General features: G+C 62.7%; 89 protein-coding genes, 4 tRNA genes and 2 riboswitches (2 of these 95 running past the window's edge). Of the genes, 59 read left to right on the plus strand and 34 right to left on the minus strand.

Translation table 11 applies throughout. From position 1 onward, the window contains the following. From gspH to CLU91_RS17890, 12 genes are all read left to right on the plus strand, one after another. Window positions 1-223, plus strand: partial view of a type II secretion system minor pseudopilin GspH gene (gene gspH / locus CLU91_RS17835; RefSeq protein ID WP_100875229.1) — the 3' end only. 272 nt of this gene lie to the left of the window's left edge; only the last 223 of its 495 coding nucleotides appear in the window; its start codon lies off the left edge, out of view; it ends in the stop codon at window positions 221-223. Beyond that, on the plus strand, window positions 220-603 hold the full coding sequence (gene gspI, locus CLU91_RS17840; protein ID WP_100875230.1) for a type II secretion system minor pseudopilin GspI: 384 nt from the start codon (window positions 220-222) through the stop codon (window positions 601-603). Before gspH ends, gspI begins: the two co-directional genes overlap by 4 nt. Then, entirely contained in the window at window positions 603-1,226 is a 624-nt protein-coding gene (locus CLU91_RS17845; protein WP_100875231.1) for a PulJ/GspJ family protein, read from the plus strand. The genes gspI and CLU91_RS17845 overlap by 1 nt, the downstream gene beginning before the upstream one ends. After that, a complete protein-coding gene (gspK, locus tag CLU91_RS17850; protein WP_100875232.1) occupies window positions 1,223-2,206 on the plus strand; it encodes a type II secretion system minor pseudopilin GspK in 984 nt (327 codons plus the stop codon). Before CLU91_RS17845 ends, gspK begins: the two co-directional genes overlap by 4 nt. 19 nt (window positions 2,207-2,225) lie before the next feature. After that, window positions 2,226-3,455: a type II secretion system protein GspL gene (gene gspL, locus CLU91_RS17855; RefSeq protein ID WP_232730789.1), complete on the plus strand. Its 1,230-nt coding sequence runs from the start codon at window positions 2,226-2,228 to the stop codon at window positions 3,453-3,455. Then, window positions 3,452-3,991, plus strand: coding sequence for a type II secretion system protein GspM (gene gspM, locus CLU91_RS17860; protein WP_100875234.1), 540 nt, complete (start codon window positions 3,452-3,454; stop codon window positions 3,989-3,991). Before gspL ends, gspM begins: the two co-directional genes overlap by 4 nt. After that, window positions 3,988-4,764: a type II secretion system protein N gene (locus tag CLU91_RS17865; protein ID WP_100875235.1), complete on the plus strand. Its 777-nt coding sequence runs from the start codon at window positions 3,988-3,990 to the stop codon at window positions 4,762-4,764. The genes gspM and CLU91_RS17865 overlap by 4 nt, the downstream gene beginning before the upstream one ends. Further along, window positions 4,761-7,010: a type II secretion system secretin GspD gene (gspD, locus tag CLU91_RS17870; protein WP_100875236.1), complete on the plus strand. Its 2,250-nt coding sequence runs from the start codon at window positions 4,761-4,763 to the stop codon at window positions 7,008-7,010. The genes CLU91_RS17865 and gspD overlap by 4 nt, the downstream gene beginning before the upstream one ends. A gap of 10 nt (window positions 7,011-7,020) precedes the next feature. Next, on the plus strand, window positions 7,021-8,442 hold the full coding sequence (gene gspE / locus CLU91_RS17875; protein WP_100875237.1) for a type II secretion system ATPase GspE: 1,422 nt from the start codon (window positions 7,021-7,023) through the stop codon (window positions 8,440-8,442). A gap of 10 nt (window positions 8,443-8,452) precedes the next feature. Beyond that, a complete protein-coding gene (gspF, locus tag CLU91_RS17880; RefSeq protein WP_100875238.1) occupies window positions 8,453-9,673 on the plus strand; it encodes a type II secretion system inner membrane protein GspF in 1,221 nt (406 codons plus the stop codon). Between the two features lie 16 nt (window positions 9,674-9,689). Further along, window positions 9,690-10,244, plus strand: a complete 555-nt coding sequence (locus CLU91_RS17885; protein ID WP_100875239.1) for a type II secretion system protein N — start codon at window positions 9,690-9,692, stop codon at window positions 10,242-10,244. A gap of 70 nt (window positions 10,245-10,314) precedes the next feature. Next, a complete protein-coding gene (locus CLU91_RS17890; RefSeq protein ID WP_100875240.1) occupies window positions 10,315-12,576 on the plus strand; it encodes a patatin-like phospholipase family protein in 2,262 nt (753 codons plus the stop codon). Here the strand turns inward: CLU91_RS17890 and CLU91_RS17895 are convergent. Continuing rightward, entirely contained in the window at window positions 12,549-13,334 is a 786-nt protein-coding gene (locus CLU91_RS17895) for a helix-turn-helix domain-containing protein (protein ID WP_232730790.1), read from the minus strand. The two genes, CLU91_RS17890 and CLU91_RS17895, sit on opposite strands and share 28 nt — an antisense overlap. Before the next feature lie 168 nt (window positions 13,335-13,502). Here CLU91_RS17895 and CLU91_RS17900 point away from each other — a divergent pair, with 168 nt between their 5' ends. Beyond that, window positions 13,503-14,117, plus strand: a complete 615-nt coding sequence (locus CLU91_RS17900; RefSeq protein WP_100875241.1) for an outer membrane protein — start codon at window positions 13,503-13,505, stop codon at window positions 14,115-14,117. Window positions 14,118-14,184: 67 nt separating this feature from the next. Here the strand turns inward: CLU91_RS17900 and CLU91_RS17905 are convergent, their stop codons facing one another. From CLU91_RS17905 to CLU91_RS17940, 8 genes are all read right to left on the minus strand, one after another. Beyond that, window positions 14,185-14,379 carry a hypothetical protein gene (locus CLU91_RS17905; protein WP_034753063.1) on the minus strand — a complete coding sequence of 65 codons (195 nt, stop codon included), beginning with the start codon at window positions 14,377-14,379 and terminating at the stop codon, window positions 14,185-14,187. An 18-nt stretch (window positions 14,380-14,397) separates the two neighbouring features. Then, window positions 14,398-15,756 carry an ATP-dependent protease ATPase subunit HslU gene (gene hslU, locus CLU91_RS17910; RefSeq protein ID WP_100876793.1) on the minus strand — a complete coding sequence of 453 codons (1,359 nt, stop codon included), beginning with the start codon at window positions 15,754-15,756 and terminating at the stop codon, window positions 14,398-14,400. A 43-nt stretch (window positions 15,757-15,799) separates the two neighbouring features. Further along, the gene (gene hslV / locus CLU91_RS17915; protein ID WP_010394217.1) at window positions 15,800-16,336 is read right to left on the minus strand and encodes an ATP-dependent protease subunit HslV; all 537 of its coding nucleotides are present in this window, start codon (window positions 16,334-16,336) and stop codon (window positions 15,800-15,802) included. 223 nt (window positions 16,337-16,559) lie between these two features. Next, window positions 16,560-17,012 carry an RNA polymerase-binding protein DksA gene (gene dksA, locus CLU91_RS17920; RefSeq protein WP_071079830.1) on the minus strand — a complete coding sequence of 151 codons (453 nt, stop codon included), beginning with the start codon at window positions 17,010-17,012 and terminating at the stop codon, window positions 16,560-16,562. A gap of 481 nt (window positions 17,013-17,493) precedes the next feature. Further along, complete coding sequence (locus CLU91_RS17925) at window positions 17,494-18,594, minus strand: CobW family GTP-binding protein (protein WP_100875242.1); 1,101 nt, start codon at window positions 18,592-18,594, stop codon at window positions 17,494-17,496. Window positions 18,595-18,733: 139 nt separating this feature from the next. Continuing rightward, a complete protein-coding gene (locus CLU91_RS17930; protein ID WP_100875243.1) occupies window positions 18,734-19,681 on the minus strand; it encodes a tyrosine recombinase XerC in 948 nt (315 codons plus the stop codon). Window positions 19,682-19,688: 7 nt separating this feature from the next. After that, entirely contained in the window at window positions 19,689-20,366 is a 678-nt protein-coding gene (locus CLU91_RS17935) for a DUF484 family protein (protein WP_099760984.1), read from the minus strand. Between the two features lie 178 nt (window positions 20,367-20,544). Then, window positions 20,545-21,621 (minus strand): porin, encoded by a 1,077-nt coding sequence (locus CLU91_RS17940; RefSeq protein ID WP_100875244.1) that lies wholly within the window; start codon window positions 21,619-21,621, stop codon window positions 20,545-20,547. A gap of 413 nt (window positions 21,622-22,034) precedes the next feature. Here CLU91_RS17940 and CLU91_RS17945 point away from each other — a divergent pair, with 413 nt between their 5' ends. Next, the gene (locus tag CLU91_RS17945) at window positions 22,035-23,537 is read left to right on the plus strand and encodes a tetratricopeptide repeat protein (RefSeq protein WP_100875245.1); all 1,503 of its coding nucleotides are present in this window, start codon (window positions 22,035-22,037) and stop codon (window positions 23,535-23,537) included. 8 nt (window positions 23,538-23,545) lie between these two features. Here CLU91_RS17945 and dapF read toward each other — a convergent pair whose 3' ends face one another. From dapF to CLU91_RS17960, 3 genes are read right to left on the minus strand one after another with little or no spacing between them, the layout of a single operon-like run. Further along, window positions 23,546-24,409 (minus strand): diaminopimelate epimerase, encoded by an 864-nt coding sequence (gene dapF / locus CLU91_RS17950; RefSeq protein WP_100875246.1) that lies wholly within the window; start codon window positions 24,407-24,409, stop codon window positions 23,546-23,548. Between the two features lie 11 nt (window positions 24,410-24,420). Beyond that, window positions 24,421-25,296: an LpxL/LpxP family acyltransferase gene (locus CLU91_RS17955; protein ID WP_100875247.1), complete on the minus strand. Its 876-nt coding sequence runs from the start codon at window positions 25,294-25,296 to the stop codon at window positions 24,421-24,423. Further along, window positions 25,293-26,162, minus strand: coding sequence for a lysophospholipid acyltransferase family protein (locus CLU91_RS17960; RefSeq protein WP_100875248.1), 870 nt, complete (start codon window positions 26,160-26,162; stop codon window positions 25,293-25,295). Before CLU91_RS17960 ends, CLU91_RS17955 begins: the two co-directional genes overlap by 4 nt. A gap of 187 nt (window positions 26,163-26,349) precedes the next feature. On the opposite strand from CLU91_RS17960, the gene metK reads away from it, so the two are divergent. From metK to metF, 5 genes are all read left to right on the plus strand, one after another. Then, window positions 26,350-27,516 (plus strand): methionine adenosyltransferase, encoded by a 1,167-nt coding sequence (metK, locus tag CLU91_RS17965; protein WP_100875249.1) that lies wholly within the window; start codon window positions 26,350-26,352, stop codon window positions 27,514-27,516. 142 nt (window positions 27,517-27,658) lie between these two features. After that, the gene (locus CLU91_RS17970) at window positions 27,659-28,180 is read left to right on the plus strand and encodes a hypothetical protein (RefSeq protein WP_100875250.1); all 522 of its coding nucleotides are present in this window, start codon (window positions 27,659-27,661) and stop codon (window positions 28,178-28,180) included. Window positions 28,181-28,237: 57 nt separating this feature from the next. Continuing rightward, a riboswitch (S-adenosyl-L-homocysteine riboswitch) is annotated at window positions 28,238-28,306 on the plus strand. Window positions 28,307-28,330: 24 nt separating this feature from the next. Beyond that, window positions 28,331-29,755: an adenosylhomocysteinase gene (ahcY, locus tag CLU91_RS17975; RefSeq protein ID WP_100875251.1), complete on the plus strand. Its 1,425-nt coding sequence runs from the start codon at window positions 28,331-28,333 to the stop codon at window positions 29,753-29,755. An 81-nt stretch (window positions 29,756-29,836) separates the two neighbouring features. Next, window positions 29,837-30,193, plus strand: a complete 357-nt coding sequence (locus tag CLU91_RS17980; protein WP_034783534.1) for a phage holin family protein — start codon at window positions 29,837-29,839, stop codon at window positions 30,191-30,193. Next, the gene (gene metF / locus CLU91_RS17985; RefSeq protein WP_100875252.1) at window positions 30,180-31,010 is read left to right on the plus strand and encodes a methylenetetrahydrofolate reductase [NAD(P)H]; all 831 of its coding nucleotides are present in this window, start codon (window positions 30,180-30,182) and stop codon (window positions 31,008-31,010) included. Before CLU91_RS17980 ends, metF begins: the two co-directional genes overlap by 14 nt. Before the next feature lie 15 nt (window positions 31,011-31,025). Here the strand turns inward: metF and CLU91_RS17990 are convergent, their stop codons facing one another. Beyond that, the gene (locus tag CLU91_RS17990; RefSeq protein ID WP_100875253.1) at window positions 31,026-31,553 is read right to left on the minus strand and encodes a 5-formyltetrahydrofolate cyclo-ligase; all 528 of its coding nucleotides are present in this window, start codon (window positions 31,551-31,553) and stop codon (window positions 31,026-31,028) included. Between the two features lie 137 nt (window positions 31,554-31,690). Between CLU91_RS17990 and CLU91_RS17995 the strand changes: the two genes are divergently transcribed. Genes CLU91_RS17995 through CLU91_RS18010 form a run of 4 tightly spaced genes read left to right on the plus strand, consistent with a single transcriptional unit; the run spans window position 31,691 to window position 36,228 of the window. Continuing rightward, entirely contained in the window at window positions 31,691-33,646 is a 1,956-nt protein-coding gene (locus tag CLU91_RS17995; protein WP_232730791.1) for a lytic transglycosylase domain-containing protein, read from the plus strand. Window positions 33,647-33,658: 12 nt separating this feature from the next. Continuing rightward, window positions 33,659-34,375, plus strand: a complete 717-nt coding sequence (locus CLU91_RS18000) for a glutathione S-transferase family protein (protein WP_100875255.1) — start codon at window positions 33,659-33,661, stop codon at window positions 34,373-34,375. 12 nt (window positions 34,376-34,387) lie between these two features. Then, entirely contained in the window at window positions 34,388-35,500 is a 1,113-nt protein-coding gene (locus CLU91_RS18005; protein WP_100875256.1) for a multifunctional CCA tRNA nucleotidyl transferase/2'3'-cyclic phosphodiesterase/2'nucleotidase/phosphatase, read from the plus strand. Next, window positions 35,497-36,228 carry a GNAT family N-acetyltransferase gene (locus CLU91_RS18010; RefSeq protein WP_100875257.1) on the plus strand — a complete coding sequence of 244 codons (732 nt, stop codon included), beginning with the start codon at window positions 35,497-35,499 and terminating at the stop codon, window positions 36,226-36,228. The genes CLU91_RS18005 and CLU91_RS18010 overlap by 4 nt, the downstream gene beginning before the upstream one ends. On the opposite strand, the gene CLU91_RS18015 is transcribed toward CLU91_RS18010, so the two are convergent. Then, window positions 36,220-36,744, minus strand: a complete 525-nt coding sequence (locus tag CLU91_RS18015) for an Lrp/AsnC family transcriptional regulator (protein WP_099760971.1) — start codon at window positions 36,742-36,744, stop codon at window positions 36,220-36,222. The genes CLU91_RS18010 and CLU91_RS18015 overlap by 9 nt on opposite strands. 125 nt (window positions 36,745-36,869) lie before the next feature. On the opposite strand from CLU91_RS18015, the gene hppD reads away from it, so the two are divergent. The 10 genes from hppD (at window position 36,870) to kefC (ending at window position 53,675) form a co-directional block, all read left to right on the plus strand. After that, window positions 36,870-37,988: a 4-hydroxyphenylpyruvate dioxygenase gene (gene hppD / locus CLU91_RS18020; protein WP_100875258.1), complete on the plus strand. Its 1,119-nt coding sequence runs from the start codon at window positions 36,870-36,872 to the stop codon at window positions 37,986-37,988. 232 nt (window positions 37,989-38,220) lie between these two features. Then, entirely contained in the window at window positions 38,221-41,817 is a 3,597-nt protein-coding gene (locus CLU91_RS18025) for an indolepyruvate ferredoxin oxidoreductase family protein (protein ID WP_100875259.1), read from the plus strand. Window positions 41,818-41,940: 123 nt separating this feature from the next. Continuing rightward, on the plus strand, window positions 41,941-43,437 hold the full coding sequence (locus tag CLU91_RS18030) for a S41 family peptidase (protein ID WP_100875260.1): 1,497 nt from the start codon (window positions 41,941-41,943) through the stop codon (window positions 43,435-43,437). Window positions 43,438-43,600: 163 nt separating this feature from the next. Next, window positions 43,601-46,321, plus strand: coding sequence for a TonB-dependent receptor plug domain-containing protein (locus CLU91_RS18035; RefSeq protein ID WP_100875261.1), 2,721 nt, complete (start codon window positions 43,601-43,603; stop codon window positions 46,319-46,321). A 125-nt stretch (window positions 46,322-46,446) separates the two neighbouring features. Then, a complete protein-coding gene (locus CLU91_RS18040) occupies window positions 46,447-48,267 on the plus strand; it encodes a M14 family metallopeptidase (protein ID WP_100875262.1) in 1,821 nt (606 codons plus the stop codon). Between the two features lie 61 nt (window positions 48,268-48,328). Next, the gene (locus CLU91_RS18045; protein WP_100875263.1) at window positions 48,329-49,495 is read left to right on the plus strand and encodes an ankyrin repeat domain-containing protein; all 1,167 of its coding nucleotides are present in this window, start codon (window positions 48,329-48,331) and stop codon (window positions 49,493-49,495) included. A gap of 111 nt (window positions 49,496-49,606) precedes the next feature. After that, window positions 49,607-50,737, plus strand: a complete 1,131-nt coding sequence (locus CLU91_RS18050) for an MGDG synthase family glycosyltransferase (RefSeq protein ID WP_232730792.1) — start codon at window positions 49,607-49,609, stop codon at window positions 50,735-50,737. Then, complete coding sequence (locus tag CLU91_RS18055) at window positions 50,734-51,216, plus strand: hypothetical protein (RefSeq protein ID WP_100875265.1); 483 nt, start codon at window positions 50,734-50,736, stop codon at window positions 51,214-51,216. Before CLU91_RS18050 ends, CLU91_RS18055 begins: the two co-directional genes overlap by 4 nt. Then, complete coding sequence (locus CLU91_RS18060; protein ID WP_100875266.1) at window positions 51,213-51,797, plus strand: dual specificity protein phosphatase family protein; 585 nt, start codon at window positions 51,213-51,215, stop codon at window positions 51,795-51,797. The genes CLU91_RS18055 and CLU91_RS18060 overlap by 4 nt, the downstream gene beginning before the upstream one ends. 63 nt (window positions 51,798-51,860) lie before the next feature. Further along, the gene (kefC, locus tag CLU91_RS18065) at window positions 51,861-53,675 is read left to right on the plus strand and encodes a glutathione-regulated potassium-efflux system protein KefC (RefSeq protein WP_100875267.1); all 1,815 of its coding nucleotides are present in this window, start codon (window positions 51,861-51,863) and stop codon (window positions 53,673-53,675) included. A gap of 100 nt (window positions 53,676-53,775) precedes the next feature. Here kefC and pepF read toward each other — a convergent pair whose 3' ends face one another. The 4 genes from pepF to CLU91_RS18085 all read right to left on the minus strand — a co-directional run bounded on the left by pepF (window position 53,776) and on the right by CLU91_RS18085 (window position 58,037). Continuing rightward, the gene (gene pepF / locus CLU91_RS18070) at window positions 53,776-55,650 is read right to left on the minus strand and encodes an oligoendopeptidase F (protein WP_100875268.1); all 1,875 of its coding nucleotides are present in this window, start codon (window positions 55,648-55,650) and stop codon (window positions 53,776-53,778) included. Window positions 55,651-55,828: 178 nt separating this feature from the next. Next, complete coding sequence (gene ttcA / locus CLU91_RS18075; protein ID WP_198521491.1) at window positions 55,829-56,791, minus strand: tRNA 2-thiocytidine(32) synthetase TtcA; 963 nt, start codon at window positions 56,789-56,791, stop codon at window positions 55,829-55,831. A 5-nt stretch (window positions 56,792-56,796) separates the two neighbouring features. Next, window positions 56,797-57,195, minus strand: a complete 399-nt coding sequence (locus tag CLU91_RS18080; protein WP_046682033.1) for a dihydroneopterin aldolase — start codon at window positions 57,193-57,195, stop codon at window positions 56,797-56,799. Between the two features lie 53 nt (window positions 57,196-57,248). Continuing rightward, window positions 57,249-58,037: an SDR family oxidoreductase gene (locus tag CLU91_RS18085; RefSeq protein ID WP_100875269.1), complete on the minus strand. Its 789-nt coding sequence runs from the start codon at window positions 58,035-58,037 to the stop codon at window positions 57,249-57,251. 74 nt (window positions 58,038-58,111) lie between these two features. Here CLU91_RS18085 and CLU91_RS18090 point away from each other — a divergent pair, with 74 nt between their 5' ends. From CLU91_RS18090 to rpoC, 17 genes are all read left to right on the plus strand, one after another. Beyond that, entirely contained in the window at window positions 58,112-59,263 is a 1,152-nt protein-coding gene (locus CLU91_RS18090) for a class I SAM-dependent methyltransferase (RefSeq protein WP_100876794.1), read from the plus strand. 148 nt (window positions 59,264-59,411) lie between these two features. Further along, complete coding sequence (locus CLU91_RS18095; protein WP_100875270.1) at window positions 59,412-60,506, plus strand: J domain-containing protein; 1,095 nt, start codon at window positions 59,412-59,414, stop codon at window positions 60,504-60,506. A gap of 63 nt (window positions 60,507-60,569) precedes the next feature. Beyond that, window positions 60,570-62,165 carry a DUF3369 domain-containing protein gene (locus tag CLU91_RS18100; protein ID WP_100875271.1) on the plus strand — a complete coding sequence of 532 codons (1,596 nt, stop codon included), beginning with the start codon at window positions 60,570-60,572 and terminating at the stop codon, window positions 62,163-62,165. 122 nt (window positions 62,166-62,287) lie between these two features. After that, the gene (locus tag CLU91_RS18105) at window positions 62,288-63,934 is read left to right on the plus strand and encodes a tetratricopeptide repeat-containing response regulator (RefSeq protein WP_100875272.1); all 1,647 of its coding nucleotides are present in this window, start codon (window positions 62,288-62,290) and stop codon (window positions 63,932-63,934) included. A gap of 232 nt (window positions 63,935-64,166) precedes the next feature. Then, window positions 64,167-64,251 (plus strand) — tRNA-Tyr (locus tag CLU91_RS18110). 62 nt (window positions 64,252-64,313) lie between these two features. Next, a tRNA-Gly gene (locus tag CLU91_RS18115) sits at window positions 64,314-64,387 on the plus strand. A gap of 43 nt (window positions 64,388-64,430) precedes the next feature. Next, window positions 64,431-64,505, plus strand: a tRNA-Thr gene (locus CLU91_RS18120). Between the two features lie 88 nt (window positions 64,506-64,593). Further along, window positions 64,594-65,784, plus strand: a complete 1,191-nt coding sequence (tuf, locus tag CLU91_RS18125; RefSeq protein WP_100875273.1) for an elongation factor Tu — start codon at window positions 64,594-64,596, stop codon at window positions 65,782-65,784. A gap of 66 nt (window positions 65,785-65,850) precedes the next feature. Next, window positions 65,851-65,926, plus strand: a tRNA-Trp gene (locus tag CLU91_RS18130). Window positions 65,927-65,958: 32 nt separating this feature from the next. Beyond that, the gene (secE, locus tag CLU91_RS18135) at window positions 65,959-66,342 is read left to right on the plus strand and encodes a preprotein translocase subunit SecE (RefSeq protein ID WP_010394308.1); all 384 of its coding nucleotides are present in this window, start codon (window positions 65,959-65,961) and stop codon (window positions 66,340-66,342) included. Next, entirely contained in the window at window positions 66,342-66,968 is a 627-nt protein-coding gene (gene nusG / locus CLU91_RS18140) for a transcription termination/antitermination protein NusG (protein WP_034753130.1), read from the plus strand. The genes secE and nusG overlap by 1 nt, the downstream gene beginning before the upstream one ends. A 114-nt stretch (window positions 66,969-67,082) precedes the next feature. Continuing rightward, entirely contained in the window at window positions 67,083-67,517 is a 435-nt protein-coding gene (gene rplK, locus CLU91_RS18145) for a 50S ribosomal protein L11 (protein ID WP_034783246.1), read from the plus strand. After that, window positions 67,517-68,212 carry a 50S ribosomal protein L1 gene (rplA, locus tag CLU91_RS18150; protein ID WP_100875274.1) on the plus strand — a complete coding sequence of 232 codons (696 nt, stop codon included), beginning with the start codon at window positions 67,517-67,519 and terminating at the stop codon, window positions 68,210-68,212. The genes rplK and rplA overlap by 1 nt, the downstream gene beginning before the upstream one ends. Window positions 68,213-68,531: 319 nt before the next feature. Continuing rightward, window positions 68,532-69,071, plus strand: a complete 540-nt coding sequence (gene rplJ, locus CLU91_RS18155) for a 50S ribosomal protein L10 (protein ID WP_034753621.1) — start codon at window positions 68,532-68,534, stop codon at window positions 69,069-69,071. Between the two features lie 67 nt (window positions 69,072-69,138). Next, the gene (rplL, locus tag CLU91_RS18160) at window positions 69,139-69,510 is read left to right on the plus strand and encodes a 50S ribosomal protein L7/L12 (protein ID WP_100875275.1); all 372 of its coding nucleotides are present in this window, start codon (window positions 69,139-69,141) and stop codon (window positions 69,508-69,510) included. 244 nt (window positions 69,511-69,754) lie between these two features. Then, window positions 69,755-73,861: a DNA-directed RNA polymerase subunit beta gene (rpoB, locus tag CLU91_RS18165; protein WP_100875276.1), complete on the plus strand. Its 4,107-nt coding sequence runs from the start codon at window positions 69,755-69,757 to the stop codon at window positions 73,859-73,861. Between the two features lie 109 nt (window positions 73,862-73,970). Beyond that, window positions 73,971-78,212: a DNA-directed RNA polymerase subunit beta' gene (rpoC, locus tag CLU91_RS18170; RefSeq protein WP_100875277.1), complete on the plus strand. Its 4,242-nt coding sequence runs from the start codon at window positions 73,971-73,973 to the stop codon at window positions 78,210-78,212. A 9-nt stretch (window positions 78,213-78,221) separates the two neighbouring features. Here rpoC and CLU91_RS27930 read toward each other — a convergent pair whose 3' ends face one another. Next, window positions 78,222-78,734: a hypothetical protein gene (locus CLU91_RS27930; protein WP_157814727.1), complete on the minus strand. Its 513-nt coding sequence runs from the start codon at window positions 78,732-78,734 to the stop codon at window positions 78,222-78,224. Window positions 78,735-79,247: 513 nt separating this feature from the next. On the opposite strand from CLU91_RS27930, the gene CLU91_RS18180 reads away from it, so the two are divergent. Together CLU91_RS18180 and CLU91_RS18185 are read left to right on the plus strand one after the other, a co-directional pair. Then, the gene (locus CLU91_RS18180; protein ID WP_100875279.1) at window positions 79,248-79,880 is read left to right on the plus strand and encodes a transcriptional regulator; all 633 of its coding nucleotides are present in this window, start codon (window positions 79,248-79,250) and stop codon (window positions 79,878-79,880) included. A gap of 76 nt (window positions 79,881-79,956) precedes the next feature. Then, complete coding sequence (locus tag CLU91_RS18185; protein ID WP_100876795.1) at window positions 79,957-80,796, plus strand: HDOD domain-containing protein; 840 nt, start codon at window positions 79,957-79,959, stop codon at window positions 80,794-80,796. Window positions 80,797-80,866: 70 nt separating this feature from the next. On the opposite strand, the gene CLU91_RS18190 is transcribed toward CLU91_RS18185, so the two are convergent. From CLU91_RS18190 to CLU91_RS18210, 5 genes are all read right to left on the minus strand, one after another. Continuing rightward, on the minus strand, window positions 80,867-82,042 hold the full coding sequence (locus CLU91_RS18190) for a zinc-dependent alcohol dehydrogenase (RefSeq protein WP_100875280.1): 1,176 nt from the start codon (window positions 82,040-82,042) through the stop codon (window positions 80,867-80,869). Further along, on the minus strand, window positions 82,039-82,941 hold the full coding sequence (locus tag CLU91_RS18195; RefSeq protein WP_157814728.1) for an SRPBCC family protein: 903 nt from the start codon (window positions 82,939-82,941) through the stop codon (window positions 82,039-82,041). The genes CLU91_RS18190 and CLU91_RS18195 overlap by 4 nt, the downstream gene beginning before the upstream one ends. A gap of 353 nt (window positions 82,942-83,294) precedes the next feature. Beyond that, entirely contained in the window at window positions 83,295-85,115 is a 1,821-nt protein-coding gene (locus CLU91_RS18200; RefSeq protein WP_100875282.1) for a DUF885 domain-containing protein, read from the minus strand. Window positions 85,116-85,375: 260 nt separating this feature from the next. Further along, window positions 85,376-86,473, minus strand: coding sequence for a M48 family metallopeptidase (locus tag CLU91_RS18205; protein ID WP_100875283.1), 1,098 nt, complete (start codon window positions 86,471-86,473; stop codon window positions 85,376-85,378). Further along, window positions 86,470-87,636 (minus strand): HPP family protein, encoded by a 1,167-nt coding sequence (locus CLU91_RS18210; protein WP_100875284.1) that lies wholly within the window; start codon window positions 87,634-87,636, stop codon window positions 86,470-86,472. Before CLU91_RS18210 ends, CLU91_RS18205 begins: the two co-directional genes overlap by 4 nt. A gap of 276 nt (window positions 87,637-87,912) precedes the next feature. On the opposite strand from CLU91_RS18210, the gene CLU91_RS18215 reads away from it, so the two are divergent. Further along, window positions 87,913-88,413, plus strand: coding sequence for a thioredoxin family protein (locus CLU91_RS18215; protein WP_198521357.1), 501 nt, complete (start codon window positions 87,913-87,915; stop codon window positions 88,411-88,413). Window positions 88,414-88,419: 6 nt separating this feature from the next. On the opposite strand, the gene CLU91_RS18220 is transcribed toward CLU91_RS18215, so the two are convergent. Both CLU91_RS18220 and CLU91_RS18225 read right to left on the minus strand, forming a co-directional pair. Further along, on the minus strand, window positions 88,420-90,432 hold the full coding sequence (locus CLU91_RS18220; RefSeq protein WP_232730793.1) for a methyl-accepting chemotaxis protein: 2,013 nt from the start codon (window positions 90,430-90,432) through the stop codon (window positions 88,420-88,422). A gap of 197 nt (window positions 90,433-90,629) precedes the next feature. Next, window positions 90,630-91,127 (minus strand): Lrp/AsnC family transcriptional regulator, encoded by a 498-nt coding sequence (locus CLU91_RS18225; RefSeq protein ID WP_100876796.1) that lies wholly within the window; start codon window positions 91,125-91,127, stop codon window positions 90,630-90,632. A 153-nt stretch (window positions 91,128-91,280) separates the two neighbouring features. Here CLU91_RS18225 and CLU91_RS18230 point away from each other — a divergent pair, with 153 nt between their 5' ends. After that, on the plus strand, window positions 91,281-93,308 hold the full coding sequence (locus tag CLU91_RS18230) for an aminotransferase class V-fold PLP-dependent enzyme (protein WP_100875286.1): 2,028 nt from the start codon (window positions 91,281-91,283) through the stop codon (window positions 93,306-93,308). Between the two features lie 392 nt (window positions 93,309-93,700). Next, window positions 93,701-102,328 carry a GH36-type glycosyl hydrolase domain-containing protein gene (locus CLU91_RS18235; RefSeq protein WP_198521492.1) on the plus strand — a complete coding sequence of 2,876 codons (8,628 nt, stop codon included), beginning with the start codon at window positions 93,701-93,703 and terminating at the stop codon, window positions 102,326-102,328. A 73-nt stretch (window positions 102,329-102,401) separates the two neighbouring features. Here CLU91_RS18235 and CLU91_RS18240 read toward each other — a convergent pair whose 3' ends face one another. Next, on the minus strand, window positions 102,402-102,977 hold the full coding sequence (locus tag CLU91_RS18240) for a TMEM165/GDT1 family protein (protein ID WP_100875287.1): 576 nt from the start codon (window positions 102,975-102,977) through the stop codon (window positions 102,402-102,404). Window positions 102,978-102,985: 8 nt separating this feature from the next. After that, window positions 102,986-103,168: riboswitch (yybP-ykoY riboswitch) on the minus strand. A 145-nt stretch (window positions 103,169-103,313) separates the two neighbouring features. Here CLU91_RS18240 and CLU91_RS18245 point away from each other — a divergent pair. Next, on the plus strand, window positions 103,314-105,683 hold the full coding sequence (locus tag CLU91_RS18245; protein ID WP_100875288.1) for a M1 family aminopeptidase: 2,370 nt from the start codon (window positions 103,314-103,316) through the stop codon (window positions 105,681-105,683). A gap of 12 nt (window positions 105,684-105,695) precedes the next feature. Here the strand turns inward: CLU91_RS18245 and CLU91_RS18250 are convergent, their stop codons facing one another. Then, window positions 105,696-105,977: a helix-turn-helix domain-containing protein gene (locus CLU91_RS18250; RefSeq protein WP_100875289.1), complete on the minus strand. Its 282-nt coding sequence runs from the start codon at window positions 105,975-105,977 to the stop codon at window positions 105,696-105,698. Then, a complete protein-coding gene (locus tag CLU91_RS18255; protein WP_100875290.1) occupies window positions 105,974-106,312 on the minus strand; it encodes a type II toxin-antitoxin system RelE/ParE family toxin in 339 nt (112 codons plus the stop codon). Before CLU91_RS18255 ends, CLU91_RS18250 begins: the two co-directional genes overlap by 4 nt. Before the next feature lie 163 nt (window positions 106,313-106,475). On the opposite strand from CLU91_RS18255, the gene CLU91_RS18260 reads away from it, so the two are divergent. Continuing rightward, window positions 106,476-108,335: a M1 family metallopeptidase gene (locus tag CLU91_RS18260; protein ID WP_100876798.1), complete on the plus strand. Its 1,860-nt coding sequence runs from the start codon at window positions 106,476-106,478 to the stop codon at window positions 108,333-108,335. Window positions 108,336-108,357: 22 nt separating this feature from the next. Continuing rightward, window positions 108,358-110,001, plus strand: a complete 1,644-nt coding sequence (locus CLU91_RS18265) for a serine hydrolase (protein ID WP_100875291.1) — start codon at window positions 108,358-108,360, stop codon at window positions 109,999-110,001. Window positions 110,002-110,298: 297 nt separating this feature from the next. On the opposite strand, the gene CLU91_RS18270 is transcribed toward CLU91_RS18265, so the two are convergent. Both CLU91_RS18270 and CLU91_RS18275 read right to left on the minus strand, forming a co-directional pair. Then, window positions 110,299-111,126, minus strand: coding sequence for a class I SAM-dependent methyltransferase (locus CLU91_RS18270; protein ID WP_100876799.1), 828 nt, complete (start codon window positions 111,124-111,126; stop codon window positions 110,299-110,301). Window positions 111,127-111,203: 77 nt separating this feature from the next. Further along, window positions 111,204-111,860, minus strand: a complete 657-nt coding sequence (locus CLU91_RS18275; protein WP_100875292.1) for a pyridoxamine 5'-phosphate oxidase family protein — start codon at window positions 111,858-111,860, stop codon at window positions 111,204-111,206. A 174-nt stretch (window positions 111,861-112,034) separates the two neighbouring features. Between CLU91_RS18275 and CLU91_RS18280 the strand changes: the two genes are divergently transcribed. Next, window positions 112,035-113,054, plus strand: coding sequence for an aminotransferase-like domain-containing protein (locus tag CLU91_RS18280; RefSeq protein WP_442906568.1), 1,020 nt, complete (start codon window positions 112,035-112,037; stop codon window positions 113,052-113,054). A 10-nt stretch (window positions 113,055-113,064) separates the two neighbouring features. On the opposite strand, the gene CLU91_RS18285 is transcribed toward CLU91_RS18280, so the two are convergent. From CLU91_RS18285 to CLU91_RS18295, 3 genes are all read right to left on the minus strand, one after another. After that, window positions 113,065-113,844 (minus strand): spermidine synthase, encoded by a 780-nt coding sequence (locus CLU91_RS18285; protein ID WP_100875293.1) that lies wholly within the window; start codon window positions 113,842-113,844, stop codon window positions 113,065-113,067. A gap of 151 nt (window positions 113,845-113,995) precedes the next feature. After that, window positions 113,996-115,315 (minus strand): sensor histidine kinase, encoded by a 1,320-nt coding sequence (locus CLU91_RS18290; protein ID WP_100875294.1) that lies wholly within the window; start codon window positions 115,313-115,315, stop codon window positions 113,996-113,998. Further along, window positions 115,315-115,343 carry the 3' portion of a sigma-54-dependent transcriptional regulator gene (locus CLU91_RS18295; protein WP_100875295.1) on the minus strand. The gene runs 1,324 nt beyond the window's last position, so 29 of the gene's 1,353 nt are visible here — the last part of the coding sequence; the start codon falls outside the window, past its right edge; the stop codon is at window positions 115,315-115,317. Before CLU91_RS18295 ends, CLU91_RS18290 begins: the two co-directional genes overlap by 1 nt.

The following is a 115,343-nucleotide window of genomic DNA, read 5'->3' on the forward strand; positions in this document are numbered from 1 at the left end:
GCTGTGGCAACCCGTGACGCAGGATGATTTGCTGCGTGAGCGCAGCTTCAGCAATACGCCCATGCTGCTCAGCGTGCAGCCGTCGAACAGCGTGGCCCAGCCGCTGCGCATCATCTTCGGCCGCGAACCGGTCGACAAGCCTTTCGTGCTGACCCTGGCCAGCGGCGAGCGCAGCGTGGCCATTCGCGCCGACGGCATCGGCCACTTCACGGTCGAGCAATGATGGAGTTCTCATTGCGCCGCCGCCAGCGCGGCTTCACTTTGCTGGAAGTATTGGTGGCCCTCGTCATCGTCGGCACGGCCCTGGGCGCCTCGCTGCGCGCCGTGGGCAGCCTGACGCAGAACAGCGACGGCTTGCGCAGCGCCATGATGGCCACCTGGTCGGCGGAAAACCACCTGGTGCGCTTGCGCCTGGCGAAAACCTTTCCGCAGACGGGCAAGCGCACGGTCGACTGCCCGCAGGGTGATCTGAAACTGATCTGCGAGGAGGAGGTGGTGGCCACGCCGAATCCCCGCATCCGGCAAGTGCGCGTGAACGTGTACGACGTGCAATACCCGGCCCGGCGCATCGTGCGCCTGGTGTTACTTTCCTTTAACGACTGATGGCGCGCCGCACTGTCCCCGCTGGCGGTTTCACCCTGATCGAGTTGCTCGTGGCGATCGGCATCCTGGCCATGGTCGCCGTGCTGGGCTGGCGCGGCCTGGACAGCATCGTGCGTTCGCGCGAAGTGCTGAGCAGCCAGCTGGAGCAGGCGCGCGGCATGCAACTGGCGTTTGCCCAGATGCAGAGCGATTGCGACCATCTGGCCGGTGCCGGCCAGGACAACAATCTGCTGAATGGCCGTACCAACCTGACGGCCGAGACTGACCGCCTGACCCTGGTGCGCCTGGCCGCATCGGAACAGGAGCCGCAACAGTTGCAAGTGGTCACTTACCGCCTGCGCGGCGGCGTGCTGACGCGGCGCGAATCGAACGGCACGCGCGACCTGGCCGTGCTCGACACCCTGTGGCAGGCGGCGCGCGATGATACCGATACCTCCAACGCCGACGTGGCCCTGATGCAGGGCGTCGGCAGCATGGTCATGCGCGGCTGGAGCAATGGCGCCTGGAACGTGCTGACGGCGGGCGCCACCATCTCCACGCAAGTGCCGGGCCTGGAAGTGACCTTGCAAATGCCGGGTCAGGACGCGGGCCTGTCCAAAGTCTTTTTACTGGGGCCGGGATGAAGCGCTTCTCGCTCCCTGAGCGCCAGCGCGGCGTGGCCGTCATCACGGCTTTGCTGCTGACGGCGCTGGTCATCACCGTCGTCGCCAGCCTGTTCTGGCAGCAGCAGGTGCAGGTGCGCTCGATGGAAAACCAGCGCCTGCGCCTGCAGACGCAGTGGGCCATGCGTGGCATGGTCGACTTCGCCCGCTTTTGGCTGCGCCAGGACAATCCCTCGCAGACGGCGGCCGACGGCGTGTGGGCCACGCCCATCGAGGAAGCGCGGCTCGACGATTACGTCGACCGCGAAAAGGTCGACACGGAAAAATTCGACGCCACCGTGTCGGGCCGCGCGCTCGATGCGCAGGCGCGGTTTAATATCAGCAACTTGGTCGCCGCCACGGGCGGCATCAATCCGAAGCAGGTGCTGGCCTTCCAGCGTTTGCTGTCGAACCTGCGGCTCGACAGCGGCCTGGCGCAGGCGACGGCCGATGCCGTGCTGCGCGCGAAGCCGAAACCGCGCGCCATGGACAGCGGCAGCGATGGCAAGACGCCCGCCGCCGCGCCCACCACGTCCGCCACGGGCGGCGGCAGCGAGCCGGTGGCGTTCACGCAGGTCGAGGATTTGCTGGCCGTGCCCGGCTATACGCCACAGCTGATCGAGAAATTGCGCGATTTCGTCATCATCTTGCCGGAACTCACGCCGGTCAACGTGAATACGGCGCCGGCCGAGGTGCTGGCGGCCGTGACGATGATGTCCTTGTCCGAGGCCAGCGCCCTGACCCTGAGCAATCCGCGCAAAAAGTTTGTTGATTTGGCAAACTTCAAGAATAATATTAATGCCGAACTGATTGCTTCCGTGGAACTCGACGTGAAAAGCCGTTACTTCCTCACCGTCATTCGTGTGCGGCTGGACCGCGCCGCCCTCGATGCCGTGGCGCTCGTCAATCGAAAAACGGATCCGCAGCGCACCACCAGCCTGGTCTGGTTGCGGGAAAATTAACCCCTGAAAGCGAGTCACTTTGACAATATTGTATATCCGTCACCCGGCCAGGGCGTCCATCGACAGCGCGCCAGCCTGCTCCTTCGTGCTGGCCGGCGACGGTGGCGCCTTGCTGCAGCAGGGCAGCGCGCCGCTGGGCAGCCTGGGGCAGCTGATTGCTGGCGCGAAGCAGGTGGTCTTGCTGCTGGCGGCGGCCGATGTGACCCTGCTGCGCCTGAAAACCCCGCCGCTGGCCGGCGCCCGCCTGCGTGCGGCCTTGCCTGGCCTGGTGGAAGAACATATTCTCGGCGACGCGCAGGATTGCCTGCTGGCCGCCGGCGCGCCCGACGCTGCCGGCATGCGCACGGTGGCCGTGGCGCAGCGCGCCTGGGCCGAGGTGCTGGTGAAAGCTTTGCTGGCGCAGGGCGCGCGCAAGGTGGTTCTGCTGCCGTCGCAGCTGTGCCTGCCCTTGCAGCCGGGCAGCGTGACGGCATCCTTGCAGGCAAGCGGCGACGGTCTGGAACTGGCCTTGCGCCAGGCGCCGCAAGAGGGCCTCGGCCTGGTCTTGCCGCCCCAGCCGCAGCAGGCGCTGCTGACGACGCGCGCGTTTGCCGGCGACGTGCCGCTGACGGTGTATGTGGCACAGGCCGAGCTGGCGCACTATCAACAGCTGGCCGCCGGCATGGCTGGCGTGACGGTGGAACCGGACCACTGGGCGCACTGGATCGCCGGCGCCAAGGGCGCGGGGCTGGATCTGGCTGCCGCCCTGGGCACGGCCACGGGATCGGCCACCGAATGGCGCCGCTGGCGCTGGCCGCTGCGCCTGGCGCTGCTGGCCGTGATCGTCAACCTGGCCGGCATGAATATCGAATGGATGCGCTTGAAGCGCGAGGCCGCCACCGTGCGCACCTCGATGCAGCAAACCTTCAAGGCCGCGTATCCGAATGAAGCGCCCGTGTATGGCCTGGAAGCGGAGCAGATGCGGCGCAATATCGCCGCTGCCCGCCTGCAAAGCGGGCAGGCCAGCATGGATGATTTTACGAGCATGAGCGCGGCCCTGGGCGAGGCGCTGGGCGGACTGGCCGGACGCGGCGTGGTGGCGTCACTGGAATACCGCGAGCGCAGCCTGATCGTCACGCTGAAACCGGACATGGTCGACGCCAGCGCCCAGGCGCAGGTGCGCGATGGCCTGGCCGCGCGCAAGCTGGCCTTGAATGAAACGGCGCCGGGCGTGTGGAAGATCACGCCGGCCACGGGAGCAAAAGCATGAGTGCAGCAGTCAACCAGGCGCGCGCCGCATTGACGCGGCAGCAGCAGGCGGTGCAAGCCTTTTGGGCAGAACGCACGCAGCAGGAGCGCAAGCTGCTGGCCATCGGCGGCGTCGTGGCGGGGTTAGCCCTCGTTCACGCCATGTTCTTCCAGCCGGCCTGGACGGGCCGCATCGCCTTGCAAAAGAGCTTGCCCGAGCTGCGCCAGAACGCGGCCCAGCTGCAGGCGCTGGCACGCGAAGCGGGCGAACTGGCGCGCCAGACGCCCGTGCAGGTCGCCCCCATGAGCCGTGACAGCCTTGACGCATCGCTGAAAGCGCGCGGCCTGGCGCCGCAATCGCTGTCGCTGACGGGAGAGTACGCGCGCGTGCAGTTGAACGGCGTGCCGTTTGCCAGCGTCATGCTGTGGCTGGACGGCTTGCGCCGCGAAGGCCGCGTGGCGGTGCAGGACGCGAAGATCACGGCGCAGGCGCAGGGCAAGGCGGGGCTGGTCGATGCCAGCCTGACCCTGCACCAGAGTCCCGGCGCGGCACGATGAGGCGCTTGCTTGGCTGGCTGCTGGCCATCATCGTCAGCGTCTGCGTCACCCTGCTGGTGTTTTTTCCGGCCGGCTGGGTCGCTGGCATCGTGGAAAAGCAGACGGGCGGACGTTTGACCTTGGGCGACGCGCAAGGTACCCTGTGGCGCGGCTCGGCCTTTATCGGCGGGGCGGCCAGCGCGAATGGCGCCGTGACGCCGCTGCTGCCGGGGCGTTTCAGCTGGCGCATCTCGCCCTCGGTGCTGTGGGGATCGGCGGACGTGGAACTGCAAAACCCGCAGGCGCTGTCGCAGCCGGTGAACTTGCGCGGTTCGTGGTCGCACTGGCAAGTCAGCCCGGCGGCCCTGCTGCTGCCGGCCGATGGCCTCGGCGGCCTCGGTGCACCATTAAATACCGTGGCGCCAACGGGCAGCATGCGCCTGTCGTGGAGCACCCTGCAGCTGGCTCTGGAGCAGCGGCAGTTTTCCGCCGTCGGCCGCACCACCTTGCAGATGACGGACATGGCGTCGCGCCTGTCGTCCTTGCGTCCGCTGGGCAGCTACGAGCTCGATTTCGATTGGCAGGGGCAGCAGGCGACGTTGACCTTGCGCTCCATCAAGGGACCGCTGCTGCTCGACGGCAGCGGCAGCCTGAATCAGGGGCGCATGCAGTTTTCCGGCCAGGCCCAGGCCGCAGCAGGATATGAAGAGACCTTGGCGAGTTTGTTGAATTTGCTGGGACAGCGCCGTAGCAATAGCGAAAAAAACATCATCGCCTTAGAGTTCAGACAATGAAAAAACCATCCGTGAGCCCCCATCCTTTCTCCTTTTCGCTGCGCCGCCTGTCGGCCGCCGCCTTGCTGTGCTGTTCCGTGGCCGGCATGCCGGCACCCGTCTGGGCCGCGCCCGGCGATGAAGCGGCGCTCAATTTCGTCGGCGCCGACATCGAGTCGGTGATCAAGGCCGTGGGCCATTACACCAACATCAATTTCGTCATCGACCCGCGCGTCAAGGGCACGATCACCTTGGTGTCGGAAAAATCGATCAGCAAGACCCAGGCCTTCGGGCTGCTGGCCTCCGCGCTGCGCCTGCAGGGCTATGCGGTGGTGTCCGGCGACGGCTATGCGAAAGTGGTGCCGGAAGCGGACGCCAAGCTGCAATCCGTGCCGACCCAGGTGGGCAACGGTGCCAGCCAGGTAAAGGGCGACCAGATCGCCACCCAGGTGTTTTACCTGAACTACGAATCGTCGGCCAACCTGCTGGCCGTGCTGCGCCCCTTGATCTCGCCGAACAACACGATCAACGCCAACCCGGGCAACAACTCGCTGGTGATCACCGATTACGCGGATAACCTCAAGCGCCTGGCGAAGATCATCGCCGCGCTCGACGTGCCCGCGTCGGCGGACCTGGACGTGATCCCCGTGCGCTACGCCATCGCGTCGGACCTGGCCTCGATGGTCAATAAACTGATGGAAGGCGGCAATGCGGGCGGTGCCGGCGCGGGGGCCGACGCTGGCAAGGTCTCCGTGCTGGCCGACCCGCGCACCAATTCGCTGGTGCTGCGCGCACCGTCGGCGGCGCGCGCCAACCTGGCCAAGTCGCTGATCTCGAAGCTGGACCAGCCCACCACGCAGCTGGGCAATGTGCACGTGGTGTACCTCAAAAATGCGGACGCCACCAAGCTGGCGCAGACCTTGCGCTCGGTAGTGACGTCGGACGGCACGGCCGCCACGGCGCAGCAGGGCGTCGGCAACCAGAACACGAACAACCAGATCGGCCAGAACAACAGCGGCATGAACAGCACTGGCCTGGGCGGCAATACGCAAAACGGCAGCACGGGCGGCGCTTCGCTGAACAACGCGCCGCAGCAGCTGTCGTCCGGCGGCGCGGCCGGTTTCATTCAGGCCGACGCATCGACCAATACCCTGATTTTGACGTGCAACGAAGCCGTGTACCGCAACCTGCGCGCCGTGATCGACCAGCTCGACGTGCGCCGCGCGCAGGTCTACATCGAGGCGCTGATCGTCGAAGTGACGTCGGCCAAGGCGTCCGAATTCGGCGTGCAGTGGCTGGGGCTTTCCGGCGACAGCGGCAGCAACTACCGCGTGGGGGCGCTGCAGTCGTTCGCCGGCGGCACCAATAACAATATCGCCGCCATCGCCACGGGCGGTGGCAAGACCCTGCCCACGGGCGGCCTGACCCTGGGTATCTTCAAGCAGATCAACGGCGCGCTGGGCCTGGGTGCCGTGGCGCATGCGCTGGAATCGGACGGCAACGCCAACATCCTGTCGACGCCGAACCTGATCACCCTGGACAATGAACTGGCGACCATCAAGGTGGGCCAGAACGTGCCTATCCTGACGGGCCAGTACACCAGCACGGCCGGCACCAACACGAACCCGTTCCAGACCATCGACCGCAAGGAAGTGGGCCTGACCCTGAAGGTGCGCCCGCAGATTTCCGAGGGCGGCACCATCAAGCTGGGCATCTATCACGAGACGTCGAGCGTGGACAAATCCACGGCGTCGGCCGTCAGCGGCATCACCATCAACAACCGCGTGATCGAAAACAATGTGCTGGCCGACGATGGCCAGATCATCGTGTTGGGCGGCCTGATCGAGGACAGCACGGGCGACAACGCGGAAAAAGTGCGCGGCCTGGGCGACATTCCCCTGATCGGCAACCTGTTCAAGTACCAGACGCGCGAGCGCAAGAAAACCAATCTGATGATCTTCCTGCGCCCCGTCATCGTGCGCAACAAGGAGCAAAGCGGCAGCCTGGCGGCCGACCGCTACGACTACATGCGTTCGGCCGAGACGGCCGCCGTCCCGGCCACGGGCAATTTGATGCTGAAAGACCTTGGCACGCCGGTGCTGCCGGCCCTGCAGGATGGCCAGCCGGTGGGCGGCAACATGGTGACGCGTCCCGTACCGCCGGCGCCAACCCCGCCGCCAGGCGCGCCGGCCAACGCGGCCACGCCGCCGCAGTCGCTGCTGCAGCAATACCAGCAGCAGCCGCAGTCGCAACAGCCACAGAAGTGATGGAGCAGTCATGAGCAATCTGCTTCCCTACGCCTACGCGCGCGATTTCGGCTTGCTGGCCCGGCCCGGCGCCGTCGACGGCGCCCCCGTCGAAGTGCTGGTGGCCGCATCGACGGCGCCGGCGGCCATTGCCGAAGTGTCGCGCCGTTTCGGCCAGATTCAATTGATGGTGTTGCCGCGCGGCGAACTCGATGCGGCCATTGCCGGCGCCTACGCGGGCGGCGGCGGCGACGCCTCGCAGATGGCCGATGAATTCGATGCCGACCTCGATTTGACCAAGCTGCTGCAGGATGTGCCGGCCATCGAGGACTTGCTCGAATCGTCCGACGACGCGCCCGTCATCCGCATGATCAACGCGCTGCTCACGCAGGCGCTGCGCGAAGGCGCGTCCGACATCCACATCGAGCCGTTCGAGCAGACCTCCGTCGTGCGTTTCCGTATCGACGGCAGCCTGCGCGACGTGGTGCGCCCGCGCAAAGCCATCCACGGTTCGCTCATTTCGCGCATCAAGATCATGGCGCAGCTCGACATCGCAGAAAAGCGCTTGCCGCAGGATGGCCGCATCACCCTGCGCGTGGGCGGCAAGCCCGTCGACGTGCGCGTTTCGACCCTGCCCACCGGGCATGGTGAACGGGCCGTCTTGCGCTTGCTGGACAAGGAAGCGGGCCGCCTCGACCTGCAGCACCTGGGCATGAGCGCGCCGATGTTGAAACAGTTCGACGGCCTGATCACGCAGCCGCACGGCATCGTGCTCGTCACGGGTCCCACCGGCTCGGGCAAGACGACGACCCTGTACGCGGCGCTGTCGATGCTCAACGCGACGACGACGAACATCCTGACGGTGGAAGACCCGATCGAGTACGACCTGGCCGGCGTGGGCCAGACGCAGGTCAATCCGCGCATCGACATGACCTTTGCCAAGGCGCTGCGGGCGATTTTGCGGCAAGACCCCGATGTCATCATGATCGGCGAGATCCGCGACCTGGAAACGGCGCAGATCGCCGTGCAGGCATCCTTGACGGGCCATCTGGTGCTGGCGACCTTGCACACGAATGACGCCTCGGCCGCCGTCACGCGCTTGCTGGACATGGGCATCGAGCCGTTCCTGCTGTCGTCGTCCTTGCTCGGCGTGCTGGCGCAGCGCCTCGTGCGCAAATTGTGCGGCGCGTGCAAGACCTTCGATGGGCAGTACTGGCAGGCGGTCGGCTGCGAGCAGTGCGGCCAGACGGGCTACCAGGGGCGTGTCGGCGTGTACGAGTTGCTGCGCACGACAGAACAGATCCGCGCGCAGATCCACAACCGCGCGTCGGAAGCGGAAGTGCGCACGGTGGCCCTGCAGGACGGCATGACGAGCATGCGCGATGACGGCGAACGCTGGCTGCGCGACGGCACCACCACGCAGGCAGAATTGCTGCGCGTGACCAAAGACTAGGCCCGCCACCATGCCCGCATTCCGTTATGAAGCCGTCGACGCCCAGGGCGCCACCCGCAAGGGCGTGCTCAATGCCGACAGTCCCCGCGCCGCGCGCGCCGAACTGCGCGTGCAAGGCCTGGTGCCGCTGGCCGTCGAGCCGATCGCCGCGCAGGTCGACGCCGCCGGCGTGACCAAACGGCGCGGCTTCGGCGAGCGCCTGTCGAACACCGAGCTGGCGCTGTTTACGCGCCAGCTGGCCAGCCTGCTGGAAGCGGGCCTGCCGCTGGAGCAGGCGTTTTCCGCGCTGCTGGAACAGGCCGAGCGGCCGTATCTGCGCGACCTGATCGCTTCGATCCGCTCGGAAGTGATCGGCGGCGCCGCGTTTTCCGACGTGCTGGCGCGCCATCCGCGCGATTTCGCGGAAATCTACCGGGCGCTGGTGGCCTCGGGCGAGCAGATTGGCCATCTATCGCGCGTGCTGTCGCGCCTGGCCGACTACATCGAGCGGCGCAATGCACTGGTGCAGAAGGTCAAGCTGGCCTTTACGTATCCGGCCATCGTCACGGTGGTGGCGTTTTCCATCGTCATCTTCCTGCTCACCTACGTGGTGCCGCAGATCGTTTCCGTGTTTGCCAATACCAAGCAGAAGCTGCCCATGCTGACGGTGATCATGCTGGCGCTGTCGGACTTCGTGCGCCACTATGGCATCGTGATGGGTATCGTCCTGATTGGCGCCTGGTTCGCCTGGCGCCGCGCGCTGCAGCAGCCGGCCTTGAAACGGCGCTGGCATACCTGGCTGCTGACGGCGCCCTTGTACGGCAAGTTCGAGCGCAGCCTGAATACGTCGCGTTTCGCCAGTACCCTGGCCATCACCACGGGGTCCGGCGTGCCGATCCTGCGCGCGCTCGACACCAGCCGCGATACCTTGACCAACGTGGCGATGCAGGAACTGGTGGCTGACGCCAGCGGCGCCGTGCGCGAGGGCGTCAGCCTGGCGCGCGCGCTGTCGGCGCAAAAGCATTTTCCGCCCATGCTGATCCACATGATACGCGCGGGCGAAATCACGGGCGAGCTGCCGGCCATGCTGGAACGCGCCGCCAGTGCGCAGGAGCAGGACCTGGAACGCCGCACGCTGACCATCGCGGGCTTGCTGGAACCGGCCCTGATCCTGGCCATGGGCGTGGTGGTGCTGCTGATCGTGCTGGCCGTGCTGATGCCGATTATCGAAATCAATCAGCTCGTCAGATAAGAAACTCAAGGAAGCCATGAAGCGTTTGCCTCAATTTACAAGTTTGCTCGCCGTCGTGGCGCTGTCCGTGTCGCTGGCCTACTGGGCCATGCAACTGTTCAAGGCGCCGCAGCGCCCCATCAATCCCCCCCCCAATCCGGTGGTGCAGGATGCCAGCGTGGAAGCGGGCGCCTCCTTGTTCGGCGGGCAGGTCAGCGTGGCCACGGCCAGCAACTACCAGCTCAAGGGGGTGGTGGCGGCCGCCAATGGCCGCGGCAGCGTGGCCATCATTGCGACCGACGGCAAGCCGTCCGTGGCCTTGCCGGAAGGCGCCGAGGTGGCGCCCGGCGTGACGGTGCTGGAAGTGCATGCGCGCCACGTGCTGCTGCGCGATGGCGGCGTGAGCAAGCGCATCGACCTGGTGGCCGACGACAAGGCGCTGGCCTTGCCGGCGCAAGTGTCTGCCAGCCCGGCAGCGGCGCCAGCAACGAACCTGGTGCCGCCGCCGCTGCCGATGGAGTCGCAGCGTCCGGCGACCATGATGCCGGCGGCGCCGCAGGTGAGCACCACCAGCACGCCGCCGTCGAATTGAGCTGATTTTCGGAACCACCCCATTACCATCATGCTGATGGCGCCGTGCCGCCATCGCGACAGGAGTCCTCATGTTTTCGATCCGTGCCGTCCTGGCAGCAGGCTGCGTGGCGGCGCTGTGCGCCTTGCCGCAAGCCGGCGCCGCCGCTGACGTTCCCGCCGCCACCGTTGCCTCCGCTCCCGCGCTGGCCGCTCCTGCGCCCGTAGCGGCGCGCCCGCGCATCGCGCTGGTGCTGTCGGGCGGCGGCGCGCGCGGCCTCGCGCATATCGGCGTATTGAAAGTACTGCAGGAGCTGCATGTGCCGATCGACATGGTGGTCGGCACCAGCATGGGTGGCGTGGTGGGTGGCGCGTATGCGGCCGGCGCTTCCGTGGCGGACCTGGAAAAGATGGCGCGCGAGACCAACTGGTCGCGCGTAGTGGCCGACCGGCCGCCGCGCGACGAACTGGCGTTCCGCCGCCGCGAGGAAGATTTGCTGCTGCCGTCGCGCATCGAGTTTGGCATCAGCCGCAACGGCATCTCCACACCGCCGGCCGCGGCCAGCAATGCGGCGCTGGAAATGGCGCTGAACCGGCTGCTGCCGGCCGGTATGCGCGACCGCCCCGCCAGCCAGCTGCCGCTGCCCTTCCGCTCGGTGGCGTCGGACCTGGTCAATGGCGAACTGGTGGAACTGGTCGACACGCCGCTGTTCCTGTCGATGCGCGCCTCGCTGGCCGTGCCGGGCGTGTTTGCCCCCGTGCGCGTGAATAACCGTCTGGTGGTCGATGGGGGCCTGGTGCGCAACCTGCCCGTCGACATGGCGCGCGCCATGGGCGCCGACATCATCATCGCCGTCAACGTGGGCACGCCGCTGGCGCCGGAAAAAGAGCTGGGTAGCGCCATCGGCGTGGCGCAGCAGATGCTGCAGATTCTCACGGAGCAGAACGTGCAGCGCTCGCTCAAGGAATTGCGTGCGCAGGATATCCTGGTGGCGCCGGACCTGACGGGCGTCAGTTTCCTCGACTTTGAAAACTATGCGCGCGCCATGCGCGCCGGCGAACAGGCGGCGCAGGCCTTGGCCGCCCGCCTGGCGCCGCTGGCCCTGCCGCCGCAACAGTATGCGGCGCGCGAGCAGCTGCGCCTGGCGGCGCCGGCCCTGCTGGACGTGGCCCTGCCGCTCACGCGCCTGGCCGTGGAGAGCGAAGGCGACATCAATCCACGCATCCTGCAGGCGCAATCGGGTCTGGTGGAAGGGCAGGCCGTCAGCCAGGAAGATGTACTCAAGGCAGCGGCCAGGCTGTATGGCCGCGGCGACGTGGCGCGCGTGGAGACGGATGTGGTTGACGCGGGCGACCAGCGCACGGTCAACATCAAGGCGGTCGAAGCGCCATGGGCCAGCAACCGGCTGCGCGTGGGCCTGGAAATGGCCAGTGATTTCAGGGACAGCAATACCTTTGCCCTGAAGCTGCTGCACGTGCGCTCGAACCTGAACAGCTGGGGCGGCGAATTGCGCAGCATGGCGCAGATCGGCAATGAGCGCGGTTATGGCGTGCAGTTCTGGCAGCCGCTTGGGGCCGGCAACCCGTGGTATATCGCGCCGGAACTGCAGTACAGCTCGTCGGCGATGGATTTGTTCGACAAGGGCCGGCGCAGCGCCCGTGTGACATATAACGGCCAGACGGCGGCGCTGGTACTGGGACGCCAGTTCGGTACCTGGGGCGATCTGCGGTTCGGCGTCACGCGCACGGAGGTCAAGGGCAGGCTGGCGATTCCGGCCGACCCTACGCTGCCGGAATCGCGCGCACTCGGCACCACGCAGTTTGTGCAGCTGCGCGTCGATACGCTCGATTCACCGGGTTTCCCCACGCGCGGCATGCTGGTGGATGCTACCTGGACGCGCGATTCGAGCACGGGTTCGGGCGAAGCGGCGCTGGGCCGCTCTTCCATCACCGGCATGCAGGCTTTTAGCCGCGGCAACTGGGCCGGCCACGTGTATGGCGAATGGGCGCGCGCGCAGCGCGGCGAGGCGCCGCTCAACCTGGGCGGCTTCCTGCGCCTGTCCGGCACGCAGTTCGAGTCGGTGACGGGGCGCAGCGTGGCCCTGGCGCGCTTCGTGATGGCGCGCCGCATCGGCTCCCTGCCCAGCACCCTGGGCGGCGCCGTGCGGGCCGGCTTTTCGCTGGAGATGGGCGGCGGCTTCGATCAGAGCGAGCGCTGGAAATCCAGCAAGTTCACGCAGGCGAGCAGCGCCTTCATCTCCGTCGATACGCGCTTCGGTCCCGTGTACGTGGCCTCGGGCGCATCGAAGGGCGGCGAGAGCACGCTTTATCTGTTCCTGGGACCGGTCTGGTAGGGCGCCGCCGGGGAGGTGGCCGCCGTGCTGCGGCGCAGCGCCGTGAAGGCGGCAAATTCCCATGAGCGAAACCCCAGCAGCAGGGTGAAACCATCGCGCTCGGCGGGCGCGAGGCGGCGGTCGTTCTGGTGCAGCCGCGCCAGTTCCTCGGCCAGCTGGCGGATCTTCTGCACCAGCTCCTGCGCGCTCGACAGCGACAGGCGCGCCGGGATGCACATCAGCGTTTCGCCGGCGCCGTCAAAGTGGCCGCTGAAATAATCGGCTACCACGTGTTCGCGGAAGTACTGCTGCACCGGGCCGTCGGCCAGCCAGTGAAAGGCGTTCGAGACGCGCAGGCTGTAGCGGTTCAGCGGCTTGAGTTCGATCAAGCCAAGCCGGTCCAGTTCGGCCAGGCAGCCGATGCACTCGGCCTGCGTCAGCGCATACGTTTCCACCACCTGCTCCAGGCTCCAGTGGCCGAGGCAGCAGATCGCCACCAGCAGCAGGCGCGGATGCGCCACCAGCGACTTTTCCTGCACCAGGGTGAGCGTGTCGGCATGCGGCGTGATGTCGGCCGCGCCGCGCAGCACGTCTTCCATGGCGATGCCCGAAGCCTTGCAGATCAGGGCCAGGCGCGACAGCGACATGTCGTGCTGGCCAAACATGCGCTTGACGCTCGACTCGCTCATGCCGATGCGTTCGGCCAGTACCTTGTACGTGATGCCGGCGGCACGCAATTGGGTGCGCAGCACGCGCAAAACCAGTTCAGGTGAACTCACGAGATATCCTTCTTTACAAGTTTGGTAGCGGATGACGGTACCGAATGTAGCCCTTAATGGCACTTTGCACAAGGTGATAGTACTTCTCGGCAAAAAAGATGACACTCCCGCTTGTGGCTCGCGCAGCGCGCTACAACCAGGCAATCCATCCACTTGTAGAGGTTATCCATGTTTCCATCTTTCCGTTTCCCCGCAGCGCTGCTGGCGCTGGCCACCATCGCTCCCCTGCATGCCGCCGCTGCCGAAGCTGCACCGGGCCCCATCTATGCGGGCGCCAGCTATGGCTTTCGCGCCAATAGCGGCCTCGATTGCTTGCCAGGACAAGCCGATTGCGACAAAAGCAGCAAGCGCAATGGCAAGGCCTACCTGGGTTACAGTTTCGACGCGCTGCCGTTTCAGGGCGGCGTGGCCCTGCCTTCGGTTGAACTGGTGGGGTACACAGGCGGCGAGGTCAAGTCCGGCTTCGACACGGGCGCCGGCAAGCGCGCTGGCCGCGGCAAATTCACGGGCCTCGGCGTGCAGGGCGTGCTCGGCTACCAGTTCGACGCCTTTACCCTGAGCGGGCGCGCCGGCGTGGCCTACACGCAGGGCAAGGTCGATTATCTGAGCGGCGGTTCGGACAAGAAGAACAAGGCCGGCCTGACCTACGGCATCGGCACGGCATATGCGCTGAACCAGAACTGGTCGCTGCACCTCGACTGGGATCGCGTGCCCGTCAAGTACAACAGCAAGCAAACGACCAAGGTCGACATGTTTTCGCTGGGCGCGTCCTACCGTTTCTAAGGGGATGATGCTGCGGCAGAGAGTGGCCTGATGGCGGACGTCCTTGAACGGGGTGTCCGCGGGCGGCCTATTTGTCCGTTTCCACCTTCAACAGCAGTTTCGCCAGCAGGCGTTTTTCCTGCTGGCGCTGGCCTGACACGGTTTTCACGTGCGCCCCGGCGGCGCGCTGCAGGGCTGCCGTGGCGACCGGGTTGCGCGGTTTTTGCGAGGGTTCGACGCGGAACTGCATTTTCTGCCGCGTCGCCAATGCCTTGTTTGCCATCGGTTTTCCCCTCCCTGATTACAGCACGTAGCGCGACAGGTCCTCGTTGACCGACAGCGCTTCCAGGCGTTCATTCACGTACGCGGCATCGATCACCAGCAGGTTTTCCGTGCTGCTGCTGTTTTCGCTGGCCGTAAACGACACTTCTTCCAGCAGTTTTTCCATCACCGTGTGCAGCCGGCGCGCGCCGATGTTTTCCGTGCGCTCGTTGACCGAGTAGGCGATTTCGGCCAGGCGCGTGATGCCTTCCGGCGCGAACTGCAGTTTCAGGTTTTCCGTCGCCAGCAAGGCTTCGTACTGCATCGTCAGGCAGGCGTCGGTGCTCGTCAAGATGCGCTCGAAGTCCGAAATCGACAGCGATTCCAGTTCCACGCGGATGGGGAAACGCCCCTGCAGTTCCGGGATCAGGTCGGACGGTTTAGCCAGGTGGAAAGCGCCCGAGGCGATGAACAGGATGTGGTCCGTGCGTATCATGCCGTACTTGGTGTTGACGGTGGTGCCCTCGACCAGCGGCAGCAGGTCGCGCTGCACACCGGCGCGCGAGACGTCGGCGCCGCCGGACTCCGAGCGCGAGGCTATCTTGTCGATTTCATCGAGGAAGACGATGCCGTTCTGCTCGACGTTCTGGATGGCTTTCTGTTTCAGTTCATCTTCGTTGACCAGCTTGGCCGCTTCTTCCTCGACCAGCAGTTTCAAGGCTTCGCGGATCTTGACCTTGCGCGCCTTCTTGCGCTGCCCGCCCGCGCCCGAGAACATGGACTTGATCTGCTCCGTCATTTCTTCCATGCCCGGCGGCGCCATGATTTCCATCTGCGGACCTGCCTCGGCCAGCTCGATCTCGATTTCCTTGTCATCGAGCTCGCCCTGGCGCAAGCGCTTGCGGAAGGTCTGGCGCGTGCTGTCGCCGCTGCCGCTACCGCTGTCCACGGCCGCTGGCGTATTCGGCGTGAAGCCGAAGTCGCGCGCCGGCGGCACGAGGATGTCGATGACGCGGTCTTCGGCCGCATCTTCGGCGCGTGCGCGTACTTTCTTCATTTCCAGCGCGCGCGTCTGCTTGATGCCGATGTCGATCAGGTCGCGGATGATGGTGTCGACGTCGCGGCCGACGTAACCGACTTCGGTAAATTTGGTCGCTTCGATTTTAATGAACGGCGCCTCGGCCAGCTTGGCCAGGCGGCGTGCGATTTCCGTCTTGCCGACGCCCGTAGGGCCGATCATGAGGATGTTCTTGGGCGTGATTTCATGGCGCAGGGGCTCGGCCACCTGCTGGCGGCGCCAGCGGTTGCGAAGGGCGATGGCGACGGCGCGCTTGGCCTTGGCCTGGCCCACCACGTGCTTGTCGAGTTCGGTGACGATTTCCGACGGGGTCATGTTCATGATCATAATTGGCTTTCCATTCTTTGCTCGGACGCGCCTGGACTCAGTCCAGGGTCTCGATAATGTGGGACATGTTGGTGTAGATGCAGAGTTCCGCGGCGATGGTCAGCGATTTCTTGACCACCTCGGCCGGCGACAAGTCCGTGTTTTCCTGCAGCGCCTTGGCGGCCGACTGGGCGTAGGTGCCGCCCGAGCCGATGGCGCCGATGCCGTCTTCCGGTTCCAGCACGTCGCCATTGCCCGTGATGACCAGGGTCGATTCGCTGTCGGCCACCAGCAGCATCGCTTCCAGGCGGCGCAGCACGCGGTCGGTGCGCCAGTCCTTGGCCAGTTCGACGGAGGCGCGCAGCAGATTGCCCTGGTGTTTTTCCAGCTTGCCTTCAAAGCGGTCGAGCAAGGTAAAAGCGTCGGCGGTGCCGCCGGCAAAGCCGACCAGGACTTTGCCCTGGTACAACTTACGCACTTTGCGGGCCGTGCCCTTCATGACGATGTTGCCCAGCGTGACCTGGCCGTCGCCGCCCAGAGCGACTTGCTTGCCGCGCCGTACGCAGAGGATGGTGGTGCCGTGAAATTGTTCCATAGTGACCTCAAAAGATTCGTGCCGATGCGTGCAAGGCCATGCGGTTGCGCGCCCATGGCTCAAAAGTGGGGATGGAAAAGACAATTGCAAGCGGCACTTGCCACTGCCGCGTCTGCTTCAGTGTAGTCGGCGCGGGACGAAAAAAAAGCACGCAACGCAGGTTGTGTGCTTTTTTTGCTGCCGCCACGCAGCCGCCGGGGCGGCCACGCAGGGGGACGGGCGATCAGTCGCCGTAGAGTTTTTGCTTCAGTTCGCGCCGTTGCTGGGCTTCCAGCGACAGGGTGGCGGTCGGACGGGCGATCAAGCGCGGGATGCCGATAGGCTCGCCCGTTTCTTCACACCAGCCATAGTCGCCGGCGTCGATGCTGGCGATCGATTGCTGCACTTTCTTCAGCAATTTGCGCTCGCGGTCGCGCGTGCGCAGTTCCAGCGCATGCTCTTCCTCGATGGTGGCGCGGTCGGCAGGGTCCGGTACGAGCACGGTTTCACGCAAGTGTTCCGTGGTTTCGCCGGCGTTTTTCAGCAAGTCTTTTTCGAGCTGCTGCAGGCGTGCCTTGAAGAATGCCAGTTGGGCCGGATTCATGTAGTCATCTTCGCTCATGGCGCGAATTTGATCTTCGCTGATGAGAGGGATGTCTTGGCTGGCGGCCGGGGTCGATTTATTAGTTTTGGTCATAACTTCGCTTACCTTCGATACGACAGAGTTTTCAAATTGATCAGTTGATGCGGCGATACCGAGCAACTGTACAGGTTCCGCTTGGCATTGCTGTCCCGCTGTACTGCGTGCGACCTTGGCTTGCCGGCGAAAGTCAGGACTACCGGCAGGCTATGGTGCCATGTTGATAACTTTTTACCGCTCTATGCCGGTCGCGCTATGCGCGCGACAACGGGCGTGTTGGGTGGATCGTTTGCATGCCTGGCATGCGGCCAGCGGCAGTTTGCCAGCATTTTATGACAGGCGAACGACATGGGCCGTTTTCGTCGCTGATTTTGGCACGCTTTGCCTTATATTGCCATCCCGATTTGTTGCCTGGCCGATCAGAGGCGGCCACTTGTTGGTTTATACCAGCAAGACGGGTGTCGGACAGCGGGAAAGCGTGCTTAACTTTCCCTTTTGTTTCTGCTTTGCAAAGGGTATTTTGCAAAACCCGGCTAGTTTATACCAAACATTGTTCGAGTCCGCGAATAAAAATGTCTTTTGGTAGATTCTTGCCAATAAATACCATTTTGCTGCCGCGCACTTCGTTTTCGCCCCATTTGGCGCCCAGGTCGCTGCCCATCAGCTGGTGCACGCCCTGGAAGACCACCTTGCGTTCGGCGCCCTGCATCAGCAGCACGCCCTTGTAGCGCAACATGCGCGGGCCATACACTTGTACCAGGCCGCCGAGGAACTCGTCGAGCTTGGCGCTGTCGAACGGTTGCGTGCTCTTGAAAACAAAGGCGGCGATATCGTCGCTGTGCTGCGCATGGTGGTGGTCCGCGTGGCCGCAATCGGTGGCGCAGGCTTCAGTGTGCTCGTGCTTGTGCTCATGGCCGTGCTCATCTGCGTGCGCATGCGCGTGGTCGTGCGCTTTGTCGTGATCGTGGACGTGCGCCGTTTCCGTGGCCAGGAAATCGGGGTCCAGTTCCAGCTTTTCGTTCAGGTTGAAACCGCGGATGTCGAGCACTTCGGCCAGCGGCGCACGGCCGAAATCGACCTTGGCGATCGGGGCGCGCGGGTTGATGCGCTTCAGGCGGCGCGTCAGGGCGGCCACGTCGTCTTCGCTGACGAGGTCGGTTTTCGACAGCAGCAGTTTGTCGGCGAAGCCCACTTGCCGCTGGGCTTCCTCGTATTCATCGAGTTGCTTCATCGCATGGCGGGCATCGACCACCGTGATGATGGCGTCGAGCATGTAATGGCTGCCCACTTCTTCGTCGACAAAGAAGGTTTGCGCCACGGGGCCGGGATTGGCCAGGCCCGTCGTTTCGATGACGACGCGGTCGAATGCCAGCAGGCCGGCGTCGCGCTTGCGCGCCAGTTCCGTGAGGCCCACGATCAGGTCGCCGCGCACGGTACAGCAGATGCAGCCGTTGTTCATCTCGATGATGTGCTCGTTGCTATCCTGCACCAGGATTTCATTGTCGATGTTTTCCTGGCCAAACTCGTTCTCGATCACGGCGATGCGCATGCCATGGTCTTCCTGCAGTATGCGGTTGAGCAGGGTGGTTTTGCCGGCACCGAGGAAACCGGTGAGGATGGTGGTTGGGATCAGTGCCATGAGAGATGCCTATGCTGTAATCGATGGTGCCGCCGCGCAAGCGGAAGAATGCGGACGATTATGCCGGAATTTTGCAAATGCTTGCAAATGCGCGCCCATCCGCTTGATATGCATCAGGCTGGCCCACGACTGCGACTGCCTACTTGAGCTTGGCGCGCGGGTGCGCCTGGTCATACACGTGCGCCAGATGCTGGAAATCGAGGGCCGTGTAGACCTGGGTCGAGGTGATGCTGGAATGGCCCAGCATTTCCTGCACGGCGCGCAAGTCGCCCGATGATTGCAGCACGTGCGAGGCGAACGAGTGGCGCAGCACGTGCGGGTGCACGTTCGCGGGAATCCCGGTGGCCAGCGCGTGCGCCTTCAGGCGCAGCTGCAGCACGCGCGGTGAAATGCGCGTGCCGCGGGTGCTTAAAAACAAGGCAGCGCTGCCATCGGCGGCAGGCGGGCGCACGGCCAGCCAGCTGGCCAGCGCCACGAGGGCGGCCTTGCCGACGGGCACCTTGCGCATCTTGTTGCCCTTGCCCGTGACGATGACTTCGAAGCTGGCCATGTCGAGCCAGCCCAGCGAGGCGGGCTGGCCGCCCTCGGCCTTGCAGTAATGGGTGTCCAGGCTGGTCAGTTCGGAGACGCGCAAGCCGCTCGAATACAGCAGCTCGAACATGGCGCGGTTGCACAGTTGTTCCGGCTCGGCAGCGCCCTGCTGGTGTTGCGCGGGCGCCACGAGGCGCACGGCGTCGTCCACCGACAGGGCTTTCGGTAATGTTTTGGCCCGCTTGGGCGCGCGGATGCCGTCGACGGGGTTGGCGTCGAGTGGCGTTTCGCCGCTGAGCCAGTTGTAAAAGCCGCGCCACGACGACAGCTTGCGGGCGATCGAGCGCGGGTCGAGGCCGCCGGCGTGCAGCTTGGCCGTGTAGCGGCGCACTTCATTGTGCGCCAGCGCCGTCCACGGCGTATTGCCGCTCAGTTCCAGCAAGGCGCGCAGGTCGCGCCCGTAGGCGTCCAGCGTGTGGGGCGAGAGCTTGCGCTGCGTGGCCAGCTGCGCCAGGTAGCTGGCCAGCCATTCGGCCTTGCCGCGCGCCTCGCCCATGGCTGACTCAGGCAGGCGAGCCGGCGCGCAGCGCGGCCAGGGCGGCGCTGGCCGTGGCGCCGATGTGCACGAGGAAGTCCGTGCCCATGCTCGACGTAAAGCGTTCGCTGTCGGGCGAACCGAGCACCAGCAAGCCGAAGGTGCCCGTGGTGTTCGGGGCGCGCAGGGCGATCATGACGGTCGATTCGATTTTATCCGCCTGCAACCAGTGCACGGCTTCGAAATCGCGGTTGCTGCCGCAGTACGGCGCTTGCAGGCTGTTGGCGAACATGCGCACGTCGGCCGTGACATCTTCCGTGAACCAGCCGTTGGCGTGTTCCGGCAGCACTTGCCACAGGCGCAGGCTGACGTAAGGCACGTCGAAATTGCTTTGCAGGGCATCGACCAGCACGCGCGGCATGGCCGCATCGCTGCGCACTTGCAGCATGGCCTGATTCCAGCCGTGGAACTTGCTGGCGATGTCGCCATTTTCCTCGGCCAGGCGGCTCAGCTTGGACATGCGCAGTTCCAGCGCCTTGTATTTGTCACGCATCACTTCCATCTGCCGCTCCTGCAGCGAGATGGTGCGTCCCGTCAGCGGGCTGCTCAGCTTGACCTCGCCGAGCAGCGCGGTATGCTCTGCGAAGAAAGTCGGATGCTCGCTCAGGTACTGGGCGACGGTGCTGGAATCGAGTGTGGCGGTCATTGATAGTCAGAAGAGAGAAGGATGAACGCTTCATTCTAACCGAGAGTGCGCCGGCATAGGCGCAAAGGGCAGGGCGTCGCTGCATTTTCCGCGCGCACATGAAAAAAGCGGCATGGTTACCCATGCCGCCTTGCATTTCTTGCTCAGCAATCACCCGTGGAGGGTGACGTGCGGGGCATTAGAAATTGTGGTGTACGCCCAGACCGATGTAGTTGACGCTTTTCGCAACGGTGTAGTTGATGCTGTTAGCAACGGCTGCTTTCTTGTTCGAAATGTCCGCGTACAGGTAGGTGCGTTTCGACAGATTGTAGTCATAGCCCAGCGATGCTTGCTTGGTCTTGACGACGCCATCCGGGGTTTTCTGACCGTAGCCAGCGCGGATCTTGCCTGGGCCGACGTCGTAGTTGGCGCCGATCAGCCATGCTTTGGTATCGGTATTGATGATCTTGAAGTTGCCATCATCCTGATGCTGGTACGACGCCATCAGTTTCAATTCCTTGACCGGATTGAACGATGCGGCAACCGACCACAGCTTGGCTTGCAGGCCATTGCGCTCGTAAGCGGCCATGGCGGCGAACTGTTCGTTGGTATAGGTAGCCGACATCGAGTACGGATTCGACGCTGGTGCAACGTTTGCTACCACGGCGTAGTTACCCGAGGCAAATGTGAATCGGTTGCCTGGCGCACGCGGATCGACGGCGGCATTGTTATTGGCTTCCTTGGCGGCCACGGTGGCGTTGAACTGGAAGCCGTTGATGACTGGCGAGTTATAGAACAAGGCGTTCGAGAAGCGGTTACGCGAGTTGCCATCCGCACTCAGCGGATCGCTGGTGTAACCGGCGACCGTGATGTCGGTCTGGAAACCGGCTGGCGTAGGCATGCCCGACCACGGTTCGAACGCGGTGCTCGCTTCCTGGAAGGCGGTCAGGCCACGGCCCAGGCGCACGGTACCGAAGTTGCCTTGCAGGCCGACGCGGCTTTGACCCTGGAACAGCGGACGGGAGTTGCTTTCCAGCGTACCCGTATCGGTTTCATAGCGAATTTCCAGTTGGAAAATAGCTTTCAAGCCATTGCCCAGATCTTCCGTGCCCTTGAAACCCAGTTTGTTGTTGTCGCGCTTGGTGACTTTGGTGGTTTCACCAGTAGCTTTGCCCAGGCCAGCATCGACCGTGCCGTAGATTTGGACGGACGACTGCGCTTGTGCGGTTGCGGCAAAGGCGCCGAAGAGTGCGAGGGCAACGAGTGATTTTTTCATGTCTTATTCCCTATTAAAAGTGAGTTCCGTCCGAGATCCGAGCAGATTGAAATGCGCCAATTACCGCGTTTCGATGAATGAACCTTAATTCGTTGGCGCGCAAGACGTGCGGGATTGGTCAAATATGCGTGAAAAGATTGGTGAAAAGCGTCATAAATCCATGGCCCTGTTGTATTTTTGTAACGCGCGGTTTTTGCCGATCCTGCGCCGATGGCCGGCGTTCTCCCATCGCCACACTGGCGGCACCTCGCCATATTGGCGTGTCCTGGCCAGGACATTGTTGCGTTGAATCAAGTTCTTAAGCCGGCTGTGGCGGATTTATGACACAAGGACGTTACACTAAGGGTGGGCCTGCATGGACGGGCCTGGAGACAGCTGACTAATTAGAATCATTGACTCAATATCGAGAATCGATGGCAAATCGCGAAACATTAGGATTGATCAAGGGCGCGCGCGCGGGCGATGTGGCTTGCCAGCTGGCGTTGGGACGGCTGTATCTGTTCGGACAGGGTGTTCCGCAGAGCTTGCCGACCGCCTTGCACTGGCTGGCGCGGGCGGCCCAGGAGGATAGCCAGGAAGCATGCTTGCTGATCGGTACGCACGTGCCGTTCGAAGTGGCGCAACCGGCAGCCAGGACGCTGATTCCGTATTACGCGCAGGCGTTCGATGCGGGCTTGGTGCAGGCGGGCCTGGTGCTGGCGCAACTGGTGCTGGGCAACGCCGCCAGCAGTTGTGAAACCTTGCGCGCCAAGGCACGCGTGGCGCTGGACGCCGCCGTGCATGCCGGCTTGCCCGATGCGCAATGGTTGCTATCCATGCAAGAAGGAGTGTCCGCAGCCTGCGTGCCCGATACCGGCGTCGCTGGCAAGCACGCCTGCGATGGCGATACGCCGCTGTACGCCTGGCTGGAGCAGGCCTGGAGCCAGGGCAACCATGCGGGCTTCCTGTCGCAAGGCTTGCCGCTGGCGCGCGAGCTGTTGCAGCGCCAGGCCGCGGCCGGGGCGCGCACGATCGCGCTGGACTCGCAGCAGGTGCAGTTGCTGTCGCGTTGCGCCCAGGCATTGGCGCCTGGCGGCGATGCAGAGGGGTGGCAATGTTGCGAGCTGGCCGCGCATGGCGGCGACCGCACGGCGCAGCTGGAGCTGGGGCTCGGCTATGCACGCATGGATGCGCATGGCCAGCGGCTGGCCACGCGCAACGGCGCCGCGAATTTTAAGCGGGCCGTGCGCTGGCTGACGCAGGCGGGCGAGCAGGGCCTGGCCGAAGCCTGGTTCGTGCTGTCGCGCATCTATACCAAACCGGAATTTTCCCAGCGCAATGTGGTCGAAGCCCATTCCTGCCTGGAGCGTGCCGCCGACCTGGGGCATGGCCCGGCTCAGCTCGAGTGCGGCATGCATGCCTGGCGCAATCGCCGCGACGGTGTCAACAACGATGTGCGCGCCACCTATTGGCTGCTGCAGGCGCAGGCGCAAGGCAGCAATGAAGCGGAGGCGGCGCTGGCGCGCATTGCGCCGCGCGGCGAAGCGGGCGACTGGGGCCAGTATGCCGCCCTGCACGCCGATGGACAACTGCGCCAGCTGGGCCTGAGCCACCCTTTGCTGGCGGCGCGTCTGGAGCTGGCGCGCTGCTTTCACCTGTCGCGTGCCGAGGCCTTGCTGCTCGATCTGCATGCGGCCGACCAGGGACATTGTTTGCTGATCGATATCAGCGCCACGCATGGGCGCGGCAAGCGGCGCCTGGTATTGATCCGCACGGCGCAGGAGCGCCAGCTGCTCGATCAGGTGGTGCGCCTGTTCGAGCGCGTCGATTGCGGCGTGACGGGGCCGGAAGGCAATTACCGCCAACGGCTGTACCGCCTGAAGTGCTATCTGGCCGAACTCGATGTCGCGCAGGAACAGCAGTTCCTGGCCGCCTGATTCATTTCTTACAGCTCGATCGTGCCTTCGAACACGGTCACGGCCGGGCCCGTCATCAGGACAGGCTGGCCCGGGCCTTGCCAGGCGATCGACAGTTCGCCGCCGCGCGCGCTGATGCGCACCGGGGAATCGAGCAAGCCGCGACGGATGCCGGCCACGGCAGCGGCGCAGGCGCCCGTGCCGCACGCCAGGGTTTCGCCCGCGCCCCGTTCATACACGCGCAGTTTCACGTGATGGCGGTCGACGATCTGCAGGTAGCCGGCGTTGACCCGGCGGGGAAAGCGCGGATGGTGCTCGATCAGCGGGCCCGACGTTTCCAGGTCTTGCGCGTCGACATCGTCGACCACTTGCACGGCATGCGGGTTGCCCATCGAGACGACGGACACCAGCACGGGGGTGCTGTGGCCCGGCAGCGCCAGGTCCAGCGGCCACAAGGTGTCGCTGCCTTGCGCTACACCGGCGAGGCCAGCCGCATCGAACGGCACCAGTGCCGGTTCCAGCACGGGCGCGCCCATGTCGACCGTGATGCTGCCGTCAAGCTCCAGGCGCGGCGCGATGACGCCGGCCATGGTTTCCACGCGGATGCTCGCCTTGTCGGATAAGCCTTTTTCGCTGACGAACTTGACGAAGGCGCGCGCGCCGTTGCCGCATTGCTCGACTTCGCCGCCATCGTTGTTATAGATACGGTAGCGGAAGTCGCAGCCGGGCAAGCGCGGCTTTTCCACCACCAGGATCTGGTCGGCGCCGATGCCGAAACGGCGGTCGGCCAGGCGCTGCCACTGGGCCGGCGTGAAGTCGATATCCTGGTTGATGGCATCGATGACGATGAAGTCATTGCCGGCGCCATGCATCTTGGTAAATTGCAGTTTCATGTTTTGCCGTATCACTTGTGCTGGTTATAGAACGACGCTTCGCCTGCCGGACGCGTCTTGAAGCGTTTATGCGTCCAGAAATACTCGGCCGGCGCTTCGCGCACGCGCTCTTCGATGAATGCGTTCATGCGGCGCGTGGCGGCCGTGATGTCGTCGCCCGGATAATCATCCCACGCCGGGTAATACGTCACCTTCCAGCCCTGGTAGTTGGGCAGGAAGGTGGCGATGACGGGAATCACTTGCGCGCGGGCGGCCAGCGCCAGGCGCGCCGTGGCCGTCAGGGTGGCGGCGGGCACGCCGAAGAAGGGCACGAATTCCGCATCTTTTTCGCCGAAATCCATGTCCGGCAGCATGAAATACGGCAAGCCGTCGCGCAGCGCGCGCAGTATCGTCTTGATGCCGTCCTGGCGCGTAAACAGCTTGGGCGGCTTGAAGCGCGAGCGGCCGGCGCGCAGGGCCTGGTCGAAGGCGGCGTTCTTTTGCTGCACATACATCGATGAAGCGGAAATTTCCATCGCCGTGGCGGCGCCGGCCACGTCGAGGCAGACGAAGTGCGGGCACAGCAAAATCGTGGGCTTGGCCGCGATCTGCTGGCCCGGAAAGGCGGGCACTTTCTTGATCAGGCGGTTCAGGCGCTCTTCCGACGACCACCACAGGATGCTGCGCTCCCACACGCTGCGCGAATACGCCTGGAAATGCTGGCGCGCCAGGGCCACGCGCTGCTGTTCCGACAATTGCGGCATGCACAGGCGCAAGTTCGTCAGCGCGATGTCGCGCCGCTTGCGCATGACAAGGAACAACACGCTGCCGACGCCGACGCCGAAGCGGCCCAGGATGGGCAGGGGCAACCAGTGCAGCAGCCACATGAAGCCGATCAGCAGTCTCATGGCTGCTCCCCGGCTGCGTCCGGCGAGGCAGGCGTGGGCGGCGGTGCGCCGCGCGGCACCTTGTAGCGGTTGTAGCTCCACAGGTATTGCGCCGGGCTGCGCGCGATCAGTTGTTCCATGGCCGCGTTGATGGTGCGCGCCTGCTCGGCCGAAGTGCTGTCCAGCGATTCGGTAAACGGCACGAAATGCACGATATAGCCGCGCCCGCCCGGCAGGCGTTCGGCGTAGGTGATGATGACTTCGGCGCCGCCCATCTGCGCCAACTTGGCCGGCAGGGTCATGGTATAGGCGGGGCGGCCGAAGAAATCGGCCCACACGCCTTCGCCCTCTTGCGGCACCTGGTCCGGCAGCAGGCCGATGGGCTGGCCTTTTTTCAGGCATTTTGCAAAGATGCGCACGCCCGACATATTGGCCGGCGCCAGCATCAGGTTTTCGCGCGCGCGCGCGCCCTCGATCAGCGGTTTCAGGGCGGCGCGTTTGGGCGGGCGGTACATCACGGTGAGCGGCGTGCGCAGGGCGATTTGCTGGGCGACGATTTCAAAGCAGCCCAGGTGCGGCGTCAGGAAGACGATGCCGCGGCCGTGTTGCAACGCTTTTTCCACCAGTTCCCAGTTTTCCACCGTGGCATGGCGCGCCACGCGCTCGGGCGGCGCGCACCAGATGAAGGGCAATTCCAGCACGCTCTTGCCCGCTTCGGCCACGGCCGTGTGCAAGTGTTGCGAAAACCCCGCACCCTGCATGTTCTCGCGCATGCGGCGCCGGTAGGACGGTGAAATGGCGTAAATCACCCAGCCGAGCGCAGCGCCAAGGCCATGCAGGACGGGCAGGGGAAAGAGGGATAAAAAGCGGAAAATTGGGACTAACATGAATAAGCTGTTTCCAGGAATGGCGTGTTGCTGTGCCAAAATTTTTTAAGAAGCGTAAAATACCACGTATGCAGTAACCGCTGAGTTAATAGACAACTTGCGAAGCGGAATATAAATATCGCTAAAGCGTCGCAGGCAAATCCTCTTTACTGCGACAGAACATTCACATAGTAAACAGGAGCTTGCAATGTCAAACGACTATCTCTTCACTTCCGAATCCGTCTCGGAAGGCCATCCCGACAAGGTTGCCGATCAAATTTCCGACGCCATCCTTGACGCCATCCTGGCCCAGGATCCGACCGCCCGCGTGGCTGCCGAAACCCTGTGCAACACGGGTCTGGTGGTGCTGGCTGGCGAGATTACCACTTACGCCAATGTGGATTATATTCAAGTTGCGCGCGAAACCATCAAACGCATCGGTTACGACAACACGGAATACGGCATCGACTACAAGGGTTGCGCCGTACTGGTGGCTTACGACAAGCAGTCGCCCGACATCGCGCAAGGCGTCGATGAAGGTGCGGGGATTGACCTGGATCAAGGCGCTGGCGATCAGGGCCTGATGTTCGGCTACGCCTGCGATGAAACGGCCGAGCTGATGCCTGCCGCCATCCACTACGCGCACCGCCTGGTCGAGCGCCAGTCGCAGCTGCGCAAGGATGGCCGCTTGCCATGGCTGCGTCCGGATGCGAAATCGCAAGTGACCCTGCGCTACGTCGATGGCCGCCCCGTCGGCGTGCACACGGTCGTGCTGTCGACCCAGCATGCGCCGGAAATTTCGCACAAGCAAATCGAAGAAGCCGTCATCGAAGAAATCATCAAGCCGATCCTGCCGCGCGAATGGCTGACCGACACGAAATTCCTCGTCAATCCGACGGGCCGTTTCGTCATCGGCGGTCCGCAAGGCGATTGCGGCTTGACCGGCCGCAAGATCATCGTCGACACCTACGGTGGCGCAGCCCCGCACGGCGGCGGCGCGTTTTCGGGCAAGGACCCATCGAAAGTCGACCGTTCGGCAGCCTACGCGGCCCGTTACGTGGCGAAAAACATCGTCGCGGCCGGCCTGGCGCGCCAATGCCAGGTGCAGGTCAGCTACGCTATCGGCGTGGCCAAACCGATCAACATCACCGTCTACACGGAAGGCACGGGCGTGATTCCCGACGCGGAAATCGCCAAGCTGGTGCTGGCGCACTTCGATTTGCGTCCAAAAGGCATCGTGCAAATGCTCGACCTGCTGCGCCCGATCTACCAGAAGAGCGCCGCCTACGGCCATTTCGGCCGCGAAGAGCCGGAATTCACGTGGGAACGCACGGACAAGGTCGCCCTGCTGCGCGACGCTGCCGGCCTGAAGTAATCTAGTCAGACTTGCAAGAAAAGCGCCCCGGCCGACTGGCCGCGGGCGCTTTTTTCATGGGCGCACGCGACAGTGCGTACGGAACGGCGTTGCCGTAGGGATACGCTACAATTCATTGCAAATAAACCAATTGGGGAATTCCATGACCTTGTTGCGCGCATCTTCCTTGTTTGTTGCTCTGTTTGCCACATTGGGCCTGTCCGCTGCCTTGGCGGCACCGGCGCCGGCCACGCTGACGGTGGGGCAATGGCTGGACAAGGCGGAGGGGGGCGATGGCCATGCCGTGCTGATGCTGGCGGCGGGCGGCAAATTTATTTTTCCCGAGGGCTCGCTGGCCACGCCGGTGCAGATGCGGCCCGAACTTACCGAGTTGATGGGGCAAATGTCGGCACGCCAGGCCTTGCATGTGCTCACCATCTATGCGGACAGTGGTTTTCTCGCCACGGATCCCGATGCCTGGCGCGCGAATATCAAGCCCGATCCCGTGCTCACCTGCAAATGGGCCATGCGCGCCGCGAATTACCCGACCGACGGCAGCAAGGCCGATAAGGACATGATACCCATCCTGCGCGACCTGGCCGATGAGATCGCGCGGCGCCTCGATGCCGACGCACGCGCCAGCTGTATCAGCCAGGGCAAGAACTGGCCGCCGCAGAAACCATAGGGCGCCGGCCCGCTTGACTAATGGTTGCCGCCGGCGCATGGCCAATGTTATGATGCACTGTCCGAGGAGCGTTGCGACGAAGAAATTCGCCAGGCTCGGAATATCCTGCAACTGCGCTCACGTACCTTTTTCAACTGAAAGGAGGGCGTGATGAACGCCGTACTCAAATCGCAACACGACTACACCATCGCCGATATCAGCTTGGCCGCATGGGGCGACAAAGAAATCAAGATTGCTGAAACGGAAATGCCTGGCCTGATGGCCATCCGCGAAGAATTCGCGGCAGCGCAGCCCCTGAAAGGCGCGCGCATCACCGGTTCCATCCACATGACCATCCAGACCGCCGTGCTGATCCAGACCCTGGAAGCACTGGGCGCGCAAGTGCGTTGGGCATCGTGCAACATTTATTCGACGCAAGACCACGCCGCCGCCGCCATCGCTGCCGCCGGCACGCCTGTGTTCGCCATCAAGGGCGAGTCGCTGGACGACTACTGGGAATACACGCACCGCATCTTCGAATGGCCGGACGCGGATGGCAAGGCTGTCTACTCGAACATGATCCTCGACGATGGCGGCGACGCCACTCTGCTGCTGCACCTGGGCGTGCGCGCGGAAACCGACCTGTCGGTGCTGGCGAACCCCGGTTCGGAAGAAGAAATCTGCATGTTCAACTCGATCAAGAAACACTTGTTGGCCGACCCGACCTGGTATTCGAAGCGTCTGCCGGAAATCCTCGGCGTGACGGAAGAAACGACGACCGGCGTGCACCGTTTGTACCAGATGCACAAGGAAGGCAAGCTGGCTTTCCCTGCGATCAACGTCAACGATTCCGTCACGAAATCGAAATTCGACAACCTGTATGGCTGCCGCGAGTCCCTGGTCGATGGCATCAAGCGCGCCACCGACGTGATGATCGCCGGTAAAGTGGCCGTCATCGCCGGTTACGGTGACGTCGGCAAGGGTTCGGCCCAGGCCATGCGCGCCCTGTCGGCGCAAGTATGGGTGACGGAAGTCGATCCGATCTGCGCACTGCAGGCGGCGATGGAAGGCTACCGCGTGGTGACCATGGATTACGCGTGCGAACACGGCGACATCTTTGTCACCTGCACGGGCAACTATCACATCCTCACGCACGATCACCTGACGCGCATGAAAGACCAGGCAATCGTCTGCAACATTGGTCACTTCGACAATGAAATCGACGTTGCTTCGTTGAAGCAATACGAGTGGGAAAACATCAAGCCGCAAGTCGACCACATCATCTTCCCGTCGGGCCGCCGCATCATCCTGCTGGCCGAAGGCCGTTTGGTCAACCTCGGTTGCGGCACGGGCCACCCGTCGTACGTGATGAGCTCGTCGTTCGCCAACCAGACGATCGCCCAGATCGAGCTGTACGCGAACACGGCCAACTACCCGGTCGGCGTGTACACCTTGCCAAAACACCTGGACGAAAAAGTCGCCCGTTTGCAACTCAAAAAGTTGAATGCGCAGCTGACGGAACTGACGCAAGAGCAAGCCGACTACATTGGCGTGCGTCAAGAAGGCCCTTATAAGCCAGAGCACTACCGTTATTAATCGGTAGTCCGGGGCTGTAACTCACCCTCTGAGGGCCGGCGCCTGCCGCCGGCCTGACCCTACTTTTGACAGGCTAGAGAAATGCGCTTGCTACTGATTTGGTTTATCAATGCGGCAGCCCTGTTTGCCGTCCCCTACCTGATGCACTCAGTGACGATGAGCAGCGGCTGGACGGCGCTGCTGGCCGCTGCCGTGCTGGGGCTGGTCAATGCGCTGATCCGTCCATTGCTGATCTTGCTGACCCTGCCCGTGACGTTTTTGTCGCTGGGCCTGTTCATTCTGATCATCAACGGCTTCCTGTTCTGGCTGGTAGCGCAGGTGATCGATGGCTTCCATGTCGCCAGTTTCTGGTCCGCCGTCGGTGGTGCCATTTTGTACAGCATCATTTCCTGGGCCCTGTCGACCTTACTTTTGAGTAATGACGATGGAAAAGCATAATTTCAGTATTGAGTTTTTCCCGCCGAAAACCCCGGAAGGGGCGGAAAAGCTGCGCGCCACGCGTGTCAAATTGTCTGAACTGCATCCGAAGTATTTCTCGGTGACCTTTGGCGCCGGCGGCACCACGCAGCAGGGCACGCTGGATACCGTGCGCGAAATCCTGGCGGCCGGCGAACAAGCCGCGCCCCATCTGTCTTGCGTGGGCGGTTCGCGCGCATCGATCCGCGCCGTGCTGGCCGACTTCAAGGCAGCGGGCGTGCAGCGTATCGTCGCCTTGCGCGGCGATTTGCCCAGCGGCTATGGCGCTTCGGGCGAGTTCCGTTACGCCAACGAGCTGGTGGAATTCATCCGCGCCGAGACGGGCGACCATTTCCATATCGAAGTGGCCGCTTATCCGGAAGTGCACCCGCAAGCCCGTTCGCCGCAGGACGACCTGCAGGCGTTCGCGCGCAAGGTGCAGGCTGGCGCCGATGCGGCCATCACCCAGTACTTCTACAATGCCGACGCGTATTTCCAGTTTGTCGAGCAGACGCAGAAGCTGGGCATCAACGTGCCCATCGTGGCCGGCATCATGCCGATCACGAACTACACGCAGCTGATGCGCTTTTCGGACATGTGCGGCGCGGAAATTCCTCGCTGGGTGCGTCTGAAACTGGCCAGCTTCGGCGACGACAGCGCGTCCATCAAGGCCTTTGGCCTGGATGTGGTGACGGGCTTGTGCGAACGCCTGCTGGACGGCGGCGCGCCAGGCTTGCATTTCTATAGCATGAACCAGGCGGCGCCCACGACCGCACTGTGGCAGCGCCTGGTCAAGTAACTCCCATCTGATGCGTCAGAGCAGATCGCCCTCGGTTACGACGTAATCGAGGGCGATGTCGTATTCGCCGTTCGGAAAGCTGGCCGCGAGGCAGGCATAGGCGATGCCCAGGGTGCGCGGACGCGGCGTGACAGCAAGAGTACGGTCGTAATAGCCGCCGCCATAGCCGAGCCGAAAACGTTCCCCATTAAAACCCAGGCAGGGCACCAGCAGGGTGGCGGACGCCGGGCGCAGGCGCAGCTGGGCCGGCACGGCCACGCCCATGCCATCTTTCACCATGGGCTCGCCCGGTGTCCAGTGGCTGAATGCCAGCGGCGCGTGCTTTTCCAGCACCACGGGCAAACTCAATTGCACGCCGCGCGCGGCCAGCTGCGCATAGGCGCCGTGCAAGTCCGGCTCGCCATGCAGGGGCCAGTACACGCCCAGTTCCTTGACGTTTTCCTGTGCGCACCAGTCCAGCAGGCGCTGCGCGATGGCCGCATCCCACCCGGCGCGCGTGGCCTCGGGCAGGGCGCGGCGGGCCGCCAGCAAGGCCTTGCGCAAGCCGGCTTTGTCCTGTGGCGCAATGGGTGGCCGTGTAGCCGGATCGCATGTTATTCTAGGGTCGCTATTCATATCACCATCAAGTTAAGATTGAGAGTCGTACATTGATTTCCCCACTGAAATGGATTGCCGGCACGATGCTGTGTGTTGCATCGGCCTTGTCTCCCCTGGCCGCCCTGGCCCAGGTTTCCACCACCGTATCCCCAGCCGCCCCCGACACGCGCAGCGAGGACGATGCCTTCCTGCTGCTGCGCGACGCCGCGCGCAAGGATGACGCCGAAAAAGCCGACTTTTATGCGGGGCGCCTGACGAATTACCAGATTCCATCGTATGTTGACTATTATCGGCTGAAACCGCGCATCAAACTGCTGACCGAGGCGCAATTTCGCGATTACCTGAACCGCTACAAGGGCAGCGCCATCGCCGACCGTTTCCGCAACGACTGGCTGCTGGAACTGGGCCGCAAGCGCGACTGGGTCGTGTTCGACGAGCAATATCCGCAATTTGCCCTCGACGACGATACCCAGCTCAAGTGCTATGCGCTGATGTCGCGCGCCGCCAAGGGCCAGAACGTGGCGGCCGAGGCGCGCAACCTGCTGGTGTCTCCTCCCGGCTATGGTGAAGCGTGCGGCAGCCTGATCGCGGCATTGGCGCAAAATGGCCAGTTCGACACGAACGACCTGTGGGCGCAGATCCGCCTGGCGGGCCAGACCAACGCCACGGGCCCGGCGCGCCGCATCGCACTGCTGCTGGGCGCGTCCGACGCGAAGATGGCGCAAGCGATCGACTTGCCGGCGCTGGTGCTGGCCAAGGGCGCGGGTCTAAGTCGCGCCGACCACGAGATGTATTTGGTGGCCGTCGGCCGCATGGCGAAAAGCACCCTGAAACTGGGGGTGGTGGCCCTGCAAAAGGCCAGCGCGCAACTGACGCCGCAGGAACAGGCCATTGGCTGGGCCAGCCTGGCCTTGCAGGCGTCGTACTCGCTGGCGCCGGAAGCATTTGAATATTGGCAAAAAACCAATGGCGCACCGTTGACCCAGGAGCAGATGCAGTGGAAAACGCGTATCGCCTTGCGCGAAGGCAACTGGCCTGTGGTGAAGTCGTCCATCCAGACCATGCCTGCGTCCTTGCGCACGGACCCCACCTGGGTGTACTGGCTGGCGCGCGCGCAGCAGGCGGAAACGCCGGGCCGCCCGAACGCGCAGGCGGACGCCCTGTACCGCACGATCAGTGAGCAGTCGAATTTCTATGGCTTGCTGGCCAATGAGGAACTGGGCAACCACCTGGTGTTGCCGCCGCCGGGCCAGCCCGTCACACCGGCGGAAATCGCCGCCATGGCTGCCAATCCGGGCTTGCAGCGCGCCTTGAAATTTTTCAACATGCGCTTGCGCTTTGAAGGCACGCGCGAGTGGAACTGGGAATTGCGTTCGATGACGGACCGCCAGCATCTGGCGGCCGCGGAATTTGCGCGCCAGAACAATGTGCTCGACCGCATGGTCAACACGTCCGACCGCACGCGCCTGGAAGTGGACTATACGCAGCGCTATCCGACGCCGCACGACGACGTCATGCATCCGGCCACGCAAACCCTGGGCCTGGACAAAGCCTGGGTGTATGGCTTGATCCGCCAGGAATCGCGCTTCATCATGGATGCGCAGTCGCACGTGGGCGCGTCCGGCCTGATGCAGGTGATGCCGTCGACGGCCCGCTATGTCGCCAAGAAGATCGGTTTGACGGATTTCGTCACGGAAACCTTGAGCGACGTGCGCACCAACGTCTTGCTGGGCACGAATTACCTGAACATGGTGCTTGGCGGCCTCGACGGTTCGCAAGTGCTGGCCAGCGCCGCCTACAATGCGGGGCCGGGACGCTTGCGCATCTGGCGCGCCACCATGACGCGACCGCTGGAAGGCGCCGTCTTTGCCGAGATCATTCCGTACACGGAAACGCGCGGCTACGTGAAAAACGTGATGGCCAACGCCACGTATTACGCGGCCCTGTTCGAGAAGCGCCCGCAATCGCTGAAGGCGCGCTTGGGTACCGTGGGGCCGAAAAACAGCGCCATCGCGGCGGACTTGCCCTCATCCAACTAAAGATACCCGACCATGCAAACGACCATCCTTGATCCCAGCCTGACGCAAACCCTGGCCGCCGCGCGCGAGCCGGGCCTGACTCTCATCATCGGCAACAAGAATTATTCGTCGTGGTCGATGCGCCCGTGGGTGGCCATGACGGCGTTTGGCATCCCATTCCAGGAAGTGCGCGTGCTGCTCGACCAGCAGGACACGGCCACCAAAATCGCCGAGTATTCGGCTTGCGGCCGGGTCCCCGTGCTGCTGGCGGGCGAGATCACGATCTGGGACAGCCTGGCCATCTGCGAATACCTGGCCGAGCAGTTTCCCGATAAACACCTGTGGCCGCAAGACGTGGCCGCGCGCGCCATGGCGCGTTGTGTCTGCGCGGAAATGCACTCGGGCTTCACGGGCTTGCGCACGGATATGTCGATGAATATCAAGGCCAAGTTGCCGGGCCGTGGCCGCACGGCCGCCGCGCAGGCGGACATCGGCCGCATCAGTGAAATCTGGGAAGAGTGTTTATCGCGCTTTGGCCACCACCAATTCCTGTTTGGCGAGTTTTCCATCGCCGATGCGTATTTTGCCCCCGTCGTCATGCGTTTCCGCACGTATGGCGTGAGTCTGGCGCCGGCGCTGAACGCGTATTGCGAGCGCGTGCAGGCGCACCCGGCCGTGGCGCGCTGGATCACGGAAGCGCTGGCGGAGACGGAAGTCGCTGCCAAGCATGACGCGGAATTACCCGATTAAAGAAAAGTTACCATGAAGATTTACACGGTCGGTGGCGCGGTGCGCGACCAACTGCTGGGCTTGCCCGTGAAAGACCACGACCACGTCGTCGTGGGCGCCACGCCCGAGGACATGCTGCGCCAGGGTTTTCGCCCCGTCGGCAAGGATTTTCCTGTCTTCCTGCACCCGAAGACGCAGGAAGAATACGCGCTGGCCCGCACGGAACGCAAGACGGCCCCCGGCTATCGGGGCTTTGTCTTCCACACGGCGCCCGACGTCACCCTGGAAGACGACCTGGTGCGGCGCGATCTGACCATCAACGCCATCGCCCAGGCCGAGGACGGTAGCCTGACCGACCCGTTCGGCGGCATTCAGGATATCGAGAACAAAATCTTCCGCCACGTCTCCGATGCGTTCGGCGAAGACCCCGTGCGCATCTTGCGCCTGGCCCGCTTTGCCGCCCGTTTTCATACTTTTACGGTGGCGCCTGCCACCATGGTCCTCATGCGTCAAATGGTGCAGGACGGCGAAGTCGACGCCCTGGTGGCCGAGCGCGTGTGGCAGGAAGTGGCGAAAGGCTTGATGGAAGCGCGGCCGTCGCGCATGCTGACGGTGCTGCACGAGTGCGGCGCGCTGGCGCGCATCATGGGAGAAATCCAGTTGAGCGAGCATTTGCTGCAGGTCATCGACCATGCGGCCGCGCAAGGCCTGGACTTGCCCGTGCGCTTTGCCGTCTTGATGCTGCATGTGAGCAAGGATGCCATCGAACAGCTGAGCGAGCGCCTGCGCGTGCCCAACGAGTGCCGCGAACTGGCCGTCATGGCGGCGCGCGAGCTGGACAATATCAACGGCGCGCTGGCGCTGAGCGCCGAAGCTATCGTCAGTTTGTGTGAACGCTGCGACGGTTTGCGCAAGCCGCAGCGCTTCGTGCAGATGCTGGACGCCATCGCCTGCGACGTGCATGCCCAGGATCCGGTATTTCCACAGTCCGCCTGGCTGCAAGCCATGCTGGCGGCCGTGCGCGGCGTGGATGCGGGCGCGCTGGCACAAGCTTGCGCACAGGAACCGAAACGCATTCCGGCCGTCATCCATGCGGCGCGCGTGGAGGCCGTCACGAACGCGATCAGCAGCACGGAGCTGCCATGACCCTGCCCAAATTGTTCCAGAATCCGTTTCGCCGCTGGCTCAGCCGTAGCGGCGGCGGGCGTCCGAGCGTGCTCGTCAAGCAATTGCACGAGCGCGACCGGCGCCGCATGATGAAGCATTTTCTTTCTCTGGAGAAAAGCGACCGCCTGCTGCGCTTCGGCAGCGCCTTGCCCGATGAACTCGTGGCCCAGTATGTGCAAAAGATGGATTTCTCGCGGGACATGATCTACGGCGTCTACAACAGCCTGTTCAAGCTGGTGGGCGTGGGGCATCTGGCGTTCGCGCCGAAGGACACGTCGCCGGCGAAAAGTATCGTCACGGACAAGGAGCAGGTGGCCGAGTTTGGCGTGTCCGTGTCGAAATCCATGCGCGGCATGGGCGTCGGTTCAAAACTGTTCGAGCGGGCGGCAATACACTGCCGCAACAACGATGTCGATACCCTGTACATGCATTGCTTGTCGTCCAACAAGACGATGATGCATATCGCCAAGAAAGCGGGCATGGAAATCCAGCGCGACTATGGCGAAGCGGATGCTTATTTGAAACTGTTGCCGCCGAACCCGAGCAGCATGCTGCAGGAAGCCGTGCAGGAACAGTTCGCCATGTTCGACTACACGTTCAAGGCCAACGCGCGCGCCGCGTTCAAACTGTGGGATCGCTTGCCGGGGCGCAAGAAGAAGCCCGGACCGCCGTCACCGCCGTCACCGTCGTCACCGTCGTCACAATAAGGGCAGGGCCGTCGTATCCTTGATGCGCTGCAAGGCAAAGCTCGATTTGACGTCCAGCACGGCCGGGTGGCGCAGCAGGGTCGCCATCATGAAGCGCGAAAAGTGCTCCATGTCTTCCACGTGCACGCGCAACAGATAATCCATTTCGCCCGTCATCGCATAGCAGGCCACCACTTCCGGCCAATGCGCGACGGCCACGGCGAAGTCGGCGCGCGGCGAGGTAGTCGTCACCAGATTCGGCGCCAGCACTCTTGCCGTGCTGTGCGCGGTGGCGTCGCTGTGCTTTTCCAGCCGCACGTTGACGTAGGCGAGCAAGCCCAGACCGATCTTTTCCGGGTCCAGCAGGGCTACGTACTGGCGGATCACGCCCGCTTCTTCCAGCCGTTTGACGCGGCGCAAGCATGGCGACGGCGACAGGCTGACCTGTTCGGCCACATCCTGATTCGACAGGCGGCCATCGGCCTGCAGGACGGCAAGGATCTTGCGGTCCGTTTTATCCAGCGTAATTTTGCTCATGCTCCCTCCGGTGGTTCTCGTTTCACGCAATATTATTGCGCAAATCATGATTGTTCGGGAGATCTTTGGCATTTAATGCCCGTGACCCACGCCTATACTGTGCGCTACTTCTTGGAGGAGACATCATGCAATTTCAGCCTTGGGATAACCCGATGGGTACCGATGGTTTCGAGTTCGTCGAGTATGCAGCACCAGACCCAAAAGCATTGGGCAAGCTGTTCGAGAACATGGGATTCACGGCCATCGCGCGCCACCGCCACAAAGATGTGACCCTGTACCGTCAGGGCGACATCAATTTCATCATCAATGCCGAACAAGATTCGTTCGCGCAGCGTTTTGCCCGCCATCACGGCCCGTCCGTGTGCGCCATCGCCATCCGCGTCGACGACGCCGCTTTCGTCTACCGCCGCGCGCTGGAACTGGGCGCCTGGGGTTTCGACAATAAAACCGGTCCGATGGAACTGAATATCCCCGCCATCAAGGGCGTGGGCGATTCGCTGCTGTACTTCGTCGACCGCTGGCGCGGCAAGGGCGCCGACAAGGAAGGCGCCGCTGCACCGGGCGGCATCGGCGACATCAGCATCTATGACGTCGATTTCGTCGCCATTCCCGGCGCCGTCGCCAACCCGGTCGGCCATGGCCTGACGTATATCGACCACCTGACGCACAATGTACACCGTGGCCGCATGAAGGAATGGGCGAGCTTCTATGAAAGCCTGTTCAACTTCCGCGAAGTGCGCTACTTCGACATCGAAGGCAAGCATACGGGTCTGAAGTCGAAGGCCATGACTTCGCCCTGCGGCAAGATCCGCATCCCGATCAATGAATCGTCGGACGACAAGTCGCAGATCGCCGAATACCTGGACCAGTACCATGGCGAAGGCATCCAGCATATCGCGCTGGGTACCGATGATATCTATGGCTCCGTGCAAGGCATGCGCGACACGGGTATCGATTTCCAGGACACGATTGAAACGTACTATGAGCTGGTCAACCGCCGCCTGCCGAACCATGGCGAGCAGCTGGAAGAACTGCGCCGCCTGCGCATCCTGATCGACGGCCACAGCACGGAAACGGAACGCGAACTGCTGCTGCAAATCTTCACGCAGACGGTGATCGGCCCGATCTTCTTCGAGATCATCCAGCGCAAGGGCGACCAGGGCTTCGGCGAAGGCAACTTCCGCGCCCTGTTCGAATCGATCGAGCTGGACCAGATCAAGCGCGGCGTATTGACGGCAGGATAAGCACCGGGGTCAGACCCGTCGGGTCTGACCCCAGCCTTCCGTTAAGATGAGTAAAAGTAACAAAAAAGCACCCGCCCAAGAGTGCAGTGCAGCAAAAGAACTGCGCGCCTTCCTGTGGTAGTCTACGACAAACAAGTCATTTTTCCGCACCGGCATGCTCACAAAGCGCGGCCGGTACGTGTGAGTTCAACCGACTTTGCACGCGTAGCACAGAGAATAATGGAGACAAGTAATGAATGCAGCTATCAAGGGCTCGAGTCTTGAGCCGGGCGCGCACGCGTCCGAAATTTCCCTGAACGACAAATACACCTTGGAGCGTGGCCGCGCCTTCATGACGGGCACGCAGGCGCTGATCCGCCTGCCCATGCTGCAGCGCGAGCGCGACCTGAAGGCTGGCCTGAACACGGCCGGCTACATCACCGGTTATCGCGGTTCGCCCGTGACGTCGGTCGACATGACGGCCATCAAGGCAAAAAAATATCTCGATGAACACCACGTCAAATTCCATCCGGGCCTGAACGAAGACCTGGCCGCCACGGCGGTGTGGGGCACGCAGCAGACGAATCTGTTCGAAGACGCGAAATACGACGGCGTGTTCGGCATGTGGTACGGCAAGGGTCCCGGCGTCGACCGCTGCGGCGACGTGTTCAAGCACGCCAATAATGCCGGTTCCGCCAAGCATGGCGGCGTGCTGGTGCTGGCCGGCGATGACCATGCGGCGAAATCCTCGTCCACGGCGCACCAGTCCGACCATATCCTGAACGCCTGCGGCATTCCCGTGCTGTATCCGTCGTCGGTGCAGGAATACATCGATTACGGCTTGCATGCGTGGGCCATGAGCCGCTACACGGGCTTGTGGGTGTCGATGAAATGCGTGACCGACATCATCGAGTCGGGCGCCGCCGTCGATTTCGACCCGGACCGCGTGCAGATCGTGTTGCCGACCGACTTCGAGCTGCCCGCCGGCGGCCTGAACATCCGCTGGCCCGACACCGTGCTGGAACAAGAAGTACGCATGAATAGCTACAAATGGTATGCGGCGCTGGCGTATGCGCGTGCCAACAAGCTCAATAAAATTATCTGGGACAGCCCGAAGGCGCGCATCGGCATCATCACGGCCGGCAAGTCTTACCTGGACACGCGCCAGGCGCTGGCCGACCTGGGCATCGACGAGCAGACGGCGTCCGACATCGGCATCCGCCTGTACAAGATCGGCATGACCTGGCCGCTGGAAGCGGACGGCGTGCATGAATTTGCCAAGGGTCTCGACGAGATCCTCGTGGTGGAAGAAAAGCGGCAAATCCTCGAATACGCGCTGAAGGAAGAACTCTACAACCTCAAGGATGGCGAGCGTCCGCGCGTGGTCGGCAAGTTCGACGACACGGGCGAATGGAGCAACCAGAAGGGCACCGGTCACGGCGACTGGCTGCTGCCGGCCACGTATGAACTGAACCCGGCCATGATCGCCCGCGCGATTGCCAGCCGCATTTCGCGCTACTACGCGGGCCACCCGGTCGAGCAGCGCGTGAAGGAACGCATCGCCTACCTGGAAGCGAAGGAAAACGTCCTCAAGGCCATCAGCGTGAAACCCGATCCGCAGAAAGACCGCACGCCGTTCTTCTGCTCCGGCTGCCCGCACAACAGTTCCACGAAAGTGCCGGAAGGCTCGCGCGCGCTGGCCGGCATCGGCTGCCACTACATGGTGCTGTGGATGGACCGCGAAACGTCGACTTTTACCCACATGGGCGCCGAAGGCGTCACCTGGGTGGGGCAGGCGCCGTTCACGAATGAAAAGCACGTGTTTACCAACCTTGGCGACGGCACGTATTTCCACTCGGGCATCCTGGCCATCCGCGCCGCCGTCTCGGCCAAGGTGAACATCACCTACAAAATCCTGTTCAACGATGCGGTAGCCATGACGGGCGGCCAGGAATTCGACGGTCCGCTATCGCCGGCGATTATCTCTCGCCAGATCGCCGCCGAAGGCGTCGGTCCCATCATCGTCGTCACCGACGAGCCGGAAAAATACCCGTCCGATTACGCCTGGGCCGAAGGCGTGACCGTGCGCCACCGTTCGGAACTGATGGACGTGCAGCGTGAACTGCGCGACATGCCCGGCGTGTCGGCCATGATCTACGACCAGACCTGCGCGTCGGAAAAACGCCGCCGCCGCAAACGCAATGAATACCCGGACCCGGCCAAGCGCGCCGTCATCAACGAAGCCGTCTGCGAAGGCTGCGGCGACTGCTCCGTGCAATCGAACTGCCTGTCGGTGGAACCGCTGGAAACGGAACTGGGGCGCAAGCGCCAGATCAACCAGTCGTCCTGCAACAAGGATTTCTCGTGCACGACGGGCTTTTGCCCAAGTTTTGTCACGGTGGAAGGCGGCGGCTTGAAAAAGCCGAAGAAAGCCGCTGCCGCCGACAAGGACGCACCAGCCGCGCCGGCCTTGCCGACGCCAAGCATTCCTTCGACGGCCGAGCCGTTCGGCATCCTGGTCACCGGCATCGGCGGCACGGGCGTCGTCACCGTCGGCCAGATCCTGGCCATGGCGGCGCACGTGGAAGGCAAGGGCTGTTCCGTGCTCGACATGAGCGGCCTGGCGCAAAAGGGCGGCCCCGTGATGTCGCACGTGCGCCTGGCGGATCGCCAGCAAGATATCCACTCGACGCGCGTCGGCACCGGCGCGGCTGATCTCGTCATCGGCTGTGACCTGATCGTCACGGCCAGCCGTGACGCGCTGTCGCGCATGGGCGAAGGGCGTAGCTGGGCCATGATCAACTCGACCAGCTCATCGACGGCCGCCTTCGTGAAAAACCCGGACTGGCAATTCCCCGGTGCGTCCGCGCGTATGGAAATCGAAAAGGCCTGCGGCAGCGACCATGTGGACTTCATCGACGCGGGCCAGATCGCCACGGCGCTGATGGGCGACTCGATCGCGACGAACATGTTCATGCTGGGCTATGCCTGGCAAAAGGGCAAAGTGCCATTGAGCGAAGCGGCCATCATGAAGGCCATCGACCTGAACAACGTCTCGGTGGCGTTCAACAAGGCCGCCTTCAACTGGGGCCGCGCCGGTGCGCATGACGCGGCCAGCCTGGTGCGCATGACAACGCCCGCCAAGGTGGTGGAATTCAAGCGCATCGACACGCTCGACGACATCATCGAAAAGCGGGTCGCCCTGCTGACGGCCTACCAGGATCGCGCGTATGCGCAGCAGTACCTGGACTTCATCAGCCAGGTGCGCGCGGCCGAAAGCGCCCTGAATGGCCCGCACTTGCGCCTGACGGAAGCCGTGGCCCGCTACTTCTACAAGCTGATGGCCTACAAGGACGAGTATGAAGTGGCGCGCCTGTACACGGACGGCGCCTTCCAGGCGAAGATCGCCGCCATGTTCGAAGGCGACATCAAGCTCAAGTTCCACCTGGCGCCGCCTATCATGGCGAAAACGGATGCGCAGGGTCATTTGATCAAGAAGGAATATGGCCCGTGGATGCTGAAGGCTTTCGGCGTGCTGGCCAAAATGAAAGGCTTGCGCGGCACGGCCTTCGACGTGTTCGGCCATACGGCCGAGCGCAAGACGGAGCGCGCGCTGATTCTTGAATATCGCGCGACGGTGGGTAGCTTGCTGCCGAAACTGACGACGGCCAAGCTGGCGCAAGCCGTGGCCATTGCCAGCATCCCGGAAGACATCCGCGGCTATGGCCACGTGAAGGAGCGTCATTTGAAGGCGGCGAAAGAGAAGGAAGCCAGTTTGCTGATCGCCTTCAACGCGCCGACGCCGCTGCCGCCCGTCGTGGCAGCGCCCGTGGCAGCCACCGTGGCGTGATGGTTTGAGTCTGACGTGGTAGCAATGGCGCCTGCGGGCGCCATTTTTTTGTATCAAAGAAAACAACGTCTGCTGGCAAAACGCATTATAATTTTTAGATAATTTCTTTTCAGAAAGTTTGTCATGCATTCCCTGCGCCTCTCATCCCTGGCCGTTCCTCTCGTATTGTTGTTGAGTGCTTGCGGCGGAGGAGGCGGCAGCGATAGCGCGCCCGTCGTCCCGCCCTTGACGCCGGTGGGCCCGACGGCGTTGGTCGCGTCCTCGACGGTCGCGAACCGCTGCGAGGCACCGCGCAGCGGCAGCAGCATCGACAAGCCGGGCACCTTGCTCGATGAGCAGACGTGGGTGCGCAGCTGGATCGATGAAACGTATCTGTGGTACCGCGAAGTGCCGACCACGTATCTGCCGCAAAGCTTTGCCACGGCCAAGGCGTACTTTGACGTGCTGAAAACAACGGCCACGACGGCGTCCGGCAAGCCCAAGGACCAGTTCCATTTCACGTATTCAACGGCAGAGTGGGATAATGCGCAGAATGGCATCGAACTGGGCTACGGCATGCTGCTGGCGCTGACGCGCACCATGCCGCCGCGCAAGGCCGTGGTCACGATCGTCGAGCCTGGCTCGCCGGCGGCACTGGCGGGCTTGCGGCGCGGCGACGAGCTGCAAACCGTCGATGGCGTCGATTTCGTCAATGCTCCCGACGCTGCCAGCGTGAAGATCGTCAACGATGGCTTGTTCCCGCAAGCGCAGGGCACGCACACGCTGGCGTTCAGCCGCAACGGGACGCCCATTTCCGCGCGCCTGCAGGCGGTGGAAGTCAATACGAGCGCCGTGCAGAACGAGCGCATCATCGACACGCCCACGGGCAAGGTGGGCTATCTGACCTTCAATACCCACAATAATGTCGCCGAGCGTCAGCTGGTCGAGACCATGCGCCGCTTCCAGGCGGCCGGCATCAGCGACCTGGTGCTCGACGTGCGCTACAACGGCGGCGGCTATCTGGATGTCGCCAGCGAACTCGCTTACATGATTGCCGGCCCGCAAGTGACCACCGGCAAGACCTTCGAGCAGGTGCTCTTCAATGACAAGACCCGGCCGAAAGCGCCCGTGCCATTCCATGCGCAAAGCCAGGGTTTTCCCGGCCCGAATCCCCTGCCCAAGGGAACGCCCTTGCCCTCGCTGGGGCTGACGCGGGTGACCTTGCTGACCACGGGCAATACCTGCTCGGCCAGCGAAGCCATCATCAACGGCTTGCGCGGCGTCGATGTGCAAGTGAATGTGATCGGCGGCACGACGTGCGGCAAGCCCTACGGTTTTTACCCGACACCGAATTGCGGCACCACGTATTTCGCCGTGCAGTTCCAGGGCGTCAACGCCAAGGGCTTTGGCGACTTTGCCGACGGCATGGCGCCGACCTGCGACGTGACGGATGATTATCAGCACCAGCTGGGCGATCCGGCCGAAGGCATGCTGGCGGCGGCGCTGCGCTACCGCAGCAGCGGCAGCTGCATCCCGGCCACGGGCGCGACCAGGCTGTTGAGTTCGATGCCGGGTCCGGCCGACACGGCGGCGCGTCTGCTGCGCCCGGCCTACAAGGAAATTGCCATCATTCGCCATTAAAGCGCATGCTTCTGCCATGGCCTTGCCGTGGCGCCTGGCGTTTTCCTGCTCAATAATCTTTCTATATAACAATTTTGATATATAGAAAGATGAATCCATTCGTTCTGGAATGACTGGCATTTTGCTATCTTCCCGCTTTTCTCCCACCTTGAGAAGCGCAACGATGTCGAAACAGTTCAAGTTAACCCCGCTCAGCCTTGGCGTACTGGCCATCCTGGGCGGTACCGCATGGCAGGCGCACGCGCAAACGCAAGCGCCCGCAGCGGATCAGCAGGCAGCGGCCACCCCGCCAGCCGTCGTGGTCACCGGTTCGCGCATTCCCCGCGCCAGCCTGGAAGGCCCGTCTTCCGTCACCATCCTGACCGGCGATGAAATCACCAAGCAGGGCTACAAGAACGTCTTTGACGCGCTGACCAGCCAGGTGCAGAACAGCGGCTTTACGCAGGGCGAAGATTACGGCAACACCTTCACGCCGTCGGCCAATACCATCAGCCTGCGCGGCCTGGGTCCGAACCACACCTTGATCCTGCTGAACGGCCGCCGCCTGGCCGACTTCCCCATCGCCTATGACGGCGCAGTCAACTTCACCAACCTGGCGAACATCCCGGCTAGCATCGTCGAGCGCATCGAGATCCTCAACGGCGGCGCTTCGGCCATCTATGGTTCCGACGCGATTGCCGGCGTGGTCAACGTGATCCTGAAAAAACAGGCGGAAGGCTTCGACATCAACGTCAAGGTTGGCGGCACCTCGCGCGGCGGCGCCGGCAACCAGCGCGTGCAACTGACGGGCGGCGGCAATGTCGACAAGCTGCATACCCTGTTCAGCGTGGAACTGAGTGAACGCGACCCGCTGTGGAGCATGGACCGCGACTTCATGACCAGCCGCTCCGGCGTGCCGACCACGATTGCTTCGCGCCGCACCCAGGCCTTCGGCACGTCCGGCAGCTATGTCGACCTGGGCGACACCTGCAACCAGTTCGGCGACATGTTCGGCGGCAGCGTCGTCAAGTACCAGGCGAAGAATGGCAGCTATTGCGCCAGCCCGAAAGCCCGTCCGACCTACTGGACCACGCAGACCAAGAACAGCAGCCAGAACGTGTTCGGCAGCGCCAATTACGAGTTCGATGCCGACACCACCTTGTTTGCCGATTTCCTGCTTGGCAAGAACAAGACCGTCAACAATACACGCGGCCCGTCGTGGACCTCGGCATCGCTGAACGGCGGCTCTTTCCTGAACCAGAACAGCGGCGCCTACGAAGAGTGGACGCGCTTTATCTCGCCCGAGGAAATCGGCGGCGTGCAGCGCTACAACCGCAGCTGGGAGGACCTGGCCACGGCCATCTCGCTGGGCGCCAAGGGCCGTATTCCTGGCACCGCCTGGCAGTATGAAGCCAACTACAACGCTTCCGTCTACAAGAGCGAAGGCCATACGCCGCGCATGTTGTCGAACATCGACAGCTTCTTCCTGGGACCCAAGCTGGGCACGGATGCCAAGGGCGTGGCCATTTACGCGCCGGATGCGGCGCGCCTGTCGCGCCGCCTGACGGCTGCCGAATTCGACAGCATCACCGGCTACAGCGACAGCCGTGACAAGGCCTGGACGAATACCCTGAGCCTGGCCACGAATGGCGACCTGTTCCAGCTGCCTGCCGGCACGGTGAAAATCGCCACGATTGCCGAGGTGAGCAAGCAGGGCTTCAGCAACGAACCCGATGCGCGCATCGACCAGGGCTATTTCAATATCGCCACCGGTTCGGGCACCACGGCCGGCACCCGTTCGCGCTACGCGCTGGGCGCGGAATTGAATGTGCCGCTGCATGAGAAGCTGACCGCTACCGTGGCTGGCCGTTATGACCGCTACAGCTTTGCCGGACGCAAGGAAGGCAAGTTCACCTACAACGGCGGGCTTGAACTGCGCCCGGCGCCGGACCTGCTGTTCCGCGCCAACTACGCCACCAGCTTCCGCGCGCCGGACATGAACTACATCTACCAGGCCCGCGGCAAAGGCTATTATGCGAGCACCACCGACTACTACCGTTGCGACGCCGCCGGACAGGCCATCGACGGCTGCGAGTACGCGAATAAATCGCCGGGCGCCGATTACGTGCAGAACGGCAGCCGCGACCTGCAGTCGGAAAAAGGCAAGTCCTTCGGCGTGGGCGCCGTCTGGTCGCCGAGTGCCAATTTCGACGTCTCGGTCGACTATTGGAACATCAAGATCGACGACCTGGTGACCAACCTGGACGCCGACAAGCTGCTGCGCGACGAATCCGATTGCCGCCTGGGCAAGGCCGACATCGGCTCGCCGACCTGCATCGATACCGTGGGCCGCATCGAGCGTTACGCGGCCAACGCCTTGAACAAGGCGGGCGAGATCAAGACCATCACCGTCAACCCGATCAACGCGGCCAAGCAAAGCAGCAGCGGCGTCGACGTCAGCCTGAAGTATGTGCTGCGCACAACGGACTATGGCCGCTTTGCCTTCAAGGCCAACTACGCGCGGGTGCTGAGCAAGAAATCGCAGCAATTTGCCGGTGACGCAGAGACCGATGAAACCAAATCGATGACCAACCGGGATTGGCCCGACAAGCTGAACCTGAGCGTCAACTGGGGCGCAGGCGACTGGTCGAATACCTTGCTGGTCAGCCGCTACGGCAAGGTGCCTGACTCTGCCGGCAAGGGTTACCTGACGCCGACGGCGCTGGCCAACATCAGCACCGTCTACCGCATCAACGACCGCGCCACCGTGTCGCTGATCGTCAACAACGTGTTCGACAAGATCAAGCGCGACACCAGCAACGGCTGGCCGTACTACCCGATCGGCAATTACAGCCCGCAAGGCCGCCAGGGATGGGTCGAATTCAACTACCACTTTGGCTCGTAATTCACGCTTGCCAGAGCAAGGCCGGAGCAGCTGACGCTGTTCCGGCTTTTTTATTTGCCACGGCGTTTTTACCTGACCGCCACTCTATAATTGCCCGCTTGTCCTCTCTCGATGGAGTTTGACCCATGCTACGCCACGCCCTGCTGTCCGCCGCCTTGTTGTCCCTGTTTTCTGCCCCTGTATCTGCCGCTTCGCCGTTGACCACGGTGGCCGAGCGCTCGGGCTTTTTGAATACGGGCCGCTACGCGGAAGTGGAAGTCTTGTGCCGCCAGTTCCAGGCGCGCTATCCGCAGCAAGTGCGCTGCGTGGAATTTGGCCGCACGCCGGAGAACCGCCCCATGCTGGCGCTGGCCGTCTCGAATACGGGCGCGCTGACGCCGGCCGAGGCGGCGCGCCGCAAGCTGCCCGTGCTGCTGGTGCAGGGCGGCATCCATGCGGGCGAAATCGATGGCAAGGATGCGGGTTTCCTGGCCTTGCGCGAAGTATTGGAGGGCAAGGCGGCGCCCGGCGCGCTCGATAAACAGGTGCTGCTGTTCGTGCCCGTCTTTAACGTTGACGGGCATGAGCGCTTCGGCCGGTGGAACCGTCCGAACCAGCGCGGACCCGTGGAAATGGGCTGGCGCAGCACGGCGCAAAACTATAATCTGAACCGCGAATACATGAAGGCCGATACGCCCGAGATGCAGCACATGCTGGCGCTGGTGAACGCCTGGGACCCGCTGGCCTATGTCGACCTGCACGTCACCGATGGCGCCCAGTTTGAACCCGATATCTCGATCCAGGTCGAACCCGTGCATGCGGGCGATGCTGCCCTGCGCGTGGCCGGCACGGCCTTGCGCGACCAGGTCCTGGCCGATCTGGCCAGGCAGGGCTCGGACCCGAAGCCGTTCTATATCTCGTTTGCCGAGAACGACAATCCGCAATCGGGCTTTGTCGATTCGGCGCCGAACCCGCGCTTCTCGCACGGCTATTTCCAGCTGCGCAACCGCTTCGGCATGCTGGTGGAAACCCATTCGTGGAAGGACTATCCGACCCGCGTGCGCATCACGCGCAACACCATCGTCTCGCTGCTGTCGCAGATGGCGCAGCATGGCGCGCAGTGGCGGCAAACGGCGCTCGAAGCGGACGCGCGCGCCGCGCAGCTGGCCGGCACGACCTTGCCGCTCACGTATAAAACCACGGACAAGAGCCGCATGATCGCATTTCGCGGCTACGCCTACACGCGCACGCCGTCCGAGGTGTCGGGCGCGCTGATGACGCGCTACGACGAGACCACGCCGCAGATCTGGAACGTGCCCCTGCGCGACGAGATCGTGCCCGACCTGCAGCAGGCCGCGCCCAAGGGCGGCTACCTGGTGCCCGCCGCGCAGGCGCAGATGGTGGCGGCCAAGCTGCGCCAGCACGGCGTGTCCTACCAGGTGCTGGCCACCGCGCCGGGCAAGCTGCCGGTCGAAGCCTTCCGCGCCACGCAGGTGAAATTCGGCGCGCAGTCGTTCGAGGGCCGCCAGACGGCGGTCGTGCAGGGCGAGTGGCTGAAAGAGGAGCGCCTGGTCGGTGCGGGCGCGTTGTACGTGCCCGTCAACCAGGCCAAGGCGCGTCTGGTCGTGGCGCTGTTTGAGCCGCGCGCGCCCGATTCGCTGCTGGCCTGGGGCAGTTTCAATACGGCCTTCGAGCGCAAGGAATACATGGAAGAATACGTGGCCGAAGACGTGGCCCGCGCGCAGCTGGCGGCCGATCCGGCGCTGGCGGCGCAGTTCCAGCAGAAGCTGGCCGACGACCCGGCATTTGCCAGGAGCCCGGCCGCGCGCCTGGAGTTCTTCGCCCGCCGCCATGCCTCGTGGGATGAGCGCCTGAACCTGTATCCGGTGCTGCGCACGGATGCCGCGCTGGCCGGCCTGGCGTCGCCGCCTGCGCGCACACCGAAGTTGTCACATCGCGCAGATTAATCGAAAGAAAATGCTATTCTCCGCTCGATGATGGCGCCGCCACCACGAGCAGGGAACATGCATGGTCAACAAGACACTCTTTAACCAGCACCGCGAGGCGTTTTTTCGCCTCTGTGACGCCGTCGGCGAGAATCAGGTGGAACAGGTGCGCAGCCTGCTCGAGGCCACGCCGCTGCTGTTGACCTTGCGCCGCTACAACATGGAAGACGGCGAATCGCTGCTGCACCTGGCCGCGGCCGGCGGCAGCCGCGAGGTCTGCGCGCTGCTCGTGTCGCTGGGCATGGACGTCGACCTGCCCTTGCCCGGTTACCGCAACCTGACGCCGCTGGATGCGGCGGCAAGCCATGGCCACCTCGCTACCTGCCGCTGGCTGCTCGAGCAGGGCGCTGCCGTCGATGGCTTGCCGGACAATATACTGTCGCCGCTGGACAGCGCCTGCGTTGGCGGCCACCAGGACGTGGCCGCATTGCTGCTGCAGCGGGGCGCCAATCCGAACCGCCTGCATACGCGCTGGAACCAGGCGCCGGTCGATATCGCCACCGGCTGGGGCTTTCCCGCGATCGCCCGATTGCTCGCTGCCGCCGGCGGCGTCAGCATACTCGACGTGCCGCAGCAGGCGGCCGCGTCGCCGCAGCAAGCGGCCGCCTCGCCGCAGGAGGCGATCCGCACCTTCATGCACAACAGCGCCGGCTGGGTGCTGCCGGCCGTGTTCAGCCCGGACAGCGGCGACGCGCGCTTTTCGCTGGGGATCAGCTGCATCGATGGCAAGCGCGATTTCAAGCTGTTGTTTACGGTTGGCCTGTTCCAGCAATCGCCGATGACGGAACTGGCCATCTGTCTGCCGGCCCGCTGGCCGCTGACCGTGCACGGCTTCGCGGAGCACAGTCCATGGCGCTTTCCCGTGGCGCTGCTGGCACGCCTGGGACGGCGCACGCTCGACCAGGCCAGCCTGGCCGCGGGCGAGCTGCTGCGGCGCGACGATCCTTACCTGGCGGACCTGGCCTGGCCGGACGGTGTCGACGCGCTGCTGGCCATCGACAAGCGCTGGAATCCGGCGCCGGAGGAAGAAGACATCGCCGACGATGACAAGGTCACCATCTATCTGCTGGTGCCGGTGGCATTTACCAAAAAAGGCGCGCCCGGCGCCAGCGCCTTGCCGGCCTTGATCGAGCGCAAGCTCAAAGGCAGCTGGAAAGTGTCGGCCTTGCCCATCCCCGTGATTGGCTAGCGCCGGCCTGCACGCGCGCATGACCAGATCAAGCCGCACCGCTTGCAGCAATGTTATCCTGCCAATAAATTTTCCGCGTCCGCGCTCACCTGTTCCCCGGATTGGTTTTCCATGACACAAAAAATTCTACTCCTGAGCGTCTCGGCCGGCGCCGGCCACATGCGCGCGGCGCAGGCCATCGAGGCATATGCGGCGCGCGATGGCCACGGTGGTGGCCCTGCGGCGCTGGCCCTGCATCTCGATGTGATGGATTTCGTCACGCCCGCGTTCCGCAAGCTGTACACGGATTTTTACATCAAGCTGGTCAACAAGGCGCCCGCGCTGTGGGGCTATCTGTATCACGCCACCCACGACGCGCCGCGCGACAGCTCGATGCAGCGCCTGCGCCGCGCCGTCGAGCGCCTCAATACGCGCGCGCTGATGACGCAGATCGCCGCCTTCCAGCCCGACGCCATCATCTGCACGCATTTCCTGCCGGCCGAACTGCTGTCGCGCGCCTTGCGCCAGCAGCAGCTGGCTTGCCCCGTGTGGGTGCAAGTCACCGATTTCGATCTGCACCGCATGTGGGTGCACGAGCAGATGGAAGGTTATTTTGCTGCCACCGACGAAGTGGCGTTCCGCATGCGCCACGAAGGCATCCCCGCCGAGCGCATTCACGTGACGGGCATCCCCATCATGCCCGCGTTCGCGCAGGCGCCCGGCCGCGTGCAGAGCGCGCAGGCGTTTGGCCTCGACCCGCGGCGCACGACGATCCTGCTGATGGGCGGCGGGGCTGGACTGGGCAGCCTTGAAACCGTGGCCGCGCGCCTGCTGGCGCTGCCAGGCGACTTCCAGCTGATCGTGCTGGCGGGGAAAAACGCCGCCGCGCTGGCGGCGCTGCAGGCACTGGCCGGCCAGTATCCGGGCCGCCTGCTGGCGCAAGGCTTTACCAGTGAAGTCGAGCGCCTGATGGCGTGCGCCGACCTGGTCATCACCAAGCCGGGCGGGCTGACCACGTCCGAATGCCTGGCGCTGGGCTTGCCCATGATCGTCAATTCGCCGATTCCCGGCCAGGAAGAGCGCAATGCCGACTATCTGCTGGAGCAGGGCGTGGCGCTGAAGGCATTCGACGCCGTCACCCTGGAGTACCGCGTGCGCCTGCTGCTTGAGCACCCTGAACAGTTGCAAGCGATGCGCGCAAAAGCGCTGGCTCTGGGCCGCCCGCGCGCCGCTCTGGATGTACTGGCGCAGGTGCTGGCTTGACGGGCGCCGTAGCAAAACCCTGGCAGATCGCCCTGAGCCTGGCCTGGGTGGCGCTGCTGGGCTTATTTTTTGCGCAGGTGGAAATCCAGATCGAAGGCGCGGCCGGCTGGGCCGCGAACCTGCCCACCTGGCGCATCGAAAGCCATTGGCTGCTCGATATCTTCTGGGGCGGGCGGCCGATGACGGGTTACCATGCCTGGGTCTTTCCCTTCATCGCCCTGTTTTTCCATTTCCCGATGATCTTCCTGGCGCAATGGTCGCTGCGCCTCGAGTGCCGCGCCATCGGCTGCATCATGCTGTTCTGGATCATCGAGGATTATCTGTGGTTCGTGCTCAATCCCGCCTATGGCGTGGCGCACTTCAATCCGGCCCATATCGCCTGGCACAAGCACTGGCTGTGGTGGGCGCCGACCGACTACTGGGTGTCACTGCTGCTGGCGGGCGTACTGCTGTGGTTTTCATACAAGAGGAAGTCATGACCTTGCCGCCCTCGTCGTATCTCCTGCTGTTGTCCCTGGCCCTGGCGGCCGGTTCCGCTGGCGCGCAGGCGCCCCTGCCGCCGCAGCGCAATGCCGAGTGGGCCACGCCGCTGCCGCAGGTGTCGAACCTGCACCAGGTCACGCCCGTCCTGTACCGCAGCGCAAAGCTCGATAGCAGCGACGTGGCCCAGCTGCAGGCGCTGGGCGTGAAGACGGTGATCAGCTTGCGCTCTTTTCACTCCGATACGCAGGTGCTCGATGGCAGCGGCATCCGCGCCGTGCGCATCCCCATCAATACCTGGGCCATCCGCGACGAGCACGTGATCGAGACCATGCGCAGCATCCGCGCCGCCGAACAGCAGGGCCCCGTGCTGCTGCACTGCCTGCACGGCGCCGACCGCACGGGCATGATGGCCGCCATGTACCGCATGCTGTACCAGGGCTGGCCGCGCGAAAAGGCGATCGACGAGTTGAAAAACGGCGGTTACGGCTATCACGCCGTGTGGAAGAACATCGAACGCTATCTGTCGCGCGTGAATCTCGACGAACTACGCGCGCGCATCGATGCGCCGCAGCCTTGACTCCCGCTGGCGCGCCACTTCAGGCATGATGTTGTTTCATCCACACATCTGCCCGGACCCCGCATGGAACACCACAGTTTTCTCATCAATATACTGTTTTACCTGGTGGCCGCCATCATCATGGTGCCGCTGGCCAAGCGCCTGGGCATGGGCGCCGTGCTGGGCTACCTGGTGGCCGGCGTCGTCATCGGACCGTGGGGCCTGGGCCTGATCAAGAATGTCGAGGTGATCCTCAGCTTTTCCGAATTCGGCGTGGTGCTGCTGCTGTTCCTGATCGGGCTGGAGCTCGAACCGAAACGATTGTGGCTGCTGCGCCGGCCGATTTTCGGCTGGGGCGGGGCGCAGGTGGGCGTCGTCAGCGCGGGCTTGTGCGCCGTGGCCATGGCCTTTGGCGTGGACTGGCGCACGGCGCTGGTGGGCGCGCTGGGGCTGTCGCTGTCGTCGACGGCCATCGTGCTGGCCACCCTGGGGGAACGAAAATTGATGAGCACGCCGGCCGGTTCCGCCGGCTTTTCGATACTGCTATTCCAGGATATCGCCGCCATTCCCATGATCGCGCTGGTGCCGCTGCTCGGTGGCCTGGTCACGCATAGCGGCGAACCGGGCTGGCTGCGCGTGGCCAAGCTGGCCGCCGTGCTGGCGGCGCTGGTGATCGGCGGGCGTTTTCTGGTCAACCCCATCCTGCGCTTCATCGCCAAAACCGACTTGCGTGAAATCTTCACGGCGTTTGCCCTGCTGCTGGTGATCGCCATCTGCGTGCTGATGGAATCGGTGGGCCTGTCGATGGCGCTGGGCACCTTCATGGCCGGCGTGCTGCTGGCCGATTCCGAATATCGCCATGAGCTCATTTCCGACCTGGAGCCGTTCAAGGGCCTGTTATTGGGCCTGTTCTTCATCGCCGTGGGCATGTCCGTCGATTTTGGCGTGCTGCGCGCCCAGCCGCTGCTGATCCTGGCCCTGGTGGCGGGGCTGCTGGCGGTGAAGATCGCCTTGCTGTACGGGTTGTCGAAGTTTGTCGACATTCCCCGCGGCCAGCAGCTGTTTTTTGCGCTGCTGCTGTCGCAGGGCGGCGAATTTGCCTTCGTCGTGTTTGCCGCCGCCGAAGCCGCGCACGTGTTTGCGCCGCAGACGGCCGCGCTGCTGGTCGTGGTGGTGACCCTGTCGATGGTGGCCACGCCCTTGCTGCTGCTGGCGCACGACAAGTTCGTCGCACCGCGCCTGCAAGGCGACAAGAAGCGCCGTCCCGACGACCATATCGAGGCGCAGGACAACCCCATCGTCATCGCCGGCTTTGGCCGCTTCGGCCAGATCATCGGCCGCTTGCTGGCGGCGAACAAGATCGGCGTGACGGTGCTCGACCACGATCCGGACCAGATCGAGCTGCTGCGCAAGTTCGGCTTCAAGGTGTTTTATGGCGACGCCACGCGCGTGGACTTGCTGGTGGCGGCCGGCATCGAAAAGGCGAAGGCGCTCGTGATCGCCATCGACAATGTGGACGACAGCCTGGCGCTGGTCGACGCCGTGCGCCTGCGCCTGCCCGAACTGACGATCCTGGCGCGCGCGCGCAACGTCACGCATTACTATGAACTGATGAAGCGCGGCGTGACCCTGATCGAGCGCGAGACGTTCGCCGCGGCCTTGCTGCTGGGCGAGCAGACCTTGCAGCAGGTGGGCTTCAGCGCGGAGCGGGCGCAGCGCGCGGCCGGCATCTTTGGCCGGCATAACCTGAAAACCCTGCTGGAAGTGGCGCCGCACTTCCAGGACCAGCAAAAAGTCATGTCCCTCACGCGCCAGGCGCGCGAGGAGCTGGAAGACATGTTCGAGAGCGATGCGGCGGCGTTTGCGGCAGCGGAAACGGAGAACGGTAGGTCGGATTAGCGGGAACCGCGTAATCCGACACCTTGTTGGCGTTGCGGGTGCTGTCGGCTTGCGCGCTTTGCGCTAAGCCGACCTACGCCTTTTGCGTCTCGTTCCAGCCTTATTTCCCCCGCTTCGCTTCAATCGCCTCGATCTGGTCCATGATGCCGTTCATGCGCGCCACCAGCGCCTGGTACGGTTTCGGCGAGGCCAGGTCGACGCCGGCCGCCTTCACCAGCTCATACGGGTAGGCCGAGCCGCCCGCGCCGAGCATTTTCAGGTAGGCGGCCAGCGCGCCCGGTTCCTTGTCGAGGATGCGCTGCGCGAAATCCTGCGCCGCCGCGATCGAGGTGGCGTACTGGAATACGTAGTAGCCGTGATAAAAATGCGGCACATACGCCCATTCCAGCGCGTAGGCGGGGTCGATGGTCATGACGCCTTGCGCTTCGCCGTGGTAGCGCTTGAGGATGCCGGCATAGATGGCCGTGATCTCTTCGCCCGTCAGCGATTCTCCCTTGTCCACCTTGCCGTGGATGGCCGCCTCGAATTCAGCGAACATGGCCTGGCGGAAGAAGGTGCCGCGCAGGTTTTCCAGTGCCGCGCCCAGGTACAGCAGGCGCTCGTCGTCATCCCTGGCCTGTTTCAGGCGCGCGTCGAGCAGCAGCGCCTCGTTCGTCGTCGAGGCGATTTCCGCGACAAAGATGCTGTACGGCGCATAGATCGATGGCTGTGCCTTGTTGGCCAGCACCGAGTGCATGGCGTGGCCCCATTCGTGCGTCAGGGTGCTGACGGCTTCGTAATTGTCCGTGTAGTTGAGCAGCACGAACGGGTGGATGTCATACGCGTCGCCATTCATGTAGGCGCCCGCCACCTTGCGCGGGCGCGGATACACATCCATCCAGCGCGCTTCCACTGCGGCGGTGAGCGCCTTGACGTAGTCGGGGCCCAGCGGCGCGACGGAGGCCAGCATCATCTGCTTGCCCTCGGCCAGCGGGAAGCTGCGGTCGCTTTTCAGCAGCGGCGCATACACGTCGTAGTAGGCCAGGTCCTTGACGCCCAGCATGCGCGCGCGTAGCTTGAAGTAGCGGTGCAAGGTGGGCAGGTTGGCGTTGGTTTGCGCGATCAGGGTCTGGTAGACGGCCGGCGGCAAGTTGTCGGCGTCGAGCGCGGCGCTTTGCGAATCGGCGTAATGGCGCACTTTCGCGTAGGCGGCATCCGTTTTCAACTGGCCGTACAGGGTTTCGCCGAACGTGCGTTCATACTCTTTCCATTTGCCGAAGAAGGCGTCGAACACCAGCTTGCGGTCGGCGCGATTGTCGTCGCCCCGGTATTTGGTATAGGCCGCCTGGTCGAGCCGTACTTGCGTGCCGTCCGACAGTTTCACGGTCGGCCAGGGGATTTCCGCATTGGCCAGCGTGCGGTAGACGCTAGCGGCCGAGCTTGTTGCCAGGCCGAATTGCGCCACCAGCTGTTCGCCGGCCGCGTCGAGCGTGTGCGGCGCGCTGCGCAGCATGTTGCTCAATTGAAAACGGTAGAGCTGCAAGCCCTTGTCTTTCGCCAGCATGGCGTCGATGCGCTTGCTGCCCAGGGCGAGGATTTCCGGCTGCAAGAAAGTGCTCGCCTGGCTGAAGTCGTTGCCCAGCAGGGCGGCGCGCTGGTTCAGCTGATTGCCCTTGCTGTCGCCCGTATCCTGGTCGTAGTACTGCGCCGCATAGGTGGTGAGCGTGTTGACGCGCTTGCGCGCATCGGCGACCAGGTCCAGGCAGCTTTTCAGGCGGGTGCCCAATTGCCCCTTGCATGCGCCCAGTTGCTGCAGCTGGGCCGACAGCTTTTTCGCGTCGGCGTCGAACGCGGCGTCGCTGGCGTACAGCGCCGTCAGATCCCAGCGGTCGGCCTGGCGGTCGGTGGGCGCAGGAGCGGCAGAGGCGGTGGCGGTGGCGAGGCCGAGGGCCAGCAGGGAGAACAGCAGGGGGCGCTTGAGCGCGGATGGCGTCATGGTTCATTCCAGTGAGGTTGTCGGAAGAATGCGTGCTGACCGCCGGGCAGGAATGCGCGCGTGACACATCGCGTACCGGCAGAGCTGACTACGGTACATCAAATGGACGCTGGGGGAAAGAGAGGGATGCCGCCACCTGGGCGGTGGCGGCGAAACAACAGGGGCTTACAACAGCGGCTTACAGCGCTTGCAGCGGAATGGTGCCGAACGTGGTCGGCGTCGAGCACGGCTCTTCATCAAACGCGATGTCGCCCATGGGGTTGGCCACGCCATCGGCCTTCAAGTCCTTGAAGCCGAACAGTTTCGGGTCCATCAAATGCGATGGCGCCACGTTCGACAGGGCCGAGAAGATGCTTTCCACGCGGCCAGGGAATTTCTTGTCCCATTCGCGCATCAATCCCTTGATCTGCTTGCGCTGCAGGTTTTCCTGCGAACCGCACAGGTCGCATGGGATGATGGGGAAGCCTTTGACTTCCGCATAGCGCTGCGTGTCTTCTTCCTTCACGTAGGCCATCGGGCGGATGACGATGTGTTTGCCGTCGTCCGACTGCAGCTTGGCCGGCATGCCTTTCAGTTTGCCGCCGAAGAACATATTCAGGAAGAACGTTTCCAAAATATCATCGCGGTGGTGGCCCAGCGCAATCTTGTTGGCGCCCAGCTCGTCGGCCACGCGGTACAGGATGCCGCGGCGCAGGCGCGAGCACAGCGAGCAAGTCGTCTTGCCTTCCGGGATCAAACGCTTGACGATGCTGTAGGTATCCTGGTTTTCGATGTGGAAAGCCACGCCCAGTTCCGTCAGGTAGGCGGGCAGGATTTCCGGCGGAAAATTCGGCTGCTTCTGGTCCAGGTTGACGGCGACGATATCAAAATGAATCGGCGCGCGTTCGCGCAAGGTCATCAAAATATCCAGCAGCGCGTAGCTATCCTTGCCGCCGGACAGGCACACCATCACCTTGTCGCCGTCTTCGATCATATTAAAATCGCCGATGGCTTGCCCCACCAGGCGGCACAGGCGCTTGTGCAGCTTGTTGTTTTCCAGGGCGATTTTTTCCGCCTTCTTGCGCGCCAGTTTCTGTGCTTCCACGTTGGCCGGGAATTCCACGGCCGTGGTCGTCGCTTCCAGTACTGCGGCATTACTCATGTTGTTCATGCTTCATCCTTGATCTTGAATACTTCCACGCCCACGCCTTCGCAGTCGGGATACACGTCCGGCTTCATGCTCGACACGCGCGCAGCGCGCACGCGCGGGTGCGCCAGCATGGCGGCGAGCACGTCGTCGACCAGGCTTTCCTGCAGCTGCACGTGGCCTTGCGCCATGCGCTTGGCGATGGTTTCGCGCATGAAGTCGTAGTCGACCACTTCTTCCAGTTGGTCATCCTTGGGCGTCGACAGGGCCAGGGGAATGTACAGGTCGACGTTGATGAGGACGCGCTGCTCGCCCTTTTTCTCGAAGTCGTAGACGCCGATGTTGATGAGGACTTCGTAATTGCGCAGGAACAGGCGGCGGCAATCGGCCAGGCGAGGGTGAGACAGGGCGGACGACATAGTTTTACCTTTTAGGGAATGCTGGAATGCTGGTTGTTTGGTGTGGCTGCTGATTATTTGGTCAAAAACATGACGTCGCGCGGCAAGCCGATCAAATGCTGGCCGCCATCGACCAGCAGGGTCGTGCCCGTCAGCGCGCGCGCGCCGGCCACGTAACAGACGCTGTCGGCCACGTCCTCGGGCGTGCTGGAGCGTCCCAGCGGCGTGTTTTCATGTGCCTTGGCAAAGTTCGCTGCCGTCTGCTCGCCGGAAACCATGGTGATGCCGGGGGCAATGCCCACCACGCGCACTTTCGGCGCCAGCGCCTGGGCCAGCATGGTGGTCGCCGACAGCAGCGCCGCCTTGGACAGGGTGTACGACAAAAAATCAGGATTGAGATTGTACAGTTTTTGATCGAGCAAGTTGATGACCACGGTTTGTTCGCCTGCCGGGGTGGCCTGGTACAGCGCCTGCGCCAGCAGGATGGGAGCGGCCAGGTTGGCGTGCATGTGGGCGTCGAGCGCGGTGAAGGAAAAATCACCGGCATTGTCGTATTCAAACAACGAAGCGTTGTTGACCACGCAAGTCACTCGCCCCAGCGCCGCCTGTGCCTGCGGCAGCAGCTGGCGCACGGCGTCTTCCTGCGCCAGGTCGCAAGGGAACGCGTGCGCGCGGCGGCCCAGGGCGGCGATTTCCGCCACCAGGCTCTGCGCTTCCTCGCGCGAGTGGCGGTAGTGGACGGCGATATCCCAGCCGTCGCGCGCCAGGCCCAGCGCGATGGCGCGGCCGAGGCGGCGCGCGGCGCCCGTGACGAGGGCGACGCGGGGAGTGCTGTCGAATGGCGTTGTCGTTGCTTCTGTCATGTCTTTGCTATGGTTGAGATATTCGGTGGATGCCACACTGGCGGCATGCGCCGTCGATTCGCTACAATGCGGGTATGTCTCTTCCCGTACCCGATAGCGACGCGCTGGCCGCGTCCCATGCCTTGCAGCACCTGATTGCCGCCGAAATCGCGCGCAATGACGGCGCCATTCCCTTTGTCCGCTTCATGGAGCTGGCGCTGTACGCGCCTGACCTCGGCTATTACAGCGGCGGCGCCGCCAAGCTGGGCAAAGATGGCGATTTTACAACTGCGCCTGAGATTTCGCCCCTGTTCGGCGCCACCCTGGCCCATGTGGCAGCCGCTATTATGGCGCAAACGGCCCCGCGCATCCTCGAATTCGGCGCCGGCACGGGCAAGCTGGCCTGCGATATCCTGACGGAAGCGGCGCAGGCCGGCATCGCCATTGAACAGTATGCGATCGTCGAATTGTCCGGCGAATTGCGCGCGCGCCAGGAGCTGGCGCTGGCCGCCTTCCCGCAAGTGGTGTGGCTCGACGGTTTCCCCGACAGTTTCGAAGGCGCCGTGTTCGGCAATGAAGTGCTCGACGCCATGCCCGTCAACCTGATCAGCAAGACGCCGGCCGGCTGGTGCGAACTCGACGTCAGCATTGCCGATGGCCAGTTCGTGTTTGTCGAACGGCTTGCCGGCGATGACGTGGCCGCGCAGATCGCCGCCCAGGTGCCCGAGGCCGATGCCTTGCCCGTCGGCTATGTCAGCGAGATCCATGGCGTGGCCTGCGGCTTCATGCGCTCGCTGGCGCGCATGCTGACCAATGGCAAGGGCGGCGCGGCCGTGCTGTTCGACTATGGCTTTCCGGCACACGAGTATTACCTGGATTTGCGCGCCACGGGCACCTTGATGTGCCATTACCGCCACCACGCCCATGCGGAACCGTTTTATCTGCCCGGTTTGCAAGACATCACGGCCCACGTCGACTTTACGGCCATGGCGGTGGCGGCGCAGGACGCGGGCCTCGACGTGCTCGCTTATATGAACCAGGCGTCCTTCCTGCTGGGCGCGGGCCTTGGCGACTTGCTGCTGCGCACTGATCCTGAACAGGTCAAAACGTACTTGCCGCAAGCCAGCGCCGTGCAAAAGCTGGTCTCGCCTGCCGAGATGGGGGAATTGTTCAAGGTGCTGGTGGTGGGGCACCAGGTGGAGTTGCCGGAAACGCTGTTGTCGAGCGACCGCAGCCATCGCCTGTAAGCGCTGCAATATCAAGGCAGGGCAGTGCCGCCCTGCAATTTCCTGTCCGCCGGTGGTTATTATCTTGTCATATCGTATATGATGACCGACACAGCACGGTTCCATCCTGCAAGAACCCGTCGCCGCGCACCGATTTCAAGATAGAACGATGGGAAAGATACATACACACTATGACAACCTGAAGGTGGCGCGCCTGGCGCCGCAGGAAGTCATACGTGCCGCGTACAAAGCCCTCAGCCAGAAATACCACCCGGACAAGAATCCCGGCGACGAAAAGGCCGCCCGCATCATGGCGATCCTCAACAGCGCCTATGGCACCTTGTCCGATCCCCAGCGCCGCAAGGAACACGACGAGTGGATCGCTGCCGAGGAGTGGGAAATCGAATGGCTGGAAAGCACCCATCAGGAAGAAGGCAAGGGCCGCGATGGCCGCGCGAAAGGCCATGCCCATTCGCATGAGCACGCCTGGGCGCAGGATGTGCCGCCGCCGAAGGGCAAGGCAAGGCGCGGCCTGCAGCCCGTCTGGCGCAACTGGCGCTGGTGGCTGAGTTTGCTTGTCTGCCTGCTGCTGGGCTGGCTGGGCGCCTTGCTGATGCTCGATACCTCCCAGCCCGTGCCTGCCGCGCTGGCAACGGCCTGGAGCGGCCTGGCCCGCGATGGCGCCCAACCCCATGCGGAAACAGCCACGTCTGCGGCCAGTGCCGCATCGTCGCCATCGAAAGGCGAGGCCGTGGCAGTCGACAGCTGGGCGGTGGGCAAGCCGTATGCACCGGAACCCCAGGAAGCGAAGACGCCCGAGATCCGCGTGCTGGCCGTTTCCCAGCTGAGCCTGAAAGCCATCCAGCCTGCCTGCGATGGCGCAGGCAAGGCCGAGTCCGCAACGCTGGTGGCGCCGAATGGCGAGCCCTGGCCGACGCATTCCGGCTATGTCGATGGATTCCTGATCGGTAACAAGGGCGAGGAGCTGGCCATCAGCATCGACAACAGCCACAATGCCGCGCCCATGTTCGTCAAGCTGTATGACACGGAGCGGCGCTCGAACGTGCGCTATCTGTACATCCTCGCGAACGACAAACTGCTGGTGGAACAGCTCAGCGCTGGCAAGTATGAAGTGCGCTACCAGGCAGTCGGGCCGGGCCAGGACCATTGTGGCGGCACCACGCGCAGCGGCGCCTCGATACCGCCGCCGACGCCTGCCGCGGGAGAGGGCGGGACGCAGAATCCTGTTGTAAGCAGCATCTAATCTGATTATGCTTGATATGCGTCAACGCAGCGTCCACATCGACCTTATCCATTAGGAGTATTCATGACCGACCTCACAGCCGATGCAGATGATAACTGGCTGCTCGACGAAGATGAGCCGGTGGCCAGTCCTGCCGGGCTGGACGCGCCAGACCAGCGCCTGTGGCGTGTCCTGATCGTCGATGATGATGTCGATGTGCATGCGGTCACGCGGCTGGCGCTGCGCAATGTCAGTTTCAAGGGCCGTGAACTGGAACTGTTTTCCGCCTACAGCGGCCGCGAAGGATACGAGATCCTGCGCGACACGCCCGATATCGCGCTGGTGCTGCTCGACGTGGTGATGGAAACGGATGACGCGGGACTGATCCTCGCCAAGCGCATCCGCGCCGACCTGAACAACTCCATCGTGCGCGTCGTGCTGCGCACGGGCCAGCCGGGCCAGGCGCCCGAGCAGCGCGTCATCATCGAATACGACATCAACGATTACAAGGCCAAGACGGAACTGACGACGCAAAAGCTGTTTACGACAGTCATCTCGGCTTTGCGTGCCTACGAGAGCCTGATGATGCTCGAGCGCAGCCGCATCGGCCTGGGCAAGATCCTCGCCGGCGCCACCAATCTGTACCAGATCCATTCGCTGCGCGAATTCGCTTCCGGCGTGCTCAACCAGGTCAGCGCCATCCTCGACGTGGGTGCCGACGGCGTGCTGTGCCTGATGCAGGGTGGTGCCGGGCGGCCCGAGGTGGTCGCCGCCACGGGCACCTATGCCATGCTGGCCGAGTCGGAAGCCTTGCCGGCAGATCATGCGCTCACCGCCACCATCGCCAAGGCGTTTGCGGAAAAGCGCAGCCAGTTCGAGCATCCGGCCAACGTGCTGTTCATCCATACGGAAGGCAACCGCGAGCTGGCCATCTCCGTCACGCCGCCGTGGCCGCTGGCGCAGATCCAGCGCGATCTGCTGGAAGTGTTTTGCCAGCGCATCGCCGCCGCCTTCGACAACCTGTACATGTTCGGGCAGCTGCGCAAGGCGCAGGAAGCGACCGTGGTGGCGCTGGCCGACCTGGCCGAGTTCCGCGACAGCGACACGGGCGGCCACGTGCGGCGCGTGCAGCTGCTGTCCGAAGCGATTGCCCGCCGCATGCAGCAGCGCGCCGTGTACCCGGATGAGCTCACACCGCAGCTGCTCGACATGATCGGCCTGGCCAGCATCCTGCACGACGTGGGCAAGGTGGCCACGCCGGATGCCGTGCTGCTGAAACCGGGCAAGCATACGGACCAGGAGCGGGCGCAGATGCAGCTGCACGCCGGCGTCGGGCGCACCATTCTTGAGCGGGCCGCCAACATGGTCGACGGCGTCAGCTACCTCACGTATGGCGCGCAGATCGCTGGCGGCCACCATGAGCACTTCGATGGCGCCGGCTACCCGAATGGCCTCGTGGGGCGCGACATTCCCGTGGCCGCGCGCATCGTTGCCGTGGTCGATGTTTTTGACGCCTTGCTGCACGAGCGGCCCTACAAGGAGCCGTGGCCGTATCCGCAGGTGCGCGAATACATCGAGCAGCGCAGCGGCAGCCAGTTCGATCCGGAAGTGGTGACGGCGCTGCTGGAGCTGATCGACCACGAGCCGCAACTGTGGCATCCGGAGCACGCCACCACCTGAGTTGGCGTTTTTCGGCAGCGCACCATTCCCTTGCGCGCGGCGCCGTCATATACTCGGCTGCCTCATGCTGGCTGGCGCCACGCACCAGTGTGGCGCGCCGCGGAGTTTTCGGACATTACGACATGAAAGAACTCAAGGGCCTCAGCGCACTGATCATCGAGCCGCATCCGGGCATGCGCGCCAGCCTGCACAATATGCTCAACCTGTGCGGCCTGGCGAAGATCGACGACGCGGCCAGCTCGGGCCAGGCGATCCGCATGCTGGGCAGCAAATCGTATGATCTGATCCTGTGCGAATACGACCTCGACGGCGGGCAGGATGGCCAGCAGATGCTGGAAGACTTGCGCCATCACAAATTGATGCACGCGTCGACCATGTTCTTCATGGTCACGGGCGAAGGCAGCTTTGCCAAGGTGGTCAGCGCCGTCGAGCTGCTGCCCACCGATTACATCCTCAAGCCCTTCACCGCTGAGAACATGCTTGAGCGCATCGGCCGCGCGCTGGACAAGCGCAATGCCTTCGTGCCCGTGTATGCATTGATCGACGTGGGCAATGAGCGCGCGGCGATTGCCGCCTGCGCCGAGGGCGCCAGCCTGTATCCCCGCTACGCCACCGATTTCCTGCGCCTGCGCGCGGAATTGCATTTGCTGCTGGGCGAGGCGGCCGACGCGGAGCCGATCTACGCAGCCCTGTATGAAGCCAAGTCCATCGGCTGGGCGCGCCTGGGACAGGCCAAGACGCAATTTCTGCTGGGCGAGTACGCAGCGGCGCAGGGCACGCTGGAAGGTCTGCTGGAAAACAACAAGCGTTTTCTCGACGCGTATGACTGGCTGGCGCGCACGCATTTGGCGCAAGGCAAGCCGGAACTGGCGCAGGCGGCCCTGAGCGAGGCGGTGGCCCTGTCGCCGCATGCCGTGCGCCGCTTGCGCCGGCTGGGCGAGGCGGCCCTGGCGGCCGACGATATCGCGATGGCGGAAAAAGCCCTGAAGCTGGTGGTCAGCAAGGCCAAGTATTCGGAGTTCCGTGACCCGGAAGACCATGTGCGCCTGGTGCAGACCCTGGTGCGCAAGGGCGACCCCCTGCAGGCGGGCGCCGTCATCCGCGACCTCGACAAATCGATGGGCGGGCAAAAGAATGCGGAGCTGTGCAGCGCCCTGTGCGGCGCCATGCTGCATGCGCATACGGGCAACGAGGAACGCCTGCAGCAATCACTGGACTCTGCCCTGGCCGCCAACCGGCACAGCGTGGGCAGCTCGAATACGCTGAAAACGGAGCTGGCGCGCCACTGCCTGGCGCACGGGCGCGAAGAGGGCGCGGCCGAGGTGATGCGTGAAGTCATGCGCAACGCGCCCGACAGCGCCGCCATGACGCGCGCCATGGCCGTGTTCGAGCTGGCGGGGCGCGAAGAGCTGGCCAAGGCGCTGGCGCGGCAAAGCCGCCAGGAAGTGGCCGACATGGTGGCGGCCGGCGCGGCGAGGGCGGGAGACGGCGATTTCCGCGGCGCCGTCGACCTGATGGGCGAAGCCGTCACGCGCCTGCCCGACAATCCGCAAGTGGTCTTCAATGCGGCCGTGGCCGTGCTGAAATGTCTGGAACACGAGGGATGGGATGAACGCATGGGGCAGCAGGCGCTGACATTTATTGCCGGCGTGCGCCGGCTGGACCCGCGCAACCCCAAATTGCCCGTGCTGTCGGGCCTGCATCAGCAGTTGTTGCGTAAATATAAGCCCCTGGGCAACGCCTGGATGCATCCGCCGGATGCCCGGTAAAGGGGAAAATGCGGGGCGAATGACGGAAAAATGCGGCTTCCCGGCAGGGAGGATAAAAAAAATCCAAAAAAAGTCGACTTTTTCGCGCCAACCCTTGCACATTCTCAAATCGGGAGCTTATAATCACGCCCCGAAGCAGCCAACTTCTTCTTTATACGCAAATGCAGCAGTCAGGCATCAGTAAATAAGGTTGACAGTTGTGAGTAGATGCTTCATACTCTGCGGTTCCCGCGGAGGGGTGGCCGAGTGGTTAAAGGCGACAGACTGTAAATCTGTTCTCTATGAGTACGCTGGTTCGAATCCAGCCCCCTCCACCAAGTTTTTGCAAGGAAAACTGGGTAGTAGCAAAAAGCAAGTGAAGAAAAGTGAACGATACCTCGCGGGTGTAGCTCAATGGTAGAGCAGAAGCCTTCCAAGCTTACGACGAGGGTTCGATTCCCTTCACCCGCTCCAGTTTCCGTTCAGATGCTTGATGCATCGCATGCAACAAATTACAGCCCTTGTAGCTCAGTGGTAGAGCACTCCCTTGGTAAGGGAGAGGCCACGTGTTCGATCCACGTCAAGGGCACCAGAATTCGCAGCAGGCAGCACAGAAGCAATTCAAACCAGACCGTCGGGCGTGTGCCTGAGCAATCTAATCAAATCATTAGGAGTTCAAAATGGCAAAAGGTAAATTCGAACGGACCAAGCCGCACGTCAACGTCGGCACCATCGGCCACGTCGACCACGGTAAAACCACGCTGACCGCTGCAATCGCAACGGTTCTGTCGAAGAAATTCGGCGGCGAAGCCAAAGCATACGACCAGATCGATGCGGCACCAGAAGAAAAAGCGCGCGGTATCACGATTAACACCGCCCACGTCGAGTACGAAACGGAATCGCGTCACTACGCGCACGTTGACTGCCCAGGCCACGCCGATTACATCAAAAACATGATTACCGGTGCTGCCCAGATGGACGGCGCGATCCTGGTATGTTCCGCAGCTGACGGCCCAATGCCACAGACCCGCGAACACATCCTGCTGGCCCGCCAAGTTGGCGTTCCATACATCATCGTGTTCCTGAACAAGTGCGACCTGGTCGACGACGCAGAGCTGCTGGAACTGGTTGAAATGGAAGTGCGCGAGCTGTTGTCGAAGTATGAGTTCCCTGGCGACGACGTGCCTATCATCAAAGGTTCGGCCCGTATGGCGCTGGAAGGCAAAGAAGGCGAAATGGGCGTTGACGCAGTGCTGCGTCTGGCCGATGCCCTCGATTCGTACATCCCAACGCCAGAGCGCGCTGTTGACGGTGCTTTCCTGATGCCAGTGGAAGACGTGTTCTCGATCTCGGGTCGCGGTACCGTTGTGACCGGTCGTATCGAGCGCGGCATTGTTAAGGTCGGCGAAGAGATCGAAATCGTTGGTATTATCGACACCGTCAAAACGACTTGCACCGGCGTGGAAATGTTCCGCAAACTGCTGGACCAAGGTCAAGCAGGCGACAACGTTGGTCTGCTGCTGCGCGGCACCAAGCGTGAAGACGTGCAACGTGGTCAAGTTCTGGCCAAGCCAGGCTCGATCAAGCCGCATGCACACTTCACCGGCGAGATCTATGTTCTGTCGAAAGACGAAGGCGGCCGTCATACGCCATTCTTCAACAACTATCGTCCACAGTTCTACTTCCGCACGACGGACGTAACTGGTTCGATCGAGTTGCCAGCAGACAAAGAAATGGTCATGCCAGGCGATAACGTGTCGATCACCGTCAAGCTGATCAACCCGATCGCGATGGAAGAAGGCCTGCGCTTCGCTATCCGTGAAGGCGGTCGTACCGTCGGCGCCGGCGTGGTTGCAAAAATCCTCGCATAAGGAAATGTTATGCTTCCACCCGGGGCGTCCTGGGTGGTAGAATAGCACTCCTCGAAAGTTTTACGTAGGGACGTAGCTCAATTGGCAGAGCGTCGGTCTCCAAAACCGAAGGTTGGGGGTTCGATGCCCTCCGTCCCTGCCACCGTCAAGGTGCAGGGCACCGAAAGTAGAAAAATGTCAAATCAATCCGTGCAAACCGTTAGCACGTCGAGTGACAAGATAAAAGTCGCGCTGGCAATAGTGGCTGCGATTGCAGGAGTAGTCGGGTTTTATTACCTGGCAGGCCAACCAGCTCTGGTGCGTGCAAGCGCGCTTGTGGCTGGTTTGGTTATTGCTGTTGCGCTCTTGTATGTCTCGACGACCGGCCGTGAATTTCTCAATTTCGCCAAAGAAGCTGTGCGCGAAACCAAGAAAGTCGTTTGGCCTACCCGCAAAGAAGCCACGCAGATTACTGCGATCGTGTTTGCCTTTGTGCTGGTCATGGCGATTTTCCTGTGGGGCACGGATAAATTGCTCGAGTTTTTGTTGTATGACGTAATTCTGGGTTGGAAAAAATAATGAGCGAAAATGTGCATGATGAAGCGGCGGACGAGTCCGTTCCGGGCGACGCTCCGGTAGCGGACACTGGTGCAGCGCTGAGCGTGCCAGTCAGCAGCAAGCGCTGGTATGTCGTGCATGCTTATTCCGGCATGGAAAAAAGCGTCATGCGCGCACTGACCGAGCGCATCGAGCGCGCGGGCATGCAAGACCAGTTCGGCCAGATCCTCGTGCCGATCGAAGAAGTTGTCGAAGTCAAGAATGGTGTGAAGTCCGTCACCGAACGTCGTTTCTATCCTGGCTATGTGCTGGTTGAAATGGAAATGACGGACGAGAGCTGGCACTTGGTCAAGAACACCAGCAAGGTTACCGGTTTCATTGGTGGCAAGTCGAACAAGCCGACGCCGATCTCCGCGCGCGAAATCGACGGCATCATGAAGCAGATGCAGGAAGGTGTTGAAAAACCCCGTCCAAAAACCTTGTACGAAGTGGGCGAGCAAGTCCGCATCAAGGATGGTCCGTTCACCGACTTCAACGGCAATGTCGAAGAAGTCAATTACGAGAAATCCAAAGTGCGCGTTTCGGTCACCATTTTCGGCCGCGCCACTCCGGTGGAACTCGAATTCGGCCAGGTCGAAAAAGTTTAAGTTGTATCAGCGCCACCAGGAGCGTTGCGGTAGTCTCAGCAAAATCCGGTCAGAGGAGCCCCGCCAGGGTAGGATCGGCGGGGCGCTACTACTCAATCCAAGATAGGAGCCATCATGGCAAAGAAAATCATTGGTTTTATCAAGCTGCAAGTGCCAGCTGGTAAAGCAAACCCATCCCCACCAATCGGTCCAGCTCTGGGTCAACGCGGTCTGAACATCATGGAATTCTGCAAAGCGTTCAACGCGCAGACCCAAGGTATGGAACCAGGCATGCCGATCCCAGTCGTGATCACCGCGTTCGCTGACAAGTCCTTCACGTTCGTGATGAAGACGCCTCCAGCAACCTACCTGATCAAAAAAGCTGCTGCGATCACCAAAGGTTCGCCGAAGCCACATACCGACAAAGTCGGTACGCTGACCCGCGCACAAGCTGAAGAAATCGCTAAATTGAAAACCCCTGATCTGACCGCTGCCGACATGGATGCTGCTGTGCGCACCATCGCTGGTTCCGCTCGTTCGATTGGTATCACGGTGGAAGGTGTTGTATAATGGCTAAGTTATCCAAACGTATCAAGGCTTTGAAAGCCAAAGTCGACCGTACCAAAGTGTACGCTTTCGACAACGCTGTCGCTCTGATCAAAGAGTGCGCAACGGCCAAGTTCAATGAATCGATCGACGTATCGGTACAACTGGGTGTTGATCCTAAGAAATCCGACCAAGTGGTGCGCGGCTCCGTCGTGCTGCCAGCTGGTACCGGCAAAACCGTACGCGTGGCAGTGTTCGCGTCGGGTGAAAAAGCAGAAGCTGCTAAAGCAGCTGGCGCCGACATCGTTGGTATGGAAGACCTGGCTGAGCGTATCAAAGCCGGCGACATGCCTTTCGATATCGTTATCGCTTCGCCAGATACCATGCGTATCGTTGGTACCCTGGGTCAGATCCTGGGCCCACGCGGCATGATGCCTAACCCGAAAGTTGGCACTGTTACTCCTGACGTCGCTACCGCCGTGAAAAACGCGAAAGCCGGTCAAGTTCAGTACCGTACCGACAAATCCGGTATCATCCACGCTACCATCGGCCGTAAATCGTTCGCTGACGCAGATCTGAAATCGAATCTGGTCGCACTGATCGACGCACTGAACAAAGCCAAGCCAGCATCGAGCAAAGGCGTGTACCTGCGCAAAGTTTCGCTGTCGTCGACCATGGGCGCTGGCGTCCGTGTTGACCAGGCTAGCCTGGCAGCTTAAGTAAAGAATCAAGTCCTGTGGCGCCTTCGGGCGCTGCGGGCGCATCTTTGGGCTGTCTGTCCGGTGTTCGCACCAGGCAGGCAGACAATCAAAGACCGTTGGGCCGACTGCGATCGCACATGCAGAAGGTTAATAGGCTTGCCGGCAACGGCAAGTGCCCAACGCAGATGGTGTACCCGAACAAGTTTTGTAGTCCTCATGCTGCGTGAATCCATCCGCTCAGTTTAGTACTTCTTGACTTCGGACGCCGTGTTCGAACCGATGCAAGGCGCTCAACCACTCGGTTGTGATTGCCGAACATCATTTAAGGAGGTTGACCGTGAGTCTCAATCTGAATGACAAAAAGGCCGTCGTCGCCGAAGTTTCCGCACAAGTAGCAAATGCGCAAACGATCGTCGTGGCCGAATATCGTGGCATCCAGGTTGGTCACTTGACGCAACTGCGTGCTAAAGCGCGTGCCCAAGGCGTGTACCTGCGTGTGTTGAAAAACACTCTGGCTCGTCGCTCCGTTGAAGGTACCGCATTCGCCAGCCTGGCAGATGCCATGACCGGCCCGTTGATCTACTCGATCTCGGCCGATGCCGTTGCAGCAGCTAAAGTCATCGCTGACTTCGCTAAAACCAACGACAAACTGGTCATCAAAGCAGGTAACTACGCAGGCAAGCCGCTGGATACAGCTGCTGTCACCGCGTTGGCGAGCATTCCTAGCCGTGAAGTCCTCATTTCGCAGTTGTTGGGCGTTATGCTGGCTCCGGTTTCGGGCTTTGCACGTGGTCTGGCTGCCCTGGCAGCGAAAAAAGGCGAAGGCGCCGAAGCTCCTGCAGAAGCAGCAGCAGAAGAAGCCCCAGCAGCCGCTTAATTGCGCGCGCTTTTTTCTCTCAGTACCAATCTGATGTAACTAACGTAATAAATTTAGGAGTTTCAAAATGGCAATTAGCAAAGACGATATCCTGGAAGCAGTTAGCGCCATGTCCGTAATGGACCTGAACGACCTGGTTAAAGCATTCGAAGAAAAATTCGGCGTGTCCGCAGCAGCAATGGCTTCGGCCGGTCCTGCAGCAGGCCCAGCAGCAGCTGCTGAAGAACAAACCGAATTCAACGTCATCCTGGACGGCTTCGGCGCAAACAAAGTTGGCGTCATTAAAGCAGTTCGCGAAATCACCGGCCTGGGCTTGAAAGAAGCTAAAGACCTGGTCGATGGCGCTCCAAAAACTGTGAAAGAAGCAGTGTCGAAAGCTGACGCTGAAGCAGCACAGAAGAAACTGGTAGAAGCCGGCGCAACCGCTTCGATCAAGTAATATCTGTACCGGCGGCAGTTAGCGCCCGAGTCAAAGTCTGAGGTTTCCCCTCGCAAGGGGGGAAATCCGACTTTGGCTCCTTTGTCGTCTGCATCGTATTTGTCATGTAGTTGTAGCAGCAGTTTTTATTCGATTCAAGCCGGAAAGCAGAGCCTTGAGGTTTCGTCTGTGTCACACGCAGCGGTGCAAACGAACACTTGCAAAACCTGAATTTTCTATCCTTTCTGTCACTCACGGAGTGTCCATGCACTACTCATTTACTGAGAAGAAACGCATTCGCAAATCATTCGCGAAGCGCGCCAACGTTCACCACGTTCCGTTCCTGCTGGCGACCCAGCTCGAGTCTTATCATAGCTTCTTGCAAGAGGACATAGCACCGTCCGGCCGCAAGAATGATGGCCTGCAGTCGGCTTTCACTTCGATTTTCCCTATCGTGTCGCACAATGGTTTTGCGCGTCTCGAATTCTTGTCGTACGTTCTGGGCGATCCTGCCTTTGACGTCAAAGAATGTCAACAACGTGGCCTGACGTTCGCGTCGCCGCTGCGCGCGAAAGTGCGTCTGGTGATCCTGGACAAGGAATCGCCAACCAAGCCCGTCGTCAAAGAGATGAAGGAACAGGAAGTCTACATGGGCGAATTGCCGCTCATGACGACCACCGGTTCGTTCGTCATCAACGGCACGGAGCGGGTGATCGTTTCCCAGCTGCACCGTTCGCCTGGCGTGTTCTTCGAGCATGACCGCGGCAAGACTCACTCGTCCGGTAAGCTGCTGTTCTCCGCGCGTATCATTCCTTACCGCGGTTCGTGGCTGGACTTCGAGTTCGACCCGAAAGACATCCTGTTCTTCCGCGTCGACCGCCGCCGCAAGATGCCAGTAACGATCCTGCTCAAAGCCATCGGCATGTCGCATGAGCAAATCCTGGCCAATTTCTTTGTCTTCGACAATTTCAACCTGCGCTCCGAAGGCGCGGAAATGGAATTCGTCGCCGAACGTCTGCGCGGCGAAGTGGCGCGTTTCGACATCGTCGACAAGTCGGGCAAGACCCTGGTGCTGAAAGACAAGCGTATCAACGCCAAGCACGTGCGTGATATCGAAGCTGCCGGCATCAAGCACATTTCCGTACCGGAAGACTATCTGCTGGGCCGCGTATTGGCGAAGAACATCGTCGATGGCGATACCGGTGAAGTCGTCGCTTCCGCGAACGATGAGCTGACCGAAGATCTGTTGGGCCGCTTGCGCGACGCCAGCATTTCCGAAATCCAGACTTTGTACACGAACGACCTGGACCAAGGCGCCTACATCTCGCAAACCCTGCGTATCGACGACACCGCCGATCAGATGGCTGCGAAAGTGGCGATCTACCGCATGATGCGTCCAGGCGAACCGCCAACGGAAGACTCCGTTGAAGCGCTGTTCAATGGCCTGTTCTACAACTCGGACCGCTACGACCTGTCGGCCGTGGGCCGCATGAAGTTCAACCGCCGCATTGGCCGCGATGAACTGACCGGCGCCATGACCCTGTCGAACGAAGACGTGCTGGCCGTGATCAAGATCCTGGTGGAACTGCGCAATGGCCGCGGCGAAGTCGACGATATCGATCACCTGGGTAACCGTCGCGTACGTTGCGTGGGCGAACTGGCCGAGAATCAATTCCGCGCCGGCCTGGTGCGTGTTGAGCGCGCCGTCAAGGAACGCCTCGGCCAAGCCGAAGCGGACAACCTGATGCCGCACGACCTGATCAACTCGAAGCCGATTTCGGCTGCGATTCGCGAGTTCTTCGGTTCGTCCCAGCTGTCGCAGTTCATGGACCAAACCAATCCTCTGTCGGAAATTACCCACAAGCGCCGCGTATCGGCTCTGGGACCCGGCGGTCTGACACGCGAACGCGCCGGCTTTGAAGTGCGCGACGTGCATCCGACCCACTACGGCCGCGTCTGCCCGATCGAGACACCGGAAGGTCCGAACATTGGTCTGATCAACTCGCTGGCTCTGTATGCCCGCCTGAATGAATACGGCTTCCTGGAAACCCCGTACCGCAAGGTCGAAGGCTCCAAGATTACCGATCAGATCGACTACTTGTCCGCCATCGAAGAAGGCCGCTACATCATCGCTCAGGCGAATGCGACCATCAGCGATGAAGGCACGCTGTCCGATGAACTGGTCTCGGCCCGTGAAGCTGGCGAAACCATTCTGGTCTCCCCGGAGCGCATCCAGTACATGGACGTGGCGCCTGGCCAGATCGTTTCCGTCGCTGCCTCGCTGATTCCGTTCCTCGAACACGATGATGCAAACCGTGCATTGATGGGCGCCAACATGCAACGCCAGGCTGTGCCTTGCTTGCGTCCTGAAAAAGCGCTGGTCGGTACCGGTATCGAACGCACCGTTGCGGTCGACTCGGGCACCACCGTGCAAGCCTTGCGTGGCGGTATCGTCGATTACATCGATGCGGGCCGTGTCGTGATTCGCGTCAACGATGACGAAGCGACCGCTGGTGAAGTGGGCGTCGACATCTACAACCTGATCAAGTACACCCGTTCGAACCAGAACACCAACATCAACCAGCGTCCTATCGTGCAAGTGGGCGACCGTGTTGCCAAGCGCGACGTGATCGCCGATGGCGCATCGACCGACCTCGGTGAATTGGCGCTGGGCCAGAACATGACCGTGGCCTTCATGCCATGGAATGGTCTGAACTTCGAAGATTCGATCCTGATCTCGGAAAACGTCGTCAAGGACGACCGCTACACCTCGATTCACATCGAAGAGTTGTCGGTGGTGGCCCGTGACACGAAACTGGGCGCGGAAGAAATTACGCGCGACATCTCGAACCTGGCTGAAAATCAGCTGGCACGTCTGGATGAGTCCGGTATCGTCTACATCGGCGCTGAAGTCCAGGCCGGCGACACGCTGGTCGGTAAAGTGACGCCAAAAGGCGAAACCCAGCTGACCCCGGAAGAGAAGCTGCTGCGCGCGATTTTCGGCGAAAAAGCTTCGGACGTGAAAGACACGTCGCTGCGCGTGCCTTCGGGCATGATCGGTACCGTGATCGACGTGCAAGTCTTCACCCGTGAAGGCATCGTGCGCGACAAGCGTGCCCAGCAAATTATCGATGACGAACTGAAACGCTTCCGTCTGGATCTGAACGACCAGATGCGTATCGTGGAAGGCGATGCCTTCCAGCGTCTGGAAAAAATGCTGATCGGCAAAGTTGTCAACGGCGGCCCTAAAAAGCTGGCCAAAGGCGCCAAGATCACCAAGGAATACCTGGCCGATCTGGACAAATACCACTGGTTCGACATCCGCCCTGCGGACGACGATGCAGCGGTAGCGCTGGAAGCGATCAAGGAATCGATCAACGAGAAGCGTCACCAGTTCGATCTGGCCTTCGAAGAGAAGCGCAAGAAACTGACGCAAGGCGATGAGCTGCAACCAGGCGTGCAAAAAATGGTCAAGGTGTACCTGGCCGTGAAACGCCGCCTGCAGTCGGGCGACAAGATGGCAGGTCGCCACGGTAACAAGGGTGTGGTTTCCCGTATTGTTCCTGTGGAAGACATGCCATACATGGCCGACGGCACGCCAGCCGACGTTGTGCTGAACCCGCTGGGCGTTCCTTCGCGGATGAACGTTGGTCAGATTCTCGAGACGCACTTGGGCTGGGCTGCCAAGGGTCTGGGTATCCGCATCGGCGAAATGCTGAAGGCGCAAACCAAGGTCGAGCAAATGCGCAAGTACCTGACGACGATCTACAACGACAACGGCCGCGCGGAAGATCTGAACGACTTCGACGACGAAGAGATCATGAAGCTGGCGGAAAACCTGAAAAAAGGTGTTCCATTCGCCACGCCAGTGTTCGACGGCGCCAATGAAGAAGAGATCCGCCGCATGCTGGACCTGGCGTATCCGGACGACATCGCCAAGAACCTGGGCATGACCCCGTCGAAGAACCAGGTGACCATGTATGACGGTCGCACCGGTGAAGCGTTCGAACGCAAGGTCACTGTCGGCGTCATGCACATGCTGAAACTGCATCACTTGGTCGATGACAAGATGCATGCGCGTTCGACCGGTCCTTACTCGCTGGTAACGCAACAGCCACTGGGCGGTAAAGCCCAGTTCGGTGGTCAGCGTTTCGGTGAGATGGAAGTCTGGGCACTGGAAGCGTATGGCGCGTCGTATGTCTTGCAAGAGATGTTGACCGTCAAGTCCGATGACGTGAATGGCCGTACCAAAGTGTACGAGAACCTCGTCAAGGGCGACCACGTGATCGACGCCGGCATGCCGGAATCGTTCAACGTGCTGGTCAAGGAAATCCGTTCGCTCGGTATCGATATCGACCTCGAACGCAACTAAACGACAGCACCCTGTCATTTGGTTTGGGAAACACAAAGCCCGGCTGGGAAACCACGCCGGGCAATGTAGTCTCAGGAATATAGAAATTTAATCACCTCTGGAGTGATACATGAAAGCACTGCTCGATCTATTCAAGCAAGTACAGACCAACGAGACCTTCGATGCAATCAAGATCGGTCTCGCTTCGCCTGAGAAAATCCGTTCGTGGTCCTACGGCGAAGTCAAAAAGCCGGAAACCATCAACTACCGTACCTTCAAGCCTGAGCGCGATGGCCTGTTCTGCGCCAAGATCTTTGGCCCGATCAAGGATTACGAATGCCTGTGCGGCAAGTACAAGCGCCTGAAACACCGCGGCGTAATCTGCGAAAAGTGCGGCGTCGAAGTCACCCTGGCCAAAGTGCGCCGCGAGCGCATGGGCCACATCGAGCTGGCCTCGCCTACCGCGCACATCTGGTTCCTGAAATCGCTGCCGTCGCGTCTGGGCATGGTCCTCGACATGACCCTGCGGGACATCGAACGCGTGCTGTACTTTGAAGCATACGTCGTGACCGATCCAGGCATGACCCCGCTGAAGAAGTGCCAGATCATGTCGGAAGACGACTACGCCGCCAAGTACGAAGAGTACGGCGACGACTTCACCGCCTTCATGGGCGCCGAAGGTATCCGTGAACTGCTGCGCTCGATCGACATCCACCGCGATGCCGAAACCCTGCGCGTGGAACTGAAGGAATCGAAATCCGAAGCCAAGATCAAGAAATACGCCAAGCGCCTGAAAGTGCTCGAAGCGTTCCAGCGTTCGGGCATCAAGCCTGACTGGATGATCATGGAAGTGCTGCCGGTGCTGCCGCCGGAACTGCGTCCGCTGGTACCGCTGGACGGTGGCCGTTTCGCGACCTCGGATCTGAACGATCTGTATCGCCGCGTCATCAACCGTAACAACCGCCTGAAACGCCTGATGGAGCTGCGCGCTCCAGAGATCATCACGCGCAACGAAAAGCGCATGCTGCAAGAAGCGGTCGATTCGCTGCTGGACAACGGCCGTCGCGGCAAAGCGATGACCGGCGCCAACAAGCGTCCGCTGAAGTCCTTGGCAGAGATGATCAAAGGTAAAGGCGGCCGTTTCCGTCAAAACTTGCTGGGCAAACGCGTCGATTACTCCGGTCGTTCGGTCATCGTCGTGGGCCCGCAATTGAAATTGCATCAGTGCGGCTTGCCGAAACTGATGGCGCTGGAACTGTTCAAACCCTTCATTTTCAATAAACTGGAACTGATGGGTCTGGCTACCACGATCAAGGCCGCCAAAAAGCTGGTCGAGATTCAAGAACCGGTCGTATGGGACATCCTGGAAGACGTGATTCGCGAACATCCGATCATGTTGAACCGCGCACCAACCTTGCACCGCCTGGGTATCCAGGCCTTCGAGCCAGTCCTGATTGAAGGCAAGGCCATCCAGTTGCACCCACTCGTCTGCGCCGCATTCAACGCCGACTTTGACGGTGACCAAATGGCGGTCCACGTTCCTCTGTCGATCGAAGCGCAGATGGAAGCGCGCACGTTGATGCTGGCATCGAACAACATCCTGTTCCCATCGAACGGCGAACCGTCGATCGTTCCTTCCCAGGATATCGTGCTGGGTCTGTACTACGCGACGCGCGAAGCGATCAATGCGAAGAACGAAGGGATGATGTTCCCTGACGTGTCGGAAGTGATCCGCGCCTACGACAACAAGGAAGTCGAACTGACGACCCGCGTCACCGTGCGTATTACCGAATACCCGAAAAACGCCGAAACGGGCGAATTCGAGAAAACGATTACCCGCTACGAAACGACGATCGGCCGTGCGATCCTGTCGGAAATTCTGCCTAAAGGCTTGCCGTTCTCCGTCCTGAACCGCGCGCTGAAAAAGAAAGAAATTTCCAAGCTGATCAACACGTCGTTCCGCAAGTGCGGCCTGCGCGCCACCGTGGTGTTCGCAGACAAACTGATGCAATCGGGTTTCCGCCTGGCCACACGCGCCGGTATCTCGATCTGCGTCGACGACATGCTGGTACCGCCGCAAAAAGTCACCCTGATCGCGACGGCCGAATCGGAAGTCAAGCAGATCGAACAGCAATACGCCTCGGGTCTCGTGACCGCCGGCGAGCGTTACAACAAGGTAGTCGATATCTGGGGCAAAACCTCCGATGAAGTCGGCAAGGCCATGATGGACCAGCTCAAAGTCGAAGACGTGATCCGCCGCGACGGCACCAAGTCGACGCAAGAATCGTTCAACGCCATTTACATGATGGCCGACTCCGGCGCGCGCGGTTCCGCAGCCCAGATTCGCCAGTTGGCCGGTATGCGTGGTCTGATGGCCAAACCGGATGGCTCGATTATCGAAACGCCGATTACCGCGAACTTCCGCGAAGGTCTGAACGTTTTGCAGTACTTCATTTCGACCCACGGTGCGCGTAAAGGTCTGGCCGATACGGCGCTGAAAACGGCTAACTCCGGTTACCTGACGCGTCGTCTGGTTGATGTGACGCAAGACTTGGTGGTGATCGAGGACGATTGCGGCACCATGAACGGCGCCGTCATGAAGGCACTGGTCGAAGGTGGTGAAGTCATCGAACCGTTGCGTGACCGTATCCTCGGCCGCGTGGTGGTGCATGACGTCGTCAATCCTGAAACCCAGGAAACGCTGTACGAAGCCGGCACCCTGATGGACGAAGACATGGTCGAAGAGATCGAGCGTCTGTCCATCGATGAAGTCAAGGTCCGCACGCCACTGACTTGCGACACGCGCTTCGGCCTGTGCGCCAAGTGCTATGGCCGCGATCTGGGCCGCGGCATGCTGGTCAACGCCGGCGAAGCCGTCGGTGTGGTGGCAGCGCAGTCGATTGGTGAGCCGGGTACCCAGCTGACCATGCGTACGTTCCACATTGGTGGTGCGGCATCGCGTGCGGCAGTGGCATCGTCGGTGGAAGCCAAGTCGAACGGTACCATCCGCTTCACGGCAACCATGCGTTACGTGACGAACGGCAAGGGCGCGCAAATCGTCATTTCCCGTTCCGGCGAAGTGCTGATCACCGACGACCATGGCCGTGAGCGTGAGCGTCATAAAGTACCGTACGGTGCGACCCTGATCGTCAAGGACGGCATGGTCATCAAGGCCGGTACGGCCCTGGCAACGTGGGATCCGCTGACCCGTCCGATCATTACCGAATACGCCGGTCAAGTGCGTTTCGAGAACGTCGAAGAAGGCGTCACCGTAGCCCGTCAGGTCGACGAAGTGACCGGTCTGTCCACCCTGGTGGCGATCGATGCGAAACGTCGCGGTTCGTTGACGAAAACCTTGCGTCCGCAAGTCAAACTGATCAACGAAGCGAACGAAGAAGTCAAGATCGCCGGCACCGAACACTCGGTGGCGATCGGCTTCCAGGTCGGCGCGCTGATCATGGTCAAGGACGGTCAACAGGTATCGGTTGGTGAAGTGCTGGCACGTATTCCTACCGAATCGCAAAAAACGCGCGATATTACCGGTGGTCTGCCACGCGTTGCGGAACTGTTCGAAGCGCGCTCGCCGAAAGATGCCGGTATGCTGGCGGAAGTCACGGGTACGGTTGCGTTCGGTAAAGAAACCAAGGGCAAGCAGCGTCTGGAAATCACGGACATGGACGGCAACAAGCATGAGTTCTTGATCACCAAGGACAAACAAGTGCTGGTGCATGACGGCCAAGTCGTGAACAAGGGCGAGATGATCGTGGACGGCCCGGCCGATCCGCAAGACATCCTGCGCCTGCTGGGTATCGAAGCGCTGGCACGTTACATCGTCGACGAAGTGCAAGACGTGTACCGTCTGCAAGGCGTGAAGATCAATGACAAGCACATCGAAGTGATCGTGCGTCAGATGCTGCGCCGTGTGCAGATCGTCAATGCCGGCGACACCAACTACATCGTTGGCGAGCAGGTAGAGCGTTCGGAACTGCTGGATCAGAACGACCTGATGGAAGCCGGAAACAAAATTCCTGCGACCTACGAAAACGTTCTGCTGGGTATTACCAAGGCTTCGCTGTCGACCGATTCGTTCATCTCGGCCGCATCGTTCCAGGAAACCACCCGCGTGCTGACCGAAGCGGCGATCATGGGCAAGCGCGATGGTCTGCGCGGCCTGAAAGAGAACGTCATCGTCGGCCGTCTGATTCCTGGCGGTACGGGCCTGGCCTTCCACCGCGCACGCAAAGAAAAAGAAGCGTGGGAAGTGGAAGAGCGTCAAGCACTGCTGCTGGCCGAGAAAGCCTCGATGGCCGGCGAAGCTGCCGAAGCGCTGCAGGACATCGAAAGCCAGCAACACCACGGCGACGAAGCGTAATCTACGCTGCTAGCTGACAAGAACGGCACCTTCGGGTGCCGTTTTTTTGTCCGTACGGCGCATTTCCAGCGCACAGGCAAGGAGATGACAGCAGAGTTTAAAGCCCCACTGCGGACCGATAAAGCCCCCCTGGCCGGTGAAGCCATCGAAGATTTGCTGGCCATCGAAAGCCAGCAACACCACGGCGACGAAGCGTAATCTACGCTGCCAGCTGACAAGAACGGCACCTTCGGGTACCGTTTTTTTGTCCGTACGGCGCATTTCCAGCGCACAGGCAAGGAGATGACAGCAGAGTATAAAGCCCCACTGCCGACCGATAAAGCCCCCCTGGCCGGTGACGCCACCGAAGATTTGCTGGCCATCGAAAGCCAGCAACACCACGGCGACGAAGCGTAATCTACGCTGCCAGCTGACAAGAACGGCACCTTCGGGTGCCGTTTTTTTATGCCTGATCGCATTAACTAGTACACACATACAAACAGATTGGAACGCAGAAATATCTGATGGCTCATAGATATTCACTAGTATTACTATCATCAATTATTATTGATGTGATGCGTTGAAAGAAACGTGAGCATCAGATATCGCTTATTTACGTGTGGTATTTTTTATTCACAGTATGCGTAAATGGACAGTGACTCAGGTATTCAAGCTCTTGCTGAGCCGCTTATTAATGGCTGAGATTGCGAATCAAATCTATCTGTTGTTATTCATTCTATTTGTTTGGCACATCAAATATTGCCGAGTTACTGTTATGTCGAGCATGCTTGAATTGATGGGCCAATCCTGGTGATGCGATTACGCCAGGCTTGTGGATGCGATAGGTCCGGATATCTACTCGACGCGCCGACGAACCTGAAGTGAGCGCTCACAATAATGGCTCATTGTCAGCTACCTGTTGCTGTGCCATTCGCGCTCTGCTGCACATGAATTTGCCCAACTGCTGGTGCCGGCGCGACGCCGCGTTGTTGTGGCGGCACGCCCTATTGCCTGCGCCACGCCAGTTTCCAGTTTATTCATGCTAAGATTTGGCGCATGATTGCCCAAGCCCTGTTTACTCCCGCCCAGCAGAAACTGCTGGGCTTGCTCTTTGTCCGCGTGAATGAAGGCTTTCACTTGAACGAGATCATGCGCTTGACGGGCCTCGGTAGCGCGTCGGCGCAGCGCGAATTGCGCCGCCTGCATGAGTCGGGCCTGATCACGTCGGAGCGGATCGGCAATGTGCGGCGCTTCTGGCCCAACAAGGAAAGCCTCGTGTATCCCGAGTTGAGCGGACTGGTGCAGAAAACTTTCGGCATCGTCGGTGTGCTCAGCATGACCCTGGCGCCCTTGCGTGCCCAGTTGCACCTGGCCTTCGTGTCTGGTGCCACAGCGAAGGGACAGGACATGCCCGGTAGCGCCATCGATCTGCTGCTGGTGGGCGAGGAAGCCAATTATGGCGATCTGTTGACGGGATTGGCCCCGGCCGAGCGAACCTTAAGGCGTAAAATCAATCCCAACTTATATACGCTGGCCGATTATCGCCGGCGTCTGCGTGAAGGTCAGCCATTTCTGCTGCAGGTATTACAGCAGCCGAAGTTGTTTGTCATCGGCGATGAATCGCTATTGCAGGCGCTGGCATTGCCAGGGGCTTCCTTGCAAGCGAATGATATGCCATCTATATTCTGAAGGCCGGGTCTGGCATTCAATTTCTGATACATGAAATTGTTGGCTGGAAAAATATTTGAGGCGGATTGATCGTATGATGAATAAACTACAGGCTTTCGGTTTAATTGTTTCCCAGGCGGTGCGCGGAGAATTAACGTTTCCCACGAGTGTTAATTCAGCTCTGCAATTGCAATTGGCCCTGGCCGAACCGGACTGCCATATCGATCATGCCATCAAGCTGGTGCTGGCCGAGCCCTTGCTGGCGGCGCGCACGGTGGCCCTGGCCAATTCGGCCGTCTACAGCCGCGGCGATGCGGCGCCCGTGACCAGCGTACGCGCCGCCGTCATGCGCATGGGTTACCGCAATCTGTACGCGCTGGTGGCGGCCATGGTGGTGCGCCAGTTCGGCAGCAAGATCATCGACCCCGTCCTGCGCCAGAAGGCGACCCAGCTGTGGGAGCACACGGCGCACGTGGCAGCGCTGGCGCACGTGCTGGCCCGCCGCGTGACGCACGTCGATGCGGACACGGCGCTGTTCGCCGGCATCGTGCATGAAGTGGGCGGTTTTTACCTGCTGTCGCGTGCCGATGAATTTCCCGGTCTGCTCGACGATGATGCGGATCACTGGATGGAATCGGCCGAAGAGATCATTTCCCGCGAAGTCATGAAAAAGCTCTTGATCCCGCTGGCCGTGAGCGAAGCCATCGAAGGCTTGCGCGATGGCTTGCTGTCCATTCCGCCCGATTCCCTGCTCGACACTTTATTGTTGGCCAAGCAACTGTCGCCCGTACAGTCGCCGTTGCAGGCGACGTACGTGGAAATGCTCACGCCTTCCGATTCCGTCATCGATTTTATTATCGATAATGAAACCTTGCAAAGCATCCTGGCCGAGTCAAACGAGGAAGTGCGCTCGATGAGCGCCGCGCTGCTCGTCTGAGCTCGTCTGAGATCAGCGCACTGCTCGCCTGACCCGGCCGCGTTGCCTGCCAGCGTGCCTGCCAGTGGGATCAGGCGCCGGGATGCAGCACGACCTTGATGCATTGCTCCTGTTTCTTCTGGAAGATCTCATAGCCGTGCGGCGCTTCGTCCAGGCTCAAGTGGTGTGAAATGATGGCGCCGGGATCGAGTTCGCCCCGTTGTATCCGTTCCAGCAGCGGCTGCATGTAGCGCTGCACATGTGTCTGCCCCGTCTTGATGGTCAATGAACGGTTCATGATGGAGCCAAACGGGATCTTGTCGCTGAAGCCGCCATACACCCCCGGCACCGAGACGATACCGTCATTGCGGCACGCCATCAAGGCTTCGCGCAGGGCCGTGGGACGGTCCGATTCCAGTTTCATCGTCTGCTTGAGGCGGTCGTAGATATAGCTGATGCCGGAACCGTGCGCTTCCATGCCGACGGCATCGATACAGGCATCGGGCCCCCGTCCTCCCGTCATTTCACGCAGCGCATCGGGCACGTCCACCGCATCGAAATGCAGGGTTTCCGCACCGGACAGTGCGCGTGCCATGCGCAGGCGTTCCGGGTAATGGTCGATGGCGATGACGCGTTCGGCACCGAGCAGGAAAGCGCTCTGGATGGCGAACTGTCCCACGGGGCCGCAACCCCACACGGCCACCACCTGGCCCGGCGCGATGGCGCAAGCTTCGGCCGCCATATAGCCGGTCGGCAGTATGTCCGAGAGGAACAGCACCTGCTCATCCTTGAGCTCGTCCGGCACTTTGATGGGGCCGACGTCGGCAAACGGCACGCGCACATATTCGGCCTGGCCGCCCGCGTAGCCGCCCGTCAGGTGGGAATAGCCAAAGATACCCGCGCCCGAGTGGCCCCACATCTTTTCCGCCATGTAGGCGTTGGGATTAGAATTTTCGCACACTGAATACAGCTGTTGCTCGCAAAAAAAGCAGCGTCCGCAGGCAATGGGAAACGGCACGACCACGCGCTCTCCCACCTGGAGCTTGCGCACCGCGGAACCCACCTCTACCACCTCGCCCATGAATTCATGACCGAGGATGTCGCCTTGCTCCATGGTCGGCACGACGCCATTGTAGAGGTGCAAGTCGGAGCCGCAGATGGCCGTGGAACTGACCTTGATGATGGCGTCGCCGGGATTGAGGATGGCGGGATCGGGCACCTGTTCGACCCGCACGTCGCGCTTGCCGTGCCAGCAATTGGCTTTCATGGCACACCTCCGTTTGCTTGCGGTCTAGGGGCAGGTGACGTGCCGCCAGCCTTGTGCAGCAAGCGCGTCTTGAAGCTGCGCTTGCCCGACGGCTGGCCCTCGGTCGTGCTGATCTCGCCCGTTTCCATCCACTGCTTGAAGCGGCGCAAGGTGGTCTCGATCTGGTAGGCGGGCGCCTGGCTGAACAGGCCGGCCACGGCCGCGCCCACCTTGCCGGCCGGCGGCTGCATGTGCAGCTGCATGGTCACCACGGTACCGCTACCGTCGGGGGCGGGCGACAGTTCCAGCGCTCCCGTTTCAGAATGGTTTTCCGCCGCGCGCCAGCGCATGCCCTGGCCAGGACGCTCTTGCGTCAGTTCGCCTGTCCATACGCCTTCGACGCTGTGCCAGCGCGAGCGGCGTGCGTCGATCACCTGCACCGATTGCAGGCCCGGCATGAAGCGGGGCAGGTTTTCCAGGTCGCGCCAGGCGCGGTAGCAATCGTCGGCGGAACGGTTGACGATCACACTCTTTTGCAGCGCCAGTCCCGCTTCGCCTGGCGCTGGCAATTCGCTCAGCTTGCGCGGCGCCAGTTGTGCGCTGGCGATATAGTCGATGGCCGTTACGCCCGCCACCACGGCTGCCGTCGCCGCCAGGCGCGTGCGCGCGTGGCGCCGGCTGGTCATGGCCACACCCAGCAGCGACAGATCCATGGCGTCGCCGGCGATGCGCGACCAGCGCCATGCCGGCCGGGTTTCTCCGCGCAGCAAGGCCACGCCGCAGGCCATTTCGCGCAAGCCGATGGCGCGTATCCAGAAAGGCGAGACGCCGCGCAAGCCGCTGGCCCGCGCCAGGCCGCGCGGCGCCACCAGCTGGGCCAGGCCCAGGCCGATGCTGAGCCAGCCAAGTGCCGTGATCATGGCGTGGTTGCCGCGCGCGCTAGCGTCGGGAACGTGCCGCTGCAGCCGCCCATTGGCCTGGCCGCGCGCGCTCGTGTAGTGAAGAATGGCGTCGTTCCCATTCCCGGATGATCCGGATGTGTCCGCTGCTATTTCTGACTGTTGCCATGTTGGCGGACGCGCCGTGGCGCCATCGCTGATGTCTTCGCTTTGCATGCTGCCTCCCTTCTGTGTATGGGAATTAGGCAGCATTGCCTGGTTTGCGTTCCGGCAGGCGTGCGCGATATGCGCTGGATCTGTGCCGGATCAAATATCGGCACGAAAAAAAACGGCAGCCCCGGTTGGCGCTGCCGTTCTTGCGGGAGGGGCTTAATTTACTGTTGCTGCGCGATCCACCGGTCGACCTTGGCTTCCAGCAGCTTCAGGGGCAGGGTACCGTCGCTCAGCACCACTTCGTGAAACTTCGGCAGGCTGAATTTGTCGCCCAGCGCTTGCTGCGCACGTTGGCGCAGTTCGACGATTTTCAGCGCACCGATCTTGTAGCCCAGCGCCTGGCCCGGCCACGCCATATAGCGTTCCGTCTCGCTTTTCGCCACGGCGTCATAGCCGAGGGTGTCGCGCATGTACTTGATGGTCTGCTCGCGCGTCCAGCCCTTGGTGTGCAAGCCCGTGTCGACCACCAGGCGCACGGCGCGCAGCATCTCATCGTTCAAGTGGCCGAAATACTGGGCCGGATCGTCGAACAGGCCCATCTCCTTGCCCAGGGTTTCCGCATACAGGGCCCAGCCTTCCGTGAAGGCATTGTTGCCGCCGAAACGGCGGAAGTTGGGCAAGTCCATCTCTTGCACCAGCGCCAGGTGGAAATGGTGGCCCGGTTTGCCTTCGTGCAAGAACAAGGTGGTCATGCCCGTGTCGCCATACAGTTTCGGATCCGTGACGACGGACCAGAACACGCCCGGGCGCGAGCCGTCGGCGGCCGGCGCCGTGTAGTGGTCGGCGGCCGTGTCGCGGCTCAGTTCAGGTTCCAGGCGCAAGTCCAGCGGCGCCTTCGGCACCAGGGTGAACAGGGCTGGCAATTTGCTGTCGAGCAGCACGTTCAGCTTGCGATAGACGTCGAGCACTTCCTGTTCCGTCTTGAACGGGCGGAATTTTTCCTGCTGCGACACCCACACGGGCAAGCCGGCGGCTGGGCCGTTGTAGCCCATCTTCGGGCCCACGATCGCATATTGTTCCTGGATGCGCGCCACTTCCTTCAGGCCGATGGCGTGGATTTGCTCCGGTTTCAGATCCGTGGTGGTGCTGCTGGCCACGCGCGCCTGGTACCAGGCAGCGCCATCGGGCAGGGCGCTCCAGCCGCTGCTTGCGCGGCTGGCCGGCAGGTAATCGCGTTCCATGAAGGTGGCCAGGCGCTGCAGCGCTGGCATCAGCTTGGCTTCGATGATGACGGTGTAGGTTTGCGTCAGGCGCGCCTTGTCGGCGGCGGCAAAGCTGGCCGGCAAGTTCTTGATGGGCGTGTAATACACGCTGTCTTGCGGCGTGGCGCTGACGAGCTTTTTGAATTGCGGCAGCGCCGATTCCGTCAGCGCCTTCGGCAGCACGATGCCTTTTTGCATGCCGACTTGCATGTTGGCAATGGCCTGGTCTATCCAGCCCGGCAACTGGCCGATACGGCTCAGGTAAGCGTCATACTCCTTGACCGTGGTCAAAGGCTGCGATGCCTCGCCGCCCGCATAATTGGCCAGGGTGACGGGCATGCTGTCCATCTGGTTCAAGGGCAGCAGGTATTCGGGGAAGCGCTCGAAGCTCAGCGCCGTCGCCAGTTCATAGTCGAGGATATCGTAGTTGATCTGGTCCTGGTGCGACAGCTGCGCGCGGGCAATGCTGCGCAGGGTCTTTTGGTACTGGCGGTACAGCGCGAACTGTTTTGCGCGCGCGGCGGGCACGATGGCTGAACCGAGCTGGTCGTCAAAACGGTTGTCGCCGCTTTCGGTCGCATTGATCGGCTCGAAACGGGCCAGCGCATCGTAATATGTGTCGGCCAGCACTTGCAGCTGCTGCTTTGCTTTTGGCGCGCTGACGGCGGGTGCGACGGCTGTTTTGGCAGCGGGCTGGGCCGCTTGCGCCATGGGCGCGTAGGCAAGCAACAGGGAGATGGCCAGGGTGCCGAGGGTGCCGGCGGCAAAACGATGCTTCATGCGCGATGTCCTTTGTAAGGAGGGAATGAACGGAGGCTTACTACGCCTGACAAAACCGTAGCGAGCGGAAGGAAGTTGTGGTTGAGAAGCGCAACTGTACGAAGGTACAGTGAGCATCGCAGACCGCAAATTACGACGCGCAGTAGGTTTTGATAGGCGTTCTTAGCGGGGGCGGGGTGGCCGGTCGTGATGGAGCAGCCGGGGCGTAAGCATACGCCATTGCCCAGTACGTTTGGATAAATTGTACGAGGGGAATGTTGCTATTTTGCCGTAGGCGGCAGGGCCGCTTTCATCGCTGGCCAGTGGCTGCTGGTCAAGGGAAGGCAGGCGGGGCACGGCGTGGCGGCAATCAGGCTGCGGATCTGCTGCGCGCGCGCCGCCGTTTGCGGGTGCGAAGAAATCCATCCCGGCACACTGGCCTTGCCTTTGTCATCGAGCTTCTGGAAAAAGCGCAGCATGCCGTCCGGACGGATCTGCGCGCGCTGCAAGGCGACCAAGCCCAGGCGGTCTGCTTCTTCTTCCATGTCGCGGCTGAAATACAGGGTGCCGGCCTGGTGCGCCAGCATGGCGGCCACGGCGCTGATGTCGCCGATGGTCAGGCCCACCAGGGCGCCCCAGCCCAGGCTGCTGATCATTTGCCGCAGCGAATGGCGCTGTTCCACGTGCTGCACTTCATGCGCGAGCACGCCGGCCAGCTCGCCCGGATCGCCCGCCTGGCGCAGCAAGCCCGTATGCACGACGATGATGCCGCCCGGCATGGCAAACGCGTTGACCGTGTCATCCTGCTTGACCAGCCAGCGGTACTGGTAGCGCGACCCCGCTGTCAGCTTGCGGCCGATCTCCTGCACCGTCTGCTGCGCCACGCCGTGCTCGCTGATGCCGCCCTGCGCACGTACTTGCGCCAGAGCCAGTTCGCCCAGCTGCTTTTCCGTCGACAAGGGGATCCATCGCGCCAGCGCGCCGATGGCATGGCTGCCCTGCCACCACAGCAGGGCAGAGGCGACGACGGCCGCGCCCGTCAAGCCGGCCAGCCAGCCCGACACTTGCCGCCGGTTGCGCTGGCGCTCGCCCCACAGGCGCTGCAGTTGCGGCTGCAGCGCCGCTGGCGCTTCTTTTAGCACGATGGCGATGTCGCTCGCGGTGAGCGGTTTCAACGACGCTTGCCGGCCATGTTCGTCGAGCCAGTTCAGGAACAGTTCCGGCCCATCGACACCGCCTACGCTGACGACCAGCTGCGCCACATCCACGTTATGACCGGGTGCGTCGATGGCCAGCTGCGCGCCGAAAAAATGCGCGCTGACGGGCGTGCCGGCGGCGCCGCCCTCGGGGCCGGTCAGCAGTGCCTGGAATGGCGTCATGCGGCCGCCTCGGCAAAGCGGCTTTCGTACAGGGCCGCCATCAGGTCGGACTGGCTGATGATGCCGGCCAGGCGCTCTTCATCGTCGAGGATGGGAATATGGTGGTAGCCGGCGTCGGCCATCAGGGGCACCAGATCGATGATGGGCGTGCCCAGGCGGGCCGTGTGCGGCGATGGCGTCATCAGCTGGCCCACCACCTCGGGCTTGTCGGTATGCGAGAGGCCACTGCGCTCAAGCAAGCCGCGCAGGCGCTGGCGCATGCCCTGATAATCGTCGAGGCCGCCATGGCGCAGGAAATCCGTCTGCGTGATGATGCCGATGACGCGGCGCGCCCGGTTCAGCACGGGTAGCGCACCCACATCGTGCTCGCGCATGGTGCGCCAGGCTACATCGAGCGGCGTGCCGAATTCCACGCTGAGCACGTCTTTCGACATGATGTCGGCGCAGGTGACGACGCCGAAGCGGCGCTGGTAGGCGCGCATTTCCGTTTGCAGGAAGATGGCTTGCAAATCATCGCGGCTGATGTCGAGCACTTCGCTGTGCTGGCGCAGGACGGCATCGAGGTCGTCCGGTGAAAGGCCCAGGCGGTTGCTGGGCACGTCATCCCTGGTGGCGTGCGGATGCGGCGCCACCAGTTGCTGGATGTGCGGGTAGCGGCGTCCCGTCAGGTTGTTGTACAGCACGGCGCAAGCGACCAGCACGGCGGAATTGAACAGCACGGTGATGAAGACGAATTCAAAGCCGGCCGCATGCACGCTGGCGCCACCGACGACGGTGGTGAGCGCCACGGCGCCGCCCGGCGGATGCAAACAGCGCAAGGCGAACATGGCGCTGATGGCCAGACAGGCCGCCAGCGCCGCCACGCCCACGCCAGATCCCAGCCATTTTACGCAGGCCATGCCGACCAGGCCGGAGATAACGTTGCCGCCGACCACCGACCACGGTTGCGCCAGCGGGCTGGCCGGCAGGCAGAACAGCAGCACGGCCGAAGCGCCCATGGGCGCGATCAGGTAGACGCTGGCACTGTCGGGAGCCAGCAGGAAATGGCAGATCAGGCCAGTGAGCAGCAAGCCGCAGATGGCGCCCGCGCAGGCGCGCAATTGTTCGCGGCGGCTGCCGTTGTTCGGTTGCGGCAGCCAGCGTGCCAGGAAAGAAGTCGTCATGGGGAGGGCGCGTTCGGGCCGCGTTGCTCAGTGTGAGCCCGAGATTATCCCATGCGTTGCATTTCGCTGCCTGCAGGCATCAATCTTCGGCACAGACCGCCAACAAGTTCCTGGAGGCCGCGATGATGGCAGGCCATTTTGGTGCTGCTTATACGTTTTCCGCATAAGCACAGTGCAATTAAATGGTGGATATTTCCTACAGGTACGCATATTCTAGACAATCACCCTGGCTGGCAACTGTTCAGCTGGTCCCCACGATTTCTCTCAGGAGCCCGCATGCGCTTTTCTATTTTCCTTGCCAGCCTGCTGCTTGCCGGCACCGCCGTTGCCGCCGCACCAACACCGGCTAACCCCGTCGCCACGCCGCACTTGCCGTACAACGCGGCGGCCGACGCCAAGGCCGATGTGGCCCGCGCGCTGGCCGAAGCGAAGGCGGCCCACGTCCCCGTCTTGCTGATCTTTGGCGCCAACTGGTGCGAGGATTGCCGTGCGCTCGACAAGGCATTGAAGGAAGGCAAGAACGCGGAGTTGATGCAGCAGCAGTTCAAGGTCGTCAAGGTCGATGTGGGCAACTTCGACCATAACCTCGACGTGGCGCAAGCCTATGGCAATCCGCTCAAGAAAGGCATCCCGGCTGCCGTGCTCGTATCGAGCGACAATAACCAGGTGCTGTACGCCACCAAGGGCGGCGAACTGGCGAATGCCCGCCGCATGAGCGAGAGCGGCATCTATGATTTCTTCAAGCAAGCGGCCAGCGTGAAAGCGCCGGCGATGTAATCCCCTTTAAAACTCTTCCCACGCATCGCTGGCCGGCGCTGTCGGGCGCGCGGCGGGGATTGCCGCTTTTGCCGTTGCCATGCGTGCCGGCTTGGGCAGTACGGGCTTGTGGGGCTTGCGGGCCGGTTGTTGCGGCACTGCATGCCCCGTTTCTTCCAGCTTGAAGACGCTGACCACCTGCGCCAGCCTGCCCGCCTGATCCTGTAACGATTGGGCCGCCGCCGCAGCTTCTTCCACGAGGGCCGCATTTTGCTGGGTGGCGTCGTCCATTTGCGTGACGGTGGCATTGACTTGCGCGATGCCCTGGCTTTGCTCCTGGCTGGCCGAAGCGATTTCTCCCATCAGGTCGGCGACTCGTTGCACGGAGACGACGATGTCCTGCATGGTGGCGCCGGCCGAGTCGACCAGCTTGCTGCCGGCGTCCACCTTGCTGCCCGAATCGACGATCAAGTCCTTGATTTCCTTCGCCGCCTGGCTTGACCTCTGCGCCAGGTTGCGCACCTCGGTTGCCACCACGGCAAAGCCGCGCCCCTGTTCGCCCGCGCGCGCCGCCTCGACGGCCGCGTTCAGGGCGAGGATATTGGTTTGAAAGGCAATGCCGTCGATCACGCCGATAATGTCTGCGATCTTGCGCGAACTTTCCGTAATCGCGCCCATCGTCTGCACGACTTGTCCCACCACTTCACCGCCTTTGACGGCGTGGCTTGAGGCCGACACCACCAACTGGTTCGCCTGCCGGGCGTTGTCCGCATTCTGTTTCACGGTCGACGTCAGTTCTTCCATGGCCGCCGCCGTCTCTTCCAGGCTCGACGCCTGGGTTTCCGTGCGCGCTGACAGATCCAGGTTACCCGACGCAATCTGGCTCGATGCGCTGGCAATCGCCCCGGTACTGTCGCGAACTTCGCGTATCGTCACGTTCAGCGATGCGACGAAACGGTTGAAGGCGGCGGCCAGCGCACCGACCTCGTCTTCCGATTCGACGGGCATGCGGCGGCTCAGGTCGCCGTTCCCGCTGGCGATTTCGCTGAGCATGTCCGCTGCGCGTGCGACGGGGGCGGCGATGGCGCGGCTGATGACATAAATGATGCACAGGGCGATACCGCCACCGACAAGCCCGGCGATCAGGGCGGCGATCAGGGCCGAACGCGTGACGTTGCCCAGCACTTCCGCTTCCGGCACTTCGGCCATCACATACAGATTCAATTCCGGCACGAACGAGGCGGCGACGAGCTGCTTGCCGGCCGGCGCCGCATAACTGGCATAGGTGTATTTATTGCCCGTCAGCAGAGTCTTGCTCAATGCTTCATTAAAGCCGGGCAAGTCCTTCAATTGATGCTTGCCGTCGGCCAGGGCCGCATCGCGGTGGATCAGCAGGTTGCCGTCGGCGCGCACCAGGTAGACATGGCCGGTCTGGCCGACTTTGTAGCTGCGGATGGTCTCGGCCATGGCGTCGACGCTCAGGCCCATGCCGGCAATGACGGCCTTGCCGCCGGCCGTCTGGCCCCGCGCATTCAGGAACAGCATGAAACTGCCCGAGGCCGGATCGCGGTCCAGATTGATCGTGTGCTGTTTGTTTTCATCGAGCATGCTGAAGAACCAGTGATCGGCTGGCAGCTGCTTGTCCAGCGTGCGGATCAGGCCTGCATCGGTCATGTACCTGGACGCCGTTTGCGAACTCCAGCTGACGACGGCAGCCTTGTTTTTTTCCTTGAGCATTTTGGCGTAGCGCTGGAACGTGGCCAGGCCGTTTTCCGCCAGGTCCGCATCTTCCCAGTCTTGCAAAAAGACATCATTGGCCATCGTTTGCACCACCGACAGCGGTTGATTGATCTGGCGCAGCACGTCGTTGCGGATCTCTCCCACCTGGGCTGGCAGTTCCTGGCCGACGACGCGTTCGCGCACATAGTCGCTGCTCATGCGCACGCTGAGGAAAGAGGAAATGCCCATGAACAGCAACAGGCATAAGCCCATGCTGAACATCAGTTTTTTCTGGATGGAGAGGTGACGAAGCAGATGCATGGACGACCCTGGGAATGGGCCTGCGCGCCTGGCAGAGGTTGCCGGACATGCACAGGCAAGTGCGCAGTATAGCGACCGATAGGGTGGCGATATGGGGAGGATGCGGTATTTAATTGATGCCTGTTGCTGTGTGGCAACGATTGCAAGATATCAACATGCGCGATTTTCATGCGCGTGCATACGGCGAAGAAAAACGTTCAGGCAGGCAAGCCGTGGGCGATCAATTCCAGCGGCAATTCCGTGCTGCATTTGATTTGTTCCATGGAAAACGCGGACGACACGCCCGTCAGCTGCACGGCCTTGATGAGCTTTTTGTAGAAGGTATCGTAACCCTTGATGTCGGTCGTGACGACTTTCAGCAGGTAGTCGATGTCGCCGCTCATGCGGTGAAATTCCTGTACTTCGGGCAAGACGATGACGGCGGCGGCGAAGCGGCGCAGCCATTTTTCATCGTGCTGTCCCGTGCGCACGCTGACGAAGACGGTCACGGGCAGCCCCACTTTTTGCCGGTTGACGATGGCCACGCGGCTCTCGATATAGCCCTCTTCCTCCAGGCGCTTGAGCCGCTTCCAGCAGGGCGTGCTGGACAGGCCGATCTTTTCGCTGAGGGCGGCGATCGACAGGGTACCGTCCTGCTGCAGGGCGGCCAGGATGGCGCAGTCGAATTTGTCGAGTGACGAGGCGGGAGAATTCATTTTGCTATTTTCCATTTTGTAGCATGAACATGCTGCATGTTACCTTGTTTGCAGCATTGTTTGGCATATCTTCACGGGGCCAGGCCGGTAGACTATCCATATGTCCCAGCCCTCTGCGCTGTGCCCTTTTTATAGAATACTCAGACTGCCATCATGAAAGAAATCTACCTCGACAGCAATGCCACCACGTGCGTGCTGCCCGCCGCCGTTGCCGCCGCCCGGCAAGCGATGGAGCAGGGCTATGGCAATCCCAGCAGCACCCATGCGACGGGGTTGCAGGCCAAGGCCATGATGGATGGCGTGCGCCAGCGCGCCAGCGGCTTGCTGGGCGTGGGCGACGGCCGTTTGATGTTCAATAGCGGTGCTACTGAAGGCATCCAGACGGCCGTGCTGTCGGCCCTGTGCGCGCTGCGCGAACGGCGCGCTGCGGGCAAGCGCATCGGCAGCCTGCTGCTGTATGGCGCGACCGAGCACAAGGCCGTGCCGGAAAGCCTGGCGCACTGGAACCGGCTATTGGGCCTGAATCTGGAAGTGCGTAAGCTGCCCGTCGATGCACACGGGCGCCACGATTTGCAGGCGCTCGATGCGCTGATCGGCGACGCGGCCATGCTGTGCACGATGGCGGCGAATAATGAAACAGGCGTCGTCAGCGATTTGTCCGCCATCGCGCAACTGCTGCAGGAACGCGGTGCCGACGCTTACTGGATGGTCGATTGCGTGCAGGCGCTGGGCAAGCTGAAACTGAACCTGGCCGCCACGCGCATCGATTACGCACCGTTCTCCGGCCACAAGCTGTATGCGCCCAAGGGCATCGGCATGCTGTACGTGCGCGCCGGCGCGCCATTTACCCCGTTGATGATGGGCGGCGGCCAGGAAGCGGGCCTGCGCTCGGGCACGGAAAACATGGCCGGCATTGCTGCCCTGGGCGCCGTGCTGGCCGCGCTCGACGATGGCAAGACCTTCCGCAGCGATGCGGAACTGGCGGCTTTCCGCGCGCAGCTGGTGGCCAGCCTGGAACGCGCTTTCCCTGGCATCGTGTTCAATATGCCGTTCGATTTGTCGTTGTCGACGACGCTCAATTTTTCCGTGCCGGGCCTGTCGTCGAAAGAATTGCTCGACCTGTTCGACGCGGCGCGCGTGCGCGTCAGCTCGGGCAGCGCCTGTTCCGCCGCCAAAGCGCTCCCCAGTTATGTGCTCGAAGCGATGCACGTGCCCCAATGGCGCGCCAGCTCGGCCATCCGTTTGTCGTTCGGCCCCCTGATCGATGCGGCGACCATTACCGCCGCCTGCGCGCGCATCGAGCGCTGTGGTGAAGCGCTGCGCGGCAGTTGCCTGTTGCCATCGGCGCTGGCGGCATCGCCGCAGGATGGCGTGATTCAGTTGAGCGTCGATGGCCAGTGCACCTGGCTGCTCAGCGACGCTGCCAGCGCCAGTTGCGTCGTCATCGATCCCGCCGCCGCGCTCGTGCCGCGCCTGGCCGCCTTCATCCGCTGCCAGCACCTGGCCTTGCGCGCCATCGTGCACACGACGGCGCCCGCCGACCATGGCGTGGCGCGCCTGGCCTTGCTGCAGGAACTCGCCATCGAACAGGTGGGCCACGTCGATATCGACGGTGAGCTGGCGCTGGGCCGGCAGCGGCTGCGCCGCATCGAATGCGGTGATAACCATGTGTATTTGCTGGGGCAACGCTTCGCCTTCATCGGCACCCTGGCGCCCGACGCCTTGACGCCCTTGCTGGAGGCGGCGCTGCTGACGCCGGACACCGTGCTGTGCGGCGCACGCGATGATGGCAGCATTTGCGGCACCGTGCACAGCGTGCAGGACGGTAGCGTGCCGTCCGCCGAACTCCAGCTCGATGCGGCCAGCTTGCCCGCCTTCCTGCGCCAGCATCCCGACGCCATCCTCGTCGACGTGCGCGAAGCGTATGAACACGCGGCGTGCGCCGGCACCGTGTTCGAGGGCTGCGCAGTGCACAGCGTACCGCTGAGCCGCCTGGCGGGGCAGGTGGCCGCATGGCTGCAGCAGCCTCAATGCCCGCTGGTCTTTTTCTGCCGCAGCGGCAACCGCAGCGCGCGCGCCAGCGCCTGTTTGCGCCGCCTCGGTCATGGCGCGGCATGGCAGCTGAACGGCGGCATGGCGATGGCGGAAGCGACGCGCCACCCGCTGGCCATCGCGGCCTGAGCATCTTGAACTTTCCTCCTTGAAATATTGCTCCGTGTCATCATCGGCACGGAGCAAGCTATTCGTTTCCTAGCGGCATTTTTTGCTGTCCCGTCCGCAAATTTCTTTGCCGACACGCTGCCAATGCGTCAGCTATGTACGCTAGCGCACGGTCTTGCCTGCGTCGCCCTCCTACGATGAAGTTCAGAAAATCTCCCTATACCCTGAGATTCGTCGCAACGCTCCGGCGCTTCGCTTTCCGTCTTCGCCAGTGTCCGATCGTGTTCTTCCAGACTGGGCCTGCATAACGGTGGCCGCTGGCTGCCTGCGCGCACCTAGCGAGGCCCAAGTTGAAAGAGTACACCGCAGTCGTCACGCAGCAGATCAAGGAAGGGCTTTCCAAATTCAAGGAAATCTTCCGCGACCATTCCCTTGCACCGGACACCTTCGACGCCGCGCGCGACGATGCCCTGCCCCTGCGTTCCGAATTATTCAGCGCCATGCAGATGGCCGCCCACGGCAAGCACGTGGCCGCCGGCCACGCGGTGGGCAAGCACCATGGCCGCGACCGCTTGCTGGCGCGCCTGGCCGACAATGCGGCCCTGATCACGGCCACCGTCAACGAGCTGACGGCGACCGTCAAAAGCGGGCGGCAGGTCACGCCCGCCTCGGAATGGCTGCTCGATAATTTCTATCTGATCGAAGAGCAGATCCGCACCACGCGGCGCCACTTGCCGAAGAACTACAGCAAGGAGCTGCCACGGCTGAGCTCTGGCGCGGATGCGGGCTGTCCGCGCGTGTATAAAATTGCGCTGGAAATCATCTCGCACGGCGACGGCAGGGTCGACCTGGAAAACCTGTGCCACTTCGTCGAGGCTTACCAGGACGTGTCCACCTTGACCCTGGGCGAGTTATGGGCCGTACCCATCATGCTGCGCCTGGCCCTGATCGAGAACCTGCGCCGCGTCGCTGCGCGCGTGGCTGACGACCGCATGCAGCGCGACCTGGCCAATACCTGGGCCGACCAGATGACGGACATCGCCGAGCGCAATCCCAGCGGCTTGATCCTGCTGGTGGCCGACATGGCCCGCTCGAATCCGCCCATGACCAGCGCCTTCGTGGCCGAACTGTCGCGCCGCCTGCAGGGACAAAGTTCCTCGCTGACCCTGGCCCTGTCGTGGCTGACGCACAAGCTGGCCGAGTCGGGTCTCACCATCGAGCAGCAGATCCAGTCCGAGATCGGGCAGCAGGCGGCCGACCAGGTGTCGATCGCCAACAGCATCGGCAGCCTGCGTTTTCTCGGCACCATGGATTGGCAGGAATTCGTCGAGACCATGAGCGTGGTCGAGCAGACCTTGCGCCTGGACCCGGCCGGCACGTATGGCTTGATGGATTTCGCCACGCGCGACAGCTACCGCCACGCCATCGAACGCATCGCCAGGCGCAGCGCGCGCAGCGAAGTGGAGGTGGCCGAGATGGTGGTGCAGCTGGCGCACACGCACGGCAACGGCAACGACGCGCGCCGCGGCCACATCGGCTTTTACCTGGTGGGGCGCGGCGTGCTGGTACTGGAAAAACAGGCCGGCGCCAGGCTGCCGTTTGTCGAGGCGCTGCAGCATACGGCGCGCGCCGCGCCGCTGGCCGTCTACCTTGGGGCCATCTCGTTCCTGACCCTGGCGACGAGCACCTTGCTGCTCGAGCGCGCCGTGCGCCATGGCGTGCAGGGCTGGCCCCTGGCGGCGCTGGGCGCGCTGGCGCTGCTGGGCAGCAGCCAGCTGTCTGTCGCCGTGGTGAACTGGCTGGCGACCCTGATGACGTCGCCCCATCCGCTGCCGCGCATGGATTACCAGGCCGGCATTCCATCGGACGCGCGCGGCATCGTCGTGGTGCCGACCCTGATCTACAGCGCGGACAACGTGGCGGCCCTGTGCGAGGCGCTGGAAGTGCGTTATCTCGCCAACCGCGATCCGAACCTGCGCTTTTGCCTGCTGACCGATTTTGTCGACGCCGAGGCGCAAACGATGCCCGGTGACGAAGCCCTGCTGCGCCAGGCGCAGGACACCATCCGCGCCCTGAACGAGAAGTACCGCGTGGAAGGCGTCGAGTTCAAGGAAAACGGCGACCCGGCCGACCCCGAAGAGCTGGGCCACGTGGGGCCGTTCCTGCTGCTGCACCGTCCGCGCCTGTGGAATTCGCAGCAAAATGCGTGGATGGGGCAGGAGCGCAAGCGCGGCAAATTGTCCGACCTGCACGCCTTCCTGCGCGGCGGCGCGCGCGACAAATTCTCGCTGGTGGAAGGCGAGTTGCGCGGCCTGCGCACGATCAAATACGTGATCACGCTCGACACCGATACGCAGCTGCCGCGCGACGCGGCACGCGAATTCATCGCCACCATGATGCACCCGCTGAATCGCCCCGTGCTGGACGCGGCCGGCACGCGCGTGGTGGCCGGCTACGGCATCCTGCAGCCGCGCGTGGCCGTGGCGCTGCCCAGCGCGAACGCCTCGCGCTACGAGCTGCTGTGCGGCGGCGAGCCGGGCATCGACCCCTACACGCGCACCGTCTCCGACCTGTACCAGGACGTATTTTACGAGGGCTCGTTCATCGGCAAGGGCATCTACGATCTCGACATGTTCGAGCGCGTGCTGGGCCAGCGCCTGCCCGACAATAAGATCCTCAGCCATGACTTATTGGAAGGCTGCTACCTGCGCGCCGGCCTCTTGAGCGACTCGCAGCTGTACGAAGAATATCCGGCCCGCTATGACGCCGACGTAAGCCGGCGCCAGCGCTGGATCCGCGGCGACTGGCAGCTGGTCGGCTGGCTGCTGGGCCGTGTGCCGGGCCGCGCCGGCAAGCGCGAACGCAATCCCTTGTCGATGCTGTCGCGCTGGAAGCTGTTCGACAACCTGCGCCGCAGCGTCGTCGCGCCGGCCACCACATTATCGCTGCTGCTGGTGTGGGGTTTCTTGCCGCACGTGGTTTTCTGGAGCGTGGCGGTGCTGGCCATCATCTTCCTGCCACCCGTTTTTTCGGCCCTGTACGATCTGCTGCGCAAGCCGCGCGACACCCTGTGGCGCCAGCATCTGGCCGCCTTCGAGCGGCGCTGCGGCGTGCAGTTTTCGCACGCCATGCTGACCCTCGTCTTCCTGCCGTACGAAGCGTGGATCAGTCTGGACGCCATCGCCCGCACCCTGTGGCGTCTGGGCGTGTCGCACAAACATTTGCTCGACTGGCGCGCCTCGAACCTGCACAGCTCCTCCGGCTCGCAGGCCGACAGCTGGCGCGCCATGTGGTGCTCGCCCGCGCTGGCGCTGGCCACCTTCGGCGCCTTGCTCCACTGGCGCCCCGAGGCCTTGCCGGCCGCCGCCGTGGTGCTGCTGTTATGGCTGGCCGCGCCCGCCATCGCCTGGTGGATCAGCCGCCCCATCGAACGGGCCGTGGCGCGCCTGTCGGCCGAGCAGGGACGTTTCCTGCATGGCGTGGCGCGCAAGACCTGGGCGTATTTCGATACCTTCGTCGGGCCGGACGACCACTGGCTGCCGCCCGATAACATGCAGGAGCATCCAACCCTGGTGGTGGCGCACCGCACCTCGCCGACGAATATCGGCCTGGCCCTGCTGGCCAACCTGACGGCCTACGATTTCGGCTACATCACCCTGGGCCAGCTGATCGAGCGCAGCCGCGCCACCTTGCACAGCATGGGCGAGCTGGAACGCTTCCAGGGCCATTTTTATAACTGGTACGACACGCAAACGCTCAAGGCGCTGCAGCCGATGTACATCTCGACGGTCGACAGCGGCAACCTGGCCGGCCATCTGCTGACCTTGCAGCCGGGACTGGTGGAACTGTACGACGCGCCGATCATCGGCGCGCAGGTGGTGCAAGGCATCCGCACGACGGCGCAGGTGCTGCAGGAATTCATCGCCGCCGAAGGCGAAGGCAAGGCGGTGCGCGCATCGCTGGCGCTGCTGCAGATGCCGGCCGTGCCAGCCAGCCTGCCAGAATGGCATGCTTATCTCGCCGCCGCGAATGGTGCGGCCGACGCGCTGCTGTCGCTGACCTTGCAAAGCGAGGATGGCGACCTGTCCATGTGGGCGGGAGCCTTGGCGCGCCAGTGCCGCGCGGCGCTGGCCGAATTGCTGCAACTGGCGCCATGGGCGGGGCACGCGGGGACGGATGCGGCGCTGATGCGCGTGCCGACCCTGCGCGCACTGGCCAATCTGGAAACGCCGGAAGGCACGCCGCCCGAACTGGCGGCGCTGCTGGCGCAGGGCCGCGATCAGGCGGGCCGTTACATGCGCGACATCGCCCATGCGGCGGGCCAGGCGCGCGATTTTGCGCAGATCGAATACGGCTTCCTGTACAACCCGGCGACAAAACTGCTGGCCATCGGCTACAACGTCAGCGAACGGCGCCTCGACCCCAGCTACTACGATTTATTGGCTTCCGAAGTGCGCCTGGCCAGCTTCATCGCCATCGCCCAGGGCCAGCTGCCGCAGGAGCACTGGTTCGCCCTGGGCCGCCAGCTGTGCATGGTGGCAGGCCAGCCCGTGCTGCTGTCGTGGAGCGGCTCGATGTTCGAGTACCTGATGCCACTGCTGGTGATGCCGAACTACCCGAATACCCTGCTTGACCAGACCTACCATTCCGTCATCGAGGCGCAGATCGATTACGGGCGCCAGCGCGATGTGCCGTGGGGGATTTCCGAGTCCGGCTACAACACGGTCGACGCCAGTTTGAACTATCAGTACCGCGCCTTTGGCGTGCCGGGCCTGGGCCTGAAACGGGGCCTGGCAGACGACCTGGTGGTGGCGCCATATGCCAGCATGATGGGCCTGATGGTGCAGCCGGAAGCGTCGTGCCAGAACCTGCAGCGCATGCAGGCGGCTGGCTACATGGGCCGCTACGGCTTTTTTGAAGCGATCGATTTCACCACGGCGCGCTTGCCGCGCGGCCAGACCAGCGCCGTCATCCGCTCCTTCATGGTGCACCACCAGGGCATGGGCTTTCTGGCCCTCAGCTATTTGCTGCACGACCGTCCGATGCAGCGCCGCTTCGAGTCCGATCCGCTGCTGCAATCGGCCTTGCTGGTGCTGCAGGAACGCACGCCGCAGGCGGGCGCGTTTTACTCGAACACGGCCGAACTGGCGGTGCTGCGCAGCGGCGCGCCCGAGCAGGCCATGCCGATGCGCATCCTCACGCAGGCCAACAGCGCCGTGCCGGAAACGCAGCTGCTGTCGAATGGCCGCTACCACGTCATGGTGAGCAATGCGGGCGGCAGCTACAGCCGCTGGAAAGACCTGTCCGTGACGCGCTGGCGCGAAGACAGCACGCGCGACAACTGGGGCAATTTCTGCTACCTGCGCGACCTCGATGACGGTGCAGTCTGGTCCACCATGTATCAGCCCACCCTGGCCGAACCGAAGAAATACGAAGTGATTTTTTCCGAAGGGCGGGCCGAGTTCCGCCGTGCCGACCATGGCCTCGACCTGTACACGGAAATCGTCGTCTCGCCCGAGGATGACATTGAAATCCGCCGTACGCGCATCAGCAATAATTCGAACCGCCAGCGGCGCATCGAAATCACCAGCTTTGCCGAAGTGGTGATGGCGCCGGCGGCGGCCGACGCGGCCCATCCCGCGTTCAGCAAGCTGTTCGTGCAGACGGAAATCCTCGCGCATGAAAAGGCGATTTTATGCACGCGCCGGCCCCGCTCGAAAGACGAGCAGATGCCGTGGCTATTGCATGTAATGACCGTGCATGATATCGAGCGCTACGAAGTGTCGTTCGAGACGGACCGCGCGCGCTTCATCGGCCGCGGCAACACGGCGCAGCTTCCGCAGGCGCTGCAGGAAAGTGGGCCGCTCAGTGGCGGCCACGGTTCCGTGCTCGACCCCATCGTGGCCATCCGCTACGTCATCACGCTCGAACCCGACCAAGCAGTGACGGTCGACAGCGTGACCGGCATGGTGGAGCAGCGCGAAGCGGCGCTGCACCTGATCGACAAATACCAGGACCGCCATCTGGCCGACCGCGTGTTCGAACTGGCCTGGACGCACAGCCAGGTGGTGCTGCGCCAGTTGAATGCGAGCGAAGCGGACGCGCAGCTGTATGCGCGCCTGGCCAATGCCGTGATCTATCCGAATGCGGCCTTGCGTGCGGAAGCCGGCATCCTGATCAAGAACCAGCGCGGCCAGTCCGGCCTGTGGGCGTATGCCATTTCCGGCGACTTGCCCATCGTGCTGCTGCAGATACGCGACGCGGCCAATATCGAACTGGCGCGCCAGATGGTGCAGGCGCATGCCTACTGGCGCCTGAAAGGATTGATCGTCGACCTGGTGATCTGGTATGAAGAACAGTCGGGCTACCGCCAGCTGCTGCACGACCAGATCATGGGCCTGATCGCCTCGGGCATCGATGCGCAGGCGATCGACCGCCCGGGCGGCATCTTCGTGCGCCTGGCCGAGCAGATCGCCAACGAAGACCGCATCTTGCTGCAATCGGTGGCGCGCGCCATCATCAGCGACTTGCGCGGCACCCTGGCCGAGCAGGTCAAGCGTCCACCGAGCCCCGTGCTGCGCATGCCGCCGCTGCTGCAAGACCCGGCCCGCGAACAGGGCGGCGTGCCGCACCGGGCGCCCAAGCGCGAGCTGATCCTGGAAAATGGCCTCGGTGGTTTCACGCCCGACGGCCGCGAATACGTGATCACCACGGCAGAAGGCAAGCAGACGCCGGCACCGTGGTCGAACGTGCTGGCCAATGCGCAATTCGGCACGGTGGTGTCCGAAGCGGGGCAGGCGTACACGTGGAGCGAGAATGCGCATGAATTCCGCCTCACGCCATGGCAGAACGACCCCGTCTCTGACCTGTCGGGCGAAGCGTTTTATGTGCGCGACGAGCAGACTGGCCAGTTCTGGTCGCCCTCATCCTTGCCCGCGCGCGGCAGCGGCGACTACGTGACGCGCCACGGCTTCGGCTACAGCGTGTTCGAGCACAGCGAGGGCGGCATCGCCACGGAACTGTGCACCTATGTGGCGCTGGACGCGGCCGTCAAATATTCCGTCATCAAGGTGCGCAACGACAGCGGCGTGCCGCGCCGGCTGTCCGTTACCGGCTATGTGGAATGGGTGATGGCCGACTTGCGCGCCAAGTCCGGCATGCACGTGGCCACCGAAGTCGACACGATCAGCGGCGCCCTGTTTGCGCGCAATAACTACAACACGGAGTTTTCGGGCCGCGTCGGCTTCTTCAATACCGACGCGAGCATCCGTTCGATTACCTGCGACCGCAATGAATTCATCGGCCGCAACGGCAGCCTGGCGCAGCCGGCGGCGCTGCGCCGCGTGCGCCTGTCCGGCAAGGCGGGCACGGGGCTGGACCAGTGCGCCGCCATCCAGGTGCCGTTCGAGCTGCAGCCGGGACAGGAGCGCGACATCGTCTTCATCCTCGGCGTGGGCGGGCGCCGCAATGCCGACGCCAGCACCATGGTGCAGCGCCATGCGGGCAAGGAAGCGGCTCGCATGGCACTTGACGCCGTGCGCGCGCACTGGGACAGCACGCTGGGCGCCGTGCGCATCGAAACGCCCGATCCGTCGCTCGACGTGATCGCCAATGGCTGGCTGATGTACCAGACCATCGCCTGCCGTTTGTGGGCGCGCAGCGGCTATTACCAGTCGGGCGGCGCCTACGGTTTCCGCGACCAGCTGCAAGACGCGATGGCGATGATACACACGGCGCCGCAGCTGCTGCGCAAGCACTTGCTGCTGTGCGCGGCGCACCAGTTTGTCGAAGGCGACGTGCAGCACTGGTGGCATCCGCCATCGGACCGCGGCGTGCGCACGCACTGCTCCGACGATTACCTGTGGCTGCCGCTGGCCGCCTGCCGCTATGTGATCGCCACGGGCGACGTCAACGTGCTGTCCGAAGTGGCGCCCTTCATCGAGGGGCGCGCCGTCAAGCCGGAAGAGGATTCCTACTATGACTTGCCCGTACGCTCAGGCGAATCGGCCGACCTGTACGAACACTGCGTGCGCGCCATCCGCCATGGCCTGCGCCTGGGCGTGCACGGTTTGCCGTTGATCGGTTCCTGCGACTGGAACGACGGCATGGACAAGGTGGGCGAACATGGCAAGGGCGAGAGCGTGTGGCTGGCCTTCTTCCTGTATGAAGTGCTGCAGCGCTTCGCCGAAGTGGCCGTGCTGCGCGGCGATGCCGCGTTTGCCCAGTTCTGCCGCGACGAAGCCGTGAGATTGGCCGCCAACGTCGAGGAACATGCGTGGGATGGCCAGTGGTACCGGCGCGCCTATTTCGACGACGGCACGCCATTGGGATCGCACACGAACGAGGAATGCCAGATCGATTCGATTTCGCAAAGCTGGGGCGTGCTGTCGGGCGCCGCCAACCAGGAGCGCGTGGCCGGCGCCATGCGCCAGGTCGATGCGCGCCTGGTGCGCCGTGATTCCGGCGTGATCCAGCTGCTCGATCCACCGTTCGACAAGGCCGACCTCAATCCCGGCTACATCCGTGGCTACGTGCCGGGCGTGCGCGAGAACGGCGGCCAGTACACGCATGCGGCCATCTGGACGGCGATGGCGTTTGCCCGCATGGGCGATGGCGAAAAGGCGTGGGAACTGCTGCGCATGATCAGTCCCGTGCGCCATGGCGCTGACGCGCAGGCGGTGCAACGCTACAAGGTGGAACCGTACGTGGTGACGGCCGACGTGTATGCCGTCGCGCCGCATGTGGGACGCGGCGGCTGGAGCTGGTACACGGGATCGTCGGGCTGGCTGTACCGGCTGATCGTCGAATCGCTGCTCGGTTTGACGCGCGAAGCGAACGTGCTGCGCATGGCGCCCACCATGCCGGCCGAGTGGGACAGCTTCAAGCTGCATTACCGCTTCGGCGCCAGCAGCTATGCCATCACGGTGGCAAAGGCACAGGGGCGTCCCGCAGGACTGTCGCTCGATGGCGTGGCGCAGCAGGGCAACAGCATCGCCCTGCGCGACGAGGGCCGCGAGTATGCGGTGCTATTGCTGGTGTAGTCTTGCCCACGTCTCAAGAAAGCGCGCCGACCGTTCAGGATCGGCGCGCCGGTATGCATGTTGCCGACATTGGTCAGAAGCCCAGGGCCGCGCCCGCGCCGAGCAGGGTCGCCACGCCCAGCACGGCAAAGACCAGCGCCGCGATGCCGTGCACCAGTCGCAGCGACACGCGGTTGGCGATCTTGTCGCCCAGGTAGACGGCCGGCACGTTGGCCAGCATCATGCCGAAGGTGGTGCCCAGCACGACCGAAACAATGTCGTGGTAGCGTGCTGCCAGCGCCACGGTCGCCACCTGCGTTTTATCTCCCATTTCCGCCATGAAGAAGGCGATCAGGGTGGTCAGGAAGACGCCGTATTTGGCCAGCTTGGTCTCGTCTTCGTCGAGCTTGTCGGGGATCAGGGTCCAGGCGGCCATGGCGAGGAACGATACGCCCAGCACCCAGCGCAGCACGTCCGGCCCCAGCATGCTGGTGATCCAGGCACCGACGGCGGCGGCGAACGCGTGGTTGGCGATGGTGGCGACGAAAATGGCCAGCACGATGGGCAAAGGCTTGCGGAATTTGGCGGCCAGCAGAAAGGCCAGGAGTTGGGTTTTGTCGCCGATTTCAGCGAGACCGACTATGCCGGTGGAGATGAGGAATGCTTCCATGAGATTGCAAGAGGTACGCGGGCCGGACGAATTAACCAATGATCCACGGGCGACTCCGGCCCATGCGGCCGCCCTGGATCAATGGTCTCGTCAAGTTTTTCAACCACCTGCACCATGGCCTGCGGGCCAATCATGTTGATACAGGTTCCCGCGGCAGGACCGCAAGACGACTACTCCCCAATGTTCGAGGCGCATCATACGCCAATGCCCGCGCCGGCGCCAGTAGCGCCGGGGCGGGGAACGGCATTGCGTGTGGGACTTCGACAACAATGAGCGATTGCAAACAGACTCGACTTAGAATGCAGTTCTGTCCACGACTCCCAGATGGAATGCGCCATGCCGGTCCTTGCCCGCTTGCTTGCCTTGTGTTTGACCCTGTTTGCTCCCTTGCCCGGCCTGTGCGCCGCGGCGCCCTTCGATGACAAGTTCCGCCAGCTGGAAGAACTGCTGCCCACGCCGAACAGCTACCGCACGGCGTCCGGCGCACCGGGCCACGCCTACTGGCAGCAGCGCGCCGATTACGTGATCCGTGCCACGCTCGATGAGGAACGCCGCGCCATCACGGCCAGCGAACAGATCACCTACCACAACCGCTCGCCCGACAGCCTGGCGTACTTGTGGCTGCAGCTGGATCAGAATGGCTTGCGCCAGGATGCCGACCAGCGCCGCGTACTGAGCGCGCCCTCGCGCCAGGCCTGGCTCAGTGGCAGCGAAGACGAAGCGCTGAAGTTCGAGGACTTGCGCGCCATCCACGCGGGCCGCGAATTCGACGGCGGCTTCAAGCTCACCGCCGTGAAAGCGGCCAGCGGCAAGCCGTTGCCGCATGTGGTTAACCAGACCATGCTGCGCATCGATTTGCCGGCGGCGCTGGCGCCCGGCCAGAGCATCACGTTCAATATCGACTGGTCGTATCAGATCAATGACCAGAAGGTACTGGTCGAGCGCTCCGGCTACGAATATTTTGAAGACGACAAGAACACGATCTTCCAGATCGCCCAGTGGTTCCCGCGCATGGCCGCGTATTACGACGCCGCCGGCTGGCAGCACAAGCAGTTCCTCGGCTCCGGCGAATTCACCTTGGAGTTTGGCGACTATGAGCTGTATCTGACGGTGCCGTCCGACCACGTGGTGGCCGCCACGGGCGAGCTGCAAAATCCTGCCGCCGTGCTGAGCGCGGCGCAGCGCGAACGCCTGGCGCGCGCGAAAAACAGCAATACGCCGCTGCTGGTGATCACGCCGCAGGAGGCGCTGGCGGCGGAAAAGGGCCGCGCGGCGGGCATGAAAACCTGGCACTTCAAGGCGGCCAATGTGCGCGACGTGGCATGGGCGTCGAGCCGAAAGTTCATCTGGGATGCGCAGGGGCTGGACAGCGGCGGCAAGCGCGTGATGGCCATGTCGTATTACCCGAACGAGGGCAATCCGCTGTGGCAGCAGTACAGCACGCGCGCCGTCGTGCACGCGATCGAGCAGTACAACAAATACAGTTTCGACTATCCGTATCCGAACGCGATTTCCGTCAACGGCGCCGTGGGCGGCATGGAGTACCCGATGATTGCGTTCAATGGCGGGCGCCCCGTGAAGGACAAGAAGACGGGTGTGCTGACCTATTCGAAGACGGCAAAATATGACCTGATCAGCGTGATCATCCATGAAGTGGGCCACAATTATTTTCCCATGATCGTCAACTCGGACGAGCGCCAGTGGACGTGGATGGACGAGGGCCTCAATTCCTTCCTGCAGTACCTGGCCGAGCAGGCGTGGGAAGAGCATTTCCCGTCCTGGAATGGCGAGCCGCGCAAGATCGTCGACTACATGCGCAGCCAGAACCAGGTGCCCATCATGACCAATTCCGAGTCCCTGCTGCAGTTTACGGCGAACGCCTACGACAAGCCGGCCACGGCGCTTAACATCCTGCGCGAGACCATCCTCGGGCGGGAACTGTTCGACTTCGCCTTCAAGCAGTACGCCTTGCGCTGGAAGTTCAAGCGCCCGACGCCGGCCGACTTTTTCCGCAGCATGGAAGATGCTTCCGGCACGGACCTGGACTGGTTCTGGCGCGGCTGGTTCTATACCACCGACGCGGTCGACATCAGCATCGACGGCATCAGCGAATATGGCGTGAGCACGAAGAATCCGGAAGTCGAGAAAGCGTGGAAGAAAGCGCAGAAGGACGCGCAGCCGATCTCGATCTCGGACCAGCGCAACAAGGCACTGCCGAAGAAGGTCGACATCGATCCCGCGCTGAAGGATTTCTATAACCGGCACGATGACTTCACGGTCACCAACAAGGACCGCAACAGCTATGCGGAAGAGCAGGAAGGGCTGGAGCCGTGGGAGCGCAAGCTGCTGGAACAGCGCAACATGGGCAAGCACTTGTACCTGGTCGATTTTTCGAATCTCGGCGGCCTGGTGATGCCCTTGATCCTGGAAATCGAACTGAAAAGCGGCAAGAAGATCATCGAACGCGTGCCGGCCGAAGTGTGGCGCTATGCGCCGCACAAGATCAGCAAGGTGATCGTCACGGACGAACCGATGGTGGGGCTGGTGCAAGACCCGTACTGGGAGACGGCCGACATCGATACGAGCAACAATAGCTGGCCGAGAAAAATCACGCCATCGCGCCTGGAACTGTTCAAGCTCGATCGCGACAAGAACAACCTGATGAAGGATGTTAATACGCCGCTGAAGGCGGCAGAGGCCAAATAGACGATACGGCAGTCAGGCCGCTTGCTCCAGTTGCAGGGCGACACGCATGCCTGCTGCCGCAGCCATGTTGACCAGGGTATCGATCGAAAACAGGTTGATCTTACCGCGCAACAAGTCCGAGATGCGCGGCTGGGTCACGCCGAAAACCCTGGCTGCTTCGACCTGGGTCAGGCCGGTACGGGAGATATGGTTTTTCAAGGCCATCATCAGTTCGGCTCGCACATGCAGATTGGCGCCGGCATCGGGCGTATCGGCGATGGCATCCCAGATGCTGGCGAATTTTTCCTGGGTCATAAGCGGAGGTCCTTGAGTAAATCCTTGTAGCGTGTTTGCGCCAGGTGCAGGTCCCGTTGGCTGGTCCGCTGGGACTTTTTCTGAAAGCAGTGCAAGACATAAATCACGTCTGAAAATTTAGCGACGTACATGACGCGAAAGGCGCCGTTTGCATCGTGAATGCGGATTTCATTGACGCCAGGCCCAACCGTTGCCATGGGTTTCCAGTCATCAGCTTCTTGCCCATGCTGGATCTGATGCAGCTGATAGCCTGCCTCATTTTTTGCAGGCTGCGGGAAGCCGCGCAGATCCTGAAGCGAGCTGCCCCTGAACATCACTGGTTTGGCGCCGTTCATGGTTTAAATATACAATATTTTATATATTTATGCAATTGCGCTTACCATGTGGTCGCGCATGGTGTCGGCGCTTTTTTCTGCCGGCCTGCGCCGGAAGTGCTATTCTGCGCGACGCCCCGGCGTACACGGACCGGGGCTTTCGCAAATCATTCAAAAGACGACCATGCAAACTTTGACCTTCCTGCGCGCGCTGGGCTGTGCGCTACTTTGCCAGGTGACCCTGGCCGCGCACGCCGATCCCCTCAGCTATGCGCGCTACGACCAGGTGCGCACGCGTGACCTGCAGCTGGACCTGAAAGCGGACTTCAAGCAAAAGACCCTCTCCGGCTATGCCGAGCTGTCCTTGAACTGGATCGACCCGGCGGCGCGCACCCTGGTGCTCGATACGCGCGATTTGTCGATCGCCAAGGTGCAGGTACAGGACAAGCGCGGCGCATGGCAGATGGCGCCGTACCAGCTGGACAAGGCCGACCCGGAAAAAGGCCAGGCGCTGCGCATCACCACCACGGGACAGCCGGGCAAAGTGCGCGTCTACTATCACACGGCGCCGAACGCCATCGCGCTGCAGTGGCTCACGCCGCAGCAGACCATGTCGGGCAAGCTGCCTTTCATGTTCAGCCAGTCGCAAAGCATCAACGCCCGCTCGTGGGTGCCGTCGCAAGATACGCCGGCCGTGCGCTTTACGTATAGCGCGCGCATCGATGCGCCAGCGGGCATGCGCGTGGTGATGAGCGCCGAGAATGACGAAAAGGCGACGGGCAAGGGCGGCTGGAAATTCAGGATGCCGCAGCCGATTCCATCGTACCTGCTGGCCATCGCCATCGGCGAACTGGAAGTGCGTACACTCGGTCCCCGTTCCGCCGTGTATGCGGAACCGCCGCGCATCAAGGCGGCCGAATACGAGCTGGCCGACACGGAAAAGATGATCCAGGCAGCCGAAGCGCTGTACGGCCCGTATGGATGGGGGCGTTACGACATGATCGTGCTGCCGCCATCGTTCCCCTACGGCGGGATGGAAAACCCGCGCCTGACCTTCCTCACGCCGACCATGATCGCGGGCGACCGCAGCCTGGTCGACCTGATCGCGCATGAACTGGCTCACTCGTGGTCGGGCAACCTGGTCACCAACGCCTCGTGGAAGCACATGTGGCTCAACGAAGGCTTCACCACCTACGTCACCACGCGCATCGTCGAGCAGCTGTATGGCAGCGACGTGGCGCAGATGGGCGTGCAGGTCGACCAGGAAGAACTGGCCGCCTCGATCCGCGAACTGCCGGCCGCGAAAACGGCGCTGATCACGCGCGATGCGGACGCCAACCCGGCCGAAACGTACACGGACGACGGCATCATCTACCCGAAGGGCGCCTGGTTCCTGGCCACCATGGAGCGCCGCGCCGGCCGCGCCGTGTTCGATCCCTTCCTGCGCGGCTGGTTCGACCAGCACGCGTTCCAGAGCGTGACGACGGAGCAGTTCGTCGCTTACCTGCGCAAAAACCTGCTGGCGCAGCATCCGGACGTGATGCCGGAAGCGGAACTCGATGAGTGGCTGTATGGCACGGGAGTGCCGGCCAGCGCGCAGCGCGTCGTCTCGCCGCGCCTGGCGCTGCTCGACCAGCACCGCGACGCCTGGCTAAAGGGCGAACTGGCGACGAAAGACCTGGGCATGGACAAGTGGATCGCCATCGAGTCGATGCACTTCCTGAACGACATCAACAACAAGGCCAGCGCGGCGCAATTGCGCGAACTGGACCAGGCCTACGGCGTGGGCAAGAGCGGCAACAATGAAGTGGCGTACCGCTTCTACCTGGCCGCCGTGAACGCCGGCTACGACGTGCACCAGCCCTTGCAGACGTTCCTGATGAGCGTGGGCCGCCAGAAGTTCGTCGTGCCCCTGTACAGCGCCTTGATGAAGACGCCGCAAGGCCATGCCTGGGCCAAGGACGTGTATGCGAAAGCGCGCGAACGCTACCACCCGGTGACGCAGGAAAGCGTCGATAAATTGATGGCCGCGCAAGCGCATTGAACCTTCCCTGGATATCCTGACCATGCATACCATGAACCGTCTTGCCGCCGCCATCGTGCTGGCGTTTTCCAGCATCGCCGTGCCGGCGCTGGCTGTTGACGCGGCCCCCGTCGTTGCCGCCGCACCCACACCCGCATCCGCGCCCGCCTTCGATCTTGAGCGCGACGTCGCCACCGCCCTGAAAGTGTTCGACGTGCCCGGCATGGCGATCGCCATCGTCAAGGATGGCAAAGTCATCACCGCCAAAGGCTTTGGCGTGCGCAAGCTGGGCGAACCGGCCGCCGTCGACGCGCAGACCCTGTTTGAAGTGGCATCGAACTCGAAAGGCTTCACGGCCGCCGCGCTGGCCATGCTGGTCGACGAAGGCAAGCTGGCCTGGGACGATCCCGTCACCAAACACCTGCCCGGCTTCCAGATGCACGATTCCTACGTGACGGGCGCCATGACCATCCGCGACCTGCTGACGCACCGCAGCGGCCTGGGGCTGGGTGCGGGCGACTTGCTGTGGTGGCCGACGACGACGTTTTCCACCGACGAAATCATCGAGAAGCTGCGCTACATCCGTCCGGCCACGAGTTTTCGCAACAGCTATGCCTACGATAACCTGCTGTACATCGTGGCCGGCAAGATCATCGCCGACAAGGCGGGCAAGAGCTGGGGCGAGGCGATGCATGAGCGCATCCTGGCGCCGCTGGGCATGACGGGCACCACCACCAGCCTGGCTGAAAATGCGGGCAAGCCCGACGTCGCCAGTGCGCACAGCAAGATCGACGGCAAGATCGCCGCCGTCAAATCGATGCCCGTGCCGAACGCCGTGGGTGCAGTCGGCATCAACACGAATGCGGAAGACATCGCCAAGTGGATGATGGTGCTGCTCGACGGCGGCAAGATCGCCGGCGTGCAGGACAGGGATGGCAAGGACGCGCGCCTGTTCAGCGAAAAGCAGGGCCGCGAAATGTGGACGGCGCAAACACCGATCAAGATTGCCGAGCCGAAGCCGGCGCTGGCCGCCACAAAACCGAACTTCAGCGCGTATGGTCTGGGCTTCCAGCTGCGCGACTACAAGGGCATGAAAGTGGCCATGCACGGCGGCGCGCTGCAGGGCTTTTATTCGCGCGTGGTGATGGTGCCGGAAGCGAAACTGGGCGTGGCCATCCTCACCAATGCGGAAAATGGCGGTTCCATGACGGCGCTGCAATGGCGCATCCTCGACCATTACCTGCAGGCGGCGCCGTCGGACTGGCTGGCGCTGGTGGCCAAGGTAGAGCAGGACCAGCATGCCGAGGAAGTGAAAAAGCAGGGCAAGGCGTCGAGCGCGCGCGCGGCGAAATCGCAGCCGTCGCTGCCGCTGGCCGCGTACGACGGCGAGTATGAAGATGCCTGGTACGGCAAGGTCGTCATCAAGCCGGAAGGGAAAAAGCATATTCTCAGCTTCACGCGCACGCCGGACCTGACGGGCGAGCTGGAACACTGGCAGCACGATACCTTCATCGTGCGCTGGAAAGAGCGCAATTTCAACGCCGACGCGTATGTGACGTTTTCGCTCAATCCCGATGGCAGCATCGACAGGGTAAAAATGGCGCCCGTGTCGGCCGAGACGGATTTCAGCTACGACTTCCAGGACCTGAGCCTGGTGCCGGTGAAACCGAAGGAAGCGAAGAAATAAAGCGGTAGGTCGGGTTAGCGCGCAGCGCGTAACCCGACGCCATCACCGCCGACGCCATCACCGGCGCCAACGATGTTGTCGGATTACGCGCGGCGTTGCCGCGCTAACGGTCATGGCGGATTTTCCTCCACCCCATATAATGAAACATGTAATTCCCGCCGGTCGAGTTAGAGGCGTCAGGGGTGACGCTTGGCAAGATGACGAGAATTACACTATCACTTTCTTGCATCGCTGCAATATATTGCTGGCGAGGGGGCAGTCTTTGCCATCACTACGGTTGTTTCACGTTAAGCCGACCTACTTGACGAACTTCAGGGTCATGCGGTCGCTCTCGCCGATGGCCGTGTATTTGGCGCGGTCGACGTCCTTGTTGGCATAGGTGGGCGGCAACGCCCACACGCCGCCCTGGTGGTCGGCATGGTCTTTCGGATTGGCGTTGATGTCCGACTTCGCCGCCAGCTTGAAGCCCGCGTTTTCCGCCAGCTTGATCACATACGCTTCGTGCATGTAACCGCTGCTTGCCGTGGCATCTTGCGCCTTGCTGGTCGGCAGGCGGTGCTCGACGACGCCGAACACGCCGCCCGGTTTCAGGCTGTCATACACTTCCTTGAACAAGGTCTGCATGCCCGCCTCGCCGATCGGTATCCAGTTGTGGATATTGCGGAAGGTGAGCACCATGTCGGCCGTGCCCTTGGGCGCGATGCGGTAGGTGGTCGGTGGTGCGAAGGCGCCGAGTTCCACCTTGCCGAAAGCGGCCGGATTGGCGTCGAGTTTTTGCTGGAAGCGCGCCGCGCCACGGCGTGCGCCTTCACTGGCGGATTGGGGATCGTTGCCGGCGGCGATCAGCTTGCCGTGGTCGCGCAGGTAGGGCGCCAGGATTTCCGTGTACCAGCCGCCGCCGGGCGCCAGTTCCACCACCGTCATCGTCGGCTTGATGCCGAAGAACGTCAGCGTTTCATACGGGTGGCGGGCGCTGTCGCGCAGCGCGTTGGCCGGCGTGCGCGCACTGCCGGCGATGGCCGCCTTCAGGGCCGCGTCGCCCGTATCGGCGGCCAGCACTGCGCCGCTGCCGCCACAGGCCAGCATGACCGTCAGGGCCGCGGCCAGGGATACTCGCTTCATCATCATCTGCTCCATTCATGAGTGGGTCGATTGGTGGCGATCGCCATCAACGCCGATCATCGGGCAAGCACGCTGGCCGGTCAAGCGGATTCCATACCCCATGCGGCGGCATACGCGGGCATGTCGCAGTTGTTGAGCGCATCGGCGATGGCCGCGCCACGGCCGTGCGTCAACGGCAGTTCGCCCGTCCAGACGGCATGCGCCATGTCGTCCGCATCGTCGATCGGACCGCCCTTGCGCTGCTTGACGGCGTATTCGTCGAGTGCGATGCGCAGCACGGTGGTGGCCGCGTATTCCTTGGCGTTGCCGCCGCGCACGTGCGCCAGACGGCCCGGCACCAGCTTTTCCATCAGCGCATCCATGGCCGCATGCTGCTGGCCGATGTCGCTCACTTTCTCAAACCGCCCGTACACCATCGCCGAGCGGTAGTTCATCGTGTGGTTGAAGGCCGAGCGCGCCAGCACCAGGCCGTCGAGATGGGTGACCGTCACGCACACGTCGCTGTCTTGCAGGAGCTTGAGCATGCGGCTGCCGTTCGAGCCATGGATGTACAGGTGGCCATCGATGCGCCAGCAGGCGGTCGGGATGCAATGGTTTCCGTGCTCGTCGTGGAAGGCGATATGGCACAGGTAGGCGGCATCGAGGATCGCGTGCAAGGTGGCTTGCTCGTAGCTGGCCAGTTCGGCGACGCGGCGCACGCGGGTACGGGGGCTGGGGGGCAGGGTGGTAGTGGTCATGGCGGAAGTCCCGTTGGTTGAAGAGGAAGGCCGCACTATAATCGGCATCTGGCCCTGAAAAAAGAGCCAGAAGTGAGAAATAATTTGAAGCCATAACGGGAGTCGCATGGATTATGCATTGCTGCTGAACGCGTTCGAACGCATGCACCGCGAGCGGGGCTGGCCGCCACACGAGTGCTGGCGGCCGAACTGGGGTTGGCGCGCAATACCGTGCTGTACGCCTACGAGCAACTGGCCAGCGAAGGGTTTGTCTTGCCGGACCGTCGCGGCACCGTGGTCGCCGGCAACGTCGCCCAGCCGGTGGTGGCGCCAGCGGCCGGCAGCAACGATGGCTTGTCGCGCCGCGCACAACGTTTGCGCGGCGTGGCGGGACAGGATGCCAGCGCGGCAGTGGTGTTTCCCGCCGACGCGATGGGGGCGTTCGCGCCTGGCGTGCCGGCGCTCGACGAATTCCCGCTGGCGCAGTGGCGGCGCATGCTGGACCGCGCATGGCGCGCGCTGACGCCGCGCCAGCTCAATTACGGCGACCCTGCCGGCGAGCCGCAGCTGCGCATGGCCATCGCCGACCATTTGCGCGCCGCGCGCGGCGTCGTCTGCGATGCGGGCCAGGTGTTCATCACGGACGGCACGCAGAGCAGCCTCGATGTGTGCCTGCGCGCCTTTGCCGACCAGGGCGACACCTTGTGGATCGAGCACCCCGGCTATGGCGGCGCGCTGGCGGCGGGGCGTGGTGCCGGGCTGCAGGTGACGGGCATTGCCGTCGACATCGATGGCATCGCGCCGACGGACGACGATTGGCGCGACACGCCGCCGCGCCTGATCTACACCACGCCGTCGCACCAGTATCCGACGGGCAGCGTGCTCAGTCCCGCGCGCCGCATGGCGCTGCTCGAACGCGCCCGCGCGGCCGGCGCCCTGATCATCGAAGACGATTACGACAGCGAATTTCGCCATGGCGGCACGGCCGGCATGCACCTGGCGCTGCGTTTTCACGATGCTGCATGGGATGACCTGGCGCTGAGCCGGCGCGCCGCGCAGGACGGCATCGTGGCGCTGGCGTTGTCGGCGCATGGCACGGGCGAAGGGACGGGAGAAAGGCAAGGCTGGAACGGTTTCCTGCTCGGTTACGCGCAGGTGCCGGCCGAAAACATGGACGGTCTGGCGCGCCGCCTGGGCGCAGTGCTGCCAGCGTGAAATTACGACTTTACTGCTGATCCAGCATCCACTGTTTCAAGCCGTTGACCCAGTTCTTGGCGGGCAGGTTGAATTGCTTCTTGATGGTGGCGGCGCGTTCGTACAAGTCGCTGAAGTCGAGCGATGGCGATTTTTTGAAGGCCAGCACGACGATGTTTTCATCTTCCTCTTCCGGTACCCAGACGACGGCGTCGAAGACCAGTTCCATCGCCTGCAAATTCTTGTCGTAGTTGGGGAAGTCGCCGAAGACATTCGTGCACATGATGCCGTCGTCCGTCAGGCAGTCGAAGCAGGCCTGGTAGAACTCGGGCGTGTCGAGCACGGGGCCGCGCGCGTCTTCGTCGTACAGGTCCACTTGCAGCGCATCGACCGTGCCGTGGTTGGCCGGATCGAGCACGAAGTCGAGCGCATTCATTTCGCGCACGTCGAGGTGGGCGTCGTTCGGCGGCAGCGCAAACTGGGCGCCGCAGATGGCGATCACGTTCGGATTGAGTTCGATGGCCGTGACCGTGGCGTCGGGGAAGCGGCGGTAGCTGAATTTGGTCAGTGCGGCGCTGCCCAGTCCCAGCTGCACGATGCGTTTTGGCTGCGTCTTGAACAGCATCCACATCATCATCATCTGCACGTATTCGAGCTCGATGGCGTCGGGTTTGTCCAGGCGCATGGCGCCCTGCACCCACTTGGTACCCAGGTGCAGGTAGCGGATGCCGCGGTGTTCGGTGGTGGTAGCCGGCGGGTGGCCCGGGTGGCTGAAAGCGGTATGGCTGGTGGAGGTAAAGTCGGTCGTCATGGCGTCAGTGTAGCAGCCACATGAAAAAAGACGCTGCAGCGTCTTTTGGGTGGGGAGCGAGATTGCTTGCGGCGCCGTGCCAGGAAGCCGAGTATGCCCAGGCCGGCCAGCAGCATGGCATCCGTTTGTGGTGCGGCAACCGGGGCCAGGTTCAGCAGGGAAGGATCAATGTCACCGCCAGTCCGCCGCCTTCGCGGTTGGCCAGGGTAATGCGTCCGCCATGCGCTTCGGCGATCTCGCGCGCCAGGGCCAGGCCCAGTCCCGTGCCGCTGCGCTTGGTGGAGTAAAACGGCACCAGTGCGTTTTCCAGCACGGCGCCGCTCATACCCGGCCCCCGGTCGCGCACTTCGATGCGCAGCTGCCCATGCGCCTGGCTGATGTGCAGGCCGATATGCTGGAGCTTGGAGCCGGACTCCAGCGCATTCTTGAGCAGGTTCAGCAGCGCCTGCTGCATTTGCGCCGCATCGAACACGGCCGCCTGCGCGGGTGGCGGGCCGTCGAGCGTGAAGGCCGTCTGCGAGGCCAGGCTGTCGAGGAAAGGCTGCCACTCGCACGGCGCCAGGCGCGGCGCGGGCAGCTTGGCAAAGCGCGCATAGCCGAGGATGAAGGTTTCCAGGTGGCGCGTGCGCTCCTCGATGGTGGCGAGGATTTGCGGCAGGCGCTCGGTCTGGCCGCGGCGTACCAGCTCGGCGCCGGAATGGGCCAGCGAGGCCAATGGCGCCAGCGAGTTGTTGAGTTCATGGCTGATGACGCGGATGACTTTTTTCCAGGTCTGCACTTCCTGGCGCCGCAGTTCCAGCGTCAGCTGGCGCAGCAGCAGCAGTTCGTGCTTGCGTCCGTTCAGGCTGAAGCTGCGCCGCGCCAGGTGATACACCTCTTCCTGTTCCCCTTCGCCGCTGGTAAACAGGCCGTCGTTGCGGCGCGCCAGCGCTTCGGCCAGGGCCGGCGCCGCCTCGCGCACGATGTCGTCCAGGTGGCGTCCTTCAAGCCGGCGGCCGTGGTGCAGCAACTGGCGCGCGGCCAGGTTGGCGTAGACGATGGCGCTGCCCTCTGCCACCAGCAGCATGGCCACCGGCGTGTTTTGCACCATGGTGTCGAGCAGCAGTTCGCGCTGCACCAGGTCCAGGCGCTGCTTGCGCAGCACGTCGCCCAGCGCATTGTGGGCAGCCACCAGGTCAGCCAGTTCATCGTTCTGCGGCCAGCGCAAGCTGAAGCCGAAGTCGCCGTCCTGGTAGCTGGCGACCGTGCCGCTCAGGGCGCGAAACAGCGACAGCATCGATTGCAGCTGGGCGCGGATGGTAATGACGGCCACCGGCAGCACGCACAGCAGGGTACTGGCCAGCACCAGCAGCGGCTGGCCTGGCAAAAAATGCGCGAGCAGCAGGGCGATGACGATGCCCAGCACCAGCAGGGTGATGATCAGCGCCGTCCAGCGCGTGAGCAGGGAGAGGCGCATGGGACGGTAGGCCATCAGCCGCGCGCGATGCCCAGGCGTTCCA

This window comes from Janthinobacterium sp. 64, assembly GCF_002813325.1.
In the GTDB taxonomy this organism is placed as follows: Bacteria; Pseudomonadota; Gammaproteobacteria; order Burkholderiales; family Burkholderiaceae_D; genus Janthinobacterium.

Excerpts from the sequence above, each read along its gene's own strand:
- CLU91_RS17995 (WP_232730791.1), top strand. The coding sequence starts at position 31,691 with ATGCTGTGTGTTGCATCGGCCTTGTCTCCCCTGGCCGCCCTGGCCCAG.
- CLU91_RS17980 (WP_034783534.1), top strand. The coding sequence starts at position 29,837 with ATGCGCTTGCTACTGATTTGGTTTATCAATGCGGCAGCCCTGTTTGCC.
- CLU91_RS17930 (WP_100875243.1), bottom strand. The coding sequence starts at position 19,681 with ATGGGCGAGGCGCGCGGCAAGGCCGAATGGCTGGCCAGCTACCTGGCG.
- CLU91_RS17935 (WP_099760984.1), bottom strand. The coding sequence starts at position 20,366 with ATGACCGCCACACTCGATTCCAGCACCGTCGCCCAGTACCTGAGCGAG.
- CLU91_RS18040 (WP_100875262.1), top strand. The coding sequence starts at position 46,447 with ATGCTACGCCACGCCCTGCTGTCCGCCGCCTTGTTGTCCCTGTTTTCT.
- CLU91_RS18225 (WP_100876796.1), bottom strand. The coding sequence starts at position 91,127 with ATGAATTCTCCCGCCTCGTCACTCGACAAATTCGACTGCGCCATCCTG.
- CLU91_RS18010 (WP_100875257.1), top strand. The coding sequence starts at position 35,497 with ATGACCCTGCCCAAATTGTTCCAGAATCCGTTTCGCCGCTGGCTCAGC.
- CLU91_RS18190 (WP_100875280.1), bottom strand. The coding sequence starts at position 82,042 with ATGAAAGCCAATTGCTGGCACGGCAAGCGCGACGTGCGGGTCGAACAG.
- rpoB (WP_100875276.1), top strand. The coding sequence starts at position 69,755 with ATGCACTACTCATTTACTGAGAAGAAACGCATTCGCAAATCATTCGCG.
- CLU91_RS18205 (WP_100875283.1), bottom strand. The coding sequence starts at position 86,473 with ATGACGCCATTCCAGGCACTGCTGACCGGCCCCGAGGGCGGCGCCGCC.
- ttcA (WP_198521491.1), bottom strand. The coding sequence starts at position 56,791 with ATGAGTAATGCCGCAGTACTGGAAGCGACGACCACGGCCGTGGAATTC.
- CLU91_RS17900 (WP_100875241.1), top strand. The coding sequence starts at position 13,503 with ATGTTTCCATCTTTCCGTTTCCCCGCAGCGCTGCTGGCGCTGGCCACC.
- ahcY (WP_100875251.1), top strand. The coding sequence starts at position 28,331 with ATGAACGCCGTACTCAAATCGCAACACGACTACACCATCGCCGATATC.
- hslV (WP_010394217.1), bottom strand. The coding sequence starts at position 16,336 with ATGGAACAATTTCACGGCACCACCATCCTCTGCGTACGGCGCGGCAAG.
- CLU91_RS17945 (WP_100875245.1), top strand. The coding sequence starts at position 22,035 with ATGGCAAATCGCGAAACATTAGGATTGATCAAGGGCGCGCGCGCGGGC.
- CLU91_RS18250 (WP_100875289.1), bottom strand. The coding sequence starts at position 105,977 with ATGACCCAGGAAAAATTCGCCAGCATCTGGGATGCCATCGCCGATACG.
- hppD (WP_100875258.1), top strand. The coding sequence starts at position 36,870 with ATGCAATTTCAGCCTTGGGATAACCCGATGGGTACCGATGGTTTCGAG.
- hslU (WP_100876793.1), bottom strand. The coding sequence starts at position 15,756 with ATGAACATGACCCCGTCGGAAATCGTCACCGAACTCGACAAGCACGTG.
- CLU91_RS18255 (WP_100875290.1), bottom strand. The coding sequence starts at position 106,312 with ATGAACGGCGCCAAACCAGTGATGTTCAGGGGCAGCTCGCTTCAGGAT.
- CLU91_RS18050 (WP_232730792.1), top strand. The coding sequence starts at position 49,607 with ATGACACAAAAAATTCTACTCCTGAGCGTCTCGGCCGGCGCCGGCCAC.
- rplL (WP_100875275.1), top strand. The coding sequence starts at position 69,139 with ATGGCAATTAGCAAAGACGATATCCTGGAAGCAGTTAGCGCCATGTCC.
- gspE (WP_100875237.1), top strand. The coding sequence starts at position 7,021 with ATGAGCAATCTGCTTCCCTACGCCTACGCGCGCGATTTCGGCTTGCTG.
- CLU91_RS18195 (WP_157814728.1), bottom strand. The coding sequence starts at position 82,941 with ATGATCACGGCACTTGGCTGGCTCAGCATCGGCCTGGGCCTGGCCCAG.
- CLU91_RS18200 (WP_100875282.1), bottom strand. The coding sequence starts at position 85,115 with ATGAAGCATCGTTTTGCCGCCGGCACCCTCGGCACCCTGGCCATCTCC.
- CLU91_RS18090 (WP_100876794.1), top strand. The coding sequence starts at position 58,112 with ATGTCTCTTCCCGTACCCGATAGCGACGCGCTGGCCGCGTCCCATGCC.
- CLU91_RS18230 (WP_100875286.1), top strand. The coding sequence starts at position 91,281 with ATGAAAGAAATCTACCTCGACAGCAATGCCACCACGTGCGTGCTGCCC.
- CLU91_RS17955 (WP_100875247.1), bottom strand. The coding sequence starts at position 25,296 with ATGAGACTGCTGATCGGCTTCATGTGGCTGCTGCACTGGTTGCCCCTG.
- CLU91_RS18080 (WP_046682033.1), bottom strand. The coding sequence starts at position 57,195 with ATGTCGTCCGCCCTGTCTCACCCTCGCCTGGCCGATTGCCGCCGCCTG.
- rpoC (WP_100875277.1), top strand. The coding sequence starts at position 73,971 with ATGAAAGCACTGCTCGATCTATTCAAGCAAGTACAGACCAACGAGACC.
- CLU91_RS17940 (WP_100875244.1), bottom strand. The coding sequence starts at position 21,621 with ATGAAAAAATCACTCGTTGCCCTCGCACTCTTCGGCGCCTTTGCCGCA.
- CLU91_RS18045 (WP_100875263.1), top strand. The coding sequence starts at position 48,329 with ATGGTCAACAAGACACTCTTTAACCAGCACCGCGAGGCGTTTTTTCGC.
- CLU91_RS18060 (WP_100875266.1), top strand. The coding sequence starts at position 51,213 with ATGACCTTGCCGCCCTCGTCGTATCTCCTGCTGTTGTCCCTGGCCCTG.
- CLU91_RS18015 (WP_099760971.1), bottom strand. The coding sequence starts at position 36,744 with ATGAGCAAAATTACGCTGGATAAAACGGACCGCAAGATCCTTGCCGTC.
- CLU91_RS18005 (WP_100875256.1), top strand. The coding sequence starts at position 34,388 with ATGAAGATTTACACGGTCGGTGGCGCGGTGCGCGACCAACTGCTGGGC.
- gspM (WP_100875234.1), top strand. The coding sequence starts at position 3,452 with ATGAGTGCAGCAGTCAACCAGGCGCGCGCCGCATTGACGCGGCAGCAG.
- metF (WP_100875252.1), top strand. The coding sequence starts at position 30,180 with ATGGAAAAGCATAATTTCAGTATTGAGTTTTTCCCGCCGAAAACCCCG.
- metK (WP_100875249.1), top strand. The coding sequence starts at position 26,350 with ATGTCAAACGACTATCTCTTCACTTCCGAATCCGTCTCGGAAGGCCAT.
- rplA (WP_100875274.1), top strand. The coding sequence starts at position 67,517 with ATGGCTAAGTTATCCAAACGTATCAAGGCTTTGAAAGCCAAAGTCGAC.
- gspD (WP_100875236.1), top strand. The coding sequence starts at position 4,761 with ATGAAAAAACCATCCGTGAGCCCCCATCCTTTCTCCTTTTCGCTGCGC.
- CLU91_RS18180 (WP_100875279.1), top strand. The coding sequence starts at position 79,248 with ATGATTGCCCAAGCCCTGTTTACTCCCGCCCAGCAGAAACTGCTGGGC.
- CLU91_RS18270 (WP_100876799.1), bottom strand. The coding sequence starts at position 111,126 with ATGATGAAGCGAGTATCCCTGGCCGCGGCCCTGACGGTCATGCTGGCC.
- CLU91_RS18215 (WP_198521357.1), top strand. The coding sequence starts at position 87,913 with ATGCGCTTTTCTATTTTCCTTGCCAGCCTGCTGCTTGCCGGCACCGCC.
- secE (WP_010394308.1), top strand. The coding sequence starts at position 65,959 with ATGTCAAATCAATCCGTGCAAACCGTTAGCACGTCGAGTGACAAGATA.
- CLU91_RS18220 (WP_232730793.1), bottom strand. The coding sequence starts at position 90,432 with ATGCATCTGCTTCGTCACCTCTCCATCCAGAAAAAACTGATGTTCAGC.
- CLU91_RS17865 (WP_100875235.1), top strand. The coding sequence starts at position 3,988 with ATGAGGCGCTTGCTTGGCTGGCTGCTGGCCATCATCGTCAGCGTCTGC.
- CLU91_RS18260 (WP_100876798.1), top strand. The coding sequence starts at position 106,476 with ATGCAAACTTTGACCTTCCTGCGCGCGCTGGGCTGTGCGCTACTTTGC.
- CLU91_RS17885 (WP_100875239.1), top strand. The coding sequence starts at position 9,690 with ATGAAGCGTTTGCCTCAATTTACAAGTTTGCTCGCCGTCGTGGCGCTG.
- gspF (WP_100875238.1), top strand. The coding sequence starts at position 8,453 with ATGCCCGCATTCCGTTATGAAGCCGTCGACGCCCAGGGCGCCACCCGC.
- nusG (WP_034753130.1), top strand. The coding sequence starts at position 66,342 with ATGAGCGAAAATGTGCATGATGAAGCGGCGGACGAGTCCGTTCCGGGC.
- CLU91_RS18285 (WP_100875293.1), bottom strand. The coding sequence starts at position 113,844 with ATGACGACCGACTTTACCTCCACCAGCCATACCGCTTTCAGCCACCCG.
- CLU91_RS18105 (WP_100875272.1), top strand. The coding sequence starts at position 62,288 with ATGAAAGAACTCAAGGGCCTCAGCGCACTGATCATCGAGCCGCATCCG.
- CLU91_RS18265 (WP_100875291.1), top strand. The coding sequence starts at position 108,358 with ATGCATACCATGAACCGTCTTGCCGCCGCCATCGTGCTGGCGTTTTCC.
- CLU91_RS18030 (WP_100875260.1), top strand. The coding sequence starts at position 41,941 with ATGCATTCCCTGCGCCTCTCATCCCTGGCCGTTCCTCTCGTATTGTTG.
- tuf (WP_100875273.1), top strand. The coding sequence starts at position 64,594 with ATGGCAAAAGGTAAATTCGAACGGACCAAGCCGCACGTCAACGTCGGC.
- CLU91_RS18100 (WP_100875271.1), top strand. The coding sequence starts at position 60,570 with ATGACCGACCTCACAGCCGATGCAGATGATAACTGGCTGCTCGACGAA.
- CLU91_RS18240 (WP_100875287.1), bottom strand. The coding sequence starts at position 102,977 with ATGGAAGCATTCCTCATCTCCACCGGCATAGTCGGTCTCGCTGAAATC.
- CLU91_RS18085 (WP_100875269.1), bottom strand. The coding sequence starts at position 58,037 with ATGACAGAAGCAACGACAACGCCATTCGACAGCACTCCCCGCGTCGCC.
- kefC (WP_100875267.1), top strand. The coding sequence starts at position 51,861 with ATGGAACACCACAGTTTTCTCATCAATATACTGTTTTACCTGGTGGCC.
- CLU91_RS18290 (WP_100875294.1), bottom strand. The coding sequence starts at position 115,315 with ATGGCCTACCGTCCCATGCGCCTCTCCCTGCTCACGCGCTGGACGGCG.
- CLU91_RS18000 (WP_100875255.1), top strand. The coding sequence starts at position 33,659 with ATGCAAACGACCATCCTTGATCCCAGCCTGACGCAAACCCTGGCCGCC.
- dksA (WP_071079830.1), bottom strand. The coding sequence starts at position 17,012 with ATGACCAAAACTAATAAATCGACCCCGGCCGCCAGCCAAGACATCCCT.
- CLU91_RS18025 (WP_100875259.1), top strand. The coding sequence starts at position 38,221 with ATGAATGCAGCTATCAAGGGCTCGAGTCTTGAGCCGGGCGCGCACGCG.
- CLU91_RS17960 (WP_100875248.1), bottom strand. The coding sequence starts at position 26,162 with ATGTTAGTCCCAATTTTCCGCTTTTTATCCCTCTTTCCCCTGCCCGTC.
- pepF (WP_100875268.1), bottom strand. The coding sequence starts at position 55,650 with ATGACGCCATCCGCGCTCAAGCGCCCCCTGCTGTTCTCCCTGCTGGCC.
- dapF (WP_100875246.1), bottom strand. The coding sequence starts at position 24,409 with ATGAAACTGCAATTTACCAAGATGCATGGCGCCGGCAATGACTTCATC.
- gspK (WP_100875232.1), top strand. The coding sequence starts at position 1,223 with ATGAAGCGCTTCTCGCTCCCTGAGCGCCAGCGCGGCGTGGCCGTCATC.
- CLU91_RS18185 (WP_100876795.1), top strand. The coding sequence starts at position 79,957 with ATGAATAAACTACAGGCTTTCGGTTTAATTGTTTCCCAGGCGGTGCGC.
- CLU91_RS17925 (WP_100875242.1), bottom strand. The coding sequence starts at position 18,594 with ATGGCACTGATCCCAACCACCATCCTCACCGGTTTCCTCGGTGCCGGC.
- CLU91_RS17890 (WP_100875240.1), top strand. The coding sequence starts at position 10,315 with ATGTTTTCGATCCGTGCCGTCCTGGCAGCAGGCTGCGTGGCGGCGCTG.
- CLU91_RS18275 (WP_100875292.1), bottom strand. The coding sequence starts at position 111,860 with ATGACCACTACCACCCTGCCCCCCAGCCCCCGTACCCGCGTGCGCCGC.
- CLU91_RS18210 (WP_100875284.1), bottom strand. The coding sequence starts at position 87,636 with ATGACGACTTCTTTCCTGGCACGCTGGCTGCCGCAACCGAACAACGGC.
- CLU91_RS17905 (WP_034753063.1), bottom strand. The coding sequence starts at position 14,379 with ATGGCAAACAAGGCATTGGCGACGCGGCAGAAAATGCAGTTCCGCGTC.
- CLU91_RS17845 (WP_100875231.1), top strand. The coding sequence starts at position 603 with ATGGCGCGCCGCACTGTCCCCGCTGGCGGTTTCACCCTGATCGAGTTG.
- gspI (WP_100875230.1), top strand. The coding sequence starts at position 220 with ATGATGGAGTTCTCATTGCGCCGCCGCCAGCGCGGCTTCACTTTGCTG.
- CLU91_RS18095 (WP_100875270.1), top strand. The coding sequence starts at position 59,412 with ATGGGAAAGATACATACACACTATGACAACCTGAAGGTGGCGCGCCTG.
- CLU91_RS18035 (WP_100875261.1), top strand. The coding sequence starts at position 43,601 with ATGTCGAAACAGTTCAAGTTAACCCCGCTCAGCCTTGGCGTACTGGCC.
- rplK (WP_034783246.1), top strand. The coding sequence starts at position 67,083 with ATGGCAAAGAAAATCATTGGTTTTATCAAGCTGCAAGTGCCAGCTGGT.
- CLU91_RS18245 (WP_100875288.1), top strand. The coding sequence starts at position 103,314 with ATGCCGGTCCTTGCCCGCTTGCTTGCCTTGTGTTTGACCCTGTTTGCT.
- CLU91_RS17970 (WP_100875250.1), top strand. The coding sequence starts at position 27,659 with ATGACCTTGTTGCGCGCATCTTCCTTGTTTGTTGCTCTGTTTGCCACA.